This window comes from Streptomyces sp. NPDC057424, assembly GCF_042803315.1.
GTDB lineage: Bacteria > Actinomycetota > Actinomycetes > Streptomycetales > Streptomycetaceae > Streptomyces.
Window position 1 is genome coordinate 7086 of the sequence record NZ_JBHVCP010000001.1, and the last position, 112115, is coordinate 119200.

A 112115-nucleotide genomic window follows, 5' to 3' on the forward strand; every position below is an offset into this window, starting at 1 on the left:
CGCGGCGGAGGCCGGGGCGGAGGCCCGGGCAGATGGCGCGGCGGAGGCCGGAGCAGGTGTCTCGGCGGAGGCCGGGGCGGAGTCGGCGGCAACGTTGTCGCCGCTCTCCGGCGCCGCGGACAGTCCGGAAGTCCCGGAAGCCTCGGGCACTCCGGCGCCGGAAGTCCCGGAAGTCCCGGAAGCCTTGGGTACCCCGGCCCCGGAAGCCCCGGATGCTTCGGGCACTCCGGCCCCGGAGGCCCCGGGCGTCCCAGGCGTCCCGGCACGGTCACGTGTCACCCGTTCGGCCAGCACCTCCCCCAGCAGCCCCTCGGACGCCTGGCACACCTCCGCCCACACCCTGCGCAGGGACGGGGTCGCCTCGGCCAGGCGCAGAAGGGTGCGGACCCACTCCCAGGAGGACGCCGAGACGCCGACGCCCGAGGTGAGCGTGTGGCGCACCCCGTCCTCCAGGGCCCGGAGGACGCCGACGTCGGCGGGAGCCGCGCGCACCGCCTCCACCCAGCGCTGGGCGCCGGCCGCGTAGAGCGGGGCGACGGCTTCTTCCTTGGTGGCGAAGTACCGGTAGAAGGTGCGCGGGGCGACACCGGCGGCCTGGGCGATGTCCTCCGCGCGGGTGGCGCGCAGGCCGTGCCGTACGAAGAGGTCGGCCGCCGCCCGGGCGATCTCCATGCGTGTTTCGGCCTTCCTCCGCTCGGTCAGCGAGGGCGAAGGCGGGGTCGGGGTGGTGCTGCTCACGCCCGGCAGGCTATGCCCATGTGACACAATCTGCCATCTGGCGGGCCACCCCGTGGTTCAGGTACGGGGTGGCCCGCTCTCCAGAAGAGAGCCGGGCCCCGACGTCCGGGGGGAGGGACGCCGAAGCCCGGCTTCGGGGGAAGTCCCGGCGCCGGGGGGAGTGCGACGGGACTTGGCTGTTGGGGGGTCTGGGGCATGCCCCGGGCCCGAACTGGTGGACCCAGAAGTCTTGTTCCCCGAGTCCGCGGGTTGAAGCAGCGTTACAACGCCATGTTTGCGCGGTCTTTCGCCACCCGGCGTACGCGGTGCCCCCCGGGCGCACACGGTCCGTCACCCACTGGCCGTGGGAACGAGTCGTACGCCCGGACAGTCACCGCGCTCACCGGTGTCCCGCCACCGCGCGGACGGGGTCACGCCGCCGCGTCGAACCCGGTACTGCGGGCCAGCTTCTTGAGCTCCAGCAGCGCGTGCTTCTCGATCTGCCGGATGCGCTCGCGGGTCAGGCCGTGCTCCTTGCCGACCTCGGTCAGCGTGCGCTCCCGGCCGTCCTCGATGCCGTAGCGCATCTTGATGATCGACGCCGTGCGCTGGTCGAGCCGGCCGATCAGGTCGTCGAGCTCCTCGCTGCGCAGCAGCGTGAGCACCGACTGCTCGGGCGACACCGCCGAGGTGTCCTCCAGGAGGTCGCCGAACTGGGTCTCGCCCTCGTCGTCCACCGACATGTTCAGCGAGACCGGGTCGCGGGCCCAGTCCAGGACGTCGGTGACGCGCTCCGGCGTCGAGCCGAGCTCGGTCGCGATCTCCGCGGGCTCCGGGTCCCGGCCGTGCTCGCGGTTGAACTCGCGCTGCACACGGCGGATCCGGCCGAGCTCCTCCACGAGGTGGACGGGCAGGCGGATCGTACGGGACTGGTCGGCTATCGAGCGGGTGATGGCCTGGCGGATCCACCACGTCGCATACGTGGAGAACTTGAAGCCCTTGCGGTAGTCGAACTTCTCGACCGCGCGCACCAGGCCGGCGTTGCCCTCCTGGATCAGGTCCAGCAGCGGCAGACCGCTGCGGGGGTAGCGGCGGGCGACCGCGACGACCAGGCGCAGGTTGGAGCGGATGAAGACGTCCTTGGCCCGCTCGCTTGCGTCGACCAGGGCCTGCAGCTCCTCGGGCGAGGCCCCGGCCTTGTTCTCCTCCAGGCCGTCGAGGATCTGCTGTGCGAACACACCCGCTTCGATGATCTGGGACAGCTCGACCTCCTTGGCGGCGTCGAGCAGCGGTGTGCGCGCGATCTCGTCGAGGTACATGCCGACCAGGTCGCGGTCGGCGATCTCGCCGCCATGGGCGCGAACACTGCTTGCCGCGTCGGCCGTCTCGCCGGTGGCGGACTGACGACGGGCGACGGCACGGGTTGCCATGCGAGCTCCCTTGCGATGGTGAGGTCAGCGGGTGGTCCTTCGGACGCTGGACTCCGTCTTCCGGGACTCTCCGGACTCTCCTCGGGTGCCCTGCATCCGATGGAAACAACGACTGGAATCAGGACAGAATTCCCAACCCGGCCCCCGATTTTTCTGATCATGCAGTACCCTGTCCGGCCACACAGGGAGGCGCGATGCCGTCGGAACCTACAGAGGTGCAGGTCAGGCCAGGAGTCGAGGGTGACCTCGAGGCCCTCACGGCCCTCTACAACCACTATGTACGCGAGACGGCGATCACATTCGATACCGCGGTCTTCACCGCGGAGGAGCGCCGGCCTTGGCTGCTCTCCCACCCTGAAGACGGGCCGTATCGCCTGATGGTTGCCGCGGCGGCGGACTCACAGGAGATTCTGGGCTACTCCACATCCAGCCCTTTCCGAATGAAGCCCGCCTATGCCACCTCCGTGGAGACGACCGTGTACGTCGCCCCGGGCGCCGGGCGGCGCGGCGTCGGCACGCTCCTCTACAAGGCCCTCTTCGAGGCCCTGTCCGGCGAGGATCTGCACCGTGCCTACGCGGGCATCGCGCTGCCGAACGAGGCGTCGGCACGGCTCCACGAGTGCTTCGGCTTCCAGCACGTCGGCACGTACCGGGAGGTCGGGCGCAAGTTCGGGCGCTACTGGGACGTGGCCTGGTACGAGAAGCCGTTGTAGGCGCCTGCTCCCGGGCCCCGCCCTCAGCCGAACTGCACCGACCGCTTCGCCAGCCCCATCCAGAACCCGTCGATCACGGACTTCTGCGCGTCCAGCTCACCGGCCGCGTCCGCGGCGCCCATGGTCACGAACAGCGGGGCGAAGTGCTCGGTGCGCGGGTGGGCCAGCTGCCCCGCGGGCGACGTGCGGGTGAAGTCGAGCAGGGCGTCCACGTCACGCGCCTCCAGTGCCCGCCGGCCCCAGTCGTCGAACTCGGCCGACCAGGCGGGGACGCCGCCCTGCCGGAGCGCGGCCAGGTTGTGGGTGAAGAAGCCGGAGCCGACGATCAGTACGCCCTCGTCGCGCAGAGGGGCGAGTTTTCGGCCGATCTCCAGGAGCCGGACCGGGTCGAGCGTCGGCATGGACACCTGGAGGACCGGGATGTCGGCCTCCGGGTACATCTCGACCAGCGGGACATAGGCGCCGTGGTCGAGGCCGCGGTCAGGGACGTCCTGGACGGGCATGCCGGGGGCGCGCAGCAGCTTGCGTACGGACTCGGCGAGCTCCGGTGCGCCGGGGGCCTCGTACGTCACCCGGTAGTAGTGCTCCGGAAAGCCCCAGAAGTCGTAGACGAGCGGGACGGTCTCGGTGGCGCCGAGGGCGAGCGGGGCCTCCTCCCAGTGGGCGGAGACGATCAGGATCGACCGGGGTCGTGGCAGGCCTGCGGACCAGGCGGCCAGCTCACCGGGCCAGACCGGGTCGTCCGCCAGGGGCGGTGCACCGTGGCTGAGGTACAGAGCGGGCATGCGCTCCTGAGTGGCGGCGGACATGCTGCGGCTCCTTCCAAAAAATGATTCCCTAACAAACTGTACGATCCATTTGTTTAAAGTTCAAGGACGGGCCGCGTAGAGTGGAACACATGAAGGCACCCGCATCCGCACCGACACCCGGCTCCGCCGCGGAGCCCAAGGAACCGCGCTGGCTCACCGACGGGGAGCAGCGCGTCTGGCGTTCGTTCATGGAGGGCGTCACCCTCCTCGACGACCATCTCGACCGTCAGCTGCAGCGCGACGCGGGCATGCCGCACGTCTACTACGGCCTTCTGGTCAAGCTCGCCGAGGCGCCGCTACGGCGGCTGCGGATGACCGAGCTCGCGATGCTGGCGAAGATCACCCGGTCCCGTCTCTCGCACGCCGTCGCGCGCCTGGAGAAGAACGGCTGGGTGCGCCGGGAGGACTGCCCCGACGACAAGCGGGGCCAGTTCGCCGTCCTCACGGACGAGGGTTACGACGTGCTGCGGCAGACCGCGCCGGGCCATGTGGAGGCCGTCCGCCAAGCCGTCTTCGACCGGCTCTCCCCGGAACAGCAGAAGTCCCTCGGCGAGATCATGCGGATCATCTCCGAGGGACTTCAGCCGACCGAAGCGGGTGCGGACCTGCCCTGGCTCCGCTGACGCGGGAGCCGGGGGCAGGTCCTGGATTCCGTAGGTACGGGGCGTCCCCTTCCCCGGTCCTGCGGATGGCCCGAAGGGGTGTGGTGCGCGGGCGTCAGTGGGCGACGACCGGCACGGGCACCTCGTCCGCCGCGCCCTGCTCAGAGGACGCCACCGTCGTACCGCCCGGGCGGCCGGCGTTGACGAAGGTCAGGGCGATCGCGGCGGCCACCACGAGGATGCCGACGGCGAACCAGATGGCGCTGGTGTAGCCCTGCACCATGGCCTCCAGCTGGACCAGCTGCTGCTGGGACCGGCTGGTCGCCCCGGCGATGTGGTCGGCGACGTACGCCGTGGTCGCCGAGGCGGCGATGGTGTTCAGCAGGGCGGTGCCGATCGCGCCGCCCACCTGCTGCGAGGTGTTGACCATCGCCGAGGCGACACCGGAGTCCCGCGGCTCGACACCCTGCGTGGCCAGCGACATGGCCGGCATGAACGCCGTACCCATGCCGAGGCCGAGCAGCAGCATCGCCGGGAGCAGCAGAGCGGCGTACGAGGAACCGATCTCCAGCTGGGTCAGCAGCAGCATGCCGAGCGCGGCGACCAGGAAGCCGGGGCCCATCAGCAGGCGCGGCGCGACCCGGGTCATCAGACGGGTGCCGATCTGGGTGGAGCCCGTGATCATGCCCGCGATCATCGGCAGGAAGGCGAAACCGGTCTTGACGGGCGAGTAGCCCTTCACGATCTGCAGGTAGTAGGTCAGGAAGAGGAACAGGCCGAACATCGCGATGATCGCGAGACCGAGGGAGAGGTAGATCCCGCCGCGGTTGCGCTCGGTGATGACGCGCAGCGGCAGCAGCGGAGCCTTGACCCTCGACTCCACGAGCACGAAGGAAAGCAGCAGCACGACCGAGGCGACGAACATGCCGACGGTGACGGAGTCGCTCCAGCCCTCGGACTCGGCGCGGGTGAAGCCGTAGACCAGGGCGACCAGGCCGAGGGTGGACAGGATCACGCCCGGGATGTCGAGCGGGGAGCGGTTGCGGCCGCCCTCCGGCTCACGGATGACGAAGTACGCACCGGCCGCGGCGACGACGGCGAACGGGATGTTCACGAAGAACGTCCAGCGCCAGTCCAGGTACTCGGTGAGGAAGCCGCCCAGGATCAGACCGACGGCACCGCCACCACCGGCGATCGCGCCGTAGATGCCGAACGCCTTGGCGCGCTCCTTGGCGTCGGTGAACATCACCGCGAGCAGGGAGAGCGCGGCGGGGGCGAGCAGGGCGCCGAAGACGCCCTGGAGGGCGCGGGCGCCGAACATCATCGCCTCGTTGGTGGCCGCGCCGCCGAGCGCGGAAGCCGCGGCGAATCCGCCGAGCCCGACGACGAATGCCTTCTTGCGGCCCCACAGGTCGGCTATCCGGCCGCCGAACAGCAGCAGACCGCCGAAGGCGAGGGCGTAGGCCGTGACGACCCACTGCCGGTTGCCGTCGGAGATGCCCAGGTCCTGCTGGGCGGAGGGCAGGGCGATGTTCACGATGGTGGCGTCCAGGACGACCATCAGCTGGGCGAGCGCGATGAAGACGAGCGCTTTCCAGCGGCCGGCGTCCGGCTCTCCGGCCGGTGCGCCGAGAGCCTTCGAGGCTGTTTCAGACATGGGGATACCCACTTCGGGACTTCGTGACGGAAAAAGTGACGAAAAGGGACGGCTCGTCCACGGGGACGGCCGCAGGGACTGTCGTTCGGTTTCAGACCGGCGGGGCGGCCTGAACTCTTCGGGCTGGACTGATCGGTTCAGACCGGTGGGGCGGCCTGAACTCTTCGGGCTGGACTGATCAGTTCAGACCGGTGGGGCGGCCTGAACTCTTCGGGCTGGACTGATCGGTCAGGACCGGCGCAGGTCCTCCAGGGTCACGGCCGCGCCCGGGAGAGCGGAGCGGGCGGGAGCCCGCAGCCCGTCCAGGAACAGCTGGAGATGGCGGTGGACGAAGCGGTCGGCGCGGAAGCAGTCCGTGCCGGCCGGGGGCCGGCTGAGCTGGGCCACGGCGATCATGACGTCGCCGACGTCCACGTCGGACCGGAGCTGCCCGGCCGCCCTGGCGCGGTCCATGACCTCCGCGACCTGCCGCTCGACCCGTTCGCGCGCGGCCTCCAGGTCCGGGTGGTGCTTGTCGAACGTGCTGGAGACCATCGGACACAGGGCGCTGATCCGCTCGTCGGCGGCGGCGTGCACGAAGCGCTCCAGCGCCTCGAACGCGTCGCCCGTCTCGGCGAGCGCGGCCTCGGCGGCCGCGGCCGTACGGTCCATGACGGAGCAGACGACCTCGCGGACGAGCGCGTCACGGTCCGGAAAGTTGCGGTACACCGTGGCGTTGCCGACGCCGGCCCGGCGGGCGATCTCGTCGAGCGGCACCTCGGGGCCGTGCTCGACGAACATCTCCCGGGCGGCGGTGACGATCCGCTCCCGGTTGCGCAGGGCGTCGGCGCGGGGCCGGGGCACCTTGCGCGCTACGGGGTCGGCGGTCTGCACGGTGTACTCCTGGTACGCGAAGGGCATGGTGTTCCGATCCGGGGAGCGGGTCCCCGTTTCGGTCGGACACATGGCTAAACGGGGAACGGGTCCCCGGTATTTCCCGCTCCCGCGACAATTGTTTGTGACCTGTCTCACAAGCTCCTGCGGCTCCTTCTGACGGGGATCCCACGATCGGTCTCTTCCAGCGCGCGTCCCCCCACCCCGCGACGCAGGGTGATCGCAAGGGTGCAGCCGGAGAACGGAGGCTGCCGTGGCGCGGGAGGTCCCTTGCAGGTCCCTTGCATGCAGCCGCAGCCCCGGCGCCCCCGCCCGGACGCAACGGGGTCGCCCGGCCGCCGGATACCCAGGCGCCGTCTGGCCGCCCTGGCCTGCGTGACCGCCCTGACCTTCACGGTCAGCACCTCGGCCGGCACGGGCCGGGTCGCCCCGGACGCCAGTACGGCGGGAGCGGGCCCCATCGCCCTGTCCCACACCTCCGCGCACGGCCCCTGCATGATCCGCGGCGCCCGCGAGGTCCAGATGTCCGAGGGCATCCCCACCGCCACCGGCTACACCCGCTCCACCGGCACCGTCCGGGCCCTCACCCTGATGATCGACTTCTCGGACGCCCCCGGCGAGGGCGACGCCCGGGACCGCTTCCGCGAGTTCTTCCCGCAGACCCGCGAGTGGTTCCGCACCAGTTCCTACGGCCGCCTCGACTACCGCCCCGAGACCCCGGTCCCGGGGTGGCTGCGGATGCCGAAGTCCTTCCGCGAGTACGGCATAGAGCGCGGCGCACCGTTCGACCCCGGCTATCGCGCCCTGATCCAGGACCTCGTGGCAGCGGCGGACCAGACGGTGGACTTCCGCGCGTACGACCTGCTGAACGTCCTGGTCACCCCGAACGCCGGCCCCTCCGCCCTGGACACGGTCCTGTCCGTCACCTTCGCCGGCAACCCAGAAGCCCCGATGGCCGACGGCATACCCGTGGCCAACGCCTCCTTCGTCTACTCCCGCCAGGACGACGGCTCCGGCTCCTACGACCGCACCGGCTACCGCGTCCTCCCCCACGAGAACGGCCACGTCTTCGGCCTGCCCGACCTGTACACCGCGGAGGGCGGGGGCGCGGTCGGCCACTGGGACATCATGAGCGAGGACTGGGGAGCCAACAACGACTTCCTCGGCTGGCACAAGTGGAAACTGGGCTGGCTCGACGCCGCCCAGGTCCACTGCGTCGCGTCCCCCGGCACCACGGAGTACACCCTGACGCCCCTGGCCCTCGCCGGCGGCTCCAAGCTGGTCTTCGTCCCCCTGAACAGCAGAACCGGCTACGCCGTCGAACTGCGCACCCGCGCCGGCAACGACGAGGCGGTGTGCCGCCCTGGCGTCCTGATCTACGAGGTCGACGCCGAGGTGGACACGGGCATGGGCCCGGTCACCGTCCACGACTCCCGCCGCGACAGCGGCGGCTGCACGCGTGCGCCGAACGTCCACGCGGAACTGTCGGACGCGCCGTTCACGCCCGGGGAGACGTTCCGGGATGCCGGGAGGGGGGTCACGATCGAGGTGGCCGGGGTGGGAGCGGGAGCGGCGGGAGCCGGTGTGGAGGGGGGCTATCGGGTGCGGGTGACGAGGAAGTAGGGAGCAGGGAGCACGTGCGACGCACGAGCGCGTGCGTGCGTCGGCCCCCTCCCGTGCCTCCGGGCCGCCGATTCCGGATTACGGTGGGCCTGCCGCGACCGTCGCGAGCGCCGTACCGGAGAACCGATGCCAGCGAAGCCCATGCCCGAGCCCCCGGAAGAGTCCGCCCCGCCGGCCGACGAGAAGGGTCCGGAGGCCGGGGGGACGGCCTCTTCGGCAACCCGGACGGGCACCCCGGCCTCCGGCCCGAGGGGCACCCCGGCCGTGCGGGCGGGCGACTCGGCAGCCCGGAAGGCCACCCCGGCCCCTCGGACGGGCACCCCGGCCGTGCGGGCGGGCGACTCGGCAGCCCGGGCGGGCCACTCGGCCCCTCGAAAGGGCGACTCGGCCGCACGCACGGGCGCCCCGACCCCTCGGAGGGGCGCCCCGGCCCCTCGGACAGCAGCAGCCGTCGCTGACAGAGGAATCCCCGCCGAAGCGGTCACTCCACTCATCCGCGGCGTCGCGGTACTGCGGGAACTGACGGAGGCGGACGGCACGCTGAGCCTGAGCGGCCTGGAACGGGCCACCGGCCTCGCCCGCTCCACGGTCGACCGCGTCACGGCCACGCTCGCCCGCATGGGCTACGTCCGCTTCGACGGCCGGGACGTCCACCTGTCCCCCCGCCTGATGGAACTGGGCAACGCCTACATGTCGGCCCTGCGCCTCCCCGCTCTCCTCTCCCCGCACGCGGACGCCCTGGCCGACGAACTGGACGAGTCGGTCTCGCTCGCGGTCGCCGACCGCGACGGCATCCGCTTCATCCACCAGGCGACCCGCCGCCGCGCGATGTCCCTCAGCTTCCGCATCGGCGACCTGCTCCCCGCCGAACGCACCGCCCCCGGCCCGCTGTTCGCGACGGAGTGGACCGCCGCGGACTGGCAGCGCTGGCGTGACCGCAGGGCGGCGGACCCGAGGGACCTGTCCTTCACGGCCGTACCACCACGCACGCAGCGAGCGGACGTGAGGGACGACGAGACGTTCGCACGCCGCACGGAGGAGGCGTCCGCGAACGGCTGGTCCCTGGACGACCAGCTGATCGAGCCCGGCCTGGTGGCGATCTCGGTACCGGTCCGGACCCCTGGAGCGGACGGCCGGATCGCGAGCGTGGCGAGCGTGGTCAGCCACACGAGCCGTCACACCGCGCACAACCTGCGGACGACGCTGCTGCCGCGGCTGCGGTCCGCGGTCCGGGTCATGGAGCGCGAGCTCCGCGGCACCCCACCCCCCGAACCCGGCCCGCCCCCCTCGGACCTGGCGCTCTGGACGGGCGCGTCCAAGCAGCAGCTGGGCCGCGAGTTCATCGAATCCCTGGCCCGGGGCCTGACGGTCCTCACGGCCTTCGGCGAGGGCAGGCCGGAACTGACCCTCACGGAGGTGGCCCGGTCGACAGGCCTGGCCCGGGCGACAGCCCGCCGCGCCCTGATCACCTACGAACACCTGGGCCTGGTGGCCCCGGTCGGCCGCACCTTCGCACTGACCCCCCGGATCCTCTCCCTCGGCTTCCCACCCCTGTCCCGCACCTCCCTGCCCGAGATCGCCCAGCCCCACCTCGCCGATCTGACGTCCCGCATCCACGAGTCGACATCACTGGCGGTGTTGTCGGACACCGGCGAGGAGATCCAGTACACGGCCCGGGTGACCACGGCCCGGGTGATGAGCGTGAACATCACGGTGGGCACGCGTCTGCCGGCGTACGCGACGGCACTGGGCCGGGTCCTGCTGGCGGACGCGCCCGCGCGCACGATCACGGACGAACCCGCTCTCCGAGGAGCCCTGTCCTCGGTCCTGTCCTCGGTCCGCTCCCAGGGCTACGCCCTGGTGGACGAAGAACTGGAAGAGGGCCTCCGCTCGATCGCGGTCCCCGTCCGCGACCGGTCGGGCCGGGTGGTGGCGGCCCTGAACACAGCGATGCACGCCAGCCGCCGCACCCCGGAGGAGTGCGTGACGGACCTCCTCCCCGAACTGACCGCGACAGCCACCCGCATCCAGACGGACCTCCACACGGCAGCCCGCTTCACCGACGTCCCCCTGACCTGACCCACCCGGACCTGCCCCACCCACCCGGCCACCTCGTATCCCTGACCCGACCCCCACACCCGCCCGACCCTCATCCGGTACGCTGACGCCTGTGGTCCTCCCGGACCACAGGCATGTCGCTGCTTGCGTCCACTGCCACTGCCTTCGTAGCTCAGGGGATAGAGCACCGCTCTCCTAAAGCGGGTGTCGCAGGTTCGAATCCTGCCGGGGGCACAGCCAGAAGGGCCAGCTCAGGAGGGGTTTCCTCCCAGGCTGGCCCTTCGTCGTTTCAGGCGCCGTGCCACAGGCGTGCCACTACGTCCCCTCGGCGTCCTCTCCGGGGGTACCTGAAGCCACTCCCCCGCCGCCCCGGATCATGGCACCGAGCCGATCCGCGATGGTCCGATCCCGGTCGCTGGTCATGTGCTGATAGATCAACGCGGCCCGGGAGCTGCTGTGCCCCATCCTCGTCATCAGCTCCCGGGTGCTGGCTCCTGCCGTGGAGGCAAGGGTGTTCCCCGTGTGTCGTAGGTCGTGAAAGTGCAGTTCGGCCGTGACGCCAGCCGCCTTCCGGGCCTTGACCCACTCGTCCCGGAAGTTGCTCCGCCGCAACTGCCCACCCTGCGGCCCGACGAAGATGTGACCCTCACGGCCAGGAGCGGCGAACTGCTCCAGGTGGTGCGTGACCGCGTCGAGCAGTTCGGCCGGGAAGGAGACGGTGCGCACCCCGGCAGCGGACTTCGGCGCTTTGTCGAAGAGCCGACCGTCCTGCAGCTCGGCCTGAGCACGGCGCACGGTGACAGTCAGTCCCTCCAGGTCGACGTCTCGGCGTCGCAGGGCTGCCAGCTCCCCGAACCGCAGAGTGGTGAAGGCCGCCAGGAGCACGAGCAGCCGGTAGCGCGGCGCGATGGAGTCGGCAACGGCGAAGACCTCCGCGACCGTGAGGACCGGCCGCTCGGGCACGTCATAGCGGTCTGCGCCCTTGACGCGGCACGGGTTGCGCCGGATCAGTTCGTCGTCGACGGCCGTGTTCATCAGGGCGCGCAGCAGTTGGTACGCCTTGACGACCGTCGGCTCCCCGATGCCGGCCGCGAGGAGCTTGCCGCGCCAGCTGCGTACCCGGGCCGTGGTCACGTCGGCCACGCTCCCGGCCCCGAAGGTGGGCAGGATGTGCAGCCGCATCACCGACTCGTTCCGCTCACGGGTCCGGTCGGCAAGCTTCCGGTCCCGCAGCCACGCGGTGGCGTACTCCTGGAAGTTCACCGCCCCGGCGTCCGGGTCTGACCACTGTCCGCGCGCTACGTCCGACTCGATGTGTGTCAGGGCGACTTGGGCATCAGTCTTGGACGCGTAGGTCTTCTCTGCCGGGCGCAGTTGCCCCGTCTCCGGGTCGCGGTAGCGGACCTGCCAACGGCCGGACGGAAGCTGCCGGACCGAACCGAAGCTCCGGCGCCTTCCTCTCTTGTTGGCCATCAGGCAGCCCTCCGCAGGGAGCTGCGCCGCTGACCGATCGGCTGCACCGTGTTGGCTTCGATGAAGTCCTTGAGCGCGCCCTCGGGGATGCGGACGTGCCGACCAACCTTGACGAACGCGATGCGTCGCTCGGCGACCAGGCGACGCGGGAAGCGCTCGGTGGTGCCGAGGAGTTCGGCTACCTGCGCAACAGTGAGGTAGCGGTCAGCCACGGGTGGGCTCTCCTTCCGTTCCGGGGGCGGGTTCAAGGGATGCGGCCAGCCAGGCTTCGGTGTCCGAGAGGCCGGTTCCGGCGAAGACCCAGTGCGCGAGGACGTACGTCGTCTCGGGCTCGGGGCCGTTGGCTGCTGCGGCTTGGGCTCGGCGCCATTCAGCGCGGGCGTCGCGGAGGGCTCCGAGGGTGGTGGAGTAGCGGCGGGACTTGGTGGAGAAGTGGCCGCGGAAGCCGAGCATGTGAGCCCAGGCGCGCAGGCGGAGGTGTTCGAGGTCCTTGCGTGCGCCGAGGAACCATGCGGTGCGGATCAGGCGGCGGGCGTGGTCGCTGATGTCGAGCTGGGCGAGTTCGGCGGCGAACTTGAGCGGCCGGTCCAGAGCTCCCGTCGCGGTCTCCGCCCCCTTGGTGGCGTACTTGGCGATGTAGGCGGCGACGGCCCGTTCGGTCAGTTCCTGGCCGTCGTTGAAGTCGGCCGAGCGGATGGTGCGTACATCGAGTTGGCGGCCGAAGGTGAAGGTGTGGGTGCGGCCGTCGATGGTCGGGCCGTCCACGCGGACCTTGGCGGCGGCAGCCCGGATGGCGTCCGTGAGCAGCTCGGCCGTGGCCCAGGCAGGGGCTGGGGTGTCGCCGCCGGTGGGGCCGTCGATGCGGATGACGGCGTGGAAGTGGACGGCTCCGCGCTTCTGGTACTCGGCGACCTTGGCGAAGGACACGCGGGCGTGCTCGCGGAAGCGCCGCTGGGACAGGCCGGCGCGCTTGGCGACCTCTCGGCGCAAGTAGGTGGAGAAGCGCCGCCAGAGTGGACCGGCGTGGGCGTTCCAGAGGACGGCGGCTTCGTAGTCGTAGGTGTCCGGGTCGAGCGGGGAGCCGAGTACGTCGTCGTCCTGATCGTGGTGGGTGCCGCAGCGGCAGGCGCGCCCGCTGGAGGGGCGGTTGTGGACTGAGCCGAAGCTCGGCGCGGTGAAGGTGGCGAACACGCGCGGGTGGACGGCGACGTGTTCGGGGACGCCCTTGCCACCGCGCAGGCCGGAGGTGATCAGGTGGAAGGTGTCGCGGCGGTAGACCTCGGCGCAGGCAGCGCAGCGGGTCGTGCGGCGGTTGTTGCAGCGGACGAGGAGCTGTCCGGCCGGGAGGCTGGACGAGTTGAGGCGGTGGAGGACGTTGCCGATCTCGCCGGTCGTGGTGTCGACGTCGTACTCGGTGCGGTGGCCGTCGAGGCGGATCGGGTTGGTGCAGCCGCCGAGTCCGGAGAGCTGGCGGAGGATACCCGGCAGCGTGCCCTGCGCGGCCAGGTTCGCGAGTTCCGGGAGTGGGGCCGGAGTGGTGCGGGTGAAGATGGCGTTTCCCCTTCTGGCTGGCTCGGTCGGGAGGAACAGGCCCCGGGGCGGCGAATTGCTTGGTCGTGTGCCGCCGCCCCGGAGGCCAGCGCGGTTCAGCGGCGGTTGTGGTCGCGGAGCATGGAGCGCAGGACGATGGCGGCCACGGCAACGGAGATGGCCGTGACGGCGACGGCGGCCAAGAGCGCGGTGAGGACGACCCCGCCGACGACCAGGGCGACGACGGCCTTCTGATCGACGGAGACCGAGGGCAGCGAGCGCCGTACGGGCGCCGCCTCAGTCGGGGTGTGGGTGTGCGCGGGCGGCGGGGTCGGGCTGTCGGGGTACTTCGGGAGGAACACGGTCGCGGTCTCCTTATCTACTCGTCTAGTTGTGTGAGCCGTTTATGACAGTCACGCCGGAGCGCGTGCCGGACTCGATGGCGGGTGCGAGGAAGGTGCGGGAGAGCCAGAAGCCGAAGAGGGCGATCAGGACGACGATCCAGACGCGGACACCGAGGAACCTGACTGCTCCCCAGGCGAAGAAGCCGAGGACGACGACAAGCGGCAGGCTGACGGTCACGAGGCGCAGGTCCTTTCAGCGGACGGGGCAGCGGTGGGTACGGGCGGCCAGCTCGGCGGCGGCACGGCTGTCGTAGTCGGCGGAGAAGCCGCAGCGCGGGGCGGTGCAGGCGGCGGTGTGCTTCTCCCGGCCACGACCGTCGTAGGACGTGCCGACCTGGACGGGGCCGATGCGGCTGACGTGGCGAAAGCGCTTCGGTGCAGGCATGGTCAGTCCTCCTGTCGCGGGCTGAGGCGGGGGAAGTCGCGCAGGATCCGGGCGGCTTCTTCCGGATCCCGCGTGCGGTCGGCGGCTTCTTCAGCGAGGAGCCGGGCGAGTGCCGACCGACCACTTGCGGCCATCTCGCGGGCCGCTGCGAGGTAGTCGGCGGCCGCGTTGAAGCAGAAGAGCGGCATGGTCTCCCTTTGCTGGTCAGGTGAGTTGGGCAGCGATGGCTTCGGCCATGGGCGGCGGGACGCCGAGGCGTGCGCGCAGGGTCGGGGTGTCGATGGCCGTTCCGGTGCGGGTGTGGTGCTCGGCGGCGACTTTGCGGGCGTGCTCGACCAGGGCGGCCGGGACCGGGACCGGAGGCGGGGCCAACGGCGGGGCCGGTACCGGGTCGGCCGCCGGTGGCATCGGGGGGTCTGGTGCGGGATCGGGCGCGAGCTCCTGGTCCTCGATGTCCTCGGGTTCCTGGTGGCCCACGGCGTCAGTGGTCTCGTCGTGTGCCGGCGGCGAGTGGACCAGGAGGGTTCCGCCGAGGAAGGCGACCGCGGGCCAGCCCGCCACGAGGATGCGCAGCCAGGCCGGTACGTGATCCAGGTCGAGCAGCCCGGCGGTGGCGACGTTCGCGCCGAGGGACGCGGCGAGTGCGATCAGGAACCAGCACCACCCGGCCGCTTTCGCCTCCCCGGAGCGCAGTCTGCGCCAGGCGGCGACGAGCAGCAGGTCAACGCTGATCGGGTAGGCCCACGCTTTCCACCCGTCCTGTCCGGCCGCCGAGGCAACGTCGTGGAGGTGGGCGAAGGACAGTGCGGCGGCGATGACTGCCTGAACGAGCACCGCGTCGACGCGGGCCAAGTGGGCGCGCATGCTGCGGCTCCTTCCGGGTTCGGGCATGGGAGGGGTAGGGACGTGGCGTGAGGCGGTCACGCCGACCGGGGTTGAGTGGGGACGCGGGTCAGTCGGTCACCGGTTGAGGCCGCACGGCCGGGCCCGGTGTCTCGACGGGCCGCACGGGCACATCGGGCTGGAAGGGCTTGAGTGCGGGCAGGTCGGGGACCGAGTGGGCCGACTCGCGGCAGGTCTCGGCAGCGTCGCCGAGGGACAGGTACGGCGTGCGGATGCGCGACCAGCCGCCGGAGGTGTCACCGGCCACGGCGAGTCCGGGTCGTTCGGGGGCGATGGCGCAGGCGGCCGTGACCGCTTCGGGCGCGATGTCGCCGAGCGCCATCTTCGCGGAGGCTTCGTCGTTGACGCGGTGGCAAACGCGGCCGGTCAACTGGGCCCGCAGCATGGTGGCGCCCTTGCCCAGCTCGGCGCCGAAGCGCTGCCCGCAGACCTCCAGGTAGATGCCGGCCGCGCGGCCGAGCTGGGCGAGCCGGATGAGCTGGGTGACCATCTCGTCCCGGCGTTCCTCGTCCTTCCTGGTGGCGACGAGGAACAGTTCGGCCACCTCGTCCACGAACAGCACGATCGGGACCGGGCGTTCGGACTCGGGCAGTCCCCAGACGTCCGAGGTGATCTCTTCGGCCGGGATATCCGGGGCGATGCCTTGCCGGGCCTTGATCAGGTCGTATCGGTCCTCCATCTCCTTCACGAGCACGGGCAGCAGCTCGGCTGCCTGCTCCGGATCGGTCGCCAGCGCGGAGAGGCGGGAGGCAAACGGCGCCAGCTCCACACCGCGCTTGCAGTCGATCCCGACCAGGGCGACTGACTGAGGAGCGAGCCCGGCGATCAGGTGCCGCAGATACATGGACTTACCTGACAGCGTGGCGCCGAGGGTGAGTTGGTGGGGCACGGTCCTGTAGTCGCGTACGAACGGCATGGCGTCCTCCCGCAGGGCCACAGGCACCTGAAGGAACCCGGCGTCCACCTTGCGCGGCATCCGCACCTGCCGCAGCACATCGAAGCCGACCAGCCGCAGTTCAACCACACCCGGCTTGACCGTGGTCACGTACACGGCGTGGACACCCCATGCGTGCCGCAGCCGTTCCGCCGAGGCGGCGACGTCGGCTGGTTCCTGCCCCGGAGCGAGGCGGAGCCGAAGCCGGAGCCCGGTCGAGGTGGGGCGGATGATGCCCCGACGCGGCGGTACGGGGCGGACCTCACGGCGAGTGGTGGCCTTGACCGCCAGCATCCGCAGCCGGGACGGAGCCACGGTCAGGCCGCAGGCCTCCATGACCGAGCCGTACGAGCTCAGGAGCCGGGCCGTGGATATCGGCAGACCGACCGTGGACCAGTACACCCCGGGATGCTTGGCCCGGGCGTAGGCGGCCCCGCCGCCGAGTGCGGCGACAGGACCACCCACCTCCAGAAGTGCCGTCAGATCGGTCATCAGGCAGCGGCCCCGGTGGCGGCCGGGAACGCGGCCGGAGTCACGGCGGCGGCGCGGTAGGCGATGCCGTGCCGCTGCTGCCCGTTGAAGACGCTCTCCCACGGCCGGGCCACCAAACCCGGAAGCGAGACCGGAGCCCCGAGCGTCAGCCCCTCGGAGACTCCACTCTCAGGAACGGTGACCTTGATCAGCGACGACTCGCCGTCCTCCAGGTAGACGACGCCCATGGCCATCAGGGCTTCACCGCTGGTGGCGTCCTTGGCGATCTCGCCCGTCTGCCGGTCGCGGACCTTGGGCTCGGGGGCCTCGGTCAGCAGGATCGTTGCGGCCGAGGTCTCTACACGGATGGTGCGCAAAGCTTCTCCCCATCTACTCGTCTATACAAGATGCAGCGTTCGAACCCGATCTCCGGGAACGGCAACCACCTTGCCACATAACTTGCCCACTCGTCTATACGAGTATGCCTGTTGGGGTGTACGAGTTCGGAGAAGCGCCCCCGCGCACCACCGCCGATCAGGCGATCACGTGGCCGGAAGCTGGTACGACAGGACGTACGCGTCGGCCGCCATGACCGTGTCGCAGACCTCCACGGCCCGCCCTTCCTGGTCGAACGCCGTGCGGATCAGGTGGATGACCGGCACGCCGGAGGCCAGCCGCAGCGTGCGCACCTCGTCGGGCGAGGGCATCCGGGCACGGATCTCTTCCTCGAAGTGGTCGAGGCGGTGCCCCAGCTCCTCAAGCCGGGCGTAGATGCCACCGGGCCCGGGGTTCGGCTCGGCGATCGGCGTACCGCGCGCGATGTCGAGCGGCAGGTACGAGGTGGCGAACTCCACCGGCCGCCCGTCCAGCAGATACCGGCGACGCCGGGCGAGCACGCGCCGCACGGACCCGAGCCGGGTGGAGACGTCCTGACTGGCCTTCTCCTCCTTGACCTCCAGGCTGTCCACCTGCGGGTGACTGCCGGCGGCGTCGGCCTCCACGATGAACGCGGACTTCCCCTGCTCGCGATGGCGCCGGGCGAACCGGTCGGAGGCGAGCCGCCGTACAGGCGGGCGTGGTCGCACGAAGACGCCCTTGCCGTGCTCGGCGTGCACCAGGCCCTCGCCCTGGAGGACGGAGAAGGAGTTTCGAACCGTCATACGGGAAACCCCGTAATGCTCGACAAGTTCGGCCTCGGAGGGCAGCTTTTCGCCCTCCTTGAATCGCCCACGGTCGATGGCCTCGCGCAGCTGGTCGGCGATCTGCCGGAAAACCGCACGATCGCTCGTGGGGTCGAGATCGCCGAGGAGGCCGGAGGAAAGAGAGGGCACGTGTACTCCTTTAGGTATCTAGACGAGTGGGCGAGCTTTGTTGCTACGGTGGAGAGCCTAGCCATCCGAGAGGGCAGAGGAACGTGAGCACCGACCGTCCGCACTCCGTGAGCGTCGCCGGAGTCATCGTCGACGAGCAGGACCGTGCCCTCTTGATCAAGCGCCGCGACAACGGCCACTGGGAACCCCCGGGCGGAGTCCTCGAACGCGAGGAAACCATCCCCGAGGCACTCCAGCGCGAAGTTCTCGAAGAAACCGGCATCAAGATCGCGCTTCCCGCGACCCTGACCGGCATCTACAAGAACATGAAGGGCCTGATCGTCTCCATGGTCTTCCGCTGCGAGGCCGCCGACGGCACGCCCACCACCGGGGACGAGACCCGCGCACTGCGCTGGGCCACCCGCGAAGAAGTCATCGAACTCGCCGACGAGGCATACGCGATCCGCGTCCTGGACGCACTCGACGCGGTATCCCCGCCGGCCATCCGCGCCCACGACGGCGTGAAACTCGTCTAGCCCGAACCCGCTGCACATGGCGGCCTACCAGCACGAAGGAACTTGTATGCACGAGTATACGAGCACCGCCCGGGTCTGGGGACTCACTTGCCCGGGTTTTCCGGAAGAGGTCAGCCGGGCTCGCCGCTGGACGCGGGACATCCTGCGCGGATCTCCCCTGGCCGACGACGCAGAACTGATCGTGAGCGAGCTGAGCGCGAACGCAATCCTCCACACAGCCAGCGGCCGGGCGTACGGCAGCTTCCACCTGGCCGTCGCGGTCTCCGCTCAGGTGGTGGCGGTATCGGTCACGGACGACGGCGGCACGGGGACGGCCCCGAAGGCCGAACACCAGGACCAGGACGCCGAGCACGGCCGAGGTCTGGGCATGGTCAGCGCCATCGCTCACCGCGTCGTCGTGCACGACAGCGACCAGGGCCACACGGTCACCGCGGAGCTGTACGCAGACGCACTGCGGGGAGGTCATCCGTGCTGAGTCAGGGAACCCGCCGCGGCTTCTGGTGCGAGTGCTGGACAGAAGACCTCACCGAGCAACGGGCACCAGCACTCCTGGCATCCTTCGACGCCTACTCGGCACCGCAGGCTGACCGATGGGTGGCGGTGGCACTCCGCACGATCTCACCGGCACTCGACACGGATGCCTCAGACGAAGCCTGGGAATGGCTCTACGAAGGCCGCATCAGGACCCGACAAGCCCTGTTGCGAGCCGAGCCATGCGCGGTGTCAGTGACCCACGCAAGCACCCGCGTCACCTGGGCTATCCGACCCGTAGCGTTCCTGTCACTAGCACACCGCCAGGGCATCGAACTTCCATCCTGCTCAGCCGACTTCAAGCCCCAGCCCAGGAGCGACTAGGTCGCCTAAGAAGCAGGCTACGGCTGTGCGTAGGAGCCCTTTCAGCGACAGAGCTCCATGATGGTGTCATCGAAGTCCGGGAACTCCCGGGTTGCCTGCTCAATGACGACAGCCGCCGACTGCTTACAGTCGGCGGCGAATCGTTCGGCAACGGCCGCCAGCTCCGGGTTGTGATGCGGAGTCCAGTCAGGCTCGTACGAGGTGGCCGCCTCCCAGGGACCGTATCCGCCGGCCAGCAGCCACAAGAACGCCCCCAGATCACGCGCCAGGACACCGGTCTCACCCTCGGAACCAAGGAAGACCACAGGCTGATCAACGAGCGGGCGGTGCGGGCGGACGAGCCAGAACGCCGCATAGCCCCCCGTGCCGTCCTGGCCGAACACGCGGAAGCTGTCGCCATCCAGCTCCCCGTTGCCTGTCCAAGCGCGGAACCAATCGGTGGTCTCCTCGGCGGACAGGAAGGCCGGGAACGCCTCGAAGTCGACGCCGTTGCCGTCGTTGTAGTCGAAGGGAAGCGCCAGAGCGGCAGCAAGGGCCGCAGGGAACTCCCGATCATCGGTAGGGGTCACGCGAACAGGCTAGCGAGCAGCTCTGTCACTGGGACTGCCGCATATAGGTCGCGCTGCTGGCTCAGCTCCCTTGTCGATGCGCAGCGGCTGCCGAGGCCGCGTGCTGTCAACCATCAGCTGGGACCGAAGTGTCAAGCATCTCCCGGGACCGGACAAGCCCCGCCAGGCAGAGTGAGTTACAACTTTCTCTACGGGTTCAAGGCCCGCGCACGGCGCGGGCGCGCGCCGCCTCTGCGGCGCGGCCTGCCTCCTGTCTGCGCCCCGGCTGGCCGCGCCCGGCGGCGCGCTGCGTGCAAGCGGGCGGACGTAGGAAAACCCCCTGTGGCTGAGGCCGGTCGGCTCCACGGCTTTAGGCAGCCAATTTGGCGCGAGCCTCGAAGATCATGGCCCAAAATCGGGCACTAACGGGCAGGCTCACAAACCTGCCCGATCCGCTGGCTAGCGTAATGGGCCATGATCACTCGCGCCAAATCAGCTCCAGCCCAAAGCCCTTCCGCCAACCTGATATGCGACTGCGGCCAGTTCCTCGATTAGAATTCAACGGTTTACTCGATTGACGCGGACCGTAGAATCCCCGACTGGATTACCTGCATCATAGTCTGAAACGTCAATGAGGAGCCTAAATAGCCATACTAGGCGAATCGATCGCACAGCCCCAAAGAGTATTAAATACTCCGCAATCCACCCACCTAAACCGATCTCTTCTTTCGTGTCCGACATCATCACGGCAAGACAGCCGAATGAAACCAAAAGCATAGAGGTCAGAAGTCCGACCCAGTTACGCCGGAGATGAACTCCAAACATCTGACGCAAGATGGTCATTCGTTGACCAGAGCTAGTTGCGTACTGGCTGATTGCGGCTGTGCCAAAGCCGCCAACGATGGCTGCTACTGACGCAACCGTGGCGTAGATGTTCATCCGTTGGTCGGCCTCATGGCCGGCCAGGATGTGGTGTCCTTGGGCCAGAGCTAACGCGCCTACTGACACGGCGGTCAGAGCGAAGTCAACGATGGGGTGATGGCTCCATTGGTTATAGACGTAGCCTCGTGCAGTGCGTACTGCGCCCATGGCGCACCCCCTTCAGGCTCAGGTGGAGCCTAAGGCATGGCACTGACAGCAGCTCGCAAGTCACGATCATGCTCAGCTGCCGCCTGCATCACAGCTTGCACCGCTGCCTCAAACCAGGGCCCTGCGCCGCTTCCGCGAGGTAGCGTCACCTGCTTGGATGCCGTGATGTGGTCGTTAACGAAGTTGATTTTGTCTTCGACAATGCTGCCATCAGAGGCGGACAGCATTACATCGGCGATGGCCCTATCGATCACACCATGGGGACCGACGAGGCTGCCGAAGTCGGAGAGGAATTCTTGCACGCTGGTGTGTAGGCGGCGCTCCCCTCTTGCTCTAGCAGCACTCCGGGAAAGTCCGCGACCTTTAGGGATCTTGATTGTGAGAGTGATCAGGGCGTCCGGATTTTGCTGATGGACGTGTCGAGCTACATCCCCTAGGCCTTCAACGGAAGTAGGGAACATTGATGTCGCGGCGGGGCGGAGTCGCATCTCAAAGAGATTGACCGATTCAGCCGCCTTCAGCTTTTCCCAGGCGTTCTTCCCTATGAGGGGGATGATCGCCAGATCCTCTTCGATTCCCGAACGCATAGCATTGAGCCAACGCTGCAAGGCCGTCGGCCTGGGTGCGGAGGCACTCCCTTGGATAACCCCAATCACATTCCCGTAAGGCAGGAAGCAGATGATGGTCGTATCGACAACGCTTCTGTTTCCGTCGAGTCGCAGAGCGTCGATTTTCTGAGCCTCGTAGTCGATTTGCTGCAAGTCGCCGTCGCGTAGACGGGCCAGCACTAAATGCTTGCCGTTCGAGGAGTCGATAGGTTCGCCAACATAGACATCGTCGTCGTGCATCATGTGCCGCTCATGCACTGAAAGGGCACGAAGATTGTCTAGAACGAATTCCCAATCGATATGGTCGAAGCGGAGGTTTCCAGCGTCTTTCGCTCGAACGACCTCGTAGAAGGCGACCGTCTTCTTCCGCTGTCCGCTCAACCCGGCCCCCCAGCGCGTGTTGTTCATGTGCAGCTGTCTGATGCTGCCAAGGAATCAGTATGGCGACTACAGGTGATGGCCCGTCAACCGGATCCGTTGATTCGGCGATGAAACTGTCACTGACCGTCGCCGCCGCGTCAGGACCTCGATGCTGGCTTGAGCGCCGGGCAAGGAGTGCGCATTGGGGTGCCTTGGGGCCGTCTCTGGGCCGTCCAAGGTCACCCGACGTCGACCAACAACGACAGAAGCCCACGGCATCTGAGCTGGTCAGAGCCGTGGACTTCGTCAGTCCCACTGGTCAGCGGAAGGGGTGATCAGTAGACCGGCTACTGATCAGCATCCGACTGGTGAGTGTCTGCGCCAGCTAAGCCTGACGCACGCTCGCTGTGAGATGTCAGCCTGTCTGGACCCACCAGATCAGCCAGGTGACGGCGGCACCACCGAGTGTGTACGCGGCGCCCTTCAGGGCGTTCATGAGAATGATGCGCAGGTAGCGGCGGCTACGGCGGCGCCACGCGGGCGTAGGGTGTGGCGGAGGGCTTCCCGCGGAGGGGAGTCCGATGGAGTGCTTGTTCAAGAGGTACTCCGGAAGATCCAGTGATGTGTGCTGGTGATGTCGCACCGCTCCGTCGAGGCGCCAACCACACGCGGAGCGGTGCGGCCTTCATTCCTTCGGGCCGACGCCCGAAGAAACCTCAGTGCCGGCCTCTTTCTCGGTCGTCGGCTCTCCAAGAGCGCGAGGGGTGAAGGGAGGCCACAGGCTGTACACGGGACGCGTTCCTCGGCCTGATCGAGTCCTGAGAGTGGCGAACCACTCGTCGCCGACCTGAACGAGGATGCCGTGCTTCATCAACTCGCGGATGCCCTTACCGGCGGTGTCGGCGGAGACGCCATACCAGTCAGACATCCGTTCCTGGGGCAGGGTGAACTTAAGCTTCCGCTGGTTCGAGGCGATCAGAAGCATGGCTTTCCCTGGAAGGGAGAGGGTGTTGTGCCACTCCTTGTCCCAGTACTCGTACGGGAGCTGGAAATAAGGGTCTCCTGTCCCCTCGCCTGGGGACGTGTACGGCCGCCCGGAGCCGTCTTCATGCAACTTGGTGATGGTTGACTTGCCGCCCTCGCCACGAGCTCGGGTGATGAGATTGAGCTCCTTCAGGACCTTCCACGCGCGAGACACGGCTGCCGTCCCTGCCGTCTCATCGAAGATCCCCACCGACCGGGCCCAAGTCGTGGACCACTCGGTGACGGAAAAGTCACCGCCGCTAGTCACAGCACTGAGCAACAGGTACAGGTCCAACGGCCGCTTGGCGGAGCGGCGAACCAGCTCAGCCAGAGCACCTGGTGACTTCGATCCGCTCTTGCTCACCTCCCTCTGGAGGAACGCTCGGCGGATCGGCACCGTGCGGGTCGGCCGCTGAGAGCGTTCAAGGATGAGCTTGATCGTCTCCGGCTGCCCCAGTGGGGTGGGACCGTGCCTCGGTGGCGAGTTGAGGTTCTGCTGAGTGGTTGTCATGCCGCAATAGTGGCATGGACTTGAGGGTCGCCAGCGTTCTGAGGAGACGCCTTGGGTGGCATCGACTTGCCGTTTCAACGGGCGCCATACGATGCCCATATGATTTCTCATAGGACACCTGGTTAGATGACAAGTTACGACGACACGTTACTGGGCCGAGTTGCTGGGCGATGGCGAACTGGCGGCGCCCGACACGGTAGTTGACTCGCAGGCCGCAGACGGCCGACTTGTCTTTGTTCCACTGGACCCGGAGGTGCACGCCCTACGGAGTGCCGTAGCTCAGCTGCCGCGCCCCGGGACGTCATTCGTCGCCAGTCGCTGGTGAGTGTCTAACTGCGTGACAACGCCGACGGACACCGGCGGACAACCGCGCACACCTGTGGACCGTCTCCGCAGGTGATAGGCACGGCAGCCCGAGGTCGAGCACACACCCAAGTTGCTTCGGGACGAAGAGGTCGTGGCGCAGTGTTCGGCCACTGCGCTTCCATCATCGGACATGCTGGTGGACGGCTCACTTTTCATCCGCCGTCCGTGGCCCTCGTTTCACCCGGTGCGGAGAATCGCCCGCATGACAGCCCCGACCTGCGATCGGGGCTGTCTCATAGCCGACTACACCTCGTTGAAGCCACGCGATGCGTCGTAGATGTCAGCTTCGATGACGATCACGAAGAAGCTCGTCACGACGTAGTGGACCATTACGCAGTCTTCCCAGGCCGCGCGCGTCACAGTGTCGGTCGTGTAGGCAAGGTGGCTGTCGGCGCCTTCAGGCTCAGCTGCGATCCTGTCGACGAGGCGCAGGAACTTTTCCCGATCTGCAGTCGGCATGTAGTCACGGAACCGCACAACCTGCTCGGTGAACTGCACGCGTCTCTTCATCGAGGCAGGATGCTACGGACACGGCGCACGCCCCTGCAGTGAATATCGGTCGGGGCCTACTTGCCTGCAGGTAGCTCAGAAGACGGAGCCGTGCCAGTCGCGTGCCAGATCGTGCGGGGAACCACGGGGAACAGCGGGCACTGGCCCCGGTGCGGCGAAGGCTCCAGCGTCACCCCGCTGCAGGTCAGCGCAGCAACTGCCCCTGGAAGACTCAAGCTTCCCAAGCTGAGGTCCCGGCAAAATCCCCCTGCTTGCCGTCCCCAAGGTGTTCTACCGTGCCACGCATGTCTCCGATCAGCTACGAGAACCCACTGACCTCCGAAGACGCCCAGGCATTGCTTGCCATGCTCTCTGCCCGTGTCGAGGTGAAGCGAGGCATGAGCAAGCAGGAACTTGATCACGTCGAGGAGCGCTGGGGGTTCCGGTTCGCGCCGGAGCACCGAACGCTGCTGAGCGCAGGGCTGCCCACGGGGAGCCCTAGTTGGCCCGACTGGCGGGATGGCGACCCGGAGGACTTGGCGGAGCGGTTGGCCTGGCCGGTGGACGGAGTGTTGTTCGACGTGGAGCACAATGTCTTCTGGCATCCGGACTGGGAGCCGCGGCCGGCGGACACTCAGGATGCTTTGGAAGTGGCACGCACGTACTTGGCCAAGGCCCCTGTGATGGTGCCGATCTACTCGCACCGGTACCTGCTGGCCGATCCAGACCGCACCAGTACGCCTGTGTTGTCGATGCACCAGACGGACATCATTTATTACGGCACCGATCTGGTCGACTACTTCCACCACGAGTTCGGTCACCCCGTGCCGACACCCGAAGGCCATCAGTACGCCACGATCCCCTTCTGGTCCTACTTCCTGGACTGAGCGGCCCCCTGGGTCGGGCTCAAGAGGTCGCGTGCCACAGTCCTGCCAGATGCAGGGGTCAGCCACGGTCAACAACGGGGAGGAACGGATGCCTCCGCGCCCGCTAGCCCGGCCGATGAAGCTGCAGGTCACCGGCAAAGGACCCCAGCCTCTCTCCTAAAGCGGGTGTCGCAGGTTCGAATCCTGCCGGGGGCACCAGCTCAGATGGCCCCCACCTCCGAAATTTCGGAGGTGGGGGCCATCTGACATCCACATCTGACATCAACGCGGGCGGTCACGCGCGAATGGGGCGTCTCCTGAGCAGGCGATCCATGTGGCTCATGGCTTCGCGCTGCGTGTCCTGGACGACGTGGGTGTAGACGTCCATGGTGATGCTGATCTGAGAGTGACCGAGGATCTCCATGACAACGCGGGGTGCGACCCCGGCCGCCGTGAGCAAGGTGGCCGTCCCGTGGCGAGCGTCGTGCAGCCGGATCACGCGGAGGCCGGCGGACTGGGCGACGCGGGTGAAGGAGCGGTACAGGTTACGCGGCTCGACGGGGCGGCCGGTGCGGGTGGCGAAGACGTAGTCCGACTCCTGCCACCTCTCCCCCGCCTTGGCGCGAGCGTCCGCCTGCCGCAGGCGGTGCCAGCGCAGGGGTGCGATGCAGAGAGCGGGCAGAGGGACTGCGCGGCGACGGCGGCTCTTGGGATCGTCGTCGTACAGGACACCACGGCGGCGCTGGACCTGGTGGCGGACGTGGAGGACGCAACTGCCCCCGGACCGGCTCGACCTTGCCCGGCGTGAGCTCACGACCCAGCGCCCTCGCGACGTCCTTGGCCATCACCGGTCCGTCCGCGTCGGCCACGATCTTCATGATCTGCCGATAGTCCGGCGTGAGGACCTCTATCCCCATACCCTCCGCGCGGTCCGGCACCAGACGCATCCCGCCGGCACCTGGCCCCACCACGACCGGCTCCGGCTCCGGCTCCGGCTCCGGCTCCGGCTCCGGCTCCACGATGCCCGACGACCGGCGTCCGCCGTCGGTCGCCTCGGCCCACTGCCCGAACACCACCTCGGCGGCCTCCAGCCGGCCCAGCTCGGCGTCAATCTCCGCCAGCTCCTTGCGCAGCAGCTCAGCCCGCTCGGTCAGCTGAACCCGCCGCTTGATCGTCCACGTGAGCTCGTCCGTCATCCACACCCCTCCCGCCACGGAACCTACGCAGCGGCCCGTGATTTCCGCCCGGGAAACCCAGAGACCACCCGTGACGGACGATCACGTGCTACCGATCTCCACCCCGACCAGCACGAGCACCTCGCCCCAACGTCACACCAGCTCCGCTGAGCAGCGGAAATCACGATGGCACCAACTCATTGGAATACCAATACGCAACATCGCGAGTCAGGTCAGCCGCTCGTTGACCTTCTCGCGCGTCCACGACGCGCAGGGGGCTCGTGTCCCTGTTCCCTCTTCGCGTTCCGACCCGCAAACCCCGCGACTACTCCGCACGACAAAAGCCTGTCGAATCCATTGACGTCCCTGCCACCTCAGCTTTACCTTCTGGCCGAAGTTACGCACAATGTTCGCGATTTCGAACGCACCGGGCAGGTCAGGAACCCGGGCAATGAGCCGCTCTCCCGGAAGGGACTTGTCGTGTTTCCCACCCGCGCCCGTCGCTGGTCCACGCCCCGCCGCAGTCTGACGTCGGCGGCAGCCCTGCTGGCCCTCTTTGCCTCGCTCCTGTCCGTACAGACCGTCCACACCGCGCAGTCCGCCGTCGCGGCCGACGGCAAGCCGTTCACCAACCCGATCAAGTCCCAGAAGGGCGCCGACCCCTGGCTGGAGTACTACGACGGCAACTACTACCTGGTCACGACCACCTTCACCAACAAGCTGCTCATCCGGAAGTCCCCCACCCTCGGGGGCCTGAGCACCGCCCCCAGCGTGGAGGTCTGGTCGGACACCACTGCCGGGCGCAACGCCAACATCTGGGCGCCCGAGATCCACTTCCTCGACGGCAAGTGGTACCTGTACTACTCGGCCGCGCAGTCCGGCGCCGCCTGCTGTGACACCCAGCGCACGCACGTGCTGGAAAGCTCCGGCACCGACCCGATGGGCACGTACACCTACAAGAACATCCTCACCGACGCCAGCCTCACCCCCGGCCCGACCGCCGCGCAGGGCTGGCTGATCGACGCCACCGTCCTCAAGCACGACAACAAGCTCTACCTGGTGGGCAGTGGCAAGATCAACGGCAGTACGCAGAGCCTGGTCATCGCCCCGATGAGCAACCCGTACACGCTCAGCGGCCCCTTCACGATCATCTCCAGCCCCACGCTGAGCTGGGAGACCCAGGGCAGCCCCGTCAACGAGGGCCCCGAGCCGCTGTACCGCAACGGCCGCACCTTCCTGTCCTACTCCGCCAGCAGCTGCCAGACCGCCGACTACAAGCTGGGCCAGCTGGAACTCACCGGCAGCGACCCGCTGAGCCCGGCCTCCTGGACGAAGAAGCAGACGCCGGTCTTCCAGCGCAACGACGCGGCGAGCGTCTACGGCCCCGGCCACAACGGCTTCTTCACGTCCCCCGACGGCACCGAGAACTGGATCGTCTACCACGCCAACAGCGCGGCCAACGGCGGCTGCGGCAACGCCCGGACGACCCGCGCGCAGAAGTTCACGTGGAACGCGGACGGTACGCCCAACCTCGGCACCCCGGTCGCCACGGGGACGACGCTGGCCGGCCCGTCCGGTGAGACCGCGACGACCCCGACCGCGTACACCATCGTCAACCGCAACAGCGGCAAGTGCCTCGACGTCAACGGCGGCAACACCGCCGACGGCACCAACATCTTCCAGTGGAGCTGCAACGGCGGTGCCAACCAGAAGTGGCGGATCGAGGACATGGCCGACGACACCAGCCGTCTCGTCAACGTCGCCACCGGCAAGGTCGCCGACCTCGCCGGGTGCGGCTCCGCCGACGGCACCGACATCCGCCAGTGGTCCTGGCTGAACAACAACTGCCAGAAGTTCCGCATGGTCTACCTCGGCGGCGACTACGTCCGTATCGTCAACGCCTCCACCAGCAAGGTCATGGACGTCGCCGACTGCGGCACGGCCAACGGCGCCGACGTCCGCCAGTGGTCCTGGCTGAACAACAACTGCCAGCAGTGGCGCCTCGTCCCCACCACCGCCTGATCCCGAAGGGCCGTAGCAGAACATGACACACCTCGCCAGACGGGTCCTGGTGGCAGCGGCGGCAGCGTTCGCCATGCTCACCACGGTGACCACCCCCGCCCAGGCCGCCGCCCCCGCGTCCCCGGCCGTCACCTTCACCAACCCGATAGCCGAGCAGCGGGCCGACCCGCACATCTTCAAGCACACCGACGGCTACTACTATTTCACCGCCACGGTCCCCGCGTACGACAAGATCGTGATGCGCCGGGCCACCACCCTCCAGGGCCTGGCCACGGCCACGGAGACCACCATCTGGACCAAGCACGCCAGCGGTGACATGGGCGCCCACATCTGGGCGCCCGAGATCCACTTCATCGACGGCAAGTGGTACGTCTACTTCGCGGCCGGCGCCTCGAACGACATCTGGAAGATCCGCCCGTACGTCCTGGAGTCCAGCTCGGCCAACCCGCTGACCGGCACCTGGACCGAGAAGGGCCGGATCGCCCTGCCGCTCGACACGTTCTCGCTGGACGCCACGACCTTCACCCACAACGGCACCCGCTACCTCAGCTGGGCGCAGAACGACCCGGCGGTCGGCACCGGCACCAACCTGTACCTGGCGAAGATGTCCAACCCCTGGACCATCAGCGGCAGCCCGGTGATGATCTCCAAGCCCGAGTACTCCTGGGAGACCGTCGGCCACCGCGTCAACGAGGGCCCGGCCGTCATCCAGAAGAACGGCAAGGTGTTCATGGCCTACTCGGCCAGCGCCACCGACGCCAACTACTGCCTCGGTCTGCTGACCGCCTCCGCCACCGCCGACCTGATGAACCCGGCGTCCTGGGCGAAGACCTCCGCCCCGGTCTTCAAGAGCAACGCCGCCACCGGCCAGTACGGCCCCGGCCACAACACCTTCACGGTCTCCGAGGACGGCAAGTCGGACGTCCTCGTCTACCACGACCGCAACTACAAGGACATCAGCGGCGACCCGCTCAACGACCCCAACCGCCGCACCCGCTACCAGAAGCTGTACTGGAACGCCGACGGCACTCCCAACTTCGGCATCCCGGTGGCCGACGGCGTGACCCCGGTCCGTCTCTCCTCGTACAACTTCCCGGACAAGTTCCTCCGCCACTGGGAGTACCGCGCGAGGCTGGAGGCCGACGTCACCAACCTCGCCGACTCGCAGTTCCGGATCGTCACCGGTCTCACCGGCAACGGCACCGTCTCGCTGGAGTCGGCGAACTTCCCCGGCTACTACCTCCGCCACAAGAACAACGAGATGTGGGTGGAGAAGGACGACGGCACGGCCCTGTTCGACACCGACGCCTCGTTCTACCAGCGGGCTGGTCTCGCCGATACCGCGGCCGGCGTCTCGTACGAGTCGTACAACTTCCCCGGCCGCTACATCCGGCACTTCAACAACCTGTTCTACAGCCAGCCGATCAGCACGACCCTCGACCGGCAGGACGCGACCTTCTACAAGGAGTGAAGGCGTAGACGCGACCTTCTCCCAGGAGTAAGGGAGCAGGGGTCCACGTAGACCGAGCGGCGCCAGTGCACCGTGCCCTCGCAGGGCGCGGTGCACTGCTCATTCCGGCGGCACGCCCTGGACCAGACCCGACTGGTACGCCATCACGACCAGCTGGACCATGTCCCGGGCACCGGGTTTGGTCATCGCGCGGTGGATGTGGGTGCGCACGGTCAGGGGGCTGACATAGAGCTTCTCCGCGATCTCGTCGTTGGAGTGCCCCTCGGCGGCCAGGGACATCACCTCGCGTTCCCGAGTGGTGAGGGTGGTCAGCCGGTCGCGGGTGGTGAGGCACCAGTTGTCCCGGGTGCCCGGCGGGCGCGAGGCATGTGAGGTATGCAGCAGCTCACCGACATACCTCACAGCTATTCGAGGGTGTTCGGGCATGTTGGGGGTGTTTGGAATCGGATGCTTCGCTCTGTCGCCTTGGCTGGGTCACTCCAGGTCGTCTCATGCCCACGAAGGGGCGGCACGATCATCGGGCTCCCGACACCGACGCGGCGGGCAAGTCCGTCACCCGTGGTTACGATTCCGGCGGCCGTCTCACTTCCGAGACTGACCCGCTGGGCAACAGGACGACCTACGCCTATGACAAGCTCGGCCGACTGCTGAGCACAGTCTCCGCCCGAGGCAACGTCACCGGCGCCGATCCGGCCGCCTACACCACGAGCTACACCTACGACGCGGCCGGCAACCTCCTCACCGTCACCGACCCGCTCGGAGGGGTGGCCAGGACCGAGTACGACGCGGCGGGCAACGTCACCAAGCGCACCGACGCCGACAAGCGCACCACCACCTACGGCTACGACAAGCTCGACCAGCTCACCACGGTCACCGCCCCAGACGGCGGAAAGACGGCCTACGAGTACGACGCGGCCGGCAACGTCACCAAGCGCACCGACGCCAACAACCACGCGACCGCCTACAGCTACGACGCGGCCCGTCGCCTGACGAAGGTCACCGACCCGCTGGACCGCGTGAGCTCCTACGCGTACGACGCCGAGGCCAACCTCACTGAGAAGACCACCCCGCGTGGCTCCACCAGCTACGCCTTCGACACCCGCGGGCTGCCCACCAAGGTCGACTACTCGGACTCGACGCCGGACGTGAGCTTCGGTTACAACGCCGCCGGGCGCATGACGGCACGCGCCAACGCGAAGATCTCCGAGGGCTTCGGCTACGACGCGGTGGGCAACCTCACCAAGACCCGCGGCTTCTCCTACACCTACGACGCCGCCGGGCAAATACTCACCCACAAGTACTCCGACGGCAACACCATCACCTATTCCTACGACAACGACGGCCGCACGTCGTCCATGACCGCCGACGGGGTCACCACCAACTACACCTGGGATGCCGCCGACCGCCTGACCCGGTCCGCGCTGCCCAACACCGAGACCGAGGACCGCGCCTATGACCGCGCGGGCCGGCTCACCGCCGTCACGTCGTCCAAGGCCGGGACCACCGTCACCAAGACGGCGCTCACTCTGTCCGCTGCCGGCTTGCCCACCCGCGTCGACGTCACCCGGACCAGTGGCGGCACCGGAGGCTGGGACCTCACCTACGACGCTGCAGGCCGCCTCACCTCCGGCTGCGCCCCCCAGCCCTGGGTCACCGGCTGCGCAACCAGCCGCACCACGGCCTACACCTACGACAAGGTCGGCAACCGCCTGACCTCCACCCTCGGCACCACCAGCACCAGCTACACCTACGACACGGCCGATCAGCTCACGTCCACAACCACCGGCACCGCGACCACCGCCTACGACTACGACTACGACGGTGAGGGCAACCAGACCAAGGCGGGCGCCGACACCTACGACCTGACCGGAGAGATTTCCGCAGCCACAGTCGCCGGCAGCGACTACACCTACGATCACGACGCCAGCGGCAACCAGGTCACCACCAGCAAGGACGGCGCGGTCACCAGCCGCACGCAGTGGGACCCCAACGGCCCTGTGGGAGTCCCTGGTGAAGCTCGAAGACTCGCCGAAGCCACCCACACCGATGCATGCCGTAGACGTGTTCGCCGAACCACGGACCCAACGCGCGCAAATGACCAGTCTCCACAGCGGAGGCTCACACGGCTTCTGACATCCACGGCTGACATCAACGACGCCGGACGGGGGCGCACATCGGCACTCCAATGCGGCCGTCGCACCAACCGACGACAGTCACCAGACCGCGCGCGAATCGAACTCCTAAAGCGGGCGTCGCAGGTTCGAATCCTGCCGGGGGCACAGCCAGAAGGGCCAGTTCAGAGGCTTGATCCTCTCGAGCTGGCCCTTTCGCATGATCACGGTCGTGCCACACGGTCACGGCCGTTGACCATGTGCTGCATTCCTGGTGTGTCGAAGAGCCCCGGCAGCCACGGCCGCGTCCATGTCGGCACCAACGGACGCGGCCTCCGGTACGGCAACCCGCCCTGCCCCAACACCCGAGCGGGGCCGCAGACACAACCGCCTGCGGCCCCGCCACGGCCTGACCTCGCGCAGGCGTTGGGCGCGTCACTTCATGGGATCGCCTGTCGGCGTGAGTCAGTTCGTCACGCGGAAGGTGGCGTCGCTGCGGGCCGTCGTGGTGGTGATCGGGTCGAGGCGGAGTTTGTAGGCGTAGTGGCGGATGTACCGGTCGGGGTGGCTGTACGACTGGAAGGACGACCATGTCGGGTCGGCGAGGCCTGCGACCTGGCGGAAGGTGGCGTCCGCGGCGAACCGGGTGGTGCCGTCGTTGTAGGCCAGCTGGAAGTCGTAGTTGGAGTGCCGCAGGAAGTGGCCGGGGAAGTTGACCGACTCGAGGGAGACGGTGCCCGAGCCCGCCAGGCCGGGCCGCAGCCGGAACTGGGCGTCCGGGCCGGTGACGTTCTGGTCGATGCGCACGTCGAAGTTGGCGTGCCGTACGTACCGGTCCTGGAAGTTGAACGACTGGAGCCGCTTGGCCGGGGTGTTGGCCCAGCGTGTGAGCACACGGCTCTCCTCGGCGGTCGTCAGGTTGAGGATCGAGCCGTGGCGCTTCTTCGTCCCGCCCAGGTTGTAGCTTCCCGACGCCGGGAGCCGGTAGGTGCCGGCGGCGGAGGGGTTGGTCGTCGTGACCGGCATGTAGCCGCGTCCGGAGGCGTACTGGTCGAGGTACAGGGTCCACTCGTTGCGGTCCCTGAACTTCATCCACATCGGGCCTTCGACCTGGGAGCCGGTCAGGCCGATGCCGGAGAGGTTGCCGAGGTCGGTCCACGTACCGAGGATCGAGTTGCTGCCTTCGAGCGTGATCTGGCCGTCGCCGGAGGCCCGTACGTAACGGAAGTCACCGACGCCGGACGGCACTTCGACGATCTGGGTGTCGATGATGTTCTGGGTGCCGGGTCGGTCGATGTAGAGCTGCGGGGTGGTGATGGTGCGGAAGTCGGTGGTGCGGGCGTAGTAGATGCGGTGCTTGAGCACGCCGTCCCGGGTCGCGTTCGTCGCCCAGTACAGGACGTAGTCGTTGGTCTCGGGGTTCCAGATCGCCTCCGGCGCCCAGGCGTTGCGCCCGTCGGGGATCGCGCCGGCGACGTTGAGCAGCCACGGCTGCGACCAGGTGACCAGGTCCGTGGACTCCCACACCACGAGGTTGCGGCTGCCGTTGTTCATGGAGTCGCCCCATGACTGCCCGCAGCCGATGCACAGGTCGGTCGCGATGATCCAGTACTTGTCACCGCCGGGGGCTCTGACCAGTGCGGGGTCGCGCACACCACGAGTTCCCACCGTGGAACGCAGGGTCATCCCGCCGCCGTTGAGGTCACTCCAGTTCAGGCCGTCCGTGCTGTGCGAGAAGTAGATCTGCTGACCGGTCGATCCCTCCCCGATGAAGTGCGTCATCAGGTAGCCCGGGTCGGCGGCGGCGGCCCGCTGAGGTGTGGTCAGGGCCTGGCCTGTGAAGAGGAGGCAGGCGGCGAGCAATATCGCCGACAGCCTGGAGAGAAGCGTGCGCATGTGCGTTTCCTGTCCTTTCTCCGACTTTCCGTTGCCCCCGTGGTCGCTGCGTCGGCGGGGTCGGCTCACTGGCCGCTGTCGCGGCTCTCAGCAGCGCCCGTCAGGTCTTCCGGCGTGACGTCATGGTCCGCTGGATCAGGATGAAGGCGCACAGCAGCACACCCGTGGCGATCTTCGTCCACCAGGAGCTGAGCGTCCCCTCGAACGTGATGACGCTCTTGATCAGGCCCAGGACCAGGACACCGAAGAGCGTGCCCAGCACATACCCGGAACCGCCGGTCAGCAGGGTGCCGCCGATGACCACGGCGGCGATGGCGTCGAGTTCCATGCCGATGGCGTGCAGCGGGTCGCCCGACTGGATGTACAGCATGAACAGCAGGCCCGCCAGGGCCGAGCAGAAGCCGCTCACCGTGTACACGGCGATCTTTGTGCCGCCCAGCGGAAGGCCCATGAGCAGGGCCGACTGCTCGTTGCCGCCGATGGCGTACACACGGCGTCCGAAGCGGGTGTAGTGGAGCACGTAGGCGGCGACGGCGAGGACGACCAGGGCCACGACGGCGCCGATCGACAGGTCCCCCACGCCCAGTGACACCCGCGTCTGGGCCAGGGTGCCCACCGAGGCGTCGCTGATGGAGATGGACTCCTTGCTGATGACCAGGCACAGTCCGCGGAAGAGGAAGAGCCCGGCGAGCGTGACGATGAACGGCTGGATCTCGAAGTTGTGGATCACGTAGCCCATCAGGAAGCCGCCGAAGGCGCCGACGGCCAGTGCGAGGGGGACGACCAGGAGCAGCGGCAGTCCCTGACGTTCCACCAGCCACGCCGTGAACATGGTGGTGAAACCGATCATCGAGCCCACGGACAGGTCGATGCCGCCCGACATGATGACGAAGGTGGCACCGATGGCTGCGACCAGCAGATAGCCGTTGTCGATGAACAGGTTGAGGAACACCTGGGGTTCGCCGAACCCGTAGTTCTGGTACCGGCTGAGGCCACCGACGTACATGGCGATGAACAGGGCGGCCGTGACCAGGACGGGCAGACGCCGGTCGCCGAGCAGGCGCGCGGCACGGGAGGCGGTACTGCCGCTCGGAGCCGCCTTGGGGGTCTGGGCGGTCGCGCTCATCGCGACACCTCCATCTTCGGGACGGCGTCGGTCGCCGGAGCGGGCTCCACCGGGGCGGCGTCCCGGCGCGGGCCCTTGGGGCCCTTCGCGCCGAAGACCTTGGCCCGGAACTTCGGGGACTGCAGCAGGCAGACGACGATGACGACGGCGGCCTTGAAGACCAGGTTGGTCTGGGTCGGCACGCCGATGGTGTAGATCGTGGTGGTCAGGGTCTGGATGACGAGGGCGCCGACCACCGTGCCGCCGATGGAGAACCGGCCGCCGAGCAGCGAGGTGCCGCCGAGCACCACGGCGAGGATCGCGTCGAGTTCGATCCACAGACCGGCGTTGTTGCCGTCCGCGGCCGAGGTGTTGGAGCTGATCATCAGGCCCGCGATGCCCGCGCACAGCGCACAGAACATGTAGACCATGATCTTGATGCGGGTGGACCTGATGCCGACCAGGCGGCTGGCCTCGGCGTTGCCGCCGACCGACTCGACCAGCAGGCCGAGCGCCGTGCGGCGGGTGAGCGCCACGGTGACGGCCACCACCGCGGCCACCACGAAGACGGAGAAGGGCAGGGTCAGCCAGTAGCCGCCGCCGATGAGCTTGTACGGCTCGCTGTTGACGGTGATGATCTGGCCGTCGGTGATCAGCTGGGCGACACCTCGGCCCGCGACCATGATGATGAGGGTCGCGATGATGGGCTGGATTCCCATCCTGGCCACCAGGAAGCCGTTCCACAGACCGCAGACGACCGCGGCCACCAGCCCGATGCCCATCGCCAGGAACACCGCGGACAAGGTGTTCTGGTCGGCCTGGTCGCTGATGTACGAACAGGTCAGGGCTCCGGTGATGGCGACCACGGCACCGACGGAGAGATCGATGCCGCCGGTGGCGATGACCAGGGTCATGCCGACCGCGACCAGGATCAGCGGTGAGCCGAACAGCACGATGGAGACGAGGCTGCCGTAGAGGTGGCCGTCCGTCATCCTGATCGAGAAGAAGTCGGGCGTGAAGGGGACGTTGACGAGCAGCAGGGCGATCAGGACCGCGACCGGCCAGAACAGGTGGTGATGGGTCAGTGCTCGCCAGCGGGAGGTGGTGGTCACTGGTGTTCTCCGCTCGCGATGGTCTCGAGGATCTTGCTGGTGGTGATCTCCGGCCCGTTGGTCAGCCGCGCCACCAGCCGGCGGTCGCGCAGCACTCCGATGGTGTGGCTGAGCCGGAGCACCTCCTCCAGTTCGGCCGCGACGTACAGCACCGACATGCCGTCCTCGGAGAGGGACACCACCAGTTTCTGGATCTCCGTCTTGGCGCCGATGTCGATGCCGCGCGTCGGCTCGTCCAGGATCAGCAGCTTCGGCTGGGTGATCAGCCAGCGGGCGAGCAGTACCTTCTGCTGGTTGCCGCCGCTGAGCCGGCCCACGCGGGCCTCCGGGTCGGCGGGGCGGATGTCCAGCGCCTTGATGTACGTGGCGACGAGCTCGTCGCGCTGGGAGGCGGGTATGGGCCGGGTCCAGCCGCGGGCCGCCTGGAGGGCGAGGACGATGTTCTCGCGCACCGTCAGGTCGGGGACCAGGCCCTCGCTCTTGCGGTTCTCCGAGCAGAACGCCACGCCGGCCGCGATGGCGTCGTTCGGGGCGCTCATCGAGACCTGCTTGCCGCCGATGGTCACCTTGCCGCTGTCGGGCTGGTCGGCTCCGAACAGCAGCCGCGCGAGCTCGGTGCGGCCCGATCCCAGCAGGCCGGCGAGTCCGAGCACCTCGCCCTTCTTGATCTCCAGGTCGAAGGGGGCGATGCCCCCGGTGCGGCCGAGCCCTTCGGCCTTGACCAGCGTCTCGCCGACGCCGGAGTGCGACTGGTGCTCGTGCAGTTCCTCGAGCTGGTCGAGGGCCTTGCCGATCATCAGCTCGATCAGCCCGACCTGGTCGAGGTCGCGGACGAGGTGCTCGCCGACCAGGGTGCCGTTGCGCAGGATGGTCATCCGGTCGCAGACCTCGTAGATCTGGTCGAGGAAGTGCGAGACGAACAGGATCGCGACGCCCTCGTCCCTCAACTGCCGCATGAGGCGGAACAGTTCGAGGACCTCGTCGCGGTCGAGGCTGGAGGTCGGCTCGTCGAGGACCAGCACCTTGGTGCCGGCCCCCGCGGCGTCACGGCCCCCGGTGCCCACCGACCGTACGATCGCGACCAGTTGCTGCACGGCCAGCGGGTACGAGGACAGCGGCGCGGCGACGTCGATGTCGAGTCCGAGCCGGTCGACCAGCTCCGCCGCCTCCTCGCGCATCCGCTTCCACTGGATGCGGCCGGCGCGGGTGGGTTCGCGTCCGATGAAGATGTTCTCCGCCACCGACAGGTTGGGGCAGAGGTTGACCTCCTGGTAGACCGTGCTGATGCCGGCCTGCTGCGCTTGGAGCGGGCTGCCGAACCGTACCGACTCGCCGTCCAGGGTGATGGTGCCGCCGTCCAGGGAGTAGACGCCCGTCAGCACCTTGATGAGGGTGGACTTCCCCGCACCGTTCTCGCCCATCAAGGCGTGGATCTCGCCGGGGAAGAGCCGGAAGTCGACGCCCGACAGAGCCCGTACCCCCGGAAACTCTTTGACTATGCCCGTCATCTCCAGGACGGGCTGCGGCTCTGCCATGGCAGCGCTCCTCGTGAATGGTCCAGGTCCGCGGGGAGCCTCCCGACCGAGGGATGTCGGCCCGGCCGGAGGCTCCCGCCGGTGGGGACGGTCGGTCAGTACTTGCGGGTGGGGAGCGCGTCCTTGGCCTGGTCCTGCATGAAGTCGCTCTCCTTGGTCTTGATCCAGCGTTCGACCGTCTCGCCGTCCTTGACCTTCTTCACGACCTCCATCAGCTGCGGGCCGAGCAGCGGGTTGCATTCGACGATGGCGTTGATCTTGCCCTCGGACATGGCGACGAAGCCGTCCTTCACGCCGTCGATGGAGACGATGAGGATGTCCTTGCCGGGCTTCTTGCCGGCCGCCTCGATGGACTGGATGGCGCCGATGGCCATGTCGTCGTTGTGCGCGAAGAGCACGTTGATGTCCGGGTTGGACTGGAGGAAGGCCGCCATGACCTGCTTGCCGCCGGCCCGGGTGAAGTCACCGGTCTGGCTGACGACGATCTTCCAGTCGTCCGCGTGGTCCGCGTCCATGACCTCCTTGAAGCCCTTGGCGCGCTCGATCGCGGGGGCGGCGCCGGTGGTGCCCTCCAGCTGGGCGATCTTCACAGCGCCCTTGTGGCCTGCCTTCTCCAGGACCTTCTCCAGGATCTTGGCGGCGCGCCGGCCCTCGTCCGTGAAGTCGGAGCCCACCAGGGTCACGTACAGGGAGTCGTCGGAGGTCTCGACGGAGCGGTCGGTGAGGACCACCGGGATCTTCGCGGCCTTGGCCTCCTTGAGCACCGCGTCCCAGCCGGTGACGACCACCGGCGAGAAGGCGATGACGTCGACCTTCTGCGCGATGTAGTTGCGGATCGCGGAGATCTGGTTCTCCTGCTTCTGCTGGGCGTCGGAGAACTTGAGGTTGTAACCCGCCTCTTTCGCGGCCGACTTCACCGAGTCGCTGTTGGCGGTGCGCCAGCCGCTCTCCGAGCCGACCTGGGAGAAGCCGAGGGTGATCGCCTTGCTACCGCTGCCGGCGGCGGCGGAAGAGCTGCCGTCCTCCTTGGCGCAGGCCGCGAGTCCGGTCGCAGCCGCCACACCGACCGCGGCGGTGAGGAAGTTTCTTCTGCTGAGCATGCTTGTTCTCCTTCGTTGAGCCGGCCCGGGGAGGGGACTCGGTTGCTGCGGCTTCTGACGTTCCGTCGGAAACCAGGAAGTGATGCCGTTCTACAGGCCGACCAACGTTCGAAATATTGAACATGCGTGGTGCGTGCCGTCAGAGGGTGATCAGGGTCGAGTGCGGCCGGGAACGGCCGGACGCAGAGGGCGGGGAGCCGGCGAGGTGCTCGGCACCGGAGGAGCAGATCGGCGGGCAGGGCGGGATCAGGGAGGGGCCGGCGAAGTGGTCGTGGCGCTGATGTCGCCCGGCCGACGCGGGCGATGGGTCCGGGCTCGATGACGGCCGGAGGCGCTCCGGTCGGGCCGCGCCCTCGTTCCACTCCTCGACGGCTCCAGGAGCAGGGCGCGGCTTCACTCCGCCACTGCGAAGAGGCCCTGGCGGACCGCGCTCAGCAGAGGTGCCGAGAACTCCGGCTCCGGGGCGCGAACCCGGACCCGGCGGCCTCGCAGGGAGTACGGTCGCTCACTTCGCCCGGCTTTCGCAAGGAGAGGTGCGGTCTAATCGTTGGCCGCAACCTGCCAGGGAGGTGCTGCTGTGCGCCGGATGTGCCACGGCCGTACCTCCCTCAAGTGGTCAGTGATGGGGAGGTTATATGAGCGCCCGCCGTCCCCCCTGGTCAAGAGGTTGCGCGAGAAGCAGGCCATCACGTTTGGGTAACGCGGGGCAGCGGGCGAGGGTGACGGCCTGCCGGACGCCCGGCGCGAAAGCGCCTTCTTCGGCGGAGATATTGACGCTCGGCAGGCAGGGCCATACCTTTCGATCGCTGAACGAAGTACCGAACTCTGTGCGACATCCCGGACAATCGGCCCGCTAGCGGTCCTCCTTGCACGCTGGTCCGGGTCGGAGCCGCGAAATGAGGGCACCGTCATGACGGCGACACATCCGGCAGCACCACGGTCCGTGCGACCCGTCCCTGCCTGCTACCGCCCACGGGACGGGATCGCGAACGCCGGACGCCTCGCGCCCGGACCACGGCACGGCTCGGCTTGGGGCGGCGCCCCTCATCGCACGGTGCGCACCTGAGGAGCTGGGGCTCGGGCGCAGGCTGAGGCCGCAACATCCGGATTCACCTCCGGACGCTGTCTCGCCTGCCATGACCAGCGCATGCCTGGCGATCCGCCGCGCGAGCGGGCGCGGACGGGCACGTCGGCAGTCTGTGACGCCAGGCGGCGCCCTCGCGATACGGATTCAGCACACATGAGGCCGGGAAGCCCCATGAACACGTGGGAACCACGGAGGGGTACTTCCCCGGGCCAGGCGCCCGGCAGTCGACGTTTCCGCAGGTCACAACCTCGCCCAGGGAAAACTCCTCAAGCGGGTGCCGCAGGTTCGAATCCTGCCGGGGGCACCACCTGCACCGCAGGTAAGAGAGATCCAGGCCCCTCATCCCATTCGAACGGGGGGGCCTTTCAAGAGGCCGGCCACACCGGACGAGATCTGGCATACTTTAAGTATGGCAACCCGGAAGATCACCATCACCGTGCCGGAAGAGCTGGTGGAATCAATCAAGGAACGCGTCGACGCGCGCGGGGTGTCCGGCTACATCGCGGCCGCCGCCGCTCATCAGGACGCCATGGATCGACTGCGCGAGTTGGCCGAACGTCTCGAAGAAGAGCACGGCGTCGTGACGGAAGACGAGCAGCAAGCAGCGCTGGACCGCATCGCCGCGATTGACGGCTGGCATGACGAGCAGCGATCACACTCGGACGAGACCGCGTGAGCCGCACCGCCCGAGCGAAGCTGCACCGGCCGCGGCAGCGCGTCTTCGTCTTCGACTCCGAGGCTCTCTCCAAGGCGGTTCAGGGCGATCGGGAGATGACTGCGATGATCAAGACGGCTCCGCGGCTGGACATCCCGATCGTCACCTCGGCGCTCACGACCTTGGAGGCATGGGACCCTCGCGAAACGTCGAGGCAGGCACTGTGGAACTGGACGCTGTCCCGGATCCGCATCGTGCACACGGACGACCAGGTGATCGCCATGGCGCGCGACATGCTGAAGGCAGCCGGCCTGCATGGGCACAAGTACGCCATCGACGCCATTCTGGCGGCCGTGGCCGGGCGGGAAGCCGTGCAGGGAGCTGAGGCAACCGTCTTCACCTCCGACACCGACGACATGAATCAACTCCTCGCGGGGCACGCCGTGCGAGTCGAGAAGGTCTGACGATGACGAGACGCCGCCTGTACCTCACTCCGGCCACTCGCCGGCTCCCCTGAGCAACCCGTGCCCTCGCCGGACAGCATCCACCGGCACGTATGCAGCACACACGGGAACGGGAAGCACCGCGAAGACGTGAGAACTACGGAGGAGCGTTTCCCCAGGCCAGACCCGCTCTAGTCCATATTTTCGCAGGTCACAGCCCTGCCCAGGGAAAACTCCTAAAGCGGGTGTCGCAGGTTCGAATCCTGCGGTGGGCGCCAGGCAAAGGCTCTGGACCAATCACGGCGCCGGGCCTTGGCGAGCTCCCCCAAGCTCCGTGGGCACCTCGCTCTCGTCATAAGGTCCGTCCCATGAAGACGCGTGCTTGGTTCGAGATCGATGATCCGGACGACGACTTCGAGTTCGACGACACTGAGAGAGCCTTCGTATCTGCGCTGAGCGGGCGTTGCATGGCCTGGGCGCCAGCTGATGTTGTCGGGGAGGTCGGACGCCCGGACGACTGGGAATCGCTCCTCGCTCATGTCAGCCTGTCCGACCGAGCAGAGCCCCGCCGGCACTTGATCGATCTGGGTGTGCACCTGGTCGGTGACCGCGCCCGAGGGGACCGTCTGCACAATCAGCTGTATCTGCTCCCGGATCGTCCCAGCGCCTGGGCACTTGATGCCACGGGCTCCACGGAACGGCTCGCCGAGCTTGCCGCCGAGTGGTTCCGCGCGGTTCTGGACAAGCCGATCGTGTTGTATGTCTGGCTCCACGAGGGCTACGCCTACGCTGCCCGCTACGCGTTCGCCGACAGCGGCGAGACGATCTGCCAGAGTTACGTGGAGAGCATCGCCCCACCGGGCCAAGCCGCAGAGCTGACAGCCGCCGGCCATGTGCACGGCAAGGGCTGGATTCAGACCGTCGGCTTGCCGACGCCCTCTCTCTATCTGCACATCCGGGGCGACCTCGAAAGGGGCAATACCATATCCGGGGTTCCGGCAACGACCAAGCGTGGACCGCTTCCCGGACTTTGGTACGAATGATCGTCTGCCTCCCGTTGACCTACGCCGCACCACAACCGCACCAGATCGAGCGGGGAACAGCGGGGAACCACGGTGAAAGTGGTCGGGCTCGACGAGGACACGGTCAAGTGATTCGCCCAGTTCAGCGCCCCAACTAGCCCCAAATGCACGCAGTTTCCCAAACTGAGGGCTCAGACACCGTCAACACGTGCCGGCCGTCGTGGCTTGCTCTGGTCGACGACACCGGCAACGCGGTGGAGGCCGGTGGGGGTGCAGCGAGGCACACGCGGGCCTGGTCGGTCGGCGCCCCCGCTGTGGTGGCTGACTGTCGTCGGCTGAGGTTCAGACGGGGCGCAGCAAGGGTGTCCGCCGTCGCCGAGCGCGGCTGGGCCGTCCCTGGGCCGTCCGAGGCCGCTCAACAGTGGCCAAGGACGACCAACGACGACCACCAGGAGCGCGAGCCCACGGCCCATGAGCAGCGAAAACGCAGCTCACCAAGATCCCCGACAACACCCAGGGCAAGACAGGTCTTGCCTCAACCATTGAGACATCACCGGCCTCACGCTGTCCGTATCCTCACCCATGTGGTGGACTACGTAGATCCAGAACCTGTTTTGGCCGAGTGCCCTTACTGCGAACACGCCGTCCTCGCTAGGGAGATTGGCGCCCTTGGAAAGCCGGAGCACGTCAAGAACTGGAAGTGGACATGGCGCTACGTGCTTGCCCGCTGCACCGAGTGCAGCGGTCCCTTGTTGCTGGCTCATGACGCGCCCTGGGATCGTCTGGAACCGATATGGCCCAATCCCTACGGGCGCGAGCTGAGCGACAGCATCCCGGAGGCTCTTCGACGTGAGCACAGTGAGGCCCGAGCATGCTTGAAGGCGAAGGCGTACACAGCGGTTGCAGTGATGGTGCGACGGACACTCGAAGGGGTCTGCGCAGATCAAGGAGTCACGAGACGACAACCGTTGGTTGCGTCACTGCGCGAGCTTCATCAGCAGGGCCGGATTGAGGGGAGGCTGCTCGAATGGGCTGAGGCCCTGCGTGTACTCGGCAACCAGGGTGCCCACTACACGGGCGTCCAGGTCAGCCGTGAGGATGCCACCGATGCCCTTGCACTCGCTGAGGCTTTGCTGGATTACATGTATGTCTTCACGAGCCAATACGAGGCATTCAAGGCCAGGCGTTCCCAGCCTGGTTCAGCGCCAGGGGATACAGGGTGAGGCGGAAGAGTCCACGCCACTGCGTCCCTGGCGGGCCCCTGTGCCAGATGCGTGCCAGATCCTGCGGTGAACCACGAGGAACACCGGGGAACACCGGGGGACCCAAACGGGGGGCCTACCGCCCCCGCATTGCTCCACCGCAGGTCAGGACGGCAGTCTCCCGCAGGAAACCCGAGCTTCCCAAGTTGAGAGCGCGAGTTCGATTCTCGTCACCCGCTCAGCATGCATCTGCTCACCGGTGGCGTCAGGCGGGCCAGCGGCTTACTTCGGAACCCGGTCCGCGAGGGCAAGCACCGTGACGATGTAGCCGCAGATGCCGAGCACCATGACAAGCCAGCTGAGGACCGTATGGAGCACCAAGGGGGTGCGGCGGGTGACCATGCCTAGGTACACGAGTGCCGCCCTGCTCACGCGGGGCTGTGGATGGGGTGCGGGGTCGCGGGAGCGTTGCAGAGCCCGGCGCAGGGCGGCCCGGCCGACTGCACTCTTAAGCCCCAGGCACACCCCGTTTACGTCGCGGACCAGGACCACGCGTTCCGAGACGCCGGAAGGGGAAAAGTATGTGAGCAGTCGTACGGTGCTGATCACGGACAGGTCGACGGTGCGCTCACCGGTCAGTGTCCGTGCCGTCAGGCGAGGGCCACTGGTGCGCGGAGGGGGCCTTTCCTCACAAGCCCCACCGAGGATGAGAAGCCCGGTCGGTGCGGCGACCAGCGCCAGGACGATCGCAGACTCGGCAGGAAGCCACCCGACGGCCGCTGGAACGAGCACGACGAAGGGTGACACCAGTGCCGCTCCCGCGACGATGACCCAGCGGCGTGCACGTCGGCGAACGGCCGCTGGAGTCGTCACTGGGACAGATCCCCGTGTCCTCTTCATCTCTCCCCCTGGATCGATCCACCGACCAGCCTGACGGAAGACCTGGGCACGATCACCCGGCCCTGCAGGCAAAGAACTTCTCACCGCCGTTGCCAGGAGTGGGAAGAGAGCCGACGAGAACGTCAAACGGCACGCACCCTCGTCCGAGGGCATCAGGGCGATGCACAGCTCCAGACCGTCTCAGTTTCCGTCTCATTCAGCCGAGTTCACGGTCGTTCAGGCGAGACCCGGAGCCCAGGACGCCGCAGCGACCGGCCGTCCATGAACGCAGGTGAACGCCTCAGAACGACGCCCAAGATCCCACCAACACAGTTGGAAAGCGTGTTGGCGGGGGAGCAGAGCGGGTACTACGCCCGGTCGGCGATACGTGATCAGCTTGGGGTGTGGAGACCATCATCGCCAGTGCCATAGCCGTTCTGGGGACCCTGCTCGGCTCGGGGCTCACCCTGGCGTTTCAGCAGCGCACCACCGACAGGGGGCATCAGTTCACCCGCCATGAACGGCTCCGGCAGGAGCGACTCGACGCTTACTCCGCCTACGCCGGCGCACTCATCAACTACCGCCGCTGCCTGGTACATCTCTGGTTCTGCGAACACGAACAACCACCACACGAGGACCCCGGCGTGGTGCGAGTCCGCACATACGATCTGCGATCCAACGCCCAAGAAGCTCTCTTCCGGGTGCAGATGCTCACCGATGACGAGGCCTTGAGCGAGGCGGCAGAAGCTGTACTTGCGGACGTCACAGCCCTGCCCAAGACGGACAGCAGGACCGAACTGGACCAGCGCAGGGTGAAGACCCGCGACGACATCAGTCGACTGGTCAGAGCGTCCAAGCGCCACCTCTGATGCGCCTGCCAACGCGTCTGCATGCACGGTCAGTCCGTCAGAGCCGGGCGCCCGGCGGGCCGCACCACAAGCGCACCAGACAAGGCGGGGAACAGCGGGGAATCACGGTGAAAGCGGCCCAGCCTGAGGAGGCGCTAACCCGGGTGTTTCTCCAGGTCATTGCTCGGACAGGCACCCACATGATCGCAGCTTCCCGAGCTGAGGTACCAGGTGCGTCGGCGAAGAGGAAGCCATAGGTCTCCACCACCCCGTCCGCGATGGTCGCTTTGCCGCGGGGTTCCGACGCGGCCGACAGCACCGTGCCCAGGCGAGCGCGGGGCTCATCCGGACCGTGCTCCCGCTGAGTTGAACTGTTCGGCTCCGTCATGCGAGCCACCTCCTCGGGCGGTGCGAGGAGTGCCCGAGCTCGGACGGCTGTCGGCCGCCGTGATTCACGTCCGAGAACCGCCCAGTGCCTCGGATATGCGCGCACCATGCTGTTGCGCACCGTCCACATCCTGGGATCGGGCGACTTCGAACCGTCCATCGAACGACGCGAGGACTAGGCTGCAACGTAGACGTCCCAGACCCCGGCGGCATGCTGTTGCTGAACGCAGATGGCTGCGGGGTGCGGACTCTTCGTCTGTCACCCGGCGCATCCCTGGAGGGAACCGGGTGGGTCCACTGTCCTGCTGCACAGGCTGTCGAGCCGGCCGTCGCCCTGCCTCCGCCGAAAGTACACCCCTGCCGGGAGCGTGCTCAGGGACCGGAACTCCGGCACCTCCGCGCCCGCTGCCGGATGGCCTTCCGAACCGAGGCGTCATGCCCCTGCCACGACTCACCGTCAACCGCCATGACCGAAGGACACGGGCGCTGATCACCCTGGCCGGTGAGATCGACCTCGACTCCGCGCCGTTGGTGCGCGTGTCCCTGGAGCGGTGCCTGCTGGACGGTATCCGCGCCATCGACGTCGACCTCACCCCCGTCACCTTCTGCGACTGCAGCGGACTCAACGCATTCCTGCGCGCTGCGCAGCAGACCACCGTGGTCGGCGGGACCCTGCGACTGCACCATCCGCCGACGACGCTGGTTCGGATTCTCGACCTCACCGACTGCGGGTTCCTGCTCGTCGGTCTTCCGCTCGACCACCTGCCACCTCCTGTCGGCGACACCCCGGCCCCGCCCCTTCCGGCCCCGCCGCACCGGTCTGCCCCGCTTGCGCCTGTCCTCCCGGGCGATGCGCGATGACGGCCGAACCCGGACGGGGACAGTCACGGAAGCCGGGGGACGGCGAGCCCCCAGCCATGGCTCCGGTGCGGTTACGTCGGCTGAACCGTTGGCTGGTGGAGGACCTGTGTGAGGACCTGGCGGATCTGTATGTGGAGTCCCGCGCAACGGCGCCGGGTGATGCGTACCGCCGTCCCAGCCGCCAGAACTTCATGGACCGTCTCACCACGGACATGCGCCGGCCGGGATTCGCCATGGTGATCGCCGAGACGGACAGACTGATGGGATGCGCCTTCGGATTCCCGGTACGCGGCGACGGCTCCTGGTGGGTCGGCTTCGACGGAACATTGCCACGCGGCATCGAGCAACTCACGGTATCCGGCAGGGCCTTCGCGTTCGGCGACATTCTTGTTCGGCCGCACCCGCAGGACCGGGACCTCGCCCGTCGTTTGCAGGACAGGCTGCTGACTGAACATCAGGCGTCGCTCGGCGCCACTCTGGTGGACCGGACCGATCGTGCAACCCTCGCTGCGCTCCGTTCCTGGGGGTGGCTGGACATGGGAGTGTTCCGCAGGCCGGCCGGTCCCACCACGTTCCGCACGCTGGTACTTACCGTCGGGGAACGCACCACGGCGAGGCTGGGGGGCCTTGTCACGAGGCCTGGACGCGGTGGCCCGGGTGGGCCCTGACAGCCGGTCGGTCCGCATTCGGACGCTGGTGGCGGAGCAGGCGGCCCGACGAGGTGCCCGGGTGGGTGTGGTGGATGTGTGCACCGCGGCCGTGGCCGAGCTGCCGGTCAGCGGGGCCGGGCTGTCGGCGATGTCCCGGACCGGGCCGAGCCACCCGCTGTGCAGCACCGACGACATCAGCGAGCAACTGGAAGAGCTCCAGCTCACGCTGGGCGAGGGGCCCTGTGTGGACGCCTTCCTGCACGGCTCGGCCGTCCTGACACCCGATCTGCTCACCCGTGACCTGCAGGACCGTTGGATGGTCTTCGCCGAGGCCGCCCTGGAAGCCGGGGCACGCGCGGTGTTCGCACTCCCTCTGCAGATGGGGGCGATCAGTCCGGGAGTTCTGGACCTGTACGCCCGCGTTCCGGTCCGGTTGAACGCAGAGGAACTGGCAGACGCGTTGGCGTTCGCCGATCTCGCGACTCTGGTGCTGCTCGACACGCGAATCGACGAGACGGGCGGGCCGCGCAGCACCCCCGCCGAGGACCTGGGCGCGTACCGGGCGGAGATCGACCAAGCCAGCGGCATCCTGACCGTCCAGCTCGGCGTCGGCATCGAGGAAGCCTTCGTCCGGCTTCGTGCCTACGCCTACGCGCAGGGGCGTCGGCTCGCCGACGTGGCCGCGGACGTGGTGGCCCGTCGGCTCCGCTTCTCCCCGGACACGGAACCGGACCAGGCGGATGACGAAACCTGACGCATTGGTGCCGACCGAGAAACGTGCCGTACTTCCCGCCGCTTCAGGCAGGGACTAGTCTCAATCGAGGGTGCCCACGATGGATCAACAGCTTCTGGCCAAGACCTTCGTCGAGCTGGCCGACAACCTGGTCGCCGACTTCGACCTCATCGACTTCCTGCGCCTGCTGACCGACCGCTGCGTCGGCATGCTCGACGCGAGCGCCGCCGGGGTGCTGCTCGCCGACCGGGACGGCAAACTCCGCGTCATGGCCGCATCCGACGAACAGGTGCGCCTGCTGGAGCTCTTCCAGCTCCAGAACGATCAAGGCCCCTGCCTCGATTGCTTCCGCACCGGCGCACCGGTGATCATCCACGACCTGACCCGGGAGGTCGATCGCTGGCCGCGCTTCGTCACGGTGGCCCACCGCAGCGGATTCGGCGCCGTCCAGGCCCTGCCCATGCGCCTGCGGGACGAGACGGTGGGCGCCCTGAACCTTTTCCGCGCCGCGCCTGGCCCCTTCGATCCGGCCGCCACACTCGTCGCCCAGGCCCTGGCCGACGTCGCCACCATCAGCCTGCTGCAACAACGCACCACTCAGCGCAGCACGGTGCTCAACGAACAACTGCAGACGGCGCTGAACAGCCGGGTGCTGATCGAACAGGCCAAGGGGAAACTCGCCGAACGCCAGGGCATCGACATGGAGCAGGCGTTCACCGCGCTGCGCGGCTACGCCCGCGCCCACAACCGGCGCCTGGCCGATGTGGCCCGCGCCCTCATCGACGACTCCGAACCCCTCGCCGACCTGGATTCCTGACCCACGCCCGGCGGGGCCCGCCACTGCCCTGCGCCGTCCTCGACCAGACGGCGGTGGGAAGGCCGCCTGCCGGTTCTGGCCACCGCGGGGCACTGCCGGCTTCTCCGCTGAGCGCCGAGCCCGCGCCCTGGCGGTCCGGTGCCGCCCGTGCACCCGGGACGTCGTCACCCTGTCCGCCTCGGACAGGGTTCGCCGTTCGCGTTCGGGCAGCGCCGGCAGCAGCGGGCGAAGCGCCTCACGGTTGACGATCAGATCGCAGCCGGGCTCCAGGCCACCGAGCGTACCGGCAGTGGATGGCTGGGCTCGGAGCGACCGGGTACCGGCGTCCAGGAACACTGCGCGCCGGGTACCGGCGTCCAGGGACACTGCGATGGAAGCCTCCAGCGCCCCCTCGCCCAGCCGTACCTGCGACTCGGTGAGCCCGGCGTGCGCGGTGTTCTCGTGGACGGAGGGGCCGCGACCGTAGAGCGAAGCGCACTCGTTCCCCGCGGCGGACCCGGCCACGCAACTCCCGTACGCGCCGAGGCACATGCATGCCCCATCTGAAGCACACCCGGCGGGTCCCCGGGCTGTCCGCTCTCAACAGGGCCGCGGTGTTTGAGCTCCACGAGGCGGGCTGCACAGCAGAGGCGTCCGACGGCCGTGCTGGACGAAGGCACCGGAGAGAACTCACAGCTTCCGGTACCGTCCGCTGGGCACATGCGCCGTCATCTCCGGTCCGCCGCCCGGAGGCGCCTCAGTGCTCGGCGCAGTTCGCGCTGTATCGGTTCCGGGAGCGTCCGGTCCTTCGTCGTGGCGACCAGAGCCTCAGCCACGTCGCGGAGCTTGATGTTGCAGTGCTGCGACACGTCCACCAGGAGGTCCCAGGCCCGGTCACTGGGACACGGCGCCAGGGCCATCATCATGCCGCGCGCCTGGTCGATCACCTCACGGCTCGCCAGCGCTCGCCCCAACTGCTCGTTCTCGGCGCGCAGTTCGACGACCTCGGCGAGTAGAACCGTGTCCTCCGCCGAAGGCGCAGTTCTCGATATCCGCTGTTCTTCACGGGGCGTGGTCACCGGGTGCATGGTCCGTACCTCACAGGGCAGTCATCCCGTCCACAGGTGATCAGCGACGCGCCAGTTGCCGTTCCCCGGCCGCACCGGGCTCGTAGGTCAGTCCGTAGTGCTTGAAGATCGCTTCCTCCTGCCCGGCGGGCAGGACGTCGTCGGTACCGATCGAGGGGGCCTGTTTCACCAGCGTTCTGACATAGCCGACCTTGAGATAGTCAGGCCCGGCGATCGCGTCCTCAAGGGGGACGAAGACCAGACGGCGCCGGGTGGGCAGCCCGGTCCGTACCGTGGCCATGGCCGGCTCGTCGGTGGTGGTGTCCACATAGACCGCCTCGAGGACACCGATCTTGTGCGACTCGGTGTCGACGACATCGCGGTTGCGCCATTCTCGGACGTCGGCTGCGTGAATCATGGCCTCTCCCTACCTGTACGACCCGCCAGGTCGTCGTGAGTCGCACTCCTGGTCTTCCACGTGAAATCGCCGCACCCTACGACGCAGCGCCCGCTGCATCCGCTCCGGGAGCGGCCTGTCCTGCCAGGCGGCGGCCAGGGACGCGGCCACCTCCGGAAGTCTGGCGTCGCACTGCCGTGAGACGTCCACCAGCCCCGGTTCCCACCACTCCTGCGGGATCATGGTTGTGCGTTGCATGACATGCACCTCTCGACGATCGCGAGGTGTCCTGTCTGGCTGGAGCCGTCCCGGAATCCGTGGCTGCCGGTCCGCCCCACGGGTCACCCGCGGTGTTCGTGGTCCCGACGGTCCTCGCGTCGCCAACGTGCCCGGTTCTGACGGCTGTAGCGGCGGTCCCAGCGTTCCCGACGATCCCGGCGCTCCCGATAGTCCCGGTAGTCCCCGAGATCGGAGCTGCCGCTACGGCTCCCGCCCCCGCCGCGATCGCGGCCGTGGCGGGTGACGCCGTAGACCAGCACCGCCGCGGCCACCCACCAGATGGGATTGAGGAAGCCGAAGCCGAACAGGACCACGATGAGGATGAGGAGCAGAACGAACACGGTGGGCCTCCCCGGGAGCGGAACACAGCATCGAAACCGGGGACTGGGGCCTCACACCACAGCGTAGCCCTACCCGAGGGTTGGGGATACCGTGCGACGTCAGCGTGGCATGGATGGGTACTTGACGCCTGTTGGGGAACCGCGGCAAGCAGCGGCAAGCACTAGCGTGCGACATGCCGCCTCTGCCCCCGGCAAGGGCACACCGCCGACGCGCTCCCCGGAGGGCGCATCGTGAGCGTCAGTGTGAGAGTTCGCCGCGTCACGAGCGCGGCCGTTCCCGCACGCGCCCATCGTCAACGCGATCCCGGCGCGCCCGATGCGCCCCCAGCGGGCACCGATCTGCTGACGACGTCCGGGCAGCCGAGCGGGAGATCGGCGAGCGCGTGGCCCCGCAACAGCCGCCTCGTCCCCTCGCCGCGCAGACCACACGGGCCCCTCACGGTGTGGACCGCGGCGGCACAAGTGTCTGCTCTGTCTGCTCTCCGTGGGGCCTCCCGTCTCTCTCCCCCGCCCGTCAGCTCGTGCGTGGCCACAGTCGTCCCAGCGACCGGTAGGAGTGGTCCGGCAGCAACACTGCGTCCGCGTTGATCACCGCGCCGGAGAAGAACGACAGCCCCATGAGGATGGCGATGGTGCACGGCTCAGGCGAACCAACCGGCTGCGGGGCCGCCCTCATCTGCGCCGCTTCAGTGCGTGTGCCATGCGTGGGAGTTCCTCGTACAGCAGTCGGCCGACCAGCGCACCGCCGAAGGCGACGACACCGACACCGACCAGCCAGGACTGGATGATCAGGAAGGTTCCGACGGGTCCGTAGGTGACGGCGTTGGATACGATCAACGGCGAGAAGACGAGCCTGGAGAAGACCCTGAGGCCGAGCAGCCCGATCACCGTGGCCACGGCGCCGGGCAGCAGGGCACGCCAGCGGACCCTCCCGCCGAGCAGCAGACGCTGGGACCACCACAGGAACAGCACGGCGCTCAGCGACGCGACGGCCCCACCGGCCAGAGGCTCGCGCCGCAGCGTGGTGGTGGCGGAGACGAAGAGGTATCCGGTGAGGATGCCGAGCCACACCACATGTCGCCACCTGGCCCACCATCGGGCCGGCGGCAGGTCCCAGACCTTCTCATAGCCGGTCTGCAACGCCGCCCCGAAGGTCAGGCCGAATACGGCAAGGGCGGCGATACCGAAGGCGGTCGTGGTCCGCAGAGCCTGGCCGGGACGGGTGAACAACTGCTCGACCTGCCGCGTGGAGGCCGTCGACGCGCCGAGCCCTTCCCCCAGCCACTGCGCGAATCCCCGCCCGTGTCGGGGGTCGGCAGAAGAGACAATGATCAGCAGCGGCACCAGCGTGAGCAACCCCAGTGCCGCGAAGCCCAGCGAACGCGGCCACAGCTCGAGGTCCTTGCTCCGGCGCCATCCGCGCCCGACTGGAGAACGGCTGATCGCGCGGCGCTGCCGCCCGAACCAAGATGGACGGTCCGCGGCACCGGAAGGCTTCATCGGCATGACTGTCGACTACCACGGTCGATACCCTCACCGCGCGAGGGCGCGACGCAGAGGTTCCCCGACAGCCTGAAAGCACCCAGGGCTACCGGCCTCAGCGGGCCGCGACTGCCCGCAGGGGCGGCTCGTACCGCGTGAACGGTGCGTGAGCTCATGGCAGAGCACTGCCCGCCATGAGCGGGATCAAGAATCGTGCCGGACGGCGTCGACCTGCGAGGACGACACCACCCGGCATGAGCCGGCACCCCCGATCAAGGATTCGACACCACTCCTGAAGCGGGTACGGCAGGTCGAATCCTGCCGGGGCACAGAGAAACACCTGTTCAGAGGACCTGTCGTCCTAACGGGCGGCAGGGCTTTGGGGGCTCGTAGCACGCATGAGGTGCGCATCAGCGTATCGCCCACCAGTGGTCAGGCGGTGGGTGAAGACGGCTGGGGCTCGTCACTCCTCCGATTGAGGCGCTGACGCGGGCCAAACCTGAAACGTTATAGGTTCTGCTGGCCCTACTCCCTCCGACACAGTGGTACTGCTGGCTCCACGAGGGGCCGTCTGCGCCACAGACTTCAGGGGGAAGCATGAAGAAACTCCGCGCGCTGCGCACCAAGGTGGGGGTTTCCGCCGCAGCCGTCGCACTGTCCGGCGCCGGGCTCGGCCTGGCCACCGCGACGCCCGCCTCCGCTGCCTATGCGGGCTACTGCAACGGGTGGGTGGACGATGAGATCTCCAACTCCGGCTTCCACGCGAAGCTTCCGGCCTACAACGGGAACGTCAACTGCCAGATGTACAAGGGCGCGAGCAACCTCGGCGTCAAGGCTCTGCAGATCACGCTCAACAGGTGCTATGGCCGGAGCCTGGCCGAGGACGGAATCTTCGGCACCAACACCAAGACCGCGCTCATCTACGCGCAGGGGCAAGAGAAGATCGGCACGGACGGCGGCTACGGCGAAGAGACCCGTAACAACATCGAGTGGGCCTACCAGTACAGCGGCAACGGGCGTTGGAGCTGCTTCTGAGCGCCAACTACAACGCGTGACGGAGCAGACCAGTACAGCCGACTTGCGTAGAGGTAAAAGGGGGAACATGTACAAGCTCCGCGCGCTGCGCACCAAGGTGGGGATCTCCACCGCAGCCGTCACACTGTCCGGCGCCGGGTTCGGCCTGGCCACCGCGACGCCCGCCTCCGCCTACGCGGGCTACTGCAACGGCCAGGCGAGCAAGGCCATGTCCGGCGCCAGCCACCTCGTTGCCAAGCTTCCGGCCTATAACGGCAACATCGACTGCCAGATGTACAAGGGGGCGAACAGCTCCGGCGTGAAGGCTCTGCAGATCACGCTCAACAAGTGCTATGGCCGGAGCCTGGCCGAAGACGGAATCTTCGGCACCAACACCAAGACCGCGCTCATCTACGCGCAGGGGCAAGAGAAGATCGGCACGGACGGCGGCTACGGCGAAGAGACCCGTAACAACATCGGGTGGTACTTCAAGAACACCAGGAGTAGCGGCGGGACCTGCGCCTTCCTCTGACATGCGCCACCCGAGAGCACAGAGCCCCGGAGGTATCACCCTCTCCGGAGCTCTGCCCGTTGTACGCTCAGCGGTCGGCCTTCGACCGTGTTGGCGACGCGCTCAGCGCTGACAGCAACGATGAGGGCGAGAAGGACGGCGAGGGAGGGGCACCGGTCGCTGTCTGGGCTACAGATCCTCTTGCCCTCCTAAGACCGTGTCCTATGTGGTGAGGCGGTCGTTGGTTCGGTCACCTGGGGTTTCTCCCCAGGGAAGGCGCCCTGTTCGGCCTCGGGCTCTTCGTCCGGGGCCGTTTGCGTGAGTGCTCTGCAGCAGCGGCGGCCAACTCCCCGCCCTTCTCACCGAGTCGACGTGAGGGGCCGGTGCCGGGTCGTCCAGGCCACTCGCGAAAGCGGGGACCGTGCGGCCCCTGGGGCGATGCTGTATGAGCAGTCGCGTAGGAGTCGCACCAGGCGGCCTCGCGACTTCGCGGTGCTGGAGAAGAAGTGACGACGCACGTCAGCGACTCAGGAGGCTCAGGGGGATCAGAGGGCTCAGGGGTTCGCCGGACCTGCTCGATTGCTGTGTCCGGGCAGTCGCCGACCTGTTCCTCGGCGTATCGGCGCCAGGCGCGTCGCTGGGGCGCAGGGCGGCGTCCGCGGAGCCGTCGGTGACGGCGAGGTCGCTGCCGCCGCGCGAGCCCGGCGGCGGGTCGGGTCCTACCGGTAGTGGATGCGGCGGGGGATCGCGAAGTACTGGCCGTATGCGCTGAGGTAGTCGTCGAGGAGTTCGCGCAGTTTGCGGGCCTCCGCCGGGAGCACCGCCGAGAAGGCGGCCCACCCGGTGAAGGTCACTTCGTGCGGCAGGTCGACGAGACCGGTGATCGCGTCCCAGAAGGCGTTCCAGTTCCGGCCGTAGAAGTCGGGGAACATCAGCTCCCGCTGAAGGAGCCGTTGGAGTTCCTCCGCGTCCCGCACCTCGGTCAGGTCGATGACCGGTGAGTCGGGGACCGTGGGTTCCGGTTCGTTTGTTCCGTCTGTCTCGTCCGTCATCACGGGCGGGGTCCTTCAGTAAGTGCCGACGAGATCGACGGTCCTGTAGTGCTCGGTGGTCATGTACAGCAGGCCGTTGTCGGAGGAGAGCAGTCGCGTGCCCGGCTGCTTGGACCGCCTCATGATATTGGTCAGGCCGACATCGGCCTCGTACCACACACGCCCCGACTTGGTGGGCAGACCGATGGAGGCGAGGTCGCGGCAGATGTCGCCGTCCATCTGGCCACCCGGCAGGTGCTTGCCGAGCGCCTTGCCCGGTTCCCAGCCCTTATGGGCGGGCCTGGCTCTTGGTCACGCGGTGCGAGGGGTGGGGCGGGTTCCCCCGCATCACCTGGACCATCCGGCCAGTGGTCTTCCTGCCCCTCGCGCACCGCTGCAGCACTGACCTTCGAGCCTGCGCACACGACTTCCCACCCAACTCGAGCACGCAACGCCTCCACTGATGCACGATGGTTCGACGCTGATGGACGAGCATGCGTGGAAACGAGGGAGAGATCTGTGTCCGAAGAGCCCGGCGGCGTAGTCGTCTATTGGCGGCCCATGTGCATGTACTGCATGAAGCTGCTTACCCAACTGCGCTTCACCCGGCTCCCATACACCAAGGTGAACATCTGGCGAGACCCGGACGCGGCGGCATTCGTCCGGTCGGTCGCCGACGGGAACGAGACGGTGCCCACCGTGACCGTGGCCGGCCGGGCAATGGTGAACCCCTCGAAGCGAGAGCTCCTGGAAGCGGTCGAGATCCACGCGCCGCACCTGCTGCCCAAGAGCGGCTGACCGCGCTTCGACCGGACCGGACAGACCCCGCGCTGCCGTGTCTGGTCCCAGGTGATGTTTGACGGCGGTCCTGGACACCATCGGAATGACCGTTCCCACCGCGCTGCCCCCTCTGCACTCGGACCGGCCCCACCCGGGCCCGCCCGGCGGCACGCTAGCGGCAGCGGGCATGAAGTGGGGAGACTCCCCCTGCGGCTGGGGCGGTCGGCTCCACCCGAGCTCTACCAACGCGGCAGCGGAGTCACATCCCAACGGTAACCGATGGCATTCATCATCGACCGGAAATGCGCGACCACTCGCACACGCACATCAGCGTACTTCTCGGCGATGGCCTCAACGTCGCGAATCGAGAGTTCGCGCACTTCTGGCTCATCCCTTTGCTTGCTTCGGAAGCAGTAGTAAATGGGAGTCCCATCGCTGACGTTCCCCCATGGACGGCCGGCCCACTCCTCGTAGGCAATTGGGTCCCTGAGCCAGACACCATGGACCACGGCGTTCCGGAGCCTCCTCAGCAGGCCGAGCTCCCCGATGATCGAGATGAGCTTTTCATGCTCTTCTTTCGCCCACTTACGGTTGACCGGGTCAACGAGCTTGAGCAACTCCTTTGGGGTGGTGGCGAGCCATTCGCTGGTCTGCCCTTCAAACAGGATCCAGACAACATCCGAAGCTTCCCCGAGGAGGTCTCCAATTAGCTCCCTCAACAGCTCATCCATCAAAGCGCTTTCGCGTACAACTTTTCCGATGGCGAGCGTAAGGTCGTCGTCATTGACGAACCAGAACCGATCTTCCATTCTTCTCTTCCTCTTCGCGAGCTCCTCGCAGTGTCCCTGACTCTTCCGAAGAGCGCACCGGAATTCCGGCACAAGCCATGCCACGACCTCCAGCCGTTCCTCAAACGCACGGTGCCCTCCCTGGGCCGTCCTGGCGCCGTGGAAGGGCGGCCTTCCCAAGCTCGAGCCTCAGTCGGATACCTGGTGCGGCTGTCGCTCCTCGCCGTTCAAGGCGTTGCTGATCTCGCGCAGACGCGCCTCCGGCAGAGCGAAGGCGTTGCAGGGGTTTCGGTAGGAGTGCCCGCCGTCGTTGATCCAGACGGCGTCCGCCAGCCTCCAGCGGGCAGGCTCCCACTGGCCCTGGTTCTCCAGGAGCATCCCCGCTACTTCGGCGGGCTCTTCAATCAAGGTGAGAGCGGCAAGCGCGGCAGCGAGGGAAAACGTCGCGTCCTCGGGAAGCCGCGCATCACCGAGGGTGGGGAAGAGCAGCAGGAGGCGAGCTTCGGTATCGTCAACTCCCTTTGGCGTCTGCTGTCCAGCAGCGGACAGCAGTTCCAGCCAGGCCGTGCCGGGCCCCATGAAGTGGCCATCGTCCACTGCGAGGGTTTCCGCCGCGGGCCAAGCCGGGTGATGTATCAGGTAGTCCACCCCTCGTTCTCCGTCGAAGTTGCGGTAGACGACGTAGATGGTGTGGCCCGAACGCAGGGGCACGCTGAACACTGGCCACTCATGGTCAGCGGACAGTGCGCGATACAGCTCCATGGCCGCGTTCCAGTCGGCACCGAACGCAGCCCGTTGCGCGTTCTCCCCACGCAGGCAGGTACCGAGGTGCACCGGCCAGAACAAGGGATCGTCCAGATAGGCGCTCCCCTCGATCAAAGGGCCACCTTCGTATCCCGGGATCCGCAGCATCCGATGATCATGGCAATATGCCGGCGCAGATGGAACCCGTATGGTTCCCCGCATGGTGACTGCGACTGTCCGTGAGTGGCGCGACGAGGAAGGGTGGGGCGTGCTCGACTCCCCGGAGACGCCCGGCGGTTGTTGGGGCCACTATTCCCACCTCCAGATGGAGGGGTTCCGCACGCTGTCGCCGGGACAGCGGGTGGACCTCCGGTGGGAAGCCCCTGGCTTCAAGCAGGACGGGTACGACTACCGGGCGGTGAACATCGTGCCTCGGCCGGTCTGACATCCACACCTGACATCAACGACGGCAGACAGCGGCGGCAGCACCGGCGCGCGGTCCGTCACGACTGGCGCGGGCGCGCGGTACGAGCCGGGCTGTGGCATCGGCGGTCGCCGGGCCGGCCTCGGGGAGCGGGCTCGTGTACGTGCCGGACGTGAGGGTCGGGCCCGGCCGCGGCGCCGAGGGGCGCGGCACCGTGGCGGAGGTCGTGGAGCCGGACCGGCGGGAGGCCGATCTCCGTCGTACAGCGCGACGAACCGCCGTGTGACGTCGGCGGGGTGGAGCATCTCGCGGGTTCGCGTGAGCCCGCCGACGTGACAGGAGGTCCGGGTGCGGGGCCGTCGGGAAGTCAGCTACTCGGAACCAGTGATCGCAGCCGGCCACCGTCCTGACGGGTGGCGCCTCAGCGTGGCCTCGCATGTGGCGCTGCGGCGAGCGGTGTGGGGAAGGCCGAGCGGGCGGCTTCCACGGCGGCTGCCGAGATGTAGAGAGTGAACGTCTGCTCCTTCCGCAGGAGTTTCGTCCCCACCCAGTGGAAGGGGTTCTCCGGGCCGCCCGCGGGCGCGGTCTCGGCGCACTGGGCGACCAGGCGCTCCACCCGCCGGAACAGGCCCGGTGCGAGGGCGGTGCGCAGACGGTCGGTGATGTCCTCACGGCGCGGGGCGTAGTGGTTGCTGGGGAGGTACACCGTGGCGTCGTCGGGGCGGTCGGGCCGGCGCGAGGTCATGCTCCAGCACAGGGTCGGCCGCAGCCCGGCCCCCGCGAGCGCCGCCGATCCGTCGACGGCCATGTGCTCCACGAAGTCCGCCGCGGCACGGCCCGCCGTGTCCGACAACGCCGATGTCCGCGCGGCGAGTTCGGCGGCGGAGCGCTCGTGCACCGTGGTGTAGAACTTGACCCGGGCGTCGGCGGACTCCTGGAGGTCGAGTGCGAAGACCGCCGGCATGAGGGCGGCGACGCCCGCCGGGTCGTGCCGTCGCACCCAGTCCCACGCGGGGCCGTGGCCGAGCCGGTGGAGGGCCTGACCGATCAGCTCCTGGTGCTGTCCGGTGCCGGCCGCGAAGGTGTCGAAGTAGACCTTGACACGGTCGATCCCCTGCGCCGCTGTGGACGCCGCCAGGCACATGCCGAACGACGCCTGCCCGCTGCGGGGCCGGAAGTGGTCGCCGAGATCCCGGGCCCGCTGCAGGTGGGCGAGGCCTCGCCGTTCGAGTTCCGCGAGGGTGTGCCGGCCCGCGTCCCAGCTCGCCTCCGCGGTCGTCGTACCCGCCGCGGCCAGCGGCCGGTAGAAGAGCCGGACGTCGACGCGGTCGCCGCTGAGCACCAGCGAGTACTCGAACGGGGCGGGCGCGCCGGGCTGCCCGGGCTCGGCGGGGCCGCGCGTGGAGCGGTGGCCCCAGCCGCCGAAGAGCACCGACACGGTCTCCTCGGCGGACGCGTCGAAGGCTGGGCCCAGTTCGAGGACCTGCCCGAGGTGTCGGAGGCCGCCGACCGCCTGCTCGGCGTAGCCGGGCAGGGCCCTGGCAGCCGGGGTCATGAGGCCACGCGCGCCGGCAGGTAGGGCTCGACGTCGATCCCCGGGTACATCTCCGACAGGTGCTTGATGGTCTCCTCGGTCCAGTAGTCGTCGCCGGGAGGCGGGAAGCCCAGCAGATGACGCTGGCGCGGCTCCAGCTCGATCATCAGGTCGCGGAAGGTGCCCCAGTCGGGGTGCGCCGGGCGCAGCGACCACAGGTGCTTGTCCGTCCAACGGGCCTGCGCGCCGTGGATGTTGAAGAACAGGGCGAGTCGGCGGCCGAGGTGTTCGTGGTAGGCGGAGCCCCGGTGGACGATGTCCCCCACGAACAGCAGCAGGGAGCCCTTGCCGGCCACGACGGGACGCTCCCGCTCGTAGAGCTCGGGGTACGCCTCCTTGCTGTAGGCGCCGGTGCCCTCGGGGGTGAGCAGCGGAACGCCGAGGTGCGCGGCGCGGTCGACGACGTAGGTCGGAGCGGTGTCCTCCGTCACGTCGGTCAGGTAGAGGATGCCGTACACGCGCTGGTAGACGCCGTCGGCGCGGGGGTGCACCAGGCTGCTCGCCGCCCAGGCATCGTTGTGCAGCCTCTGGTCCTTGCTCTCGCCGTACGCCGTCCCGTACTTGGCCTGGATGAACGAGCTCGTCATGCGCAGGTCGGTGGTGCCCAGCAGTTCCTCGACGACGCTGATCACGCGGAGGTCGAGGGGGTGCCGGTTGAGGGCGTTGCTGGTGAAGGGGAACGGGACCGCGTGCTTGAGGGCGGCCACGTCGTCGGCGGTGCTGTCGTCGGCCTCGGGGTCGGGGAAGTACGTCTCGATCGCCGCGACGGCCTCGGTCAGGGCATCGCCCGTCAGGAAGTCGGGGACGAGTGCGTATCCCCTGGTCGCCAGCTCTGCCGCGATGCTCTTGGGGTCCATGGTCACTTTCCCCTCCCGGTGGGGTGGTTCGCTCGGCTCCGCCGGTTGTGGGGGCAGGAGATGACGATGTTCTTCTGGAAGGCGTCGAGCCGCAGTGACTCGCCGACCGGCCGCCCGTCGACCTCGATCCAGGCGTGCGCCGCGAAGGGCATGAGGCTGACGCCGGACACCCAGTCCGGCCAGCTGCCCCGCAGGCGGGCCAGGACCGCCGCCGCGACCGACCGTTCCAGGCAGTACTGGCCGGCGGCCCGGCGGCTGACCGAGACGACGTCGCTGCGTGCGCGCAGGGCCTCGGCTTGGGTGGCGGGCCGGGCACCGCGGCTCAGCCGCCGCAGTGCCCACTCCATCCTCGCCGGACTCAGGGTGATGAGGAGGCGGCCGGCCGCGACCGCCAGCAGTGGGAGCGGCCTTCTGTGCAGGGGCAGCGGGGTCCGCGGCTCCAGCGTCATGGGCAGTGTCATGTCAGACCAGTACTCCCGTAGTCCGCATGGTGGTGATCAGCTTCTGGACGTCGTCCGGGATCCGGTCCGCCGCCTTCGGGTACCGGGCCTGGAGCGCGCTGACGACGGCCGCCGTGGACTGCCCGGCGGAGAGCATCTCGAAGACCGTGACGGCCATCGGGTTGAGCCGGAAGTACGTGCCGGACTTCTTGTCCAGCAGCACGGCCGCGTCCTCGTCCTTGGTGAGGACCACGTGGGGAGAGATTGTCAGCATGGGAAAGCCAGTCGTCCGTTCGTGAGTCGTCCGTTCGCGAGGGGCCCGTTCGCGAGGGGCCCGTCCGGCCGGGCGTCCGGCGCGCCGGCCGTCACCGGCCGCGGGGCCGTGGTGTGTTCGGCGACGGCCCGCATCCAGGCCTCCGCGGCGACGGTCAGTTCCAGGGCGTTCGTCTCGTACTCCGGGCGCATGGTGTCCCGGATCGTCGACCGCAGCCGGTCGATGTCCACCAGGCCGTGCTCGGCGAGCAGCGAGTCCTCGAACAGGCCGAGGAGGGTCTTGCGGTTGCGGGCCAGCCCGCGGTGGACCGACATGCTGAACTCGCCCTTGGTGGAGCGGGAGAGCGCGGTCCTGGATGCGTCCACCCGCATCGCGGCCTTGAGCGCGGGCTTGAAGCCCTGGCCCGGCTGCGCCTCCGCACGGGAGATCGCCAGCGCGGCTTCGAGCACCTTGTCGTCCATGTACGGAAGCGACAGCAGGATGCCCTGGTGCTGCATGAGCGCGCGCAGCGGGCCGAGCCGCTGGCCGCCGATGCGGTGACCGGCGACGCAGGTGTGCACCGAGCGGGTGGGGGCCTGCGGGGTGCGGCCGGAGTCCCCGGCGTGGGCGAGCGAGCGGATCGCCTCGGCGCCCGCGCCCGTGGACCAGGGGGTCACCCGCAGCTGCGGCCCCCAGTCGACGGTCGGGCCGATGGTGTCCGGGCGGGGCAGGTGCAGGCTGCGCAGCTGCTCCTCGAACCAGCCGGTGTACGACTGCTGCCGCGCCAGCGCGCGCAGCACGGACGGCAGGGTCCAGCGGCGCAGCCGGGCCAGGTCGCGTATGCCGCGGACGGCCTTGAGAGGGGATGTCGCGTACAGGTCGCTGAAGTAGGAGGGCGCCACCGTGAACAGTTCGTCGCCGCCGAAGCCGCCGATGTGCACGGTGGCCCCGGTGTCCGCGAAGATCCGCGACATGGCGATCTTCCGGGTGCGGTTGCGGATCAGGGTGTACGGCTCGCCGAGCCCGTAGGGCACCGACTGGACCAGTCCTTCGTCGGGGTCCCAGATGCCGTCGTACGGGCCGGGGACGTCCTCGGGCCGCAGGACCGTCAGGTCACGGCCGATCTCCCGGGCGGCGATGGCCGCCCATTGGGCGTCGTCGTGGTTCGGGTCGATGGTCTGCTCGACGAAGGACTGGAAGGGCGCGCCCTGTTCGGCCATGAGGAAGCAGAGCGATGTCGAGTCCATGCCGCCGGAGAGGTCCGCGGACAGGCCGTCGGCCGTGGCGACCCGGACGGCGACCGCCTCGTCCAGCGCGGCCCTCAGTCGTGGAGCGCCTTCGCGGATCGGCAGGTCCGAGGGCGGCGGCGTCCACCAGGTGGAGCGCTCGACCCGGCCGCCGGTCACGCGCAGTCGCTGGTCGGCGGGGAGCCGGCGCACGCCGGTCCAGTAGGTGCCCTCGGTCAGTCCGTAGTCGAAGCCGGGGTGGACCATGCCCCAGGCGACCATCTCGATCCGTGGGGTGCTGCCGGCCAGCCGGGCCAGGATCTCCGCCGAGTCGGACACCGCGTAGGGCTCGGTGTCCCGCGGCTGGGCGTAGTACACCTGGCGCAGGCCGGACGCGCTGCCCTGGACGTACAGGGAGCGGCCGTCCGTGTACAGGACGTGGAAGCTGCCCGCGAGGTCGTGCGCCGCGGCCATGAGGCCGTCGACGTCGTCGTGGCGGTCGAGAAGGCGTGCCAGACGCCCCGCTTCGGCGTCCGTCTCACCGAAGAGCGCGAGACGTCTGGCACCGGCTTCCGCAACGATCAGGCGCGCATGCGAGACGTCGGCGACGACCCACGTCCGGCCTGATGCATAAGTCAGCGTTGCGGTGTCATCGGCTATTCCAGCGAGACCCGGGAATGCACCTTCGACGTTTTCCGGGAAAGCGACGAACCACGACGCACCCACGGTGTCCCCCTTTCCTGGCCGAATAACATGTGCCGTTATCAGATGATGGCTACGCCCTCACCGTCATTGCTGGCCCAGCCGTACCACATGGTGAGTTCGGAGAACTCGCCGACGGGCAGCATCTCGGGCGCCTCGTATTCAACGATCTCGTTCTCGATCATTTTCGCACTCCTTTCTTTGAAGAGTCGACAGGAACCCTAACCACGGCTCCGTGCACGAAGCAAGGAAGTTTTTCCGGGGATGACTTTCGCTCCCGGGCCGGAAATCGCAGGTTTAGAGGCGGGGTGGCTGGAACGAACATGTACGGTTTTCGGCCAATGAAAGAAAGGTGGTGACCGGCCTCGTTGGAGGCGGTCACCACCTGAGGTGGGACGGGAGTGATTCGCTCGCGTGTCCGATTACGATCGTCAGGACGTCATCGAGCGGGCGTCGTGCTGGGGTGCCGGGGCCGCGTTTCGGTCTGGTCGCCCGGCACCGGTTGGCTGGAAGATGCCACCGTGACCGTGAGATACACCTGCAGGGCCCCGGCCCAGACGAGCGCCGACCCCAAGAGGTGGAGGGTGACGGCCAGTGCGGGCAGGCCGGTCAGTGACTGCACCAGCCCGACGGCTCCCTGCGCCAGCACGGCCGCCAGGAAGAACACCGTCTTGCGGCGGGCCTCGGCGAAGCCGTCCCTGGGCAGGGCGTACAGCAGGTAGCCCGTGACCCCCAGGACCGCGGCGGCCAGCAGCCCGTGGACGATCGTCACCACCGTCCAGTCCAGGGGCATGCGGGGCACGTCGGAGGAGTCGCCCGCATGCGGCCCGGAGCCGGTGGCGAGGGTGCCGACGACCATCAGGAGGGCGTTCACGGCGAGCAGGGCGACGGAGGCGGTGCGGCAGGACGGCGGCAACGCGGCCGGCGGCGGCCCGGTCTCCCCGTGGCGGCGGGCCTGGTACCAGGTGATCACCGCGGTCGTGAGCAGCAGCATCGCGGCGAGGAAGTGGGCGGCGACGATGTACGGGCTCAGCCGCATCCAGACGGTGATGCCTCCGACCACCGCGTTCAGCACGACGACCCAGAACTGCGCCCAGGCGCCGCGCAGCACCGTCGGCATCGGGGTGCGCTGGAGCCGGGCCGTGATGATGACCCAGCCCACGACGGCGCACAGGACACCGGTGAGCAGCCGGTTGCCGAACTCGATGACACCGTGCAGCCCCATCTCCGCCGTCGGTGCCAGGGTGCTGCCCGTGCACGTCGGCCACTCCGGGCAGCCCAGGCCGGAGCCCGTGACGCGGACGATGCCGCCGGTGACGACGATGGCGATGCTGGCCACGACCGACGCCAGCGCCGCCCGTTGAACGCTGCGCGGCCCGAGCGAGTACCGGCCCGCCAGCCAGGAGAGTGGTGTCTGCACGACGGTCCCTTCCGTGCTCTGGTGCTTCGGGCGCCAGCGTATGTGCCGGGTCAGGGAGGGCGGCCCGATCCGGACAGGGCCCGCCGCGGGCGGGCACTGCCGCGTACCGCGTGGGGGACGTCGCTCCCCTCCGGGCCGGGCCAGCCGTTCCGGGGACGCCCGCCGCGACGAGGTCCTCCGGAAGCGGAAGCCCGAGCGGGCCGGACGAGGTCCTCCGGGAGCCGGAAGCCCGAGCGGGCCGTAGGGGAAGCCGGCCCCGATCGCGCCGGGCACGACGACGTCGCCGCGCCCGGCTCGGCCCCCGTCGGCCGGCCTCCACAGTGCCGTCAGCGGTGAGGCCTCGGCGGTGTTGCCCAGCGTGCCGGCGGTGACGGGGACTTGGCCGGGTACGGCGCCGGCCCCGCGTCCGATGTGCCGCACCGGATCGGCGTTCGCCTGGTGGACGGCGAAGCCGGTCACCTCGTTCACCGTGACACCGGCAGGCGCGAGCGCCTCGGTCAGAGGCTTCGGCACGCGGGGCATCGCCGGTCGTCGCCGGTCATCGGCCCCGCAGCACCACGTTGCCGTCCATGAGGGTGTACGGCGGCCTGGTCGTCGGAGTCGTCGACGTCGGCACCTCAGGGTCCGGACGCCAGGCCCTCGCCATCCGGACGCCGTCCGGGCAGACGTGGCGTCAGGCCGAGTAGACGTAGCGTCAGGCCGGGGATCCGCGGGGTTTCCGATGCCGAGGCGCTCGGCGAGGCTCACACTTGGTGAGTCGGCGGTAGTCGAAGAGACATGCCGGCGATGGCGACGAAGGCGAGAGGATTCACCGACGCAGGCGCTCGGTCGCTGTCACCCACAGCTGCCACGCCCCGGGATACACTGCTCCGCTCCGCCCTGACTGGAGGTCACCTGAGTGCTCCGCGCACGGGTACTTGCCGGCGCTCCGCCGGCTCTGGTGATTCTCGCCCTGTCCGGCTGCTCCTCCCTTTGGGACTGCACCGACACGACGGCGGAGCGCGGTGACGCCGCTGTCAGGGTGCAGGTCGAGGACACGTCTGGGCGGCCCCTCAGCGTCACCGCCGAGGTCGTTGACTGGCGTCTCGAGCCCCACCCGCAGGTGCCCGCCGAAGGCGACCAGGTCCACTTCCACTACCGCTTCAACGGCGCCGGCGAAAGATCCGGCCCCGCGGTGGACGCCTGCGCGGTCGATGAGGAGCGCGTGGCGTTGGGATGTCAGACGGTCCATTCGTCCGAGGCGTTCGGGCCGGACGGTGACCTCACGGGCGACGGCTGGCTCACCGTCGAGCACCCCGAGCAGGTTGCCGAGGTGCTGTTGGTCCCCAATGACCAGTCCTACGACAGACGAACCTGCGAGCAGGACATCAAGGACGGTGGCGGGCCGCATCCTCCGGAACCAGCCGGCATGGGGGACCAGCTGTAAACCGTCATGAGGGCTTTCCGGCAGCTTCCGATCCTCCGGAAAAGGGCGGCGATCGCCGATATGACCGCTGCCACGAGTAGCGCATCGCGGTAGTTCCCGTGCGCCAGGAGAGACAGCAGGGCCAGAATGTCGGGGCCTTCCTCTTGCTGGTGCTGACGCTTCATCCAGGGAGAATGAGGGCGAACTGGATTCCGTGACGGTTGAGGTGGCACCATCAGGGTCGCCGGACACCTGCGAGTCCGAGTCCGTGTCCTCGCCCGTCCGCCCTCGAGCCGGTGTGGGAGGCCGATGCACAGGTCACGGGCGGGACGAAGAGGCGGAGCCGACGGCCCACAGCAGCAACTCCTCGAAGGGTGTGTCCATGCGGCTGGCCTTGAAGACGACGGACCCTGCGCGAAACCGGTCCCTGCGCAGGGTCCTCATCACACTTCTGGTTGCGGGCTCCGTCGCCGCCCTGGCGATCGGCTGTATCGCGGTGGTCAACGCGCTGAACGAGCCGGAGCTCCGGGTACGCGGCATCCCGAGCGGCGGCGTACTGAACGCCGCCGCGCTCTCCGAGGCCACGCTCACGGTGGACGTGGTCGATCGCAACGACTACGAGGCGCTGAGCGATGAGGCGCTGCGCAATGTCGAGGTCAGGCTGAACGGCGAAATCGTCCCCACTCTGTGGGTCGGAAGCCACCGGGTGCTCGATGTGCGGGCGTTGCCGGACGGGGAGTACGAACTGACGGTGACCACCGACCCGGGCCTGCTCTCGCGCGAGATCAGTCTCAGTCGTCGCTTCGTCGTGGACACCACCCAGTCCTGACCTGCCCGGGGGGCACCACGCATTGCGCCGCTGATCTGGGTCTTCTCCCTCGGGGAGGCGCTCTGTTCGGCCTCGGACTCCTCGTCCGGGGCCGTTTTGCGTGTGCGCCAGGTGCTGTTCGGCCTGTGGCGGTTCCGTATGCGGCAGGTCCGGCCGTCGGGTCCCCTTTCCGGTTCAGGCCAGACCGAACTTCTCGGCGTGCACCTGCCGTGCGGGTACCTGCAGGTCTCGCAGGCCGGAGAGCACGGCCCTGGTCATGGCGGGCGGGCCGCAGACGTACACGTCGCGTTCGGTGATGTCGGGGACCAGCCGGTGCAGGCTGTCCGAGCCGAACGGCGGGGTGCCGCCCTCGCCGGTCCTGCCGGTGAGCAGGTGCAGCCGTCCGCCCCGGAGCGCGACCAGGTGGCGCACCTCGTTCAGCAGCACGGCGTCGGCCTCGCTGCGCACCCGGTACAGCACGACGACGTCGCCGGCCGTCTGCTCCTCCAGCATGGCGCGCACGGGCGTGATCCCCACGCCGCCGGCGATCAGCAGGGTGCCGGGACTGGTCCGGTGCAGCGAGGTGAACGCCCCGTACGGTCCCTCGACGAAGGCGCGGCTGCCGACCGGGACGTTCCGCAGGCCGGCGCTGGTGCTGCCCGCCGCCTTCGCCGTGAGCCGCAGCCCTTGTCCGCCCGGCGCCGCCGACAGGGAGAAGGGGTTGGCCAGCCACCAGTGGTTGTGCCCGGGGAACCGCCAGATGCAGAACTGGCCTGCCCTGGCCGGGAGTTTGTCGAGGTGTCGGCCGGTGACGTACACGGAGACCACGTTGTCCGACTCCGGTACCACGGCCGCGACGCGGAACCGGTGGTAGGCGTTGCGCCACAGCGGCAGGGCGACACGCCCGGTCAGCAGGGCGCCGAAGGCGAACAGCCACAGAATCCACCAGTAGGCCGTGGCGAACGCGGAGGACGTGAACGTCGTGGTCTCCTGCAGCTGGTGGACGAACGACAGGCCCAGGGCCACGTAGAGCAGCAGGTGCAGACCGTGCCACACCTCGTACCGCAGCCGTCGCCGCAGGGGCCGGGTGGAGATCACGGCGATGACGACGATGACGGCCGCGGCGAGCATGCCCAGCAGGGAGGCCGGCACCCCGCTCAGTGCGACGAACGTCTTCCCCATGGACGCGTCGTCGAGGTTCGCGTAGCCGAGCACCACCAGCGTGGCGTGGGTGAGGACCGTCCACAGCAGCGAGAAGCCGACCCAACGGTGCCACCCCGTGAGCCGGTCCATCCCGATGCGACGGTCCAGCCACGGCAGCCGGGCCACCAGCAGAAGTTGGAACAGCATCAGCAGGGCTGCGTGCAGTCCGAAGAACTTGGCGACCGTGAGCACGCCGTTCTTTCCTGAACCGGCGCTGAGGAACAGCGCCTCGACGATCGCCGTGTTGACGAGGACGAAGGTCCACATCGCCCAGCGTGCCGCGTTTACCGGAAGCACGGTGCCTCTGCGCACCGTGTTACTCACCGCCGCCATGGTTGCCTCTCATCCCCCCTGGCCGCAGTGCTCGCGGCCCGTGTGCACAAACCCCGTGAAGACCGAGGAATTCAGCCGGATGCGCACCTCGATCGGGTAAGGATACGGCGCGTGGATCCGATCCGTTCACGCCGGAACCAACCGATCTGACCGCCTTTTGATGCGTCGGGCGGCTTGGGGTTCAGCGGTGGTTTGCGTGGTTCGGGAGCACCGCATCCGGCCGGCCTCCGTCGCGCACCGGGTCGCCGTGGACCGCTACTGAAAGGTCTGGGCTTACGTACGTCCCAGCCGAAGGGCGTTTCTTGATGTCGTGCGCGGCCACGTGGAGTACGAGCGGGCCCCGTGCGGCGGACGGGTCCGGGCCGGACGCTCTTGGGCCCTCCGACGACAACCGACGGTGACGTCGTCGCAGACTTGGCGCGCCGGCTCTCTGGGCACCCACTGTCGATAACCTGACCGAGTGAAGCCCGAGTTGACCCTCCTGTCGCGTGTGGCCTACCGCGGCCGGGAGATCACCGCACCCCGGCTGCGCGGGCTGCTCGCGCTGCTCGCAGGCGAGTTGCGCTCCGGTTGCAGCACCGCGCGGCTGGTGGACGGGCTGTGGCAGGACCAGCTGCCGGCCAACCCGGCCAACGCGCTGCGGATCCTGGTCTCCCGGGCCCGCTCCCAGCTCGGGGCCGACGTCGTCGTCAGCACCCCGGCGGGCTACCGGCTGGCGCTGAGTGAGGAGCAGGTCGACAGTTCGGCGGTGGTGCGGTGCGCCGAAGCGAGCGCGCGGCACGCCCGGGCCGGGGATCACGCTGCCGCCCTGGCTGGTGCGGAGGAGGGCCTCGCCTTCTGGGACGCGCCCCCGGATGCCGATGCCGTGCCGGGCGACCCGGTGGCGGAGCTGCGGGCCGAGCGGGCGCCGCTCCACGACTCCCTCGTACGCTCCCGCGCGCTCGCGCTCGCCCGGCTGGGGCGGCGGGCCGAGGCCGTGGCGCCCCTGACGGAGGTCTTCTCCGGGGCGCCGCGCGACGAGGAAGTACTGGCCGAACTGCTGCGTGCCGAGGCGGCCACGGCCGGACCGTCGGCGGCGCTCGCCCGCTACGAGGTGTACCGGCGCGAGCTCCGCGACGACCTCGGCACCGACCCGGGCGCCGGGCTCAAGGCGGTGCATCAGGAGCTGCTGCGGGTCGAGGCCCCCGTGGCCCGGTACGGGGTGCTGCATGACCCGAATCCGTTGCTGGGGCGGGATGAGGATCTCGCGGCGGTGGCCGGGCTGCTGCACTCCTCGCGGCTGGTCTCGATCGTGGGTCCCGGCGGTCTGGGCAAGACGCGTCTCGCGTACGCCGTCAGCCGCCGGGCGGAGCAGCGGCTGGTGCACTTCGTCTCGCTGGCCGGAGTCGGTACGGACGAGGACGTGCCCGGCGAGGTGGCGTCGGCGCTCGGCGGTGGGGAGGCACCACGCGGCGTCGGGGCGGATGTGGCCGCCCGCATCGTCGCGGCCCTCGGCGCGAGCCCTGCGCTGCTGGTGCTGGACAACTGCGAGCAGGTCGTCCGGGGGGCCGCCGACCTGGTGCGGGAGCTGGTGGCGCGGTCGGAGGACCTGCGGGTGCTGGTCACCAGCAGGGCACCGCTGGGGCTGAGCTCGGAAGCGGTGTATCAGCTTCCGCAGCTGAGTCTGGCAACCTCGATCGAGCTCTTCGGGCAGCGGGCCCGGGCCGCGCGCTCCGGGGTCGAGCTGCCGCTCGATGCGGTTTCGGAGTTGTGCCGGCACCTGGAAGGGCTGCCGCTCGCCGTGGAGTTGGCGGCGGCGCGAGTGCGGGTGCTGTCCGTACCCGAGATCGGCCGCCGCCTCGGCGACCGGTTCGCGTTGCTGCGTGGCGGGAGCCGGGACGCACCCGAGCGGCACCGCACCCTGCACGCGGTCGTGGAGTGGAGCTGGAATCTGCTGGGAGAGGACGCGCGGGCGGCGCTGCGGGCGCTGTCGGTCTTCCCCGGCGGCTTCACCGAAGAGGCGGCCGAACAGCTCCTGGGCGCCGGCGGCGACGCGCTGTGCCTGCTGGAGCAGTTGGTGGACCAGTCGCTGCTCAAGGCCGCCGACACCGCGGCCGGGATCCGCTTCCACATGCTGGAGACGGTGCGGGAGTTCAGCGCCGCCCGGCGGGCGGCGGCCGGGGAGGAGGCGGCGGTCACCGACCGGTTCCTGGGCTGGGCACGGGACTTCGGACTGGCCAACCACGACGTGTTGTTCGGCCTTGAGCCGCTGCGGCACTGGCCGCGGCTGCGCGCGGAGCAGGACAACCTGGTGCTCGCCCTGCGGCTTGCCCTGGCCCGCGAGGACCACGCCACCACCGCGGCCGCCGGTGCGGTACTGGCCGGGGTCTGGATCACCGACTCGACAAGCTTCCACCGTGTCTTCGCCCTGGCCGCCGACACCGCGGCTCCGCTGTCGCACTACCGCCCCGACGCCCGGCACACCGAGGTCACCCGCACCCTCTGCGCCGCCTGCATCACCGCACCGTTCGTGGGATACGGCCCGCTCAGGACGCGCCACCTCGTCACCCTGCGCCGCCTGCCGCCCGCGGAGCCGGACACGCTGCTGCGGGCCCTCGCCGTCGTGCTGTGCGCCGTTCCGGACATGCGCCCGCCCGGCTACGAAACGCTGCGGGAACTGTGCGCGAGCGACGCACCCTTGCTGGCGGGCGTCGCCGAGGCCGTGGCCAGCTATCTCTGGGAGCACGAGCACGAGCACGCGCGTGCGCTGTCCTCCGCCGGCCGGCTGCTCGCCGCGGTCGACGCCGTGCCCAACCCGTCGCTCAAGCTGCTCGCCCACTCCCGCTGCGCCGAGCTCTGCGCGGACGCCGGTCTCGGTGAGGAGGCGTACCGGCATCTGCTGGCGGCGCTGGACACCTTGGAGCACCTGAGCGACCAGTCGCCCACGACGGGCCTGCGCCGGGGGCTGGTGCTGGCCTGCCTGCAACGCGGTGAGCCGGACGAGGCCGAGGAGTGGCAGCGGCGGGTGGAGCGGAGCCAGCCGCCGGAGCAGATTTCGGCGTTCACGACCGACCTGTCCGCCTGGGCCGAGATCGCGCTGGCCCGCGGGCTGACCGAGCTGGGGCTGAAGCGGTGGCGGACGGCCGTGGAGCGGATGCGCGCCCTCGACTCGCCGCACGCCGACCCCGCCATGGATGCCTGGGCGCGGGCGATCGAAGCCTACGCGGTGGCCGCACACGCCTACGCCGGACGGCTGGAGCCGGTCGCAGGTCTGGTGGCCGCGCTGGAGAGCCGACTGCGTACGCTGCTCGCCGAGTGCCGCCCGGCGGCCGAGGAGCTCCCGGTGTCCGGCACCGACGTGCTGGCCCTCGGCCTGGTCCGGCTGGCCGCGGGCGACGCCTCGGCGGTGCGGCTGCTGGCGCTGGCGGAGCGGATGCACGTGCCGCAGGCGTTCCCGACGATGTCCGCCGACCGTGCCCGGCGGGCCGCCGAGGAGGCCGACAGGGCGGCGTACGCCGACGCGGTGTCGGAGTACGCCGCCCTGGAGCGGGACAGGCTGCGGGAGGCAGCCCGCGCCCTCATTCCGGGTCGCTGTTGAACTGCGCCGTGGACCAGCGGTAGCCGAGCGCGGTCAGGCCGGCGCACCAGGCGATCGCGATCCACCCGTTGTTGCCGATCTCCGTGCCGAGCAGCAGGCCGCGCAGGGTCTCGATGGCCGGGGTGAACGGCTGGTACTCGGCGATCGGCTGGAACCAGCCCGGCATCGTGTCGGCCGGGATGAAGGCGCTGGAGATGAGCGGCAGGAGGATCAGCGGCATGGCCATGTTGCTGGCTGCCTCGGGGTTCGGGCTGGCCATGCCCATCCCGACCGCGATCCAGGTGAGAGCCAGGGCGAACAGCGCGATCAGCCCGAACGCCGCCAGCCACTCCAGGGCCGTGGCATCCGTGGATCTGAAGCCGATGGCCACGCCGACGGCACCGACGAGGACCACGCTGGCGACCGACTGCAGCACACTGCCGACGACGTGCCCGACCAGCACCGAACCGCGGTAGACCGCCATCGTCCGGAAGCGGGCGATGAGGCCCTCGGTCATGTCCATGGAGACGTACACGGCAGCGCCGATCACCGTGCTGCCGATGGTCATCAGCAGGATGCCCGGGACGATGTAGGCGATGTACTCGGAGCGGTCCGCACCGCCGCCCCCGATGCCCGCGCTCATCACGTCGCCGAAGATGAAGACGAAGAGCAGCAGCATCATGATCGGCGTGAGCAGCAGGTTCAGGGTCCCGGACGGGTAGCGCCACGCGTGCAGGAGGTTGCGGCGCAGCATCGTGCCCGAGTCACGGAGGGCGAGGGAGATCCGGGTCGGGCGGGCGGGAGCCAGGGGCGTGCTCATCGGACGTTCTCCTTGGGCTGGTCGGGGGCGCCGGCCGGGCCGGTCAGGGCGAAGAACACGTCGTCGAGATCGGGGGTGTGCACGGTCAGCTCGTCGGCGTGCACGCCGCTGGCGTCCAGCCAGTCGAGGATGGAGCGCAGCTCGCGCTGGCTGCCGCCGCTGGGGATCTGGAGTGCCAGCGCCTCGTCGTCCCGGGTGACCTCGCGCAGTTCGACGGCGGCGCGCTGGTACGCGGCCGGGTCGGTGAAGCGGAGCCGGACGTGCCCGCCCGGGATCAGCCGCTTCAGCTCCTCGGCGGTGCCTTCGGCGACGATCTTGCCGTCGTTGAGCACGGCGATGCGGTCGGCGAGTTCGTCGGCCTCCTCCAGGTACTGGGTGGTGAGGAAGACGGTGACGCCGCCGGTGACCAGCTCGCGGATGATTCCCCACATGGTGTGGCGGGCTCGGGGGTCGAGGCCGGTGGTGGGTTCGTCGAGGAAGATGATCCGCGGGCTGCCGACCAGGGTCATGGCGATGTCGAGGCGGCGTTTCATGCCGCCGGAGTAGGTGGAGGCCGGCTTCTTCGCGGCGTCGGTGAGATCGAAGCGCTCCAGCAGTTCGGCGGCCACCCGGCGTCCCTCGCGCCTGGACAGGTGGTTCAGATCCGCCATGAGGAGCATGTTCTCCTCGCCGGTGATCAGGCCGTCGACGGCGGAGAACTGACCGGTGACTCCGATCGCGGCGCGGATGGCCTGCGGGTCGGTGGCGAGGTCGTGGCCGCCGACCCGGATGTCGCCGGCGTCTGCGGTGATGAGGGTGGAGAGGATCTTGACGGCGGTGGTCTTGCCGGCGCCGTTCGGACCGAGGAGGGAGAAGATCGAGCCCGCGGGCACGTGCAGGTCGATGCCGCCGAGGACCAGCTTGTCCCCGAAGGACTTCCGCAGCCCCGTGGCTGCGATGGCGGACGCGTGGGTCGTTGTCGTCATGCCCCGGAGACTGCGGGGCGCCGCTTTCAGCGACCTTTCAGCACCGTTTCACCGACCGCCGCCGGCAGGTTCAGGTGTCCGCGGCGCGGCGCTCCAGCAGCCCGGCGAGGCTGGACTGTTCGGCCGGGCGGGCGGTTCTCGCTGCGGGCTTCCGCGCCGGCCGCCCAGCAGGGTGCGGGCCCTCCCGGTCGGGAAGGCCCGCATGCCCCATCGCCCTGTGCCCCTGGCCGAGATCGGCCGGCCGCGTCCGGCCCCTGAGCCTGCCCTCCGCCTCGGTGAGCTTCCGGACGGGTGCTCGGTGAGCTTCCGGACGGGTGCAGGGGCGACTGTTCCGAGAAGCTCACCGGGCCGCGAGGGCCAGATCATCCTCATGCACGACTGGTCCGCCAACACCCTGGCCGCGATCCCCCGCATCGCCCAGGGCCTGGCGTCCCGCGCCTGTGCACCGGCATGCTCTCCCCCCGGACCGGCCGCGCGGTGGCCCCGGCCTGAGAACGATGGCGCGACGGCCTCCCGGGGCCGTCGCGCCGCCCCGGCAGGCTCGGACACCCGGGGGCGTACCTGAGTACGCATGCTCATGACGACCCCGGCCCCGCCCCTCGATCCTGGGTGCATGAGGAATCGGGGAATCATGGCGGCCGGGGCCGCGCTCGTCGGCGGGGTGCCTGTGGCCGCCTGGGGGCTGACGGGACAGCAGAACCACGACGGGCTGCCGGCCGGTGAGCTCGACTACGCGTTCCAGCCGTGGGACATCGGGGACGGCGTGGCCGCGGTCGCCGGGGGGATCGCGCTCGTGCTGGCCGCGGCCGGTGCGGCGGTGCTCGTGCGGGCCTCGCTGCGTGGGGCGATGGACCGGCGGTGGTGGGGGGTGCTCGGGCCGCTGGTGGTGCTCGGGCTCATGGCCGGTGTGGGCTGGCGGATCCTGACCGCGGGGAGCATCGGGGCCAACATCGGAGCCGGGCTGCTGATCATCTTCGGCACGCCGGTCGCCGCCGGGTTGCTGCTGTGGTCCCTGGCGTGGGCATTCTGGCTGGTCACCCAGCGCTGCGGGCACGAAGGCGGACTCGGCGGCGCGGACATGGGCGGGGTCGCCCCCCGCGGGGTGTAGCTCCGGGCCGGGCGTGGCCGAAACCACACGGCGGATGGGGTGCGAGAGGGACAACACCCCTACCCCACCAGGAAGTTCGCCTAGGTTGGTGGGCCGGTCCCCCTTCCCCGCCCCCCAGGAGGCCCCGCCGTGTCCGACGACAGCCTGCGTGACCGTATCGACACCTCCAAGCCGCACTCGGCCCGCTTCTGGAACTACTTCGTCGGCGGCAAGGACAACTACGAGGTGGACCGCGAGATCGGCGACCAGATCAAGTCGATCTTCCCGGGGCTCGTCGACGTGGCGGTCACGAGCCGCCGGTTCCTGGGGCGGGCCGTCGGGTACCTGGCCGGTGAGCGGGGCGTACGGCAGTTCCTGGACGTCGGCACCGGGCTGCCCACCGCCGACAACACGCACGAAGTGGCCCAGCGCGTCGCACCGGACGCCCGGATCGTCTACGTCGACAACGACCCCATCGTGCTGGCCCACGCCAACGCCCTGCTCACCAGCACCAAAGAGGGCAGGACCGCGTACCTGGACGCCGACCTGTACGACCCCGGGGCCGTCCTGGAGGCCGCCGCCGGCACGCTCGACCTCTCCCGCCCGGTCGGCCTGATGATCCTCAACACCCTCGGCCATGTCGCCGACTACGAGCAGGCACGTGAGCTGGTGCGGCGGCTCATGGCCGGGCTGCCCGCCGGAAGCCACCTGGTGATCAGTGACAGCACCGCGACCAGTGAGGGCATGATCGCCGCGTCCGAGGCGTACAACGCGAGTGGAGCGGTGCCGTACTACGTCCGCCCGGTCGCCGAGATCGCCGGGTTCTTCGACGGACTGGAGCTGGTGGAGCCCGGCGTGGTGAGGGTTCCCGAGTGGCGACCGGAGGCGCCCGGCGACGCCGGTTCCGCCGTGGACGCGTACTGCGGCGTGGGGCGCAAGCCGTAGGCACAGGGTCCGGTGCCGCGTCGTGGGAGCCGGTCGTGCGGTTCCCCGCGCCCCGGGAAGGCGCCGCGCCGGCCCCCTGTCACCCGTCCGGGCCGATCACCTCAGCCCTCCGCCACCCCCACGCGATAATCAGGACATGCCCGCCCCTCCTCCCGTCCCCGAGCCCTCCGGCCGGCTGCTCGGTGATCTGCTGGCGGTGGGTGAGGCCTACTCCCTCGTCCTCGCCGGCGGATACGCGGTGCTGGCGCACGGGCTGGTGGAGCGGGCCGGGCGGGACGTGGACGTCGCCACGGAGCACCCGGCCCCGATGGAGGCCGTCGCGGACGCCGTCCGGACCGGGCTGGTCGGACGCGGCTGGCTCGTGCAGACCCTGGAGACCGGGCCGCTGTCCGCCCAGTTCCTCGTGACCGACGCGGCGAGCGGTGTGGAGAGCGAGGTCGCTCTGCACAAGGAGATGCTGTGGCGCCCTCCCGTGGAGACGGAGCTCGGTCCCGCGCTCTCCCTCGACGACCTCGTCGGCACCCGGGTGCGGGACCTGGCCGACCGCGGACTCGCGCGCGACCTGGTCGACGTACACGCCGCCTCGGCCCGCTGGAGCCACCCCGAACTCGAGGAGCTCGGCCGCCGCCACGCCCCCGACACCTTCGACCTCACCGACCTCCAGGCCAGGCTGACCGGCACGGACTGGCTCGACGACAGGGCGTTCACCGGCCTCGACGCCCCGTCCGTCGCCGAACTGCGCCGCTGGGCCCAGGAGTGGGCCGACGACATCGCGGAACGCCTCATCGAGGGCGAGGCCCCGGACGAGGAGTGACCCACACGCCCGGCACGGGGGACTGACCGGTCGGTACCCTGACCCGATGGGGAACGGGGCAGCCGGACAGGTGGGGGTCGTCGCCGCGCTGGTGCGCGCGGCGTTCCTGGTCGACGGTGTGTACGCGGAGGCCGGCCGGGCGTACGGACTGACGCCGCAGCAGGGGCAGTTGCTGTGTGTGCTGATACCCCAGCCACACGGGATGAGCGAACTCGGCGAGACGCTCGGGCTGGCGAGGTCGAGCCTGACCGGGCTGGTGGACCGGACGGTGCGGCGAGGCCTGGTGCGGCGGGAGCCCGACCCGCGCGACGGACGGGCCGTGCGGGTGGGCCTGACGGACGAAGGGGCCGTGCTCGCCGGGAAGTTCCACGCCGAGACCTGCCGTCGTATGGAGGCCCTGCCGTCCGGGCTGAGCGGCCCGGAGCGGGACCGGCTGGCCGTGCTGCTGTCACGGGTCGTGGCGGACAACGAGGTTCCCGAGGTGTTCGTGGAGGCCGGGGCGGTCCCGGCTTCCGGCATCGACTAGCGGACCTCCCGCCGGCGGCCGTTTCAGCGGACTTCCACCGCCCGGAGTTCCTCCCGCTTCCCCGCGCCCGTCAGCAGCAGCGTCACTCCCGCCGACCCCACGGCCATCGCCGTCATCGCCCCGGCCGGGGACGTCAGTTGGGCCACCGACCCCGCGAGCGCCGCCGCCACCCCCTGCATCGTGAGCATCCCCGCCGAGTGCAGCCCCAGGGCATGCCCTGTGAGCCCGTCGGGGGTGAGGGCCACCAGCCGCTCCTGCTGCACGAGACTCGCGCCGAACCCCACGGAGGCCAGCGTCACCGCGGCCGCCGCGAGCGGAAGCGCCGGGTGCAGAAGGAACGGCACGTACGGGACGGCCAGGAGCAGCAGGAGCGGGAAGCCCAGGCGGGAGCGCAGGCGCGGCGGGAGCACGCGGCCGACCAGCACGTCCCCGGCCAGCATGCCCAGCGCCGCGCAGGCGAACAGGGTGCCGGCGGAGTCGGGGGCGTAGGAGACGTAGAGGGATTCGCAGCCGACGACCAGGCCGTTGGGGATCCACAGGGCCAGATAGACCTGGCGGCGGGGCGGGGAGGACCAGAGCAGCGCGTTGGCGCGCCAGGTCGCCGCCACCGAGGGGCGGCCCGTCGTACGGGGCGGGCGGCGGGTCAGCCCGAGGCGGACGACGGCGGCCGCCATGACGTACAGGGCGGCTGCCGCGAGCAGGGAGATCCGCGGGGACAGCAGGGCCACGAGCGCGCCGCCGGTCGCGTAGCCGGTGACCTGCATGAGGCCGCTCATCATGTTGAACACCGAGCGGCCGAGCAGATAGCCGTCCGTGGAGAGGATCTCGTTGAGCAGGCCCCAGCGCACTCCCCCGCCCACCGACTCCACCAGCCCCTTGGCGAGGACGATCGCGAAGAGCCCCCAGAGGGGCAGGCCGGGCAGGGCCAGGGCGGCGGTGGTTATCGCGAAGAGCAGGGGCAGGGCCGTCAGGGCCGCGCGCGGGGGCAGCCGGTCGGCGGCGGAGAGCAGGAAGGTCGCGCCCAGCACCTGCACCAGCGACGAGCCGAACATGCTCACCGCGGACAGCAGCGGTGACCCGGTCGCCCGGTAGACCAGGGTCCCCAGGGCCAGTCCGCTCATGGTCTGGGCGACCGTCTGCGCCGACGCGGCCAGGAAGAAGGGGGTGAACTCGGGGGTGCGGAACAGGTCGCGGTAGCTGCGCATACGCGGAGTCTTCGACGCCCCCGATCGCGTGGTTATTGTTTCGCGCACACGCGAAACCTCGGGGAGGGGGTGGCCCGTGGGCTGGTGGCAGATCAACGCCGACACCCTGGCCCGGAGCCGGTTCGTGATCTCGCCGTTCGCCGAGTCCTTCGCGAGTCTTCGGCTGCTGGACACCGCCGAGGCGGCGCATCCCGGTGAGCGACGGTGGCTCGACGCGCATCTGCCGGCCTACCGGCGGCGGCTGGCACGGGACCCGGTGACCGCGCAACTGGTCCGCGCCGGGATCGGGCGGGAGTGGACGGCCGACTTCCTCTCCCCCGCCCCGCGCGACGGGGAGACCTTCGAGCAGGGCGTGGCGCGCGTGCGGGCGGCCGACCCGGGTGCGGCCCGCGCCGACCTCACCGTCTCCCTGCGCGGCCCGGTCCCGGCCCGGCTGCACCGGGACGACCTGCCCGAGCGCGCCGCGGACCTTCTGACGTACGTCTGGACCACGGCCGTGCGACCGTACTGGCCGCACCGCCGGCGCATCCTCGAAGCCGATGTGGTCGCGCGGACCGCGCGGGTCAGTCGGGGCGGCTGGGCGAGTGCGCTGGACACGCTGCGGCCGGGGACGCGGTGGCTCGGGGAGAACCGGCTCCAGGTCAACGCGCACGAGTACCCGCCGCGCGAGCTGTCCGGCGCCGAGCTGGTCTTCGTGCCCGTCACCACGCAGCGCATCGGCTGGGTGGCGTGGGAGGGGACGGACCGGTACGCCCTGGTCTACCCGTGCTCCGGGGCTCTCGCCGACCCGGGCGCCCGGCCCGTGCCCGCGGGCCTCGGCGCGCTGCTCGGCACCGCCCGCGCCGGTGTGCTGGTCCGGCTCGGCTCGTCCCTGAGCACCAGCCAGCTGGTCGCCGTGACCGGGCAGGGGCTCGGCTCGGTCGGGCGGCATCTGCGGGTGCTGCTGGACGCCGGTCTCGTGGAGCGGCGGCGGGCGGGCAGGTCGGTGCTGTACTCGCGGACGGCGGCGGGGCAGGTGCTGGTGGAGGCTGCGGAGGGCGAGAACCGGGCCGAAACCCGGCAGAGTTAGCATCCGAACATGACGACCAACAACGGTTCCTCTCCCCTCGATGTCGAGATCGGTGCGCTGCAGGGCGGTTCGGCCGGCCTGTCCCAGTACGCGGGCAAGGCGGTGCTCGTGGTGAACGTCGCCTCCAAGTGCGGTCTGACCCCGCAGTACACGGGCCTTGAGAAGCTCCACGAGCAGTACGCCGAGCGCGGCTTCTCCGTGCTCGGCGTGCCCTGCAACCAGTTCCTCGGACAGGAGCCCGGCAGCGCCGACGAGATCGCCGAGTTCTGCTCGGCGACGTACGGCGTGACCTTCCCGATGACCGAGAAGGTCGAGGTGAACGGCGACGACCGGCATCCGCTGTACGACCGCCTGACCGGCTTCGCGGACGCCGAGGGGCACAGCGGGGACATCCGCTGGAACTTCGAGAAGTTCCTCATCGGCCGCGACGGCCGGGTCGTGGCCCGCTTCTCGCCGCAGACCGAGCCGGACTCGGCGGAGGTCGTGGCGGCGATCGAGGCCCAGCTGGCCTGACGGCCCGCCGCTTGACCTTGCCCCTGGGGCAGGCCCGAGCGTCCTCCTCATCGGGCGGAAGAGCCGCCCGATGACGGAGGTTGCCGTGGTGGACGGACCGCACCAGGAGTTGCTCACCATCGGGGCGTTCGCCGCGCACGCCCGCCTGTCGGCGAAGGCCCTGCGGTTGTACGACCGGCTGGGCCTGCTGGCGCCGGCGCATGTCGACGCGGCCACCGGCTACCGCTACTACCGCGCCGGCCAGGTCGAACGGGCCCGGCTGGTGGCGATGCTGCGGCAGCTGGACATGCCACTCGCCCGGATCGCCGAGGTGGTCGCGGCGGGCGACGGGCCTACGGCGGCCGGGCTGCTCGGCGTGTACTGGGCTGATGTCGAGGCGCGGGTGGCGGGGCAGCGGACGCTCGCCGAGTACCTCCGTGGACGACTGTCGGGGAGGAGTTCCGAGATGTACGGGAAGTTCGCGGTCGAGACGGTGGAGACACCCGCGCAGGTGGTGATCTCCGAGAAGCGGCACACGCTGGCGGACGAGCTGCCGGCGTGGATCGGGGCGGCGCTGGGCCGGCTGGCGGAGGCGGCCCGGGAGTGCGGGGGTGTGGCCGGGGTGCCGTACGTCGCCTATCACGCGGAGGTGTCGATGGAGAGCGACGGACCGGCGGAGGCGTGTGTGCCGGTGGCCGACGAGGCGGCGGCCCGGGCGTGGGCGGAGCGGCACGGGAGGGTGTGGGAGACGGCGGTCCGGGTGGAGCCGGCCCGGCGGCTGGCGTACACCAGGATCACGAAGGCGCAGGTGGCGCACCCGCAGATCCTTGCCGCGTTCGAGGCGGTGGAGGAGTGGATGGCGGCGGAGGGTCTGACGGCGACCGGCCCCTGCCGGGAGCTCTACTTCGCCGACTGGGCGGCGACGGGGCCCGAGGACCCGGTGTGTGACGTGGCGTTCCCGGTGAGCTGATCCCCCCTCAGGGATCCGGGCACAAGCGGAGCCCTCTCGGCAAGGACGGCGATGCTGGTCGAGAGGGCTCTGTCGGTGGTGCTTGTGGTGCTGTCGATCGCGGGGTCAGGCCTTGACCGAGGCCACGAAGGCGTTCCACGCGTCGGCGGGAAACGCCAGTTTGGGCCCCTCGGGGATCTTGGTGTCCCCGAGCTCCAGGGCCTCGTCGACGGTCGACCTGACCATCACGCACGCGCCGTTGTTGTTGGTGTAGGAGGACGTCGTCCACGTTTCCGTGGTGCCCAGACGAATTGCCATGTTCGCTCCGTTGCCAGTTGCGTTTACGCCAACCCGTGCTGATGGTTGGCGTGATCGACGCTACTCGCCAACATCCTCGTTCGGAGCAGCCATTCACTCGACTGGATGGCATATTCCAGGGGAGACTTCCAGTCAGGCGTGTCAGGGGTGTAGCATCCGGCGCTTTGCCCGACGGAAGGTCGTCCTCCGGCGGCGGCTCAGCGCGCGTACTCCTTCGCCACCCGCTCGATGAGCTGCCGCGACTGGTCCACGTTCAGCGACTGGGCCCGCAAGTGCTCGTACATCACCGTGTACTTCTGCACGTCGAGCGGCTTCTCCAGGTACAGGTCGCTGGTGACGCCCTCGATGTAGACCACGCTCGAGTCGGCCGCGTCGGCGAACTCCAGGATCGAGTACTGGCCGTTGATGCCGGCGTGCGCGCCGACCTCGAACGGCAGGACCTGCACGGTGATGTGGGGCAGCTGCGACATCTCGACGAGGTGCTCCAGTTGCTCGCGCATCACCGGCCGGCTGCCGACGATCCGGTGCAGGGACGCCTCGTCCAGGACCACCCACAGCCGCAGCGGTTCCGTGTCGGCGGTGATCCGGCCCTGCCGGCGCAGCCGGACCTCGACGCGCTTGTCGTTGTCCGCCTCCGAGGCCTCCGGCGAGCCGCCGCGGATGATGGCCTCGGCGTACGCACGGGTCTGCAACAGGCCGGTGATGATCTGGGGTTCGTAGACCCGCAGCGACTCGGCGTCCGTCTCCAGGCCGATGTAGACGCTGTAGGGGATGTCCCCGAAGGCGTGCCACCAGCCCTGCTGCCGGGAGTCCTTGGCCATCTGCATCAGCGAGTCGACGATGCGCTGGTCCTCGACCTCGTAGACCCCGCACAGGTCGCGGACGTCGCGCTGGCTGATGCTGCGCCGCCCGTTCTCCAGCCGGCTGATCTTCGACTGCGACACCAGCAGCCGCTCGGCCACCTCTTCGGCCGTCATGCCCTTGAGCTCGCGGAGCCTGCGGAGCTCCTGGCCCAGCCGGCGCCGCCTGACGGTGGGATTGACATTGGACGCCACGGGACGTGCACCTCCGGCTGCGTGCCTCTACTTTGCGTATCTGCTGTTGAGCAGACTGCCACCAAGGTGCTTACTACCGCTGGGAAACGGTGGATATGCGACGGGTACACGCCAGTTCGGGCGCGGCACGCCGAGCGGGGCGGAGAGAGTGTGCGCTCTCTCCGCCCCGCTCGGACAGCGGCTCCCGTGACCGGGTTCGAGGGTCCCGCGGTACATGTGGTGCGTGTGGTGCGTGTGCCGGTCGTAGGTCGTGCCGGCGCGGCGCGGCTCAGTGGGCCACGGCGCGCGCCATGCTTCCGTGGCGCGGTTGCATCGGAACGCCGCGGGCGGGTTCCGCTGCGGGCCTGGCTCCGCCGGCGGCCTGACGGCCGGACGGTGCCGGGCTGCGGCGCGGCTGGGCCGCGACGCCGTTCTGGACGTCCATCACCGCGTGCGCGACGAGACCGCCCATGGGGTCGTGCCTGATCAGGTCCCTGAGCCGGGAGCGAGAGGAGCGTCCCTCGTTGCCCGGGTACAGGTGCTTGCCGAGGCCGACCGCATGGGCGAGGGCGGCGAGTGCCGCGGTCCGCGGGTCCGGCGGTACGCCGGTGCGGATCGCGGAGTCCAGCCGGGCCCTGATCTCCCGGCTGATCTCGGTGTCCGTCGCCTGGTAGCGAGTCGTCGGCAGCACTCCGCACATCTGGCCGGCCACGGCGTGCACCATGCCGCACCGCTCCAGATGCGAGAGGTAGGTCTGGCGCAGCCCGAGACGCGGCCCGCCGATCCAGTGAACGGCACGCACGGGAGCACCACGCCTTCGCAGCAACTCCAGTGCGCAGTCCAGTGTTGGATCTCCAGTCGGCCGTGGTGCCACCACGGCGATACGATCCCCGTCTGGGGCTATCCGTCCGGCCAGCGCCAGCTCTACTAGCTGTGCTCCGGCCAGACCGAGGTCGAGCGACTGCGGCTGTGCGGTGGTACCCGTGGTCGGGTCCAACGCCAGCAGCAGAAGCTCCTCCGGAAGTGTTCTGCGGCTCCTGCCCATCCATGCCTCCCCGCGTGGATGAAAGACAGGGTGACCCCTCTCACATTGGTCTGTCGAGGGTGCGTGACCGGTTCGTAGTGGAACCAGTAGGTATGTCGTTCTCGTCTACCGGATGGGTTTGGCCCGCACACAGGACACTGGTACATGGTTCGGACAGCGCCGGAGCGGTGTCACGGGCGGCGGTTCACGGTTCGGTACGCGCACGCGGGGCGTGTGGCGCGAGGAGGAGGCATCGGTGGCGGGCGAGTCCCCCGACAGGTCGAAGCAGCGCGAGTCGTCGGCACGAGAGACGTCGGGGAGCGCGAGTCCGGTTCCGGAGGCCAGGAGCGAAGCCGCCGACCCGCGGCTCGCGGTGTCCCGGGAACCGAAGAGGTCCTCGGCACGAGGCGGTGCCGATACGGCGACCCGCGTGCTGTCCGTGCGGACGGCGGAGGACCCGGAGAACACCGAGCGCGCTGCGGGTGGCTCGGGCACCGAGGACGCGGCGGCTGACGCCGGGCCGGGTGCTTCCGGCTCCTCCGAGGGATCCGGGGCCGGTGAGTCCTCCGGCCCCGGGGGCAGTGACGGGCGGCTGCGGGATGCCGTCGCCGCGTGGGTCGCTTCGGCGGACGAGGGCGAGGAGCCTGCCGCCGGCAAGGGGGGCGGCAAGGACGCCGAGGACGGCCGGGAGGCCGCCGAGCGCACGGACGAGCCCGCCGAGCCCGCCGAGGCCGACACGGACGGCCAGGGGGCCGGGAAGGACGCCGAGGACGACGGCGCGTCGGGGCCTGTGAAGAACGGCACCGGCGCGGGGGACGCCGAGCGTGAGGCCGAGCGGGGCGAGGCGGACCAGGACGCCGCGGGCACGGCCTCCGAGGGGAGCCGGGGCGAGGCCGACGCACCCGAGGCGGACCGTTCCGCCACGGGCGGTAGCGCGGGCACCGCCGCGGACGAGGCCGAGCCCGAGCCCGACGAGAAGACCGCGGTCGAGGCCTCCAAGCCGGCGGACCCGCGGATCTCCACCGACGCCGAGGCCGCACCGAAGACCTCCGGCACCGAGGACGCCGCCAAGACCGCGCCGAAGGACGCCGAGCCCAAGGCCGCACCGAAGGACGCCGCCCCCGGAGCCGCGCCGGAGGACGACGACGCCGAGCACGCCGCCAAGGACGACGACACCAAGGCCGCATCGAAGACCGCTGACCCCAGGAGCACGCCGAACGACGCCGTCCCCGGGACCTCACCGAAGACCGCCGGGCCCGAGGACGCGCCGAAGAACCCCGACGCCGAGCACCCCGCCGAGGACGGCACCTCCAAGGACGGCACCTCCAAGGACGACGGCGCCGAGGGCAAGTCCCGTACCGACGGCGCCGCCGAGGACAAGCCCGGCGCCGACAGCGCCGAGACCGGCGGAGCCACCGGCGCCGACGGGACCCCGAAGCCCGGCGGAGCCACCGGCACCGCGGACAAGTCGGACGACGACACCGACGACGCCCCCGCCGAACCGCCCGTCGACCAGCCCACCGCCGTCTTCAAGGCCGTACGGCCTCCGGTCGATCAGCCCACCACCATGCTGAAGCTCGGGGGCGGCACCAAGGACGCTCCGGAGAAGGACGCCGAGCGGACCAGCAAGTTCGTCGCGCTCAAGCCCCTGGACGAGCCGGCGCCCGAAAAGCCGGCCGCCCCGGCCGACGCCACCGCACCCGTCCCCGCCGTCGGCCCCGAGCGGACCACGCAGCAGCCGCTGCCGCCCAGGCCGCCGCTGGATCTGCTGGCCGAGCTGACGAACACCCCGCCGCCCCCGGAGACGCCGCTGCGGACGGCGGCCCGGCGGGTGAAGATCTGGACGCCGCTGGTGCTGCTGCTGGTGGTCGTCTTCGCAGTCGTGCAGAGCGTGCGCCCGCTCCCCACGCCCACCCTCGAGCTCACCGCCGAGGACAGCTACACCTTCGAGGGCGGCAAGGTCGACATCCCCTGGCCCGCCGACGGCCAGGCCGCGCTGGACGTCCAGGGCATCGGCACGTTCGGGTCCTCCGGCGAGCAGAAGCCCGTCCCGATCGCGAGCGTCGCCAAGGTCATGACCGCCTACGTCATCCTCCGCGACCACCCGCTCAAGAGCGGTGAGGACGGCCCGAAGATCCTGATCGACCAGGCCGCCCAGGACCAGTCCGACGCCGGGCAGGAGTCCACCGTCGACGTCACCAAGGGCGACAAGTTCTCCCAGCGGGAGGCTCTGGAGAGCATCCTGATCGCGTCCGCGAACAACGTGGCGCGGCTGCTGGCCCGCTGGGACGCGGGGTCCGAGAAGGCGTTCGTGCAGAAGATGAACGACGCCGCCAAGGACCTCGGCATGAAGAACACGACGTACACCGACCCGTCGGGCCTGAACAACACGACCGTCTCCACGGCCGTGGACCAGGTGAAGCTCGCCAAGGCCGCCATGCAGCAGCCGGCCTTCCGTGAGGTCGCGGCGATGATGTCGTACGTCGACTACAAGCAGAAGAAGCACGACAACTGGAACCGCCTGGTCGGTTACAACAGCGTCACCGGCATCAAGACCGGCACCACCACCTCGGCGCTCGGCAACCTCGTGTTCGCGGCCAAGAAGGACGTGAACGGCGAGACCCACCGGATCATCGGCGCGGTCGTGCGCCAGCCCGCCGGCGGCCCGGACAACACGATCCTGGGCGCCGCGCTCCACGAGGGCGACAAGCTGATCCGGGCCGCGCAGGGCGCGCTGGAGTCGGCGACGATCCTGAAGAAGGGCGACATCGTCGGGTACGCCGACGACGGTCTCGGCGGCCGCACACCGGTCGCCGTCACCGAGGACGTCACGGCCGTCGGCTGGGCGGGCCTGTCCGTCAGGCTGACGTTCGCCGGGGACGACCTGCCGCACACGGCCGAGGCCGGCACGAAGGTGGGCACGCTCACCGTCGGCGACGGCACCACCAGCGCCGTGAAGGTCCCGGTCGCCCTCCAGAAGGACCTGGTGGAGCCGGGCTTCGCGGCCAAGCTCACGCGTCTCGGCTGACCCGGGGCGCGGCCTGCGCCACCGCACTCCGCCGGTAACGGCCCGTCCGGGCGCCGCCCGGCGGGGTGCGTGCTAGCGTCCCGAACCGGGACAGGCCGCCGCTCGCGGCGGCGCGCAGCGGAAGCTGAGAACAGAAGACGGGACACGGGGAGTGCCTTCGAGTGGCCACTGCGGAGCCGACACGCGCAGACGACGCCGAACCGGGCTCGGTACCAGGCACGCGAATAAGCCTGCCCGAAGCACCGGAAGACAACGCGCCGCAGGACGACGTGCCGCAAGACAGCACGGCGGCGGAGGGCACGGCGGAAGGCACCGGCGCACCGGGCCGTGACAACGGCTCGCGGTTCGAGTGGCCCGCCTCCGTACTGGCGCTGCGTGAGCGCATGCTGGTGCACCCGGTCCTGTCCATCACGGGCCTGGCCGCGGCGCTGCACATCCTCTGGTTCTTCACGTTCGCGAACAGCGGCGGCGATCTGGCCGCGCAGGACGCGTGGGCCGAGTTCGTCGGCCGGCACCCGGACTCGGCGTACAACCTCGCCTGGTACGGCGGGATGCACCCCGTGTCGTACAGCGTGGTGTCGCCTTATCTGATGTCGGTGCTCGGTGTGCGCACGACGATGATGATCGCGGGGACGGTCTCGGCCGGCCTGCTGACCCTGCTTCTCCTGCGCAGCCGTTCCGTCCTCAACCCGCTGTGGGCGTCGCTGGCCGGTGTGTTCGGACTGTTCTGCAACGCGGTGTCCGGGCGGGTGACGTTCGGGCTGGGCATGATGTTCGCGCTGGGCGCGGTCGCCGTCGTGTTCTGCTGGCCGTACCGGTGGCGGTACAAGCGCTGGGTGAAGGCCCTGAGCGCGGCGCCGCTGGCCGCGCTGGCCACCATGGCGTCGCCGGTCGCGGGCCTGTTCGTGGGCCTGGTGGCGGTGGCGCTGTTCCTGCAGAAGCGGCGGCCGGGCGCGTGGACGCTGGGCCTGGCGCCGAGCGCGGTGGTGGCGGTGTCGGCGTGGCTGTTCCCGTTCTCGGGCACACAGCCGATGATGTTCGGCTCGGTGCTGCTGCCGCTCGCGTTCTCGGTCCTCGCCTACGTGCTGGTCCCGCAGGAGTGGAAGACGGTCCGGCTCACGGCCGCGGTGTACGGCCTGGGGGTCGTGCTGGTGTGGCTGATCAGCTCCCAGATCGGTTCGAACATCACTCGGCTGGCGATGCTGTTCGCCGGGGTCGCGCTGGTCGCCGCGCTGCCGTTCACGGTGCCGCGCAGCCGCAAGTGGTACGTGCTCGTCGTGGCGCTGTGCGGTTTCGGCGTGTGGATCGGCTTCAAGACGGTCGACGACATCGTGCACACGGCCCCGGCGGCGTCCTGGTCGCGTGAGCTCGCGCCGCTCGTCAACGAGTTGCAGGAGATCGGCGCCGAGAAGGGCCGGGTCGAGGTCGTCCCGGCCCGCTCGCACCGCGAGGCCTCCGCGCTCGCCCCGTACGTCAATCTGGCCCGCGGCTGGAACCGCCAGGCCGACATGGAGCGCAACCCGCTCTTCTACGACGACACGCTCAACTCGGCGAACTACCACGAGTGGCTGAAGCGCTGGGCGGTGCACTACGTCGTGCTGCCGAAGGGCGAGCCGGACGGTGACGGGGGGCAGCGGGAGCGGGCGCTGGTGCGGCGCGGGCTGCCGTATCTGACCCAGATCTGGGGAGACGCCAACTGGCAGCTGTTCAGGGTGGCCGCCCCGACCTCGCTGGCGGAGCCGAACGCGGTGGTCGACCGGGCGGAGCAGGGCGAGATGACCCTCCGGGTGAAGAAGGCGGGCCGGGTCCTGGTCCGCATCCCGTACTCGCCGTGGCTGAGCATCGTCGACGCGGAGGGCAAGAGCCTGAAGCCGCCCCAGGAGACGGAGGAGTCCAGGAACCGTCCCGAGGGCGAGCCGAAGACGTACGTGAACGTCAACGGCTGCCTCGCGGAGACGGAGGAGGACGCACAGGGCGACAAGTGGACGGAGTTGCTGGCCCCGAAGGCCGGGACGTACCGCCTGGCGGCGCCGTACCAGTTGCCCCGCGGCACGCCGTGCCCGGAGGAGCTGCGCTGAGCCTCAGCGCAGCCGGTCCACGTACGTGTCCGTGCCCGGCACCGTCGGTATGAACGGCGCCACCAGCTCCACCCTGCCCAGGCCCGACTCCGTCACCGCCGCGTCGAGGTCCGTGAAGTGGGGGTCCCAGCACTCCCTCGGGTCCGTCTGGAGGAACCACAGGAGCGTCAGGCGGGTGTCGACGCCCTCGACCTGTTTCACGTACGTCATGCGGTCGCCGGGGAGGGGCGTCGGGCTGAATACCGTCACCAGCGCGGCCGGTGAGCCTGTGAGGCGCCTGGGGAGGTGGCGGGTGCGCAGCCACTCCAGGAGCGGGGCGCGTTGCCCGGGGATGTCCGCCTCGACGACCTGGAGGACCAGGCCCGCGTAGGGGTGGTCGAGGGCGTGGACGTCGCGAGGCCCGGCCGCTCCGTCGCGGTACACCGTCGCCTCGTGGTTCTGGAACGCCGTGAGGACGTGCGTGCGGTCGTGGTAGACGCGGGCGTCCCGGTTGAGGCGCTTGTTGACGGCGACCGTCCAGCGCATGTGGTCGTCGTACCGGCCGGCGGTGATCCAGTAAGTGGAGAGGTAGCAGCCCGCGGTGACGGGCTGGGCGATCGCCGACTTCTGGGGGTAGCGCAGGAGTTGCAGGTCCCGCGTCGCCACCCAGCGGCGGCCCGCGTACATCCAGGGCATGGCCATCGCACCGGCGTAGTAGTGGTCGTCCTCGTACCAGCGGTTGTACGCGTACTCGTGGCCGGGATGCGGCTCGACCATGGTGATGAGGGCGTGCCCGGGGTGGGTGCCGTAGGGGCCGACGGCGGCCAGTTCGGCGTACAGCTCGCTGCGGGTGTCCTCGCTCATGCTCTTCCCCTTCGTCGGAGGCCGGCTCATACTCTGACGCTCCGTCAGATAGAACGCCAGGGTCCGGTCCGGGGAGGTCCTGCCATGTCACTGCTCGCGGGGAAGACGGTCGTCGTGTCGGGAGTCGGGGCCGGGCTCGGACGGCAGGTCGTGGCGGCCGTCGTGCGGGACGGCGGGTGTGCCGTGCTCGGGGCCCGTACGGAGGCGAGCCTGGCGAAGACGGCCGCCGAGGTCGACCCCGGCGGGGCGTGCACCGCGTACCGGGCCACGGACATCTGTGACGAGGCGCAGTGCGAGGCGCTGGCGGAGGTGGCGCGGGAGCGGTTCGGCGGGATCGACGCCGTCGTGCATGTCGCCGCCCTCGACGGCTACTTCGGCGGGCTGGAGGACGCCGACTTCGCGTCCTGGCGGACGGTGCTGGATGTGAACCTGCTGGGCACGCTGCGGATGACCCGGGCCTGTCTGCCGTCGCTCAAAGAGGGCGGCGGATCCGTCGTGTTCGTCGGGACGCAGTCGGCGGTGGCCGCCCCCTCGCAGGTGCGGCAGGCGGCGTACGCGGCGTCGAAGGGGGCGCTGACGAGTGCGATGTACTCGCTGGCGCGAGAGCTCGGGCCTCACCGGATCCGGGTCAACACCGTGCTGCCCGGCTGGATGTGGGGGCCGCCGGTGCAGGCGTACGTGCAGTTCGCCGCCCGGTCGGAGGGCGTGTCGGAGGCTGCGGTGCTGGGCAGGCTGACGGACCGGATGGCGCTGCCGGAGCTGGCGACGGACAGGGATGTGGCGGACGCGGCGGTGTTCCTCGCCTCGGACCGGGCGCGGGCGATCACGGGGCAGTCGCTGCTGGTGAACGCGGGAGAACTGATGCGCTGAGGGGGATTGGACGACGGTTCCCAGCCACACCTTCTCGTTCATGTACATAAACTGAGGTCACCTCACCGAACTATTTTACGGTCTCTTGACCCTCCTCTTGCTTGCCGTGCGCACGTCACCGAACCCAGAGTTCACATGCCTGACCCTGGCGGCAGCACCGTGGAAGGGGATTCATGAACGGTCTCGACTGGGCCGTGCTCATCGGCTACTTCGCCGTGATGGTCGCGATCGGCGTCTGGTCGCACAAACGCGTCGACAACGTCAGCGACTTCTTCACCGCCGGCGGCAAGATGCCGTGGTGGCTCTCCGGCATCTCGCACCACATGTCGGGCTACAGCGCGGTGATGTTCACCGGGTACGCGGGCATCGCCTACACCTACGGCGTCACGTCCTTCGTCACCTGGTCCTTCCCCATCGCCCTCGGCATCGCCATCGGGTCGAAGCTGTTCGCCCCGCGCATCAACAGGCTGCGCTCCCGGCTCCACGTGGCCTCCCCGCTGGAGTACCTGAAGAACCGCTACGACCTGAAGACGCAGCAGGCGCTGGCCTGGTCCGGGATGCTGCTGAAGATCGTGGACGTGGGCGCGAAGTGGGCGGCGATCGCCACGCTGCTGTCCGTCTTCACCGGCATCTCCCTCAACCAGGGCATCCTCATCACCGGCGGCATCACCGCGATCTACTGCACGATCGGCGGCCTGTGGGCGGACGCGCTGACCGAACTCGGCCAGTTCATCATCCAGTTGCTGGCCGGCATCGCGATGTTCGTGGCGGTCTTCGTCCGCCTCGACGACCACGGCGGCTTCTTCGGCGTCTGGGACTCCCCCGCGCTCCAGGGCCACGAGAAACCGCTGGTCGGGCCGTACGGCACGGTGTTCCTGCTGGCGTTCCTCTTCATCAAGCTCTTCGAGTACAACGGCGGCATGCTCAACCAGGCCCAGCGCTACATGGCCACGCCGAACGCCAAGGAGGCCGAGCGTTCGGCGCGCCTCTCGGCGATCCTCTGGCTGGTCTGGCCCCTGGTCCTGTTCTTCCCCATGTGGATGTCCCCGCTGCTGGTCGAGTCGCAGAAGCCGGACGGCTCGGACTCCTACGCCCTGATGACCGAGCAGCTCCTGCCGCACGGCCTGCTGGGCCTGGTCATCGTCGGCTTCTTCTCGCACACCATGGCCATGTGCTCCTCCGACGCCAACGCCATCGCGGCGGTGTTCACCCGGGACTGCGCGCCGGTGATCTGGGCGCGGGCAAGGACCTGGAACCAGAGCCAGGGCCTGCGGGTCGCCCGTATCGCCACGGTCGTCTTCCTCGGTCTGTCCATGGCGGCGGCCACGCAGGTCAACTCGCCCGCGTTCAAGGACATCATCACGGTCGTCATCAAGTGGGTGGCCGGTCTGATGGGCCCGATGGCGATCCCGATGATGCTGGGTCTGCTGCGCGCGTTCCGCCGCTCCGGCCCGACGGCGGCCCTGGTCAGCTGGTCGATGGGCCTGCTCGCCTTCTGGCTCGTGAACTACCCGGTCAACTGGAACGTCGAGGGCGGCGTGCCGCTCCAGTACCAGGTGTCGATCCCGCTGGCGGTCTCCCTGGTCCTCTACGTCCTCGTCGGCTACATCAGGCCGGAGGACACCCCGGAGCGGCTGGCGATCATCGAGAAGATCAACACCGACGGGGACGGCGCCGCGTCGGCCGCGGTGCCTGCGCCGACGGCGCGCGTCGGGGACAGGATGGGCGCGCGCGCGGCGGACTGAGCCCACAGGGTGCCGACCTGGCCGCACAGTTGCAGCGCATGCGGCCGGGTCACCGCCGTCCGGCAGCCGCCGCCGGAACGGCCTTCTCCAGGGTGCGGGCAAGTACCCGCCCCTGCCGTCCTCACCGGGGCCGGTCAGCGGGGGAGTTACCGGAGAGAGCTGCGCCGAGCTGCTGCAGCCGAGGCAGGACGGCCGTCGATCGCGGAGGTCGCAGCGGGGGCGACGGTCAGCTCACTGAACTTCTCCGCCAGCGGCCGGATGATGTTCTGCTCAACCTGGTAGTAACTCGTGAGTCTGGACAGCGGCACCCTCCGCAGGCACCAGCGGCCATCCAGACTGCACCCGATCCGCTCACCGCGGAAGCCGCCGGTGAGCCATCCGTCGACCTCGTCTTCTCGAGTGCTTTCTACACGGAAGTACTTGAAAATGCTCTCGGCGGTGGTGCCGACCCGCTCCTCCGGATCGCGCGGCTGCGGATCGGCCACCCCGAACCAGCACTCCGGGCGCGTCGCGTCCTGGACGTAGGCGTCGTTGAAACCCAGCCAGGGCCAGACGAAGGCGATGAGCCGAGCCTGCGAGGTCGGGCACTCGTCAGTCGGGCACTCGTCCGGCACCCTCTCGGGATCGAGGTAGAAGCGTCCCAGCCACGTGGGCAGCCACAGATAGAACGGGTACGAGCTGTCGTCGGAGAGCAGGTAGCTGTTCGCATTGGCGAACAGTTCGTTCCCATGGATGGGCCGCAGGCTCACCCCGTACTCGGGCATCGCGAAACGGACGCTGAGGACCTCAAAGAAGGCGCGGACGTCACGAAAGTACTCTGACAGGCCGTCGTAAGCGGGCGGCGCCTTGGCCAGCACCTCTTCCCTGAAGATCACGTGTAGCCCTTCGATCGTGCCGATGTTCACCTCTCACCGGCGCTCTCCTCGCCTCGAAGTCCTCCCTTCCTGTCGACGACACCGAACCCCACCCCTCGGTCACTCCATGATGTGCCTCTTGTGCATAGAGTGAAAGGAGAGGGCAGGCCGGGTGTGCGCCAGACGGACCAACAGGCAGGCAGCGGTGGATCGATGCGATGTGGGTGTAGCCGTCGTTGGAGCAGGCGTCGGCGGCTCCTATGCGGCCTACCGGCTTGCGGCATCGGCGGGGCTCGGACACCTGCCTGTTGCGCTTTTCGAGCGGTCCCACCGGATCGGCGGCCGCGTCTGGTCCACCCGAGTGGGGCCCGCCCCGGGTGCCTGGGCTGATCTAGGTGCGATGCACCTGCACTGGCAGCTCCGTTCGGTCATGGCTCTGGTCCACCACCTCGGCCTTGGAGAAGCAGTCGTCCCCTTCGACTTCGGACGGGGCGAGAATCTGACCCACCTGCGCGCCACCGCATTGCACCAGCGTGAGCTCGTCGGCTCCGCTCATGAGGTGCCGTACAGACTGCGTGCCGCGGAGCAAGGACGCAGTCCGGATGCTCTGGCAGCCCTCGCTGTGGAGAGGACCCTTGCAGGGTTCAGCCGACTTCGGCGGCTATACCACCATGCCGCAGAACAGGGGCGCTGGCGAGAGGCCGGCGAGCATGCGCGGGCATACCGCCTCCTGCGCGATTCCACGGCCGTGGACGGGCGTCCGGTGCGAACCTTGGACTGCGCGGCCGTCCTGATGGCAGGGCTGAGCCGAGAAGCGATCCGATTCCTCGACGACGCGGGGGGCTACGACGCGTCTCGGACCGGCGGCAATGCGGCCGACTGGCTCGACGTGCTGTTTCACACTCCCGTCGACGCCGACTACGTCACTCTGTCTGGCGGGATGCAGAGGTTACCGAGCGCGCTGCATGCCCGCTTCTCGGCTGCAGGCGGCCACACCCACCTGGGGCACCGCCTGACCCGGGTGGACCAAGTCGTCCACGAGGGCGGCCACCGGCCGACATATGAACTGACCTTCACCATCGAGGACAGGCTCGGTAGGCCGACCGGCACACGAGTCCGGGTGGGTGCGCGCAAGGTACTCCTCGCGATGCCGCAAGGAGCGCTGTGCCGACTTGATCGCACGACGTGGCTGTTTACCCCGCAGTTGCTGGCCGACCTCGACTCTGTAGAGGCAGTTGCGGCCCTGAAGCTATTTCTCGCCTATCCGGAGGCCTGGTGGCTGAGAATGGGCCTGTCGTCCGGACGGAGCACCACGGACCTTCCGCTTCGCCAATTGTGGTATGGAGGCGCCGAACGTGATGGGTCAGTCGGCCGGGGGGGCGGTCCCGCACTGCTGCTCGCGGCCTACCCCACCGGTCCGTCGGCGGCGTACTGGGATCGGTTCCTCGAAGGCCCGCGGTTTCCCGAGCCGCACCCGGCAGCCCGCGCTGAGGACACCCCACGGCCGAGCGCGGCCATGGTCGAGCACGCGCAGGGGTTGCTGTGCACCATGCACGGCATGCATGAAATCCCCGCCCCCGTCTCGGCCTGCTGGCAGCATTGGAACCTGCCCCCGCACGACGGTGCATGGCACGTCTGGAAGCCGGGCCGCGATTCCCGCAGCATCACACGCCGGATGCGTGCCCCCGCGCTCGGCCACGCGGTCCACATCGTCAGCGACTGCTGGACCTCCGATCCCGGTTCGATCCCTGGGACCCTGGGCTGCGCCGAACGGGTCCTGCAAGACCATCTCGGCCTGGCCCCACCGCCGTGGCTGCGGCCACAGGGCAGCGAACTGCCGTGCTGAACGGAACACCCGGGAGTCACCCGACTGACATCTGGTACCGACTCGGCCCTCATGCCTGGAGGACAGCATGTACGCACCGGCCGCGCCCGATGGCCAGCCCGACTACCCCATTCTCGATGAAGACGGTGTTCTCCGATACGTGGCTGGGACTGCGGTACTGGCCCGGAGGCTGGGGGGCTCTCCCGCCGACTGGACCGCCCGCGAAATCGGTGACGGCAATGTCAATCTCGTCTTCTCGGTGACCGGGCCGCTCGGCGCCGTATGCGTGAAACAGGCCTTACCGTACGTGCGGGCAGCCGGACCGGATTGGCCGCTTCACCCGGGACGGAACGGCTTCGAGTTCAAGGCCCTCACCGAACACCGCAAGAGCGCGGAACGGTATCTGCCCGAGCCACTGCACCACGAACCTGCGCTGCACCTCATGGCCGTCGAGTACCTCACGGAACACACCGTCCTGCGTGATGGACTGATTCAAGGCATCTGTTATCCGAACTTCGCGAAGCACATCGCCGAATATCTGGCACGCTCCCTGTTCTTCACTTCGGATCTGGCACTCTCTGCCGAACGAAAACGCCTCCTGGTGTCCGAATTCGAGACGAACACCGAGATGTGCGGGGTCATGGAGGACATGGTCTTCACTGACATCTACGTGCACCACCCGCGCAACCGGTGGACCAGCCCGGCCCTCGACACAGAGGCCGAGCGTCTTCGATGCGATACCGCCCTCAAACTCGCCGTATCCCGGCTGAAGGGCCGGTACCTCACGTCGAAGGAGGCGCTGATCCATGGCGATCTGCACACCGGGTCCATCATGGTCACAGCCCAAAGCACTCGTGTGATCGACCAGGAGTTCGCCTGCTTCGGACCGATGGGCTTCGACCTCGGAAACGTCCTTGCCCACCTGTTCATCAGCTACTTCGCCCAAGACGGACTCAGCCTGGCGAGCGAACCCGGTGTGGACCGGCACGAGTGGCTACTCGATACGATCGAAACCCTCTGGGACAACTTCCACGCCCACTTCCTCCGCCTTTGGCAGTCGACCGGGTCGGGTAGCTCCTACCCTCCGGCGCTGTTCTCGGATCCGGAGGGCTCCGCCGCGCTTGATAGGGAACGGCGCAGCTGCCTCGACCTACTACTCGCAGACGCGCTTGGCTTCTGCGCCGCCGAGATCCTCCGCCGCTTGTTCGGGTTCGCCCGGCCTGCTGATCTGACCAGCATCACCGACCCTGTCAGGCGCTCCGCCTGTGAGCGGCCGGCACTCCACCTCGCGCGTAGCCTGCTCAGCCGACCTACCGCCTACCCGCGCATCCACGATGTGACAGCAACCGCCCGGACTCTGCGCAAGGCGACCTCAGAGGCCTGACCGTTGGATTGTTCCGGACGGACTGTGGGAGATCGCGAAGCCGCAAGAGCCGGCGTCTGGGGCCGCCTGCACGAGGCGGTGCTGCACCGGCTCGACAACACGCCGGCCTCATCGACCGCACCCGCGTCGTCCTCGACACCGCCCACGTTCGGGCTTAGAGCGGGGGCGAACACTCAGGTGCGAGCCCCGGGGACCGGGGCTCGCCGAGTTCCAGGATCCACGTCCTGTCGGACGGGAACGGCCTGCCCCTCCTCGTCGGCGTCTCGGCCGGCAACGCTCACGACAGTGCAGGGCTGAAGCCCATGGTCGGACACGCGGTCTTACAACGGTGACACGAGCGCGGGCTCGCTCCTGTTGCCCATCCGACACGGGAGTTGCGCCTTCGGCTCGTTGCGGAAGCGTGAGGCTGGGCTGGACCGCTCAAGCGCCGCTCTTGTGGGCTGTGAGGGAGATCGTCAGGTCGTTCAGGTCGAAATCCGACGAGTCCTCAATGAAGGCGTTATAGCCCACGGCGCAAGGGCTGCGCGCCGGATCGCGCGGGTTGACGACCAAGTGCCAGTCATCATCGACATGCGCGCCGTCGGACGCGCTGATGTTCTCAACCGTGAGCCTGAGCCCAGGACCGACCCTCTTGGAGTTGGTGTCGACGAGGTCTGGTCCGCCCTTGCCTCTGGTGTTCGTGTCGACATGAGTAGCCTGGCTGTCCCTGAGCACTACGCGGAATCTGTTTGCCGCGAACGAGTCGATGCGCCATGTGGCGTACCAGCCCGCCGGAATGTGATTCGAAAGGTCTACGTCCAGGAGCGCCATCGGTGTCTCCTTCACTCGATTGGGCCTACCACTCCAGCGTCCCCGCTGGATTGACCCGCGCAACTGGGTTACTCCATATGAGTGAGAGCAGTAGGGGCCGGCGGCCCTGGCCGGGTGGATGCTGCCTCGCCTCGGTAGGCTCAGCGCCACCGGCTTCGGCCCGCTGTGACCAGGCCTTCGTTTGCGGCGGCATCCAGCGCCGGGCCCGGGAGGGCTCGAGCGGGCCCTCGCCGAAACCCGCCGCCGGACCAGTGATCGGCCTCCCGCCGCCGACGGTCCTGCGGGCCGCCGCGCCGGTGACCGGGCATCGCCCACCGGACCTCGCGCGGCAGGGGCGCGTGACCTCGGGCTTCGCCGGCGGCTGCCTCACGCCGCACGCGTGGGCCGGTCAGGCCCGGGGATAGCGGGCGAGCCAGCCCGGTGACGATCCGCCGGGCCCGTGCAGGGCGGGCCCCTGGGTCATCTCCATGGCGAAGTCGTCCGCGAGCTCCAGGATGGTGGGGCGGCCCTCCAGCTCGGCCAGCCAGGCCGGTGGCAGGGCGGTCTCCCCGTGCAGCGCGCCGAGCAGGCCGCCGGTCAGCGCGCCGGTGGCGGCGGACGGGCCGTCGTGGTTCACGGCGAGACACAGCCCGTGCCGGACGTCGGCCGCGACCAGCGCGCAGTACACGGCGGCGGCGACGAGCCCCTCCGCCGTACCCGCCCCGCTCAGCTCGGCCACGCGCTCCGGCCCTGGCATGCCCTGCCGCACGGCACCCAGCGCACGCTGCAACGCGTCCGACACCGGCTGGTGCCCCGGCCGGGCGGCCAGCAGCCCGAAGGCCCGCTGCGCGGCGCCGTCGAGGCTCTCGCCCAGCGCCAGCGCATGCACGAGCACGGCGTACGCGCCCGCCGCGAGGGAGGCCGTGGGATGGCCGTGGGTCTGCGCGGCGCACTCGACGGCGAGCTGCGCGACCAGCTGCGGCTCCCAGCCCACGAGCAGCCCGAAAGGGGCCGACCGGGCGGCGGCCTCGGGCCCGGCCTCCCCGGGGTTCTTGGGCGCATCCGGAGTCCCCATGGTCTCGTCGCCGAGCCCCAGCAGCAGCGCGCGGCCGGGGTCACGCCGCGCGTACAGCCACTCCTCCCGCGCCAGCCACCCGTCTTCCTTGCGCCGCTCGTCGGGCCCCCAGTCGCGCTGGGTGGCGGCCCAGCGCAGATACGCCCGGTGCAGATCGGTCGGCGGATGCCAGGCCCCGGTGTCCCGCCTGACCTGAGCCCGGATCAGGCCGTCGACGGAGAACAGGGTGAGTTGGGTGAGGTGCGTGACGGCGCCGCGTCTGCCGTAGGCGGGGGCCAGGTCCACCAGGCCCTCCGGCCCGTGCGCCTCCCGGATGGCGTCGACGGTCAGCCCGTCGACCGGCGTCCCCAGCGCGTCTCCCACGGCCACGCCGAGCAGGGTCCCTCGCACCCGGCTGCGGAAGTCCTGCTGCTCCGTACGGCCCCAGACGGCGCCGGCAGTCGCACCCACCTAGACCTCCCCAGGGCACCGTGCACACGTACGACAGCGAGCACTGTAATCGAACGGGAACGGTGGGTTCAGGGGCGGAACGGTGCGGGGGTGCCCTCGGGAGGTCCCGGTCGGCGGCCTCAGGTCCGCGGCCAGGTGATCCCCGCGGCTCGCAGCATCTCGCCGTACTTCCGGTGGCGGCGCCGGGCGATGAGCAGCCCGAGGGCCCACAGACCGGCGAAGAACAGCCAGACGGCGGCACAGACCAGGAGCGCCGGCCCGGAGAAGCCGGTCTGCGAGAGCGGGATCAGCAGCACCAGGGGGATGAGCAGGAGGGCGATCAGCCCCCGCCGCCGGTGGGTGCGGCTGTAGTCGACCATGATCCGGGCGTGCAGCAGATCGACGTCGCGCCGCGCCTCGGGCAGCGGACGCAGGCGATGCCCGCCGGGACGCATGCCGGGCAGCGGTCCACCGTCCAGGGCGTCCGGATACCGGGCGGCGGTGCGGGCCGCCCGTTCCGCGGCGTCCGGCATGCGCCGGAAGGCGAAGTACGGGTTCGGACTGCCCTGGGGCGACAGGGGTGACAGCCCGTCGTAGCGGTAGCCGTACTGCTCGACGACGTAGGCGAAGGCGGCGAACTTGCGCCACGAGCGCTGCAGATGGCGTGCGTCATGCCGCTCGGCACCCCGCGCGCCGTCCTGCAGCAGTGCCTTGAGCTGGGTCTGCAGCAACATCTCGCCTCCTGCGTCGAGGGCGGGGCCGTTCCGGCCCGAGGCGGCCTCGTGGACATGTAAGGGTGTGATGACGGCGATGGCGCAATCGTTCGTCCCACGGATAGCTTCCTATCACTCGAGCAGACAGCGTTCCCCGGGCGGGAAGCGGTCGGCAGGCGTGGAAACCAGGGGGGCATGCGGTGGGTTCGTCGGAATATCCCAATCTCGGCTTCGATCCGGCTCCGGGCGACCTGGAGACGGTTCGGCTGATGGTCTCGGCGATCGGCCGGGTGAACCGGGAGGGCGGTACGGCGCAGACCCAGCTCGCCAAGGTCGGCACGTCGGACGGGATCTGGGCCGGTCAGGCCGCCGACGCGTTCACCAAGTCCGTCGACAAGATTCCGCCCTACCTGAAGCGGGCGCTCGGGTCCATCGAGACCACGCACCGTGTCCTGTCGAACTGGGAGACCAGCCTCGACGGGTTCCAGGCCCGCGCCCGCAAGCTGGAGGAGGAGGCCGCAGCCGCGGCCAGGAAGGCGAGCACCGCCAAGGGTGCTCTGGACGCCCTGCCGAGTAACACATCCGGAATACCGGACAAAGAGCAGGAGAAGCACGACAAGGACAAGGAGAGCAAGCAGCGGGCGTACGACTCGGCCCACGGCGAACTGGAGGCCGTGCGGTCCCGGGCCCGCACCCTGAACGCCGAGTACGTCACCGCGGCGGACGCCACGGCCCGGGCCGTCAAGGACGCCGCTGACGACGCTCCGCCCGAGCCCGGCTGGTTCGACGACCTCGTCGACGGTTTCACCGAGTTCCTCTCCGACGCCTGGGACACCTTGACGGACCCCAACTTCTGGAAGCTCGTCGGGGACCTTCTCGCCGACATCGCCATGGTCATCGGCGTGATCTGCCTGGTCGCCCTGATGCTCGGCACCGGCGTGGGCGCCCTCGGACTCATCGGATTCCTCGTCGGCCTGGGCGCGCTGGCCGCCCACAGTGCCGCCATGATCGGCGGCGCGGAGGGCGTGACCTGGGAGACCCTCGCGTGGGATGCCCTCGGGGTGGTCGCGGGCGGCGCGAGCCTGGCCGGCGCCAAGCTCGCCCAGGCGGGTCGGCTGCTGGTGCAGTCCGGGCGGACGCTGCGGGCGACGGAGGGTTTCATGGCCACGCTCGGCAAGATCGGTTCCGGCGGCTGGGGCAACATCGCGAAGATTCCGAGCGGCATGGCCAACTCGGCGCGCGGCTTCGCCATGGCGGGCCAGGGCTGGGTGCGCGTCGCCACGGGGCAGGCACTCGACATCACCGGCACGGTCACCGGGGCGGGCTTCGCGCTCGGATCCAACAGCAACGACGGCCGCTGGCTGGACGGCGACTGGAACATCTCCGACATCCCCGTCGTCGGCCCGGGCGCCGGGTTCGCCGCCTACGAACCGCCGGACGACGAGCCCACGACCATGGCCCCGGGACCGCTGGGTCCCCGGTTCGACACGGCCGCGACGCTCACTTCCGCCGGTGACAGCTTCACCAAGGGCCTGGAATCGACGGACTTCGGGACCGCCGCATGACCCGGAACCCGATCGAGGCGGCCTCCGCCCGGGCGACTCCCTACGCGTTCCGGTACACGGTTCCCGACGAGTTCGTCCGGCTGCCCGACCCCGCGGCTGTCGACGGCTGGTGGGAGACGCTGGCCAGGCTGAACCCCGACGCCGACGAGACGCACCTGGCCGCCACCACGGAGCAACTGCGGGCCGCTTTGCCGGGGTTGTCGCGGGGCGGAGAGGAGACCGTCGACCTCACCGCGCTGTGCCTGGGCACGGAGGACGTCGGTGGCGAGGAGCGGCTCTCGATGGGGCTGCTCGCGGTGACCGTGAAACCGAGCGGGCACCGTGACCGGCTGCTGACGGCGGAGGGCGTGTACCGGGCCAAGGAACAGAAGTTCTACGCCGGCGAGAGGGAACTGCGCGAGCTGGACTTCCCGCTGGGCAAGGGCGTGCAGGGCCGGCAGGACATGCTGCTGGCGGTCAAGCTGCCGTGCGGCCCGGGAGTGATGTCCACCTCGTTGAGAATGGTCACCGTGCCGGCCCGGCTGGCCGCCGAGGCCGGCCTGGCGGACGGCGGAGCGGGGGAGAGGATACGCCCGGCGCTTCCCATGGCCACGCTCCAGTTGGTGGTCCCCGCCCCGCGCGACTACTGCGTCTACGTGACGATCTCCACGCCGTCCGTGTTCCTTCTCGACTCCTACAGCGGACGCCTGGCCCGGATCGGGCGCACCCTCAGCTTCGACGTGCCGCGGGAGGAGCGGGAGCGGGCCGAGGACTGACGCGACGCCTACGTCTTGCCCTTGGCCTGCTTCTTCCGCAGCTCGTCGGACAGCTGCTGGTCGAGCCTGGTGAACTCCTCGGAGGCCTTCCGGGCGAATTTCGACACGCCCTTCGTGAGCTTCGACAGCTCCCCGAATCCGTAGTCCCAGGAATCGGCGAAGTCGTCGCAGGCCGACTCCAGGCCTCCGTGACCGATCTGCCGGGAGTCGGCGTGCTTCATCTCCTTGGAGGCCGACTTCATCTGGCCCCCGCTGGTCTCCAGGGTGTTCGCCATCCCCAGGACCTCGTCACTGGCGAACTTCAGGAACGACAACTCCCGGCCCCCTCGCTCATCATCCGTCGGTTCAGAACCATGATGCCCCAGGCGGACCTGATCCCTTCCCGCCTCGGGCTCTTCGGCGCCGAGGTCCGCCGGGATCACGACAGGCCGTGATCCGGCCCCTCCCCCGTCACACCCGGGTCGCGAGTGCCGAGTTCGGCCCACAGTGTCTTCGCACCGGCCGGTGCCCGCGTCAGGCCCCAGCGGTCCGCGTACGCATCGACGATGCGCAGGCCCCTGCCTCCCTCGGCGTCGTCCGCCACCGGCCCCGGGAGCCGTGGGATCCGGTCGCCCCGGGCGTCGGTGACCTCGATACGGAGCGTGCGGTCGGCGTGCAGCTTCAGGGCCAGCCGGAAGTCCCTGCCCTGGACGCGTCCGTGCAGCACCGCGTTCGACGCCAGCTCCGCCACCACCTGCGCGGCGGCGTCGTACGCCTCGCCCCACTCGTCGAGCTGGCGTTCGGCGAGCAGGCGGGCCAGTCGAGCGCCTCTTCGAGTGGCGGACAGCTGGATCGTGAAGTGGCGTACGGGGGTGCTGATTTCAGCGAGGGATTTCTGGCTCATGTCACCCAGCGTGGCCGTCCGTCCCTACGCTGAACAGCGACGACCTCGGTACGGAGCGTGACTGTCCGGACGCATGGCGGGGTCGTACGGCTCGTACGTCAGGAGGGGAAGGCGTGGAGGACGAGGAAGCGGCGGCCGTGCTCAGGACGGTGGGGCGGCAGATCAAGATGTGGCGCGAGGCGGCCGGGCTGAAGCAGGCGGAGTTCGGTTCGGCGATCGGGTACGGGGAGGAGATGGTGTCGTCCGTGGAGCGGGCGCGCCGGATTCCCAAGCCGGATTTTCTCGACAAGGCGGATGAGGTGCTGGGTGCGGGCGGCAAGATCTCCGCGATGAAGGAGGACGTGGAGAAGGCTCGGTATCCGAAGACCGTCCGGGATCTGACCAAGCTGGAGGATCAGGCGGTCGAGCTCGGGGCGTACTCGGCCCTGCACATCCACGGGTTGCTGCAGACGCCCGAGTACGCCCAGGCGCTGTACGCGATGCGGAGGCCCGCTTTCAGCGAGGACGAGATTGAACGCCACGTGGCCGCGCGCATGGCACGGAAGGCCGTCTTCGACCGGGCACCCCACCCTCTGGTCACCTTTGTCCAGGAAGAGATGACACTGCGGCGGCCCCTCGGGGGCAAAATGGTGCTGCGTCACCAACTCGAACACCTTTTGGAGATGGCCGAGTTGAGGCACGTCGAGATCCAGGTGATGCCTACGCGCAGGGACGACCACGCGGCTGTGATGGGCTCGTTCCGGCTGTTGAAGCTCCAGGACGGCAAGGCACTCGGCCACACGGAAAGCCAGCTGTACGACCGGGTGATCAGTGATCCGAGGGACGTCCAGATCCTCGATATGCGCTATGGCATGATCCGGGCGCAGGCCCTCTCGCCCCGAGATTCATTGGCCTTCATCGAGAAAGTAATGGGAGAAGAGACATGATGTCCACCCCGCTGACATGGATCAAGAGCAGCTACAGCGGCAATGACGGACCCGATTGCGTCGAGGTCGCCATATCAGCCCCCACCATCCAGGTCCGCGACTCCAAGAACAAGAACGGCGCCCGACTGGCGTTCACCGGCGGCGCCTGGTCCGAGTTCGTGGAGTTCGCGGCGGGGCGTTGAACCTCAGTTCTGAACAAGGGGCGTTTCAGGGGTCTCGGTCGGCTCGTCGGTCTCCTCGCGCTCCTTCTTCAGGGCGAGCTCCCGCGCCAGCTTTTCCGAGTACAGCCTCATTTCCGCTTCTTTGCGCTCGTCGAACACCGATGCCTCCTTTGAATGCAGGGGTGTTGAAAGGAAAAACAAGGGGAAGGTGGGGACGGTCAGGCAGATGTGCCTAGGACCGGGGACCGCCGTGGCCCGGGAGTGAGCGTGCCGACCGGTGGCGGGATTCATCAGGGATCAGCCGCCGCACCATCGCACACCTCCCGGAAATAACTCGACCAGGCCACAAGCCTCTTGGCTTGAAGATTACCCGACGGACCGGCGTCCCGTCACGACCCGATTTCCGTCCCACACAGCTGATCCCCACGATGTTCACCTGCCGATGAACGGACCCAGTACCGCACGGTCGGTATCCGAAAGGCGCTCCAGCGCCCCGGAATTCAGTTCCCGTACGCGTTCCGCATCCGTCCGGGCCTCCTCCCGCCGCCCCGTGACCGCGTGCAGCACAGCCCGGCGGCACAGTGCCCAGACGTACCCCGGGCGCATTTCCACCGCCCGGTCCAGATCGGCCAGCGCCTCCGCGTGGCGGCCCAGCCGGGCCAGAGACTCCCCCCGGCTCGCATACGCCGACGTGTACGCGGGGTCCAGGGCCAGCGCGACGTCCAGGTCGGCGACCGCCAACTCGTCACGGCCGGCGACGCGCAGTGCGTCACCCCGTTCGCAGCGGGCCCAGGGCCAGTCGGGGCTCAGGGCCAGCGCCCGGTCGAGGTCGGCCAGTTGGCGGTGGGAGTCGCCCCGTGCACGCCAGACCCGGGCGCGGCGGGCGAGCGCCCAGGCGTAGTCCGGGTCGAGGTCCAGGGCCCGCCCCAGGTCGGCGAGGGCCGCGTCGAAGTCTCCGGCGCGCTCGTGCGTGGCGCCCCGGGAGGCCCAGGCGAACCCGAGCGCGGGGTCGAGGCGGATCGCTTCGGTGAGGTCCCGGACCGCCTCGGAGTCCCGTCCGGCGATCCGCTGGTGTTCGCCTCGCAGCGCGACGTACCAGGCGTTGTCCGGTTCCAGCGCGACGGCTCGGTCCAGGTCGGCGATCGCCCCGTCGTGGTCGCCCAGGTCACCCCGGATCCCGGACCGGTGCCGGTAGGCGACGGCCAGTTCCGGATCGAGCGCGACGGCCTGGTCGTACTCGGTGAGGGCCCTCGCGTACGCGCCCTCGCCGCGCAGCTCGTCGCCCCGCACGAGGCGGGCCCGGGCCTGAGCCGGAGCGTCGAGTACCGCACGACGCAGGAGCAGCCCCAGCGCGGCACCGGCGCCCTCGGTGTCGAGGGCCGCCGTCAGCTCGGTGCCCCAGCGGGACGCCGGCTCCGCGCCCGCGTCCGCTCCGGCGTCCACCAGCGCGCGGGCCCACCGCCCGGCCACGCCCGCCTCGCACGCCCGGACGAAGTCCCGCAACGCCTGCGGCAGCGCGTCCCGTTCTCCCGCGCACAGCGAGTGGTACGTCTCCTCCAGCCGCAGCTCCCGCCATGCCTCGTCCGCCCACAGTTCCCCGGTGCCGCGGCCCGCCCCGGCCTCTTCGCGCCAGCCCCCGAACAAACCGGCCAGGCGCCGCTGCCGCTGCGCCCACTCCCGCGGCGACCTGCGGCGCTCCGCGCGCAGCATCGGCGCCCGTACGACGTCGTGGTAGCGCAGTCGTCCCCCGCCGCGCTCACCCACGAACGGCATCCCCCGCAACCACGCGTAGAGGGGTTCCAGTTCCTCCCGCGGGCAGTCGGCCGCCGCCCGGAACACGTCCCCGTCCAGCCATCTCGGCAACGCGCAGGCCAGGGCGGCGGCCCGTCGGGCCGGGTTCTCCTCCCACTTGAGGAAGCGGTCCACGGCCGTCTCGCTCGGGTCGCCCACGTCGTCCGGGTCGGTGGGGCGGGACGCGGCGAGGGTGGAGACCAGGACGGGGAGGCCGCCGGTGAGGCGCAGCACCTCCGCGACGACCGGTTCGGCGATCACCCCCTTGGCGGCCAGCAGACCGCGTGTCTCGGTCTCCGTGAAGGGGGCGAGCGGGAGGTTCGTGACGAAGTCCGCCAGCCCGCCCCAGCGGGCCGGGTCCAGGGGCGCCCGGCCCGCCGTGACCACCACTGTCGTGGCGGGCAGGGGGCCGTGGCGGTCCGTCGTCATCGTCTCGTGCAGCCAGGGGTCCAGGTTGGGGCCCGTCCGCTCGTACGTGTCCAGGAACAGGGCGATCCAGGGAGCGGCCGTGTCCACGAGTTCGCGCAGGAGGACCGGTGTGAGCACCTGCTCGGGGGCGAGGACCAGCTGGAGGTCCTCGTGGTTGCGGAAGCGGTCGATGAGGCTCGCGCGCAAGCGGTCGGCCACGTGGGCGAGTTGCTCCGCGTCCAGCATGCCCGCCAGTGGGCCGACCACCGGCACCATCCCGGCGGCGACGACCCCGGCCCGTGCCACGACCCTCCCGGCGGCGGACGGTCCGGCCTCCGCGGGCTGCGTGTCCAGAACGGCCAGCGCGGCCAGTTCGGCCTCGTGCCGGCGCTCGCGGTGGGCGGCGAGCAGCCGGTCCAGCTCCTTCAACCGCCTCCCCTGGGCGGCGAACTGACGACTGACCTCCGCCATCAGGTCCGGCACGCTGCCCGCGCTGTCGTCGATGTACGCCGTCAGTGCACCCTGTTCGCGGGCGACCTGCTCGAACTCCCTCAGCAGGAAGGTCTTTCCGACGCCCGCGTTGCCGTGCGCGTGGAAGCGGAAGCGGTGGCGTTCGTCGTGCGGGGCGGTGTCGAAGTTCGCCCGGAACAGGGCCCGTTCCGCGCCCCGGCCAACGAATCCGGCCCGGGTGCGTTGCCGGATCAGCTCCTGCATCGACGGTCGCGCCTGGGCCATCCGTACGTCCCCTCGTCTCGCGCGGTCGGCTTCGGGCTCATTCTCTCGCGTCCGCCCCGGCCGCTGGGGAGAATGATCGGCATGACCACCTCCACACCACGCGGAACACTGTCGCTGGCCGCCACCCTGCTCACCGCCACCATCGCCCTCTACATGGCGCTCGTCGCGTTCGGGAACATCACCGACTTCGGGACCAACCAGCAGTTCGTCCGGCATGTGCTGGCGATGGACACCACGTTCGAGGACGAGGACCTGATGTGGCGGGCCGTCACGAGCCAGGGGCTGCAGGACGCCGCCTACGTCGGGATCATCGTCTGGGAGACCGTCGCCGCGCTGGTCCTCATATACGGGAGCTGGCTGTGGGCCAGACGCGATGACCTGCGCGCCCGGCGGATGTCCACGTACGGGCTGCTGATGGTGATGCTGCTGTTCGGGGCCGGGTTCATCGCGATCGGCGGTGAGTGGTTCTCCATGTGGCAGTCGAAGAGCTGGAACGGGCTGGACGCGGCGACCCGCATCTTCCTGTTCAGCGGGGTCGTGCTGATCGTCAACCAGCTGTCGTCCCCGCGGGCCCAGACACCCGCCTCCTGAGCGCTGCCGCTGCCGCTGCCGGGATTCATTCGCAGTGCATCGGACTGGCAGGCTTCGTCTGGATCTCGGAGATGTAGATCCAGTCGAAGCCGTCATATCCCTCGGTGTCGAGATGCCGTGCTCGGCTGAGGCCGGCGCGTATCGCCACGCGCTGGGAAGCAACGTTGGCCGGTCGAACGCGGGCGATCAGCGGGAGGTCGGGCAGGTGACGGGATGCCCAGGTGGCAACCGCGCCTGCGGCTTCACCAGCGAAGCCTTGGCCCCAGGCTGAGGTGGCGAATCGGTAGAAGAGGTTCAGGACGGGGGTCCCGTGCAGTTCCATGGGCTTGATGCCGCAGAATCCGAGCTGCTGAGCGGAGCCGTGGTGCCGGACGACCCAGTATCCATATCCGTACTGCTGCCACTGGTCGTCCCAACGCTGGTGGAGCGCCTCTGCTTCCTCGAACCGGGCGAGCGCATCGGACGGGTTGTGGGCACAGGTCTCAGGATCACGGTGGACGGCGAAGATCGCGTCGACATCGGCAGAGGTCGGGCGTCTGAGCAACAGTCGGGCGGTCTTCAGCTCCACGGCCGCTGGGCTCCGGTCACTCATGTCGAGACCGCATCACCGGTGCGGAAGATTCGGTTCAGGTGGTGGCCCAGGACCGCGGTCGCGGACTCCGGGCTGCGCTGGCCGACGAGGATGCCGGTGCCGAGTCCCGCGGACATGGCGAGCAGGCCGGCTGCCTCCAACCGTGCGTCCACACCGGGCTCGAGCAGTGCCGCTTCCTGCGCCTGCCGGAGGAGTTCGGTCAGGGCGTCTTCGGCGGCATCAGGGTTCCTGATGAAGGGCTGGGCTGCGAGCGCCGGGTCGTTCACGGCCAGAACCGCGTAGGAAGTGTAGAGGTGGTGGAAGGTGCGGCTCTCGTCGTCCGTCGGCAGGGCCGCCATCAGCAGCGCCTCGACCACAGCGCGCGGACCCGGGCTGTCCCCGGCGGCCCGTACCCGGGCGGAGACCCGCTCCCCGAATCTCTCCGCCAGCAGCTCGAGCCCGAAGAACAGCAACTTTTCCTTGGTCTGGAAGTAGTACTGCACCAGCCGCAGTGATACGCCCGCCTCCGCCGCCACATCGCGCATCCCGACGGCATGCAGCCCGCGTCGGCCGGCGACCCGGACGAGGGCCTCGGCGATCTCGGTGCGCCGTTCTGCGTGGTCAACGCGCTTGGGCATCGGCCGGTTCTCCGCTCGTCGTTCCTGCTACGGCCCCCACAGGCTTTCATGGTACAGCTGTACCATCTCCATGGTACGTTCGTATCACAAAACCGAGACGCCGGAGGTGGCCATGCCCGAGACCGCTGCCCGAACCCGGGCCGATGTCGGCCGTTATGTGAGCGATGCCTGGCGGGAGCGCCACCTCACGGCCTGCGATGCGGTCTACGCACTGGGGACGCCCGCGCTCGCGGAAGAGGACGTGGAGACGTCCTTCGGCACCACGCACGTCTACCGCTACGGCCCCGCGAGCCAGGCTGCCCGATTCCGCACTCCCGTGGTCCTGGTGCACGGGGCGGGCTCCTGCTCCGCCATGTGGTACCCGAACACCCCCGCCCTCAGCGCGGACCGCCCGGTCTACGCGATCGACACCCCGGGCGATCCCGGCCGCAGCGTGCAGCGCGAACCCATCCACCAGCCCGAACGCGCGGCGCAGTGGCTGGACGAGACGCTCGCCGGGCTCGGACTCGACCGCGTCCACCTCGTCGGCTCCTCGTACGGTGGCTGGCTCGCCCTGAACCAGGCGCTCCGCAGGCCCGGTCGCCTCGCCTCGGTCACCCTGCTCGACCCCGGCGGCCTGGAGAAGGTGGGGCTGCGCTTCTTCGTCTGGATCTTCGCCAGCCTCTTCGCGACCTTCGCGCCCAAGGCGCTCCGCCCGCGGCTGGCGGCCTGGCTCGAACAGCCGGTCCTGGTCGTGCCGGAACTGCGCGCGATGATCAGAACGGCGGTTCGCGCCTACCGCATACGCCGCCCGGCGCCGCTTCCCCTGTCCGAGGAGGAGCTGTCCACCATCCGGACTCCGCTCTATCTGGTGCTCGGCAGGCGAAGCCTCCTCGTGCACCCGCAGCGGCAGGCGGAGCGTGTGCCGCGCCTGGTCCCCGGTGCCCGAGCCGAGATCATCTCCAGCACGGGCCACGGGCCGCAGATCGACCACGCGGAGGAGATCAACCGCAGGATGCTGAACTTCATGGCCTCAGTCGACTGAGACCTCCCACGCCGACGGGCCGGAATCGAGAAGGCCGGAATCCCCGGGCTTCAACCCGAGGTGCACGTCACTTGACCACGGTCACGGTCGTGCCGACCGTGCCGAACGCCCACAGTGCCGTGCCGTCCGCCTTCTTCATCCGGACCCCGCCGGTCTTCCCGCCGGAGGCGGCGGGCGGCGGGGAGGCTCCGTCGACCGCGTTGGAGAAGGCGACGGAGACGCCGTCCCGCGCGGCGAAGTACATGATGTGCTCGATCTGGACGCCGTCCGAGCCGGTCGTGGCCTCTTTACGGGACGAGATCGCGTAGCTGCCCGGGTCGGGGCTGACCGTGCCCGGCCAGACGGTGAACGTCCGGCGGGTCGCCTCGCTCGCGTCGACCAGCCACACCCGCTTCTCGCCGAGGGAGTAGACGACGCGCCGGCCGGTGCCGGAGCCGTCGGGCACCCGCGCCGGGACCGACGCCGTGGGGGTGGGCTGCGCCGAGGCCGTGCTGCTCGGCTTGGCGGAGGTGGCGGTGGGGCGCGAGCCCCGGTCCGCCTGCACACCCAGGACCGTCACCGCGGCTATCGCTCCCACGGTCAGCCCGGTCACCCAGGCCCACGAAGGAAGTCGGGCAGGCACCGGCACGCATCTCCTCAGTCACGGGACCCCGCACCGCAACGGGGCTCCGATCATCGTACTGCGCGTCCGCCGCTCCCCCGGTGCCTCAGGGGCCCTCGGCAGCCTCAGGGGCCGTCGGCGGTCTTACGGACCGGGACCGGGCCCGTGCCGGCGCCGCGGGCGGTGTAGCGCGGCGTACGCACCGGGGCCGGGTAGGAGAGGTGCACCAGCCGGGTCTGCTCCTGGCGCATGTGCATGAGCGACTCCAGGATGTAGCCCACGAGCAGCACGAGCGCCGCGATGGTCATGATCGCGGCGGCGAGGATCGCCGTGGGGACCCGGGGCACGGTGCCCGTCTCGACGAAGTCGGCGATGACGGGGATGCCGAGGATGACCGAGACCAGGGCGAGTACGCCCGCGAGCACGGTGTGGACCAGCGAGGGGCGCTCGCGCCGGGCCAGGTCGAGGATGACCCGCAGGATGCGCCAGCCGTCCCGGTAGGTGCGCAGCTTGCTCTCGCCGCCGACGGGCCGGACCCGGTAGTCCACGACCACCTCCGCGGTGGGGAGCCGCAGGTGCAGGGCGTGGATCGTCATCTCGGTCTCGGTCTCGAACTCGCGGGCCAGCGCCGGGAAGGACTTCACGAAGCGCCGCGAGAAGACGCGGTAGCCGCTGAGCATGTCGGTGACGTCGTTGCCGAACAGGGACCGCACGGCCCCGGTGAGCAGCTTGTTGCCGACCGCGTGCCCGGCCCGGTAGGCACCGTCGACCGTCACCCGGCGGGCGCCGACGACCTGGTCGTACGGCCCCTCGAAGAGCAGGTCCACCAGGTCGCGGGCGCGGGAGGCGTCGTAGGTGTCGTCGCCGTCGATGATGAGCAGCGCGTCGGCGTCGACGTCGGCGAAGGCGCGGCGGATGACGTTGCCCTTGCCCTTGCGGGTCTCCTCCCGGACGATCGCGCCGGCCGCCCGGGCGACCTCCACGGTGCGGTCGGTGGAGGCGTTGTCGTACACGTAGACGACGGCCTCGGGGAGGGCGGCGCGAAGGTCGCGGACCACCTTGCCGACGGCCGCCTCCTCGTTGTGACACGGCACGACACACGCGATCGTCGGTTCCACGACCACTCCTCACTCGACCGGTTCCTCACACAGTCAGCACCTCATACCGTCGGACATAGTGCGATATGAGCGCGCCTGACCGGATGGGACGCGCCGGGTCGTTACGCTCGCCGTGTGCCGGTCCTCGACTCTGTGACGCTGCGTGCGCGTGACGCCATCAAGGGCATCTGGCGCGAGGCCGCCAAGTTCGGGGTCATCGGGGCCCTGGCCTTCGTCATCGACAACGGCGGCTACAACCTGCTCGTCTTCGGTCTGCCCGGGGGCGAGGGCGGGGTGATGCGGACCGCTCCCGTGCAGGCGTCCGTCGTCGCGACGGGCACGGCCGCGCTGTTCAGCTGGGTCGGGAACCGCTACTGGACCTACCGCGACCAGCACGGCAGGAGGGTGACCCGCGAGCTCGTGCTGTTCCTCGTCGCCAACGGGGTGGGGCTCGCCATCACCGCGGGCACGGTCTTCGTCTCCCGGCAACTGCTCGGGCTGGACTCGGCGCTCAGCGACAACACCGCCCGCATCCTCGGCTGGGTGCTCGCGACCCTGTTCCGCTTCTACGCGTACCGGCGCTACGTCTTCGTCGCACCCTGACCGGCCGGAGCCCGACGACCCGTTAGCATCCGGCATATGGGACAAACAGGATGGACGGGGTGGGGGCGGCAGCGCTGGGTGTGGGGGCTGGCCGCCGTCGCCGCGGTCTGCTGCCTGGCCACGATCCTCGTCTTCGCCCCTGGCTACCTGAGTCCCGACAGCCTCGACCAGCTCCGGCAGGCCCGGGGGAAGCGGCCCCTGACCGACTGGCATCCGCCCGTGCTCAGCCTGGTGTGGCGGGCGCTCATCGCGGTGACCGGCTCGATCACGTCGATGCTCGTCGTGCAGTCGCTCGTCTTCTGGGCCGCGCTGTGGGTGCTGGCCCGGTGCGTGTGGAGGCTGACCGCGAGCCGGGGCGGATCGCTCGCCGTGCTCGGCCTCGGGCTGACTCCGTTCGTGCTGACGTTCGTCGGGGTGGTGTGGAAGGACGTCCACGCGGCGTTCGCGCTGCTCGCCGCCTGCGCGGTCGCCTTCACCGGTCTGCTGCTGCGGGACGGCGCCCCCCGGCCCGCCGTGCGCTGGGGCCTGCTCTGGCTGGGCGTGCTGTTCCTCGCCTACGCCATGCTGGTGCGCAAGAACGCCTTCCTCGCCGCGATCCCCGTCTTCGTCATGCTGGTCCTGGCACTGTGGCGCGCTCCCGGACGCCGGACGTGGGTGACGTGCACGGCGGCCCTCGTGGCCGGGCTCGTCGTGCCCGCCGCCGCGATCTCCCTGTTCGCCGCGCCGCAGCAGACCAAGCAGGGCGCGCAGATCATGCTCGACGACCTCGTCCATGTGCTGAGCGTGGACGAGCTCCGGTCGGCGGATGTGTCACCCGCCCTGCGGGACCGGCTCGTGGCCTCCGCGCGCGAGTGCGAGCGCGTCGGTGCCCTCTCCGACGCCTACTGGGCCTGCTACCAACGCCCGGCGGACGGGCTGCGCGGGGACTCCGGCGCGCTCACGTCCCTGTGGCTGCGGGAGATGAGCGGGCACGTGCCGCAGTACCTCCAGTACCGGCTGCTGCTCTTCACGACCCTGCTGTTCGAGACCGACTACGCGTACAAGGCGGGGATCACCCGCAACGACCTGGGCGTCGAGGTGACGCACCCCCGCCTGGAGGACATGCTCGGCACGTACGTCAAGGGCATGGTGGAGGACCTGCCCTGGCTGTTCCGCGGCTGGTTCTGGCTCGCGGTCGCACTCGTGCTCACCGTCCGGCCCGGCAGAGGCGTCTTCTCGATGCCGGTGCGGGCGCTGGGCATCAGCTCGGCGGCCTACGTCCTCGGCTATCTGCCGATCATGCCCGCGACGGACTACCGCTACCTCTACTGGCCGGCGATCGCCTGCGCCCTCGGCCTGCTGCTGCTGTGGCTGGGCCGGGGCACGCCTCCCGCAGCGCCGAAGAGCCCCGGCGCCCCGGCCGGCCGCGCCGTGACGGCACACCGGCCGGCGAACGCCGGGGACCAGTCACCGGCCCGCTGAGACCTCAGTCGAGCACCGGCAGCAGCTGCGGCAGATGCCCGTCCGAGGCCGCCGCAGCCTGCTGCCGCTCCTCGGGGACCTCCCCGTACAGAGTGTTCCTGGCCCTGGCCGGTCGGCCCGCGGCGTCCGCCACCGCGACGAGGTCCTTCACCGACTTGTACGAGCCGTACGACGAGCCCGCCATGCGGGAGATGGTCTCCTCCATGAGCGTCCCGCCGACGTCGTTCGCGCCCGAGCGGAGCATCTCGGCCGCGCCCTCGGTACCCAGCTTCACCCAGCTGGTCTGGATGTTGGGGATGTGCGGGTGCAGCAGGAGCCGGGCCATGGCCGTGACCGCGCGGTTGTCCCGCAGGGTCGGACCCGGGCGGGCGATCCCCGCGAGGTAGACCGGCGCGTTGGTGTGCACGAACGGCAGCGTCACGAACTCGGTGAAGCCGCCCGTGCGCTGCTGGATGCCCGCGAGGGTGCGCAGGTGCCCGAGCCAGTGCCGGGGCTGGTCGACATGGCCGTACATCATCGTCGAGGACGAGCGGATG

Annotated in this window: 112 protein-coding genes, 1 tRNA gene and 5 pseudogenes (1 of these 118 only partly in view); 52 read left to right on the forward strand and 66 right to left on the reverse strand. The window is 69.5% G+C overall.

Features of this window, described 5'->3' with window-relative positions; genetic code table 11:
• Both ACFU3E_RS00035 and ACFU3E_RS00040 read right to left on the reverse strand, forming a co-directional pair.
• A partial coding sequence (locus ACFU3E_RS00035; protein ID WP_384149513.1) for a TetR/AcrR family transcriptional regulator occupies nt 1-738 on the reverse strand: 738 nt, incomplete at its 3' end.
• A gap of 410 nt (nt 739-1148) precedes the next feature.
• Nucleotides 1149-2147 (reverse strand): RNA polymerase sigma factor RpoD/SigA, encoded by a 999-nt coding sequence (locus ACFU3E_RS00040; protein WP_142163091.1) that lies wholly within the window; start codon nt 2145-2147, stop codon nt 1149-1151.
• Between the two features lie 194 nt (nt 2148-2341).
• Here ACFU3E_RS00040 and ACFU3E_RS00045 point away from each other — a divergent pair, with 194 nt between their 5' ends.
• The gene (locus ACFU3E_RS00045; protein WP_384149518.1) at nt 2342-2860 is read left to right on the forward strand and encodes a GNAT family N-acetyltransferase; all 519 of its coding nucleotides are present in this window, start codon (nt 2342-2344) and stop codon (nt 2858-2860) included.
• 23 nt (nt 2861-2883) lie between these two features.
• Here the strand turns inward: ACFU3E_RS00045 and ACFU3E_RS00050 are convergent, their stop codons facing one another.
• On the reverse strand, nt 2884-3669 hold the full coding sequence (locus ACFU3E_RS00050; RefSeq protein WP_384149521.1) for a dioxygenase: 786 nt from the start codon (nt 3667-3669) through the stop codon (nt 2884-2886).
• 89 nt (nt 3670-3758) lie between these two features.
• Between ACFU3E_RS00050 and ACFU3E_RS00055 the strand changes: the two genes are divergently transcribed.
• A complete protein-coding gene (locus tag ACFU3E_RS00055) occupies nt 3759-4292 on the forward strand; it encodes a MarR family winged helix-turn-helix transcriptional regulator (RefSeq protein WP_384149524.1) in 534 nt (177 codons plus the stop codon).
• 94 nt (nt 4293-4386) lie between these two features.
• On the opposite strand, the gene ACFU3E_RS00060 is transcribed toward ACFU3E_RS00055, so the two are convergent.
• Nucleotides 4387-5928, reverse strand: a complete 1542-nt coding sequence (locus tag ACFU3E_RS00060) for an MFS transporter (RefSeq protein WP_384149527.1) — start codon at nt 5926-5928, stop codon at nt 4387-4389.
• A gap of 228 nt (nt 5929-6156) precedes the next feature.
• Nucleotides 6157-6801: a TetR/AcrR family transcriptional regulator gene (locus ACFU3E_RS00065; protein WP_384150575.1), complete on the reverse strand. Its 645-nt coding sequence runs from the start codon at nt 6799-6801 to the stop codon at nt 6157-6159.
• Between the two features lie 285 nt (nt 6802-7086).
• Here ACFU3E_RS00065 and ACFU3E_RS00070 point away from each other — a divergent pair, with 285 nt between their 5' ends.
• The 3 genes from ACFU3E_RS00070 (at nt 7087) to ACFU3E_RS00080 (ending at nt 10716) form a co-directional block, all read left to right on the forward strand.
• The gene (locus tag ACFU3E_RS00070) at nt 7087-8424 is read left to right on the forward strand and encodes a M6 family metalloprotease domain-containing protein (protein ID WP_384149530.1); all 1338 of its coding nucleotides are present in this window, start codon (nt 7087-7089) and stop codon (nt 8422-8424) included.
• A 126-nt stretch (nt 8425-8550) separates the two neighbouring features.
• The gene (locus tag ACFU3E_RS00075; RefSeq protein ID WP_384149533.1) at nt 8551-10503 is read left to right on the forward strand and encodes an IclR family transcriptional regulator C-terminal domain-containing protein; all 1953 of its coding nucleotides are present in this window, start codon (nt 8551-8553) and stop codon (nt 10501-10503) included.
• A 140-nt stretch (nt 10504-10643) separates the two neighbouring features.
• Nucleotides 10644-10716 (forward strand) — tRNA-Arg (locus tag ACFU3E_RS00080).
• Nucleotides 10717-10797: 81 nt separating this feature from the next.
• Here ACFU3E_RS00080 and ACFU3E_RS00085 read toward each other — a convergent pair.
• The 11 genes from ACFU3E_RS00085 to ACFU3E_RS00135 all read right to left on the reverse strand — a co-directional run bounded on the left by ACFU3E_RS00085 (nt 10798) and on the right by ACFU3E_RS00135 (nt 17844).
• Nucleotides 10798-11955 (reverse strand): tyrosine-type recombinase/integrase, encoded by a 1158-nt coding sequence (locus tag ACFU3E_RS00085; protein WP_384149535.1) that lies wholly within the window; start codon nt 11953-11955, stop codon nt 10798-10800.
• Entirely contained in the window at nt 11955-12167 is a 213-nt protein-coding gene (locus tag ACFU3E_RS00090) for an excisionase family DNA-binding protein (protein WP_384149538.1), read from the reverse strand. Before ACFU3E_RS00090 ends, ACFU3E_RS00085 begins: the two co-directional genes overlap by 1 nt.
• The gene (locus tag ACFU3E_RS00095) at nt 12160-13461 is read right to left on the reverse strand and encodes a replication initiator (protein WP_384150578.1); all 1302 of its coding nucleotides are present in this window, start codon (nt 13459-13461) and stop codon (nt 12160-12162) included. The genes ACFU3E_RS00090 and ACFU3E_RS00095 overlap by 8 nt, the downstream gene beginning before the upstream one ends.
• Before the next feature lie 140 nt (nt 13462-13601).
• On the reverse strand, nt 13602-13847 hold the full coding sequence (locus ACFU3E_RS00100) for a SpdD protein (protein ID WP_384149540.1): 246 nt from the start codon (nt 13845-13847) through the stop codon (nt 13602-13604).
• Between the two features lie 25 nt (nt 13848-13872).
• Entirely contained in the window at nt 13873-14067 is a 195-nt protein-coding gene (locus ACFU3E_RS00105) for a hypothetical protein (protein WP_384149543.1), read from the reverse strand.
• Nucleotides 14068-14082: 15 nt separating this feature from the next.
• Nucleotides 14083-14274: a mobile element transfer protein gene (locus ACFU3E_RS00110; RefSeq protein ID WP_102910782.1), complete on the reverse strand. Its 192-nt coding sequence runs from the start codon at nt 14272-14274 to the stop codon at nt 14083-14085.
• A gap of 2 nt (nt 14275-14276) precedes the next feature.
• The gene (locus ACFU3E_RS00115; protein ID WP_384149546.1) at nt 14277-14462 is read right to left on the reverse strand and encodes a hypothetical protein; all 186 of its coding nucleotides are present in this window, start codon (nt 14460-14462) and stop codon (nt 14277-14279) included.
• A 16-nt stretch (nt 14463-14478) separates the two neighbouring features.
• Nucleotides 14479-15138 carry a DUF2637 domain-containing protein gene (locus ACFU3E_RS00120; RefSeq protein WP_384149549.1) on the reverse strand — a complete coding sequence of 220 codons (660 nt, stop codon included), beginning with the start codon at nt 15136-15138 and terminating at the stop codon, nt 14479-14481.
• Nucleotides 15139-15226: 88 nt separating this feature from the next.
• Nucleotides 15227-16603 (reverse strand): FtsK/SpoIIIE domain-containing protein, encoded by a 1377-nt coding sequence (locus ACFU3E_RS00125; protein ID WP_384149552.1) that lies wholly within the window; start codon nt 16601-16603, stop codon nt 15227-15229.
• Entirely contained in the window at nt 16603-16959 is a 357-nt protein-coding gene (locus ACFU3E_RS00130) for a hypothetical protein (RefSeq protein WP_384149555.1), read from the reverse strand. Before ACFU3E_RS00130 ends, ACFU3E_RS00125 begins: the two co-directional genes overlap by 1 nt.
• A 165-nt stretch (nt 16960-17124) precedes the next feature.
• On the reverse strand, nt 17125-17844 hold the full coding sequence (locus ACFU3E_RS00135; protein ID WP_233580483.1) for a GntR family transcriptional regulator: 720 nt from the start codon (nt 17842-17844) through the stop codon (nt 17125-17127).
• Here ACFU3E_RS00135 and ACFU3E_RS00140 point away from each other — a divergent pair.
• The 4 genes from ACFU3E_RS00140 to ACFU3E_RS00155 are packed head-to-tail and all read left to right on the forward strand — an operon-like array spanning nt 17758 to nt 19283.
• On the forward strand, nt 17758-18000 hold the full coding sequence (locus ACFU3E_RS00140; RefSeq protein ID WP_384150625.1) for a hypothetical protein: 243 nt from the start codon (nt 17758-17760) through the stop codon (nt 17998-18000). The two genes, ACFU3E_RS00135 and ACFU3E_RS00140, sit on opposite strands and share 87 nt — an antisense overlap.
• Nucleotides 18001-18020: 20 nt before the next feature.
• Complete coding sequence (locus ACFU3E_RS00145) at nt 18021-18428, forward strand: NUDIX hydrolase (protein WP_189131298.1); 408 nt, start codon at nt 18021-18023, stop codon at nt 18426-18428.
• Nucleotides 18429-18474: 46 nt separating this feature from the next.
• Nucleotides 18475-18903, forward strand: a complete 429-nt coding sequence (locus ACFU3E_RS00150; protein WP_384149558.1) for an ATP-binding protein — start codon at nt 18475-18477, stop codon at nt 18901-18903.
• The gene (locus ACFU3E_RS00155) at nt 18897-19283 is read left to right on the forward strand and encodes a hypothetical protein (protein WP_384149561.1); all 387 of its coding nucleotides are present in this window, start codon (nt 18897-18899) and stop codon (nt 19281-19283) included. The genes ACFU3E_RS00150 and ACFU3E_RS00155 overlap by 7 nt, the downstream gene beginning before the upstream one ends.
• Before the next feature lie 41 nt (nt 19284-19324).
• Here the strand turns inward: ACFU3E_RS00155 and ACFU3E_RS00160 are convergent, their stop codons facing one another.
• The 5 genes from ACFU3E_RS00160 to ACFU3E_RS00180 form a co-directional block, all read right to left on the reverse strand.
• Entirely contained in the window at nt 19325-19852 is a 528-nt protein-coding gene (locus tag ACFU3E_RS00160) for an SMI1/KNR4 family protein (RefSeq protein WP_384149564.1), read from the reverse strand.
• A gap of 537 nt (nt 19853-20389) precedes the next feature.
• Complete coding sequence (locus ACFU3E_RS00165) at nt 20390-20920, reverse strand: hypothetical protein (RefSeq protein ID WP_384149567.1); 531 nt, start codon at nt 20918-20920, stop codon at nt 20390-20392.
• 29 nt (nt 20921-20949) lie between these two features.
• Entirely contained in the window at nt 20950-21936 is a 987-nt protein-coding gene (locus ACFU3E_RS00170) for a hypothetical protein (protein WP_384149570.1), read from the reverse strand.
• Between the two features lie 637 nt (nt 21937-22573).
• Nucleotides 22574-23422, reverse strand: coding sequence for a hypothetical protein (locus ACFU3E_RS00175; protein ID WP_384149572.1), 849 nt, complete (start codon nt 23420-23422; stop codon nt 22574-22576).
• 609 nt (nt 23423-24031) lie between these two features.
• A complete protein-coding gene (locus ACFU3E_RS00180; protein WP_384149575.1) occupies nt 24032-24286 on the reverse strand; it encodes a hypothetical protein in 255 nt (84 codons plus the stop codon).
• Nucleotides 24287-24582: 296 nt separating this feature from the next.
• Here ACFU3E_RS00180 and ACFU3E_RS00185 point away from each other — a divergent pair, with 296 nt between their 5' ends.
• Nucleotides 24583-25164, forward strand: coding sequence for a hypothetical protein (locus tag ACFU3E_RS00185; RefSeq protein WP_384149578.1), 582 nt, complete (start codon nt 24583-24585; stop codon nt 25162-25164).
• Nucleotides 25165-25438: 274 nt separating this feature from the next.
• On the opposite strand, the pseudogene ACFU3E_RS00190 reads toward ACFU3E_RS00185, so the two are convergent.
• Nucleotides 25439-25912 (reverse strand): annotated as a pseudogene (locus ACFU3E_RS00190) (tyrosine-type recombinase/integrase); the annotation flags it as partial.
• An 886-nt stretch (nt 25913-26798) separates the two neighbouring features.
• Between ACFU3E_RS00190 and ACFU3E_RS00195 the strand changes: the two are divergent.
• Nucleotides 26799-28340 (forward strand): family 43 glycosylhydrolase, encoded by a 1542-nt coding sequence (locus ACFU3E_RS00195; RefSeq protein ID WP_062927399.1) that lies wholly within the window; start codon nt 26799-26801, stop codon nt 28338-28340.
• Nucleotides 28341-28362: 22 nt separating this feature from the next.
• Nucleotides 28363-29811 (forward strand): family 43 glycosylhydrolase, encoded by a 1449-nt coding sequence (locus ACFU3E_RS00200; protein WP_384149581.1) that lies wholly within the window; start codon nt 28363-28365, stop codon nt 29809-29811.
• A 99-nt stretch (nt 29812-29910) separates the two neighbouring features.
• Here the strand turns inward: ACFU3E_RS00200 and ACFU3E_RS00205 are convergent.
• Nucleotides 29911-30132 (reverse strand): annotated as a pseudogene (locus ACFU3E_RS00205) (response regulator transcription factor); the annotation flags it as partial.
• A 170-nt stretch (nt 30133-30302) separates the two neighbouring features.
• Here ACFU3E_RS00205 and ACFU3E_RS00210 point away from each other — a divergent pair.
• A pseudogene (locus ACFU3E_RS00210) lies at nt 30303-31304 on the forward strand (RHS repeat protein); the annotation flags it as partial.
• Between the two features lie 1083 nt (nt 31305-32387).
• Here the strand turns inward: ACFU3E_RS00210 and ACFU3E_RS00215 are convergent.
• The 5 genes from ACFU3E_RS00215 to ACFU3E_RS00235 all read right to left on the reverse strand — a co-directional run bounded on the left by ACFU3E_RS00215 (nt 32388) and on the right by ACFU3E_RS00235 (nt 38670).
• Nucleotides 32388-33818, reverse strand: coding sequence for a glycoside hydrolase family 43 protein (locus ACFU3E_RS00215; protein WP_384149584.1), 1431 nt, complete (start codon nt 33816-33818; stop codon nt 32388-32390).
• Between the two features lie 100 nt (nt 33819-33918).
• Nucleotides 33919-34944, reverse strand: a complete 1026-nt coding sequence (yjfF, locus tag ACFU3E_RS00220; protein ID WP_384149587.1) for a galactofuranose ABC transporter, permease protein YjfF — start codon at nt 34942-34944, stop codon at nt 33919-33921.
• Entirely contained in the window at nt 34941-36035 is a 1095-nt protein-coding gene (locus ACFU3E_RS00225; protein WP_384149590.1) for an ABC transporter permease, read from the reverse strand. Before ACFU3E_RS00225 ends, yjfF begins: the two co-directional genes overlap by 4 nt.
• Entirely contained in the window at nt 36032-37570 is a 1539-nt protein-coding gene (locus ACFU3E_RS00230) for a sugar ABC transporter ATP-binding protein (protein WP_384149594.1), read from the reverse strand. The genes ACFU3E_RS00225 and ACFU3E_RS00230 overlap by 4 nt, the downstream gene beginning before the upstream one ends.
• Before the next feature lie 95 nt (nt 37571-37665).
• A complete protein-coding gene (locus ACFU3E_RS00235; RefSeq protein WP_384149597.1) occupies nt 37666-38670 on the reverse strand; it encodes an ABC transporter substrate-binding protein in 1005 nt (334 codons plus the stop codon).
• A gap of 1496 nt (nt 38671-40166) precedes the next feature.
• On the opposite strand from ACFU3E_RS00235, the gene ACFU3E_RS00240 reads away from it, so the two are divergent.
• From ACFU3E_RS00240 to ACFU3E_RS00255, 4 genes are all read left to right on the forward strand, one after another.
• Nucleotides 40167-40433: a hypothetical protein gene (locus ACFU3E_RS00240; RefSeq protein WP_384149600.1), complete on the forward strand. Its 267-nt coding sequence runs from the start codon at nt 40167-40169 to the stop codon at nt 40431-40433.
• Complete coding sequence (locus tag ACFU3E_RS00245; RefSeq protein ID WP_384149603.1) at nt 40430-40876, forward strand: hypothetical protein; 447 nt, start codon at nt 40430-40432, stop codon at nt 40874-40876. The genes ACFU3E_RS00240 and ACFU3E_RS00245 overlap by 4 nt, the downstream gene beginning before the upstream one ends.
• Before the next feature lie 347 nt (nt 40877-41223).
• Nucleotides 41224-41898: a hypothetical protein gene (locus ACFU3E_RS00250; protein ID WP_384149606.1), complete on the forward strand. Its 675-nt coding sequence runs from the start codon at nt 41224-41226 to the stop codon at nt 41896-41898.
• Nucleotides 41899-42461: 563 nt separating this feature from the next.
• Nucleotides 42462-43100, forward strand: a complete 639-nt coding sequence (locus tag ACFU3E_RS00255; RefSeq protein WP_319137964.1) for a DUF4145 domain-containing protein — start codon at nt 42462-42464, stop codon at nt 43098-43100.
• A 261-nt stretch (nt 43101-43361) separates the two neighbouring features.
• Here the strand turns inward: ACFU3E_RS00255 and ACFU3E_RS00260 are convergent, their stop codons facing one another.
• A complete protein-coding gene (locus tag ACFU3E_RS00260) occupies nt 43362-43511 on the reverse strand; it encodes a hypothetical protein (RefSeq protein WP_384149610.1) in 150 nt (49 codons plus the stop codon).
• 851 nt (nt 43512-44362) lie between these two features.
• Here ACFU3E_RS00260 and ACFU3E_RS00265 point away from each other — a divergent pair.
• The 5 genes from ACFU3E_RS00265 (at nt 44363) to ACFU3E_RS00285 (ending at nt 48254) form a co-directional block, all read left to right on the forward strand.
• Nucleotides 44363-44827: a hypothetical protein gene (locus ACFU3E_RS00265; RefSeq protein WP_384149613.1), complete on the forward strand. Its 465-nt coding sequence runs from the start codon at nt 44363-44365 to the stop codon at nt 44825-44827.
• Between the two features lie 801 nt (nt 44828-45628).
• Nucleotides 45629-46054 carry an STAS domain-containing protein gene (locus ACFU3E_RS00270; RefSeq protein ID WP_384149616.1) on the forward strand — a complete coding sequence of 142 codons (426 nt, stop codon included), beginning with the start codon at nt 45629-45631 and terminating at the stop codon, nt 46052-46054.
• Between the two features lie 56 nt (nt 46055-46110).
• On the forward strand, nt 46111-46722 hold the full coding sequence (locus ACFU3E_RS00275) for a hypothetical protein (RefSeq protein ID WP_384149619.1): 612 nt from the start codon (nt 46111-46113) through the stop codon (nt 46720-46722).
• A gap of 61 nt (nt 46723-46783) precedes the next feature.
• On the forward strand, nt 46784-47458 hold the full coding sequence (locus ACFU3E_RS00280; RefSeq protein ID WP_384149622.1) for an ANTAR domain-containing protein: 675 nt from the start codon (nt 46784-46786) through the stop codon (nt 47456-47458).
• Nucleotides 47459-47537: 79 nt separating this feature from the next.
• Nucleotides 47538-48254: an ANTAR domain-containing protein gene (locus ACFU3E_RS00285; RefSeq protein ID WP_384149625.1), complete on the forward strand. Its 717-nt coding sequence runs from the start codon at nt 47538-47540 to the stop codon at nt 48252-48254.
• Between the two features lie 707 nt (nt 48255-48961).
• Here ACFU3E_RS00285 and ACFU3E_RS00290 read toward each other — a convergent pair.
• From ACFU3E_RS00290 to ACFU3E_RS00310, 5 genes are all read right to left on the reverse strand, one after another.
• Nucleotides 48962-49321 carry an ANTAR domain-containing protein gene (locus ACFU3E_RS00290; protein WP_384149628.1) on the reverse strand — a complete coding sequence of 120 codons (360 nt, stop codon included), beginning with the start codon at nt 49319-49321 and terminating at the stop codon, nt 48962-48964.
• A gap of 40 nt (nt 49322-49361) precedes the next feature.
• A complete protein-coding gene (locus tag ACFU3E_RS00295) occupies nt 49362-49718 on the reverse strand; it encodes a PRC-barrel domain-containing protein (protein ID WP_384149631.1) in 357 nt (118 codons plus the stop codon).
• A gap of 9 nt (nt 49719-49727) precedes the next feature.
• Nucleotides 49728-49955, reverse strand: coding sequence for a hypothetical protein (locus tag ACFU3E_RS00300; RefSeq protein WP_384149634.1), 228 nt, complete (start codon nt 49953-49955; stop codon nt 49728-49730).
• 83 nt (nt 49956-50038) lie between these two features.
• A complete protein-coding gene (locus ACFU3E_RS00305; protein ID WP_384149637.1) occupies nt 50039-50317 on the reverse strand; it encodes a hypothetical protein in 279 nt (92 codons plus the stop codon).
• 672 nt (nt 50318-50989) lie between these two features.
• Nucleotides 50990-51823 (reverse strand): ribonuclease BN, encoded by an 834-nt coding sequence (locus ACFU3E_RS00310; protein WP_384149640.1) that lies wholly within the window; start codon nt 51821-51823, stop codon nt 50990-50992.
• A gap of 573 nt (nt 51824-52396) precedes the next feature.
• Here ACFU3E_RS00310 and ACFU3E_RS00315 point away from each other — a divergent pair.
• Nucleotides 52397-52834, forward strand: a complete 438-nt coding sequence (locus ACFU3E_RS00315) for a peptidoglycan-binding domain-containing protein (RefSeq protein ID WP_384149643.1) — start codon at nt 52397-52399, stop codon at nt 52832-52834.
• 67 nt (nt 52835-52901) lie between these two features.
• Nucleotides 52902-53345: a peptidoglycan-binding domain-containing protein gene (locus ACFU3E_RS00320; RefSeq protein WP_384149646.1), complete on the forward strand. Its 444-nt coding sequence runs from the start codon at nt 52902-52904 to the stop codon at nt 53343-53345.
• A 698-nt stretch (nt 53346-54043) separates the two neighbouring features.
• On the opposite strand, the gene ACFU3E_RS00325 is transcribed toward ACFU3E_RS00320, so the two are convergent.
• A complete protein-coding gene (locus ACFU3E_RS00325; protein ID WP_384149650.1) occupies nt 54044-54376 on the reverse strand; it encodes a barstar family protein in 333 nt (110 codons plus the stop codon).
• Between the two features lie 15 nt (nt 54377-54391).
• Complete coding sequence (locus ACFU3E_RS00330) at nt 54392-54595, reverse strand: hypothetical protein (RefSeq protein ID WP_384149653.1); 204 nt, start codon at nt 54593-54595, stop codon at nt 54392-54394.
• Nucleotides 54596-54874: 279 nt separating this feature from the next.
• On the opposite strand from ACFU3E_RS00330, the gene ACFU3E_RS00335 reads away from it, so the two are divergent.
• On the forward strand, nt 54875-55153 hold the full coding sequence (locus tag ACFU3E_RS00335; protein ID WP_384149656.1) for a glutaredoxin domain-containing protein: 279 nt from the start codon (nt 54875-54877) through the stop codon (nt 55151-55153).
• Between the two features lie 221 nt (nt 55154-55374).
• Here the strand turns inward: ACFU3E_RS00335 and ACFU3E_RS00340 are convergent, their stop codons facing one another.
• Nucleotides 55375-56028: a hypothetical protein gene (locus ACFU3E_RS00340; protein WP_384149659.1), complete on the reverse strand. Its 654-nt coding sequence runs from the start codon at nt 56026-56028 to the stop codon at nt 55375-55377.
• A gap of 84 nt (nt 56029-56112) precedes the next feature.
• Entirely contained in the window at nt 56113-56835 is a 723-nt protein-coding gene (locus ACFU3E_RS00345; RefSeq protein WP_384149662.1) for a hypothetical protein, read from the reverse strand.
• A 52-nt stretch (nt 56836-56887) separates the two neighbouring features.
• On the opposite strand from ACFU3E_RS00345, the gene ACFU3E_RS00350 reads away from it, so the two are divergent.
• Nucleotides 56888-57112, forward strand: a complete 225-nt coding sequence (locus ACFU3E_RS00350) for a cold-shock protein (RefSeq protein ID WP_384149665.1) — start codon at nt 56888-56890, stop codon at nt 57110-57112.
• Between the two features lie 400 nt (nt 57113-57512).
• On the opposite strand, the gene ACFU3E_RS00355 is transcribed toward ACFU3E_RS00350, so the two are convergent.
• From ACFU3E_RS00355 to ACFU3E_RS00385, 7 genes are all read right to left on the reverse strand, one after another.
• Nucleotides 57513-58646, reverse strand: coding sequence for a tryptophan dimethylallyltransferase family protein (locus ACFU3E_RS00355; protein WP_384149668.1), 1134 nt, complete (start codon nt 58644-58646; stop codon nt 57513-57515).
• The gene (locus ACFU3E_RS00360) at nt 58643-59542 is read right to left on the reverse strand and encodes a phytanoyl-CoA dioxygenase family protein (RefSeq protein ID WP_033308454.1); all 900 of its coding nucleotides are present in this window, start codon (nt 59540-59542) and stop codon (nt 58643-58645) included. The genes ACFU3E_RS00355 and ACFU3E_RS00360 overlap by 4 nt, the downstream gene beginning before the upstream one ends.
• A gap of 2 nt (nt 59543-59544) precedes the next feature.
• On the reverse strand, nt 59545-60003 hold the full coding sequence (locus ACFU3E_RS00365; RefSeq protein WP_384149671.1) for a lasso peptide biosynthesis B2 protein: 459 nt from the start codon (nt 60001-60003) through the stop codon (nt 59545-59547).
• 1 nt (nt 60004) lies between these two features.
• Nucleotides 60005-60256: a lasso peptide biosynthesis PqqD family chaperone gene (locus ACFU3E_RS00370; RefSeq protein ID WP_078625271.1), complete on the reverse strand. Its 252-nt coding sequence runs from the start codon at nt 60254-60256 to the stop codon at nt 60005-60007.
• Nucleotides 60250-61935, reverse strand: a complete 1686-nt coding sequence (locus ACFU3E_RS00375) for an asparagine synthase-related protein (protein WP_384149674.1) — start codon at nt 61933-61935, stop codon at nt 60250-60252. Before ACFU3E_RS00375 ends, ACFU3E_RS00370 begins: the two co-directional genes overlap by 7 nt.
• Before the next feature lie 290 nt (nt 61936-62225).
• On the reverse strand, nt 62226-62348 hold the full coding sequence (locus ACFU3E_RS00380; protein WP_106974329.1) for a lasso RiPP family leader peptide-containing protein: 123 nt from the start codon (nt 62346-62348) through the stop codon (nt 62226-62228).
• 254 nt (nt 62349-62602) lie between these two features.
• The gene (locus ACFU3E_RS00385; protein WP_384149678.1) at nt 62603-64096 is read right to left on the reverse strand and encodes a COX15/CtaA family protein; all 1494 of its coding nucleotides are present in this window, start codon (nt 64094-64096) and stop codon (nt 62603-62605) included.
• A gap of 385 nt (nt 64097-64481) precedes the next feature.
• On the opposite strand from ACFU3E_RS00385, the gene ACFU3E_RS00390 reads away from it, so the two are divergent.
• Both ACFU3E_RS00390 and ACFU3E_RS00395 read left to right on the forward strand, forming a co-directional pair.
• Complete coding sequence (locus tag ACFU3E_RS00390; RefSeq protein WP_384149681.1) at nt 64482-65009, forward strand: hypothetical protein; 528 nt, start codon at nt 64482-64484, stop codon at nt 65007-65009.
• A 361-nt stretch (nt 65010-65370) separates the two neighbouring features.
• A complete protein-coding gene (locus ACFU3E_RS00395) occupies nt 65371-65817 on the forward strand; it encodes a hypothetical protein (RefSeq protein ID WP_384149684.1) in 447 nt (148 codons plus the stop codon).
• Nucleotides 65818-65991: 174 nt separating this feature from the next.
• Here ACFU3E_RS00395 and ACFU3E_RS00400 read toward each other — a convergent pair whose 3' ends face one another.
• Entirely contained in the window at nt 65992-67332 is a 1341-nt protein-coding gene (locus ACFU3E_RS00400; protein ID WP_384149687.1) for a ferric reductase-like transmembrane domain-containing protein, read from the reverse strand.
• A gap of 460 nt (nt 67333-67792) precedes the next feature.
• Here ACFU3E_RS00400 and ACFU3E_RS00405 point away from each other — a divergent pair, with 460 nt between their 5' ends.
• Nucleotides 67793-70909: an ATP-binding protein gene (locus tag ACFU3E_RS00405; RefSeq protein ID WP_384149690.1), complete on the forward strand. Its 3117-nt coding sequence runs from the start codon at nt 67793-67795 to the stop codon at nt 70907-70909.
• On the opposite strand, the gene ACFU3E_RS00410 is transcribed toward ACFU3E_RS00405, so the two are convergent.
• On the reverse strand, nt 70890-71708 hold the full coding sequence (locus ACFU3E_RS00410; RefSeq protein ID WP_384149693.1) for an ABC transporter permease: 819 nt from the start codon (nt 71706-71708) through the stop codon (nt 70890-70892). The genes ACFU3E_RS00405 and ACFU3E_RS00410 overlap by 20 nt on opposite strands.
• Nucleotides 71705-72673, reverse strand: coding sequence for an ATP-binding cassette domain-containing protein (locus ACFU3E_RS00415; RefSeq protein ID WP_384149695.1), 969 nt, complete (start codon nt 72671-72673; stop codon nt 71705-71707). Before ACFU3E_RS00415 ends, ACFU3E_RS00410 begins: the two co-directional genes overlap by 4 nt.
• A gap of 355 nt (nt 72674-73028) precedes the next feature.
• Between ACFU3E_RS00415 and ACFU3E_RS00420 the strand changes: the two are divergent.
• The 5 genes and pseudogenes from ACFU3E_RS00420 to ACFU3E_RS00440 form a co-directional block, all read left to right on the forward strand.
• Nucleotides 73029-73159: pseudogene (locus tag ACFU3E_RS00420) on the forward strand (polysaccharide deacetylase family protein); the annotation flags it as partial.
• 127 nt (nt 73160-73286) lie between these two features.
• Nucleotides 73287-73781 carry a hypothetical protein gene (locus tag ACFU3E_RS00425; RefSeq protein WP_384149699.1) on the forward strand — a complete coding sequence of 165 codons (495 nt, stop codon included), beginning with the start codon at nt 73287-73289 and terminating at the stop codon, nt 73779-73781.
• A gap of 129 nt (nt 73782-73910) precedes the next feature.
• Complete coding sequence (locus tag ACFU3E_RS00430; RefSeq protein ID WP_384149702.1) at nt 73911-74705, forward strand: SAM-dependent methyltransferase; 795 nt, start codon at nt 73911-73913, stop codon at nt 74703-74705.
• A gap of 136 nt (nt 74706-74841) precedes the next feature.
• Complete coding sequence (locus ACFU3E_RS00435) at nt 74842-75519, forward strand: hypothetical protein (protein WP_384149705.1); 678 nt, start codon at nt 74842-74844, stop codon at nt 75517-75519.
• Between the two features lie 46 nt (nt 75520-75565).
• Nucleotides 75566-76045: a MarR family winged helix-turn-helix transcriptional regulator gene (locus tag ACFU3E_RS00440; protein ID WP_384149708.1), complete on the forward strand. Its 480-nt coding sequence runs from the start codon at nt 75566-75568 to the stop codon at nt 76043-76045.
• A gap of 23 nt (nt 76046-76068) precedes the next feature.
• On the opposite strand, the gene ACFU3E_RS00445 is transcribed toward ACFU3E_RS00440, so the two are convergent.
• Complete coding sequence (locus tag ACFU3E_RS00445; RefSeq protein ID WP_384149711.1) at nt 76069-77250, reverse strand: MFS transporter; 1182 nt, start codon at nt 77248-77250, stop codon at nt 76069-76071.
• 76 nt (nt 77251-77326) lie between these two features.
• On the opposite strand from ACFU3E_RS00445, the gene ACFU3E_RS00450 reads away from it, so the two are divergent.
• From ACFU3E_RS00450 to ACFU3E_RS00460, 3 genes are all read left to right on the forward strand, one after another.
• Nucleotides 77327-78319 (forward strand): ArsR/SmtB family transcription factor, encoded by a 993-nt coding sequence (locus ACFU3E_RS00450; RefSeq protein WP_384149714.1) that lies wholly within the window; start codon nt 77327-77329, stop codon nt 78317-78319.
• Nucleotides 78320-78328: 9 nt separating this feature from the next.
• Nucleotides 78329-78832 (forward strand): glutathione peroxidase, encoded by a 504-nt coding sequence (locus ACFU3E_RS00455; protein WP_384149717.1) that lies wholly within the window; start codon nt 78329-78331, stop codon nt 78830-78832.
• A gap of 70 nt (nt 78833-78902) precedes the next feature.
• Entirely contained in the window at nt 78903-79781 is an 879-nt protein-coding gene (locus tag ACFU3E_RS00460) for a MerR family transcriptional regulator (RefSeq protein ID WP_384149720.1), read from the forward strand.
• A 105-nt stretch (nt 79782-79886) separates the two neighbouring features.
• On the opposite strand, the gene ACFU3E_RS00465 is transcribed toward ACFU3E_RS00460, so the two are convergent.
• The 3 genes from ACFU3E_RS00465 to ACFU3E_RS00475 form a co-directional block, all read right to left on the reverse strand.
• On the reverse strand, nt 79887-80078 hold the full coding sequence (locus ACFU3E_RS00465; RefSeq protein ID WP_248504116.1) for a DUF397 domain-containing protein: 192 nt from the start codon (nt 80076-80078) through the stop codon (nt 79887-79889).
• A gap of 197 nt (nt 80079-80275) precedes the next feature.
• Complete coding sequence (locus ACFU3E_RS00470) at nt 80276-81133, reverse strand: helix-turn-helix transcriptional regulator (protein WP_358952697.1); 858 nt, start codon at nt 81131-81133, stop codon at nt 80276-80278.
• 268 nt (nt 81134-81401) lie between these two features.
• Nucleotides 81402-82157 carry a GPP34 family phosphoprotein gene (locus tag ACFU3E_RS00475; protein WP_384149725.1) on the reverse strand — a complete coding sequence of 252 codons (756 nt, stop codon included), beginning with the start codon at nt 82155-82157 and terminating at the stop codon, nt 81402-81404.
• Nucleotides 82158-82392: 235 nt separating this feature from the next.
• Between ACFU3E_RS00475 and ACFU3E_RS00480 the strand changes: the two genes are divergently transcribed.
• Nucleotides 82393-85164, forward strand: a complete 2772-nt coding sequence (locus ACFU3E_RS00480) for a D-alanyl-D-alanine carboxypeptidase (RefSeq protein ID WP_384149728.1) — start codon at nt 82393-82395, stop codon at nt 85162-85164.
• A 161-nt stretch (nt 85165-85325) separates the two neighbouring features.
• Nucleotides 85326-87242 (forward strand): MFS transporter, encoded by a 1917-nt coding sequence (locus ACFU3E_RS00485; protein WP_384149731.1) that lies wholly within the window; start codon nt 85326-85328, stop codon nt 87240-87242.
• 3 nt (nt 87243-87245) lie between these two features.
• Here the strand turns inward: ACFU3E_RS00485 and ACFU3E_RS00490 are convergent, their stop codons facing one another.
• Nucleotides 87246-88085 (reverse strand): hypothetical protein, encoded by an 840-nt coding sequence (locus ACFU3E_RS00490; protein WP_384149733.1) that lies wholly within the window; start codon nt 88083-88085, stop codon nt 87246-87248.
• A gap of 84 nt (nt 88086-88169) precedes the next feature.
• On the opposite strand from ACFU3E_RS00490, the gene ACFU3E_RS00495 reads away from it, so the two are divergent.
• A complete protein-coding gene (locus tag ACFU3E_RS00495; RefSeq protein WP_384149737.1) occupies nt 88170-88955 on the forward strand; it encodes an SDR family oxidoreductase in 786 nt (261 codons plus the stop codon).
• Between the two features lie 173 nt (nt 88956-89128).
• A complete protein-coding gene (locus ACFU3E_RS00500; protein ID WP_384149740.1) occupies nt 89129-90700 on the forward strand; it encodes a sodium:solute symporter family protein in 1572 nt (523 codons plus the stop codon).
• A 146-nt stretch (nt 90701-90846) separates the two neighbouring features.
• On the opposite strand, the gene ACFU3E_RS00505 is transcribed toward ACFU3E_RS00500, so the two are convergent.
• Nucleotides 90847-91605 carry a hypothetical protein gene (locus ACFU3E_RS00505; protein WP_384149743.1) on the reverse strand — a complete coding sequence of 253 codons (759 nt, stop codon included), beginning with the start codon at nt 91603-91605 and terminating at the stop codon, nt 90847-90849.
• A gap of 169 nt (nt 91606-91774) precedes the next feature.
• Between ACFU3E_RS00505 and ACFU3E_RS00510 the strand changes: the two genes are divergently transcribed.
• The 3 genes and pseudogenes from ACFU3E_RS00510 to ACFU3E_RS00520 all read left to right on the forward strand — a co-directional run.
• A complete protein-coding gene (locus tag ACFU3E_RS00510) occupies nt 91775-93400 on the forward strand; it encodes a flavin monoamine oxidase family protein (RefSeq protein WP_384149746.1) in 1626 nt (541 codons plus the stop codon).
• 67 nt (nt 93401-93467) lie between these two features.
• Nucleotides 93468-94763 (forward strand): S-methyl-5-thioribose kinase, encoded by a 1296-nt coding sequence (gene mtnK, locus ACFU3E_RS00515; RefSeq protein WP_384149749.1) that lies wholly within the window; start codon nt 93468-93470, stop codon nt 94761-94763.
• Nucleotides 94764-94805: 42 nt separating this feature from the next.
• A pseudogene (locus ACFU3E_RS00520) lies at nt 94806-95077 on the forward strand (IS5/IS1182 family transposase); the annotation flags it as partial.
• A gap of 106 nt (nt 95078-95183) precedes the next feature.
• Here the strand turns inward: ACFU3E_RS00520 and ACFU3E_RS00525 are convergent.
• From ACFU3E_RS00525 to ACFU3E_RS00535, 3 genes are all read right to left on the reverse strand, one after another.
• On the reverse strand, nt 95184-95573 hold the full coding sequence (locus ACFU3E_RS00525) for a hypothetical protein (RefSeq protein WP_384149752.1): 390 nt from the start codon (nt 95571-95573) through the stop codon (nt 95184-95186).
• Nucleotides 95574-95961: 388 nt separating this feature from the next.
• Complete coding sequence (locus tag ACFU3E_RS00530; protein ID WP_384149755.1) at nt 95962-97077, reverse strand: ADP-ribosylglycohydrolase family protein; 1116 nt, start codon at nt 97075-97077, stop codon at nt 95962-95964.
• A 119-nt stretch (nt 97078-97196) separates the two neighbouring features.
• Nucleotides 97197-97790 (reverse strand): hypothetical protein, encoded by a 594-nt coding sequence (locus ACFU3E_RS00535; protein WP_328339983.1) that lies wholly within the window; start codon nt 97788-97790, stop codon nt 97197-97199.
• Nucleotides 97791-97969: 179 nt separating this feature from the next.
• On the opposite strand from ACFU3E_RS00535, the gene ACFU3E_RS00540 reads away from it, so the two are divergent.
• Entirely contained in the window at nt 97970-99334 is a 1365-nt protein-coding gene (locus tag ACFU3E_RS00540; RefSeq protein WP_384149758.1) for a putative T7SS-secreted protein, read from the forward strand.
• Nucleotides 99331-100089, forward strand: coding sequence for a hypothetical protein (locus ACFU3E_RS00545; RefSeq protein WP_384149761.1), 759 nt, complete (start codon nt 99331-99333; stop codon nt 100087-100089). The genes ACFU3E_RS00540 and ACFU3E_RS00545 overlap by 4 nt, the downstream gene beginning before the upstream one ends.
• 8 nt (nt 100090-100097) lie before the next feature.
• Here ACFU3E_RS00545 and ACFU3E_RS00550 read toward each other — a convergent pair whose 3' ends face one another.
• Both ACFU3E_RS00550 and ACFU3E_RS00555 read right to left on the reverse strand, forming a co-directional pair.
• Complete coding sequence (locus ACFU3E_RS00550; RefSeq protein WP_384149764.1) at nt 100098-100403, reverse strand: hypothetical protein; 306 nt, start codon at nt 100401-100403, stop codon at nt 100098-100100.
• Between the two features lie 104 nt (nt 100404-100507).
• Nucleotides 100508-100972, reverse strand: a complete 465-nt coding sequence (locus ACFU3E_RS00555; protein WP_384149767.1) for an ATP-binding protein — start codon at nt 100970-100972, stop codon at nt 100508-100510.
• A gap of 113 nt (nt 100973-101085) precedes the next feature.
• On the opposite strand from ACFU3E_RS00555, the gene ACFU3E_RS00560 reads away from it, so the two are divergent.
• On the forward strand, nt 101086-101898 hold the full coding sequence (locus ACFU3E_RS00560; protein ID WP_384149771.1) for a helix-turn-helix transcriptional regulator: 813 nt from the start codon (nt 101086-101088) through the stop codon (nt 101896-101898).
• The gene (locus tag ACFU3E_RS00565) at nt 101895-102080 is read left to right on the forward strand and encodes a DUF397 domain-containing protein (protein ID WP_384149774.1); all 186 of its coding nucleotides are present in this window, start codon (nt 101895-101897) and stop codon (nt 102078-102080) included. Before ACFU3E_RS00560 ends, ACFU3E_RS00565 begins: the two co-directional genes overlap by 4 nt.
• 3 nt (nt 102081-102083) lie before the next feature.
• Here the strand turns inward: ACFU3E_RS00565 and ACFU3E_RS00570 are convergent, their stop codons facing one another.
• Complete coding sequence (locus tag ACFU3E_RS00570) at nt 102084-102218, reverse strand: hypothetical protein (RefSeq protein ID WP_267896229.1); 135 nt, start codon at nt 102216-102218, stop codon at nt 102084-102086.
• A gap of 273 nt (nt 102219-102491) precedes the next feature.
• Nucleotides 102492-104993, reverse strand: a complete 2502-nt coding sequence (locus tag ACFU3E_RS00575) for a tetratricopeptide repeat protein (RefSeq protein ID WP_384149778.1) — start codon at nt 104991-104993, stop codon at nt 102492-102494.
• A gap of 81 nt (nt 104994-105074) precedes the next feature.
• Between ACFU3E_RS00575 and ACFU3E_RS00580 the strand changes: the two genes are divergently transcribed.
• On the forward strand, nt 105075-105584 hold the full coding sequence (locus tag ACFU3E_RS00580) for a DUF2165 domain-containing protein (RefSeq protein WP_384149782.1): 510 nt from the start codon (nt 105075-105077) through the stop codon (nt 105582-105584).
• Between the two features lie 25 nt (nt 105585-105609).
• On the opposite strand, the gene ACFU3E_RS00585 is transcribed toward ACFU3E_RS00580, so the two are convergent.
• Together ACFU3E_RS00585 and ACFU3E_RS00590 are read right to left on the reverse strand one after the other, a co-directional pair.
• On the reverse strand, nt 105610-106152 hold the full coding sequence (locus ACFU3E_RS00585) for a GNAT family N-acetyltransferase (protein ID WP_384149785.1): 543 nt from the start codon (nt 106150-106152) through the stop codon (nt 105610-105612).
• A 20-nt stretch (nt 106153-106172) separates the two neighbouring features.
• On the reverse strand, nt 106173-106793 hold the full coding sequence (locus tag ACFU3E_RS00590) for a TetR/AcrR family transcriptional regulator (protein ID WP_384149788.1): 621 nt from the start codon (nt 106791-106793) through the stop codon (nt 106173-106175).
• Nucleotides 106794-106905: 112 nt separating this feature from the next.
• Between ACFU3E_RS00590 and ACFU3E_RS00595 the strand changes: the two genes are divergently transcribed.
• A complete protein-coding gene (locus ACFU3E_RS00595) occupies nt 106906-107817 on the forward strand; it encodes an alpha/beta fold hydrolase (RefSeq protein WP_384149791.1) in 912 nt (303 codons plus the stop codon).
• A 67-nt stretch (nt 107818-107884) separates the two neighbouring features.
• On the opposite strand, the gene ACFU3E_RS00600 is transcribed toward ACFU3E_RS00595, so the two are convergent.
• Both ACFU3E_RS00600 and ACFU3E_RS00605 read right to left on the reverse strand, forming a co-directional pair.
• The gene (locus ACFU3E_RS00600) at nt 107885-108439 is read right to left on the reverse strand and encodes a hypothetical protein (protein ID WP_384149794.1); all 555 of its coding nucleotides are present in this window, start codon (nt 108437-108439) and stop codon (nt 107885-107887) included.
• 104 nt (nt 108440-108543) lie between these two features.
• The gene (locus ACFU3E_RS00605; protein WP_384149797.1) at nt 108544-109542 is read right to left on the reverse strand and encodes a glycosyltransferase family 2 protein; all 999 of its coding nucleotides are present in this window, start codon (nt 109540-109542) and stop codon (nt 108544-108546) included.
• Nucleotides 109543-109650: 108 nt separating this feature from the next.
• Between ACFU3E_RS00605 and ACFU3E_RS00610 the strand changes: the two genes are divergently transcribed.
• A complete protein-coding gene (locus ACFU3E_RS00610) occupies nt 109651-110118 on the forward strand; it encodes a GtrA family protein (RefSeq protein ID WP_384149800.1) in 468 nt (155 codons plus the stop codon).
• 36 nt (nt 110119-110154) lie between these two features.
• The gene (locus ACFU3E_RS00615) at nt 110155-111579 is read left to right on the forward strand and encodes a hypothetical protein (protein WP_384149803.1); all 1425 of its coding nucleotides are present in this window, start codon (nt 110155-110157) and stop codon (nt 111577-111579) included.
• A 4-nt stretch (nt 111580-111583) separates the two neighbouring features.
• Here ACFU3E_RS00615 and ACFU3E_RS00620 read toward each other — a convergent pair whose 3' ends face one another.
• On the reverse strand, nt 111584-112115 hold the final stretch of the coding sequence (locus ACFU3E_RS00620) for a bifunctional FO biosynthesis protein CofGH (RefSeq protein WP_384149806.1). The gene runs 2054 nt beyond the window's last position; only the last 532 of its 2586 coding nucleotides appear in the window; its start codon lies off the right edge, out of view; its stop codon occupies nt 111584-111586.

Bases quoted from the DNA above. Each gene is read 5' to 3' on its own strand.
- ACFU3E_RS00040 (WP_142163091.1), bottom strand. From the start codon at position 2,147: ATGGCAACCCGTGCCGTCGCCCGTCGTCAGTCCGCCACCGGCGAGACG.
- ACFU3E_RS00045 (WP_384149518.1), top strand. From the start codon at position 2,342: ATGCCGTCGGAACCTACAGAGGTGCAGGTCAGGCCAGGAGTCGAGGGT.
- ACFU3E_RS00050 (WP_384149521.1), bottom strand. From the start codon at position 3,669: ATGTCCGCCGCCACTCAGGAGCGCATGCCCGCTCTGTACCTCAGCCAC.
- ACFU3E_RS00055 (WP_384149524.1), top strand. From the start codon at position 3,759: ATGAAGGCACCCGCATCCGCACCGACACCCGGCTCCGCCGCGGAGCCC.
- ACFU3E_RS00060 (WP_384149527.1), bottom strand. From the start codon at position 5,928: ATGTCTGAAACAGCCTCGAAGGCTCTCGGCGCACCGGCCGGAGAGCCG.
- ACFU3E_RS00070 (WP_384149530.1), top strand. From the start codon at position 7,087: ATGCAGCCGCAGCCCCGGCGCCCCCGCCCGGACGCAACGGGGTCGCCC.
- ACFU3E_RS00075 (WP_384149533.1), top strand. From the start codon at position 8,551: ATGCCAGCGAAGCCCATGCCCGAGCCCCCGGAAGAGTCCGCCCCGCCG.
- ACFU3E_RS00085 (WP_384149535.1), bottom strand. From the start codon at position 11,955: ATGGCCAACAAGAGAGGAAGGCGCCGGAGCTTCGGTTCGGTCCGGCAG.
- ACFU3E_RS00110 (WP_102910782.1), bottom strand. From the start codon at position 14,274: ATGCCTGCACCGAAGCGCTTTCGCCACGTCAGCCGCATCGGCCCCGTC.
- ACFU3E_RS00115 (WP_384149546.1), bottom strand. From the start codon at position 14,462: ATGCCGCTCTTCTGCTTCAACGCGGCCGCCGACTACCTCGCAGCGGCC.
- ACFU3E_RS00120 (WP_384149549.1), bottom strand. From the start codon at position 15,138: ATGCGCGCCCACTTGGCCCGCGTCGACGCGGTGCTCGTTCAGGCAGTC.
- ACFU3E_RS00125 (WP_384149552.1), bottom strand. From the start codon at position 16,603: ATGACCGATCTGACGGCACTTCTGGAGGTGGGTGGTCCTGTCGCCGCA.
- ACFU3E_RS00140 (WP_384150625.1), top strand. From the start codon at position 17,758: ATGCTCGACAAGTTCGGCCTCGGAGGGCAGCTTTTCGCCCTCCTTGAA.
- ACFU3E_RS00150 (WP_384149558.1), top strand. From the start codon at position 18,475: ATGCACGAGTATACGAGCACCGCCCGGGTCTGGGGACTCACTTGCCCG.
- ACFU3E_RS00165 (WP_384149567.1), bottom strand. From the start codon at position 20,920: ATGGGCGCAGTACGCACTGCACGAGGCTACGTCTATAACCAATGGAGC.
- ACFU3E_RS00170 (WP_384149570.1), bottom strand. From the start codon at position 21,936: ATGAACAACACGCGCTGGGGGGCCGGGTTGAGCGGACAGCGGAAGAAG.
- ACFU3E_RS00175 (WP_384149572.1), bottom strand. From the start codon at position 23,422: ATGACAACCACTCAGCAGAACCTCAACTCGCCACCGAGGCACGGTCCC.
- ACFU3E_RS00185 (WP_384149578.1), top strand. From the start codon at position 24,583: ATGTCTCCGATCAGCTACGAGAACCCACTGACCTCCGAAGACGCCCAG.
- ACFU3E_RS00200 (WP_384149581.1), top strand. From the start codon at position 28,363: ATGACACACCTCGCCAGACGGGTCCTGGTGGCAGCGGCGGCAGCGTTC.
- ACFU3E_RS00215 (WP_384149584.1), bottom strand. From the start codon at position 33,818: ATGCGCACGCTTCTCTCCAGGCTGTCGGCGATATTGCTCGCCGCCTGC.
- yjfF (WP_384149587.1), bottom strand. From the start codon at position 34,944: ATGAGCGCGACCGCCCAGACCCCCAAGGCGGCTCCGAGCGGCAGTACC.
- ACFU3E_RS00230 (WP_384149594.1), bottom strand. From the start codon at position 37,570: ATGGCAGAGCCGCAGCCCGTCCTGGAGATGACGGGCATAGTCAAAGAG.
- ACFU3E_RS00235 (WP_384149597.1), bottom strand. From the start codon at position 38,670: ATGCTCAGCAGAAGAAACTTCCTCACCGCCGCGGTCGGTGTGGCGGCT.
- ACFU3E_RS00240 (WP_384149600.1), top strand. From the start codon at position 40,167: ATGGCAACCCGGAAGATCACCATCACCGTGCCGGAAGAGCTGGTGGAA.
- ACFU3E_RS00250 (WP_384149606.1), top strand. From the start codon at position 41,224: ATGAAGACGCGTGCTTGGTTCGAGATCGATGATCCGGACGACGACTTC.
- ACFU3E_RS00270 (WP_384149616.1), top strand. From the start codon at position 45,629: ATGCCCCTGCCACGACTCACCGTCAACCGCCATGACCGAAGGACACGG.
- ACFU3E_RS00275 (WP_384149619.1), top strand. From the start codon at position 46,111: ATGGCTCCGGTGCGGTTACGTCGGCTGAACCGTTGGCTGGTGGAGGAC.
- ACFU3E_RS00285 (WP_384149625.1), top strand. From the start codon at position 47,538: ATGGATCAACAGCTTCTGGCCAAGACCTTCGTCGAGCTGGCCGACAAC.
- ACFU3E_RS00290 (WP_384149628.1), bottom strand. From the start codon at position 49,321: ATGCACCCGGTGACCACGCCCCGTGAAGAACAGCGGATATCGAGAACT.
- ACFU3E_RS00295 (WP_384149631.1), bottom strand. From the start codon at position 49,718: ATGATTCACGCAGCCGACGTCCGAGAATGGCGCAACCGCGATGTCGTC.
- ACFU3E_RS00300 (WP_384149634.1), bottom strand. From the start codon at position 49,955: ATGCAACGCACAACCATGATCCCGCAGGAGTGGTGGGAACCGGGGCTG.
- ACFU3E_RS00310 (WP_384149640.1), bottom strand. From the start codon at position 51,823: ATGCCGATGAAGCCTTCCGGTGCCGCGGACCGTCCATCTTGGTTCGGG.
- ACFU3E_RS00315 (WP_384149643.1), top strand. From the start codon at position 52,397: ATGAAGAAACTCCGCGCGCTGCGCACCAAGGTGGGGGTTTCCGCCGCA.
- ACFU3E_RS00320 (WP_384149646.1), top strand. From the start codon at position 52,902: ATGTACAAGCTCCGCGCGCTGCGCACCAAGGTGGGGATCTCCACCGCA.
- ACFU3E_RS00325 (WP_384149650.1), bottom strand. From the start codon at position 54,376: ATGACGGACGAGACAGACGGAACAAACGAACCGGAACCCACGGTCCCC.
- ACFU3E_RS00330 (WP_384149653.1), bottom strand. From the start codon at position 54,595: ATGGACGGCGACATCTGCCGCGACCTCGCCTCCATCGGTCTGCCCACC.
- ACFU3E_RS00345 (WP_384149662.1), bottom strand. From the start codon at position 56,835: ATGCTGCGGATCCCGGGATACGAAGGTGGCCCTTTGATCGAGGGGAGC.
- ACFU3E_RS00350 (WP_384149665.1), top strand. From the start codon at position 56,888: ATGGTGACTGCGACTGTCCGTGAGTGGCGCGACGAGGAAGGGTGGGGC.
- ACFU3E_RS00355 (WP_384149668.1), bottom strand. From the start codon at position 58,646: ATGACCCCGGCTGCCAGGGCCCTGCCCGGCTACGCCGAGCAGGCGGTC.
- ACFU3E_RS00360 (WP_033308454.1), bottom strand. From the start codon at position 59,542: ATGGACCCCAAGAGCATCGCGGCAGAGCTGGCGACCAGGGGATACGCA.
- ACFU3E_RS00365 (WP_384149671.1), bottom strand. From the start codon at position 60,003: ATGACACTGCCCATGACGCTGGAGCCGCGGACCCCGCTGCCCCTGCAC.
- ACFU3E_RS00370 (WP_078625271.1), bottom strand. From the start codon at position 60,256: ATGCTGACAATCTCTCCCCACGTGGTCCTCACCAAGGACGAGGACGCG.
- ACFU3E_RS00375 (WP_384149674.1), bottom strand. From the start codon at position 61,935: ATGGCCGCGGCGCACGACCTCGCGGGCAGCTTCCACGTCCTGTACACG.
- ACFU3E_RS00380 (WP_106974329.1), bottom strand. From the start codon at position 62,348: ATGATCGAGAACGAGATCGTTGAATACGAGGCGCCCGAGATGCTGCCC.
- ACFU3E_RS00395 (WP_384149684.1), top strand. From the start codon at position 65,371: ATGCGGCTGGCCTTGAAGACGACGGACCCTGCGCGAAACCGGTCCCTG.
- ACFU3E_RS00400 (WP_384149687.1), bottom strand. From the start codon at position 67,332: ATGGCGGCGGTGAGTAACACGGTGCGCAGAGGCACCGTGCTTCCGGTA.
- ACFU3E_RS00410 (WP_384149693.1), bottom strand. From the start codon at position 71,708: ATGAGCACGCCCCTGGCTCCCGCCCGCCCGACCCGGATCTCCCTCGCC.
- ACFU3E_RS00415 (WP_384149695.1), bottom strand. From the start codon at position 72,673: ATGACGACAACGACCCACGCGTCCGCCATCGCAGCCACGGGGCTGCGG.
- ACFU3E_RS00425 (WP_384149699.1), top strand. From the start codon at position 73,287: ATGAGGAATCGGGGAATCATGGCGGCCGGGGCCGCGCTCGTCGGCGGG.
- ACFU3E_RS00435 (WP_384149705.1), top strand. From the start codon at position 74,842: ATGCCCGCCCCTCCTCCCGTCCCCGAGCCCTCCGGCCGGCTGCTCGGT.
- ACFU3E_RS00440 (WP_384149708.1), top strand. From the start codon at position 75,566: ATGGGGAACGGGGCAGCCGGACAGGTGGGGGTCGTCGCCGCGCTGGTG.
- ACFU3E_RS00445 (WP_384149711.1), bottom strand. From the start codon at position 77,250: ATGCGCAGCTACCGCGACCTGTTCCGCACCCCCGAGTTCACCCCCTTC.
- ACFU3E_RS00455 (WP_384149717.1), top strand. From the start codon at position 78,329: ATGACGACCAACAACGGTTCCTCTCCCCTCGATGTCGAGATCGGTGCG.
- ACFU3E_RS00460 (WP_384149720.1), top strand. From the start codon at position 78,903: ATGACGGAGGTTGCCGTGGTGGACGGACCGCACCAGGAGTTGCTCACC.
- ACFU3E_RS00465 (WP_248504116.1), bottom strand. From the start codon at position 80,078: ATGGCAATTCGTCTGGGCACCACGGAAACGTGGACGACGTCCTCCTAC.
- ACFU3E_RS00475 (WP_384149725.1), bottom strand. From the start codon at position 82,157: ATGGGCAGGAGCCGCAGAACACTTCCGGAGGAGCTTCTGCTGCTGGCG.
- ACFU3E_RS00490 (WP_384149733.1), bottom strand. From the start codon at position 88,085: ATGAGCGAGGACACCCGCAGCGAGCTGTACGCCGAACTGGCCGCCGTC.
- ACFU3E_RS00495 (WP_384149737.1), top strand. From the start codon at position 88,170: ATGTCACTGCTCGCGGGGAAGACGGTCGTCGTGTCGGGAGTCGGGGCC.
- ACFU3E_RS00500 (WP_384149740.1), top strand. From the start codon at position 89,129: ATGAACGGTCTCGACTGGGCCGTGCTCATCGGCTACTTCGCCGTGATG.
- mtnK (WP_384149749.1), top strand. From the start codon at position 93,468: ATGTACGCACCGGCCGCGCCCGATGGCCAGCCCGACTACCCCATTCTC.
- ACFU3E_RS00525 (WP_384149752.1), bottom strand. From the start codon at position 95,573: ATGGCGCTCCTGGACGTAGACCTTTCGAATCACATTCCGGCGGGCTGG.
- ACFU3E_RS00535 (WP_328339983.1), bottom strand. From the start codon at position 97,790: ATGTTGCTGCAGACCCAGCTCAAGGCACTGCTGCAGGACGGCGCGCGG.
- ACFU3E_RS00545 (WP_384149761.1), top strand. From the start codon at position 99,331: ATGACCCGGAACCCGATCGAGGCGGCCTCCGCCCGGGCGACTCCCTAC.
- ACFU3E_RS00555 (WP_384149767.1), bottom strand. From the start codon at position 100,972: ATGAGCCAGAAATCCCTCGCTGAAATCAGCACCCCCGTACGCCACTTC.
- ACFU3E_RS00565 (WP_384149774.1), top strand. From the start codon at position 101,895: ATGATGTCCACCCCGCTGACATGGATCAAGAGCAGCTACAGCGGCAAT.
- ACFU3E_RS00575 (WP_384149778.1), bottom strand. From the start codon at position 104,993: ATGGCCCAGGCGCGACCGTCGATGCAGGAGCTGATCCGGCAACGCACC.
- ACFU3E_RS00580 (WP_384149782.1), top strand. From the start codon at position 105,075: ATGACCACCTCCACACCACGCGGAACACTGTCGCTGGCCGCCACCCTG.
- ACFU3E_RS00590 (WP_384149788.1), bottom strand. From the start codon at position 106,793: ATGCCCAAGCGCGTTGACCACGCAGAACGGCGCACCGAGATCGCCGAG.
- ACFU3E_RS00595 (WP_384149791.1), top strand. From the start codon at position 106,906: ATGCCCGAGACCGCTGCCCGAACCCGGGCCGATGTCGGCCGTTATGTG.
- ACFU3E_RS00615 (WP_384149803.1), top strand. From the start codon at position 110,155: ATGGGACAAACAGGATGGACGGGGTGGGGGCGGCAGCGCTGGGTGTGG.